The following is a 112,103-nucleotide window of genomic DNA, read 5'->3' as shown; positions in this document are numbered from 1 at the left end:
GCAGGGCCGTCACGGCGCGCCGCGAGGGGGTGCGCAGCAGCACCCGCTGAGACAGCAGCGCCAGCCCGAACGGGGCCCCGCCGGGGTGCCTGGCCCGGCCGAGCAGGGTCAGCGCGAGGGCGTGGTCCCCGGTGGCGACGGCCTGCTCCAGCTCGTCGAGGTCACCGAGGACGGGCGAGCCGTCCAGGGACACGAGCGGGTCGTACACCGCGACCCGCTCCAGCGGCAGCCGCAGCGCCGCCCGCAGCGCGAGGAAACCGCCGGTCCCGTGGCCGAGGACGTTCACCGCGCCGGTGTGCTCGAGCACGGCGGACAGGTCCGCGAGGTCGGTCGCGACGGTCTCGCCGCCCTGCAGCGGGGCCGCGTCCGCCCGCCCGCGCCGGTCGTAGAGGTGCACGGTGAAACGGTGCTCCAGCGCCTCGGCGAGCCCGTGATAGTGCGCCAGCGGCACGAGACCGTCGTGCAGGATGACGACGCCGGGTCCGGTGCCGGTCGTGTGCAGCGTGATCGCCGCGCCGTCGGCGGACGTGATCCGGTCGACCTTCATCAGCACCCTCCAGCCGCGAGCCGTGTCTGAACTTTAGGCCGGGAGCGCGCGGTCAGCGCAGTCCGGGCGGCCGCGCGCCCGCCAGGCGGCGCAGTTCCTCCAGGACCACCGTGCCGGCCGCGGTCAGCGCGGACCGGCCGCGGACGGCCGCGTACACGTGCCGGGTCAGCGGCTGCCGCAGCGGGTGGGCGGCCACCCGATACCGGCCGTCGACGGCCAGCTCCGGCAGCAGCGACACGGACAGGCCCGCCTCGACGTGCGCCAGCAGCAGCTCGTAGCTGCCGAAGCGCCCGGCCACCACGGGCTCGAACCCGGCCTGCCGGCAGCTGCTGGTGACCAGCTGCGCCAGGTACGTGCCCGGCAGGTCCAGCGACCAGGCCGCCGCGCCCAGCTCGGCCAGGTCGACCGGCGTCCCGGGCACGGCGTGCTCCGCCGAGGTCACCAGCACGATGGCGTCGTCGAGCAGCGGGATCGTACGCGTATCGGGGTCGAGTGGCAGTGACCCGTCGATGAAGTCGGCGGTCACGATGATGTCGCAGTCGCCTCGGCGCAGCGCCGGGTGGCTGGCCTGCGGGTCGAGTTCGGACACCTCCAGCGCGATCTCGGGATGCGTCCGCCGCAGCCGCGCGGCCAGCGGGATCACCAGGGTGCGCATCGCGCTGGAGAACGCGGCCAGCCGCACCGGCCCGGTCGGCTGCCCGGACAGGCCCCGCAGGTCCTCCTGGGCCGCTCGGACCTGGTCGAGGATGATCCGGGCGTGCCCGGCGAGCGCGCGTCCGGCGGCGGTGAGCCGCACCCGGCGGCCGGTCCGCCGCAGCAGTTCGGCGTGGGTCTCGGTCTCCAGGACGGCCAGCTGCGCCGACACCGCCGACGGGCTCAGGTGCAGCGCGGCGGCCACGGCCCGGACCGTGCCGAGGCTGTCCAGCAGGCTCAGCATCTCCAGCCGGGCGGTGTTCAGGCGCATCGGGCTCCTTGTGCGCGGATCCCGCACAGTCTATGCGGGAATCAGAGCTGTTCGCGCACAGCGGGCGTACCTATCGTGGCGGTATGACGACGACCGAGCAGTTCTGGTCCGACGCGCAGCGCCATCTCGTGCGCTACGGCGGCACGTTCACGCCCGAGATCATCGAGCGGGCGTCCGGCAGCTACGTGTACACCGCCGACGGCCGCCGGATCCTCGACTTCACGTCCGGCCAGATGAGCGCCATCCTCGGGCACAGCCATCCGGCCATCGTGGACACGGTGCAGCGCCAGATCGCGACGCTGGACCACCTGTTCAGCGGCATGCTGTCGCGTCCCGTGGTCGACCTGGCGCGGCGGCTGGCCGAGACGCTGCCCGCGCCGCTGGACAAGGTGCTGCTGCTCACCACCGGCGCGGAGTCCAACGAGGCCGCCATCCGCATGGCCAAACTGGTCACCGGCAGGCACGAGGTCGTCGCGTTCGCCCGCTCCTGGCACGGCATGACCGGTGCCGCGGCCAACGCCACGTACAGCGCGGGCCACCAGGGCTACGGGCCGACGGCGCCGGGCAACTTCGCGATCCCCACGCCGAACGCGTACCGGCCGGACTTCACCACCGCCGACGGCGAACTCGACTGGCGGCGGCAGCTCGACCACGGCTTCGCCCTCGTCGACGCGATGTCGTCGGGCAGCCTGGCGGCCTTCATCTTCGAGCCGATCCTCAGCTCGGGCGGCATCATCGAGCCGCCGGAGGGCTACCTGGCCGCGCTGGCAGCCAAGTGCCGCGAGCGCGGCATGCTGCTGATCGCCGACGAGGCGCAGACCGGGCTGTGCCGCACCGGCACCTGGTACGCCTTCGAACGCGACGGCATCGTGCCCGACATCCTCACCCTGTCCAAGACGCTCGGCGCCGGGCTGCCCCTGGCCGCCGTGGTCACCAGCGAGGAGATCGAGCAGCGCGCCCACGAGCGCGGCTACCTGTTCTACACCACGCACGTGTCGGACCCGCTGGTCGCGGCCGTCGGCAACACCGTGCTCGACGTGCTGCGGGACGAGAAGCTGGATGTGCGCGCCCGCGAGCACGGCGCGTTCCTGCGCGCGGGGCTGCTGGAGATCCAGCAGCGGCATCACGTGGTCGGCGACGTACGCGGCCGCGGCCTGATGCAGGGCGTCGAGCTGGTCGTGGACCGCACCACCAAGCAGGGCTCCGACGCGCTCGGCGCGCAGGTCACCCGCCGCTGCCTCGAACTCGGCCTGCACATGAACGTGGTCCAGCTCAAGGGCATGGGCGGCACGTTCCGCATCGCGCCGCCGCTGACCGCGACCCGAGAGGAGTTGGCCCTCGGCCTGGAGATACTCGACCAGGCCATCGGGGAGGCCGCAACGGCCTGACCGGCGCCGGGACCGCCTTCCGTTGCGCAAACGATTGCCCGGACAAGGGCCGGAGCCTTGAGATGTACGCCGCAACCTCGGTGGCCGTTGACGCCTTGGTCGCGGTCGTCGGCGCACGCCCCGCGGGCACTCTGCGGGGCACCGGCACTTCTCTCTCCGAATCTCCAGGAGCACATGGTGCGCAGAAGCCCGCGCATGTTCGCCGCCGTCCTGCTGGCGTTGGCGGTCACCCTTTCGGGGGCGACCTCGGCGGCGGCCCGGCCCGACGGCCGCCTCACCGCCCGCAACCTGCGCGCGAATGGCAAGGGCTGTTCTACCTTGGCCAGGACAGCACGACGCTGGCCGTGTTCGCCGCCGACGTCCTCGACGCCGACCCCCGGTTCCCCCGGCCGGCGGGCGTGACCCTCAGGCGTACTCGGTCGGCGAGCACACGGCAGGCTGCATCCTCAAGGACGACGGGACCGGCGGCGCCCACCCGGTCGCGCCGAGCAGCTCTGGCAGCAGTGGTACCGGCCGTTCTTCGACTACATCCGCGACAACCACCGACATCGCCGTCGCCGATGTGACCGCGTCCGGGCAGCGCACCGCGCTGGTGTACGCCCACGGTGCGGCGCTGGAGTTCGACGGTCTGCGCCCCGCGCGGCAGCTCGAACTGCGCTATGCGACCACCACCCACCGGCAACGTCCGGGTGACAATGCTGGTCAACGGTGTCGTGGCGACGACCTTGGGGCTGCCCAACCAGGGCAGTCCGACCCCGTGGACGACGGTGACGGTCCCCGTGCGGGTGCCCGCCGGGGCGACGGTCGCGTTCCGGCTCGACGACGGGTACGTGATCTGGATCGACTACATCACGCCGGGACAGCTGACGCCGTCACGGCTGTGAGACCGGCCGTGGGCAGGGACGCCGTGCGGCGCGTCCCTGCCCACGGACGTATGTCGACATGACATGCCTCGATGTGTCCCACGTGGCGGCGCGTGTCCGCCGGGATAGTCGGGACTCCAATGGGGACTGGTGTCCCATGCGCCCGGTGATCCGGTTCGACCATCCTCGGCCTGATTCGGCTTCGAGGAGGCAGCTCCAATGCATCGGCAATCTTTCGTGTCGCGGCGGGCGGTGGCGATAACGGCCGGCCTGACGCTGGTGGCGAGCCTGGCGGTCGTCATCACCGACTCCACCCGGTCCACGGTGAATGCGGCACCGGAATCCACCATCACCACCGACTACCGCAAGGACCCCTACCTCGCCAAGGAGCAGGTCAAGCTTCTCGACGAGCTCAGTGCCAATTCGGCGATCCAGCTGCGGGCGGAGAGCTGGCAGCAGGCCCGCACCGTGGGGCGGCTGGAACTGGAGATCCCCAGCGGCCTGGACCCCAAGGCGTCGCTCACCGAGCACGCCATCGCGTTCGTCCAGCAGCACCTGGCGCTGTGGAACCTCGCCGACATCCGCGACGCCGAGGTCACCCGCGTCGTGAGCGCCGGTGACTGCTCGACGGTGACGTTCAGCCGTATCACCCCGGACAGGCTGGTGGTCGCCAACGCCGCCATGTCCGTCGTGCTCACCCGCGACGGTGTCATCCGGGGCGTGGCGGGCCAGCTGACGGGGGAGAAGCTCGGCGAGGTCGACACCAAGAAGCTCGAGGCCGCCAAGGCCGTCGAGGTCGTGCGCGCCTACCAGGCCGCGCGAGGCTACGAGGACGCGGACGTGGTGGCATTGCCCGCGCCGACGGAGGTCGTCATCGACCCGTTCTTCCTGACCGGCGGGGCGCACTCGCCGCGCCGGGGCTGGCTCTTCGGCACGCCGGAGTGGCTGGAACCCGAGAAGGAGGTCCCGGCGGGCCTGCAGCTGGTCGATCAGAGCACCGCGGCGGTGGCCGCGACCGGGCCCGGCCTGACGCTGACCGGGAAGTCGATCGGGGGCTGCCCGTCCAGCAACCCCGTCACCTGGCTGCAGCGGGTCGTCCTCGACCCGGCGACCGGCACCCCCGCCTGGGTGGGCCTCGGTCACATGAGCATCGCGACGCAGGGTGCCACGCCCGTCGACCGGGCCCGCGACCTGATGGCCCAGCCGCTGTTCGCGCAGCTTTACGGCACCCTGCGGCCGACCCACCACCTGCGGTCGCCGCAGCAGTTCACCGACGTCGGCGGGCGGGTCAGCGTCCGCTTCCAGGAGTACTACGCGGGCTACCCGGTGGAGGGCGCCTACCTCACGGTCACGCTGAGGGCGACCGGCCAGGCCGAGTCGATCAGCGCCAGGTTCGTCAGTTTCCCCACCGCGCACCAGCAGGCGACCATGACCTCGGCGAACGCCGTCGCAGCCGCGGCCAACCGCTACCGCGACGCGGTCTGCGAGTGGCGGCTGGACTGCCTGACCTGGTTCGCCGGTTGGCTGTCGGCGAATCCGCCTGCGCCGCCGCTGGTGGTCCTGTCGGCGGACCTGTTCGCCGGGACGAACCTGGGACAGGGCGAGGAGCGGCTCGTCTACCGGGTGAGCCTGCCCGGCCGCATCGCGTACGTCGATGCCCGCAGCGGCGGTGAGGTGTTCGCCGTCGACTCGCAGGCCCATGCCGTGCCCTACACGATCCTCAACGGTCAGCAGCAGGACCGCGCCGAGATCAGCAAGGCGCCCGGCACCCCGCCGCTGACCCCCGGCACCCACCTGGTCCCCGCCGGCACCATGCACCCGGACTCGATCACGGCAGCGTCGTTCCTGGACGCCACCGACGCGTTCTACACGTCGCTGGGCCGCGACAGCTTCGACGGCCAGGGCTCGCCGATCAAGGTGCGAGTCGGGTCGGCCTTCGACGGCAACGCCGTCTGGTGCGGGCGCACCCCGCAGGAGACCACCCTGCCGCGGCAGACCTCGGACCCGGGCCTGTACGGATACCTCGACTGCCTCGACATCCGCATGCACCTCGGCACCAAGATCCTTTCGCGGGACATCGTGGCACACGAGTTCACCCACGGCGTCGTCGAGAGCGCCACCGCGTTCTTCGCCGCCGGCGAGCCGGGCGCGCTCGGCGAGCACTACGCCGACCTGATGGGAAACCTGGTGGAGAACGACGCCGCGGATTGGCGCGTCGCCGAGGACTCCCCGGGCGGCGCGGTGCGCGACATGGCGAATCCGCGGGCGTTCGGCGACCCGGACCACATGGCCTTGGTCAACCAGGGGTGCCCGTTGTGCACCCACAAGACGGCCGGGGTGCCGAACCGGGCTGCGGTGATGATCACCGACGGCGGCGTGCCGGGCGTCGGCACCCCGGGCATCGGGCGGCCCGCGATGGCGCAGCTCGCCTATGCCACGCTCACCGGTGGGCGGCTCGGCCCGGCGTCGGGCTTCCTGGACCACCGGGTCGAGACCCTGGCCACCTGCAAGGCCGCCGTGGGCGCGCCGCTGGGCGGCATCGCCTTCACGGCCGCGATGTGCGAGCACGTCGCCAGGGCGTTCGACGCCGTCGGGATCACCGCGTTCGAGGACATCGGCTGGCAGGTGACCTTCATCGGCCCGCGGCAGTACACGGTGCACGGCGGGCTGACCCTCTACCGGGGCTGCACAATCGCCGACCAGACCCTCGTCGCGAGGGACGTGTCGACCGGGCTGGTGCTGACGTCGAACATCGCCGGCGGGCTGAGCCTCAGCTTCGGCGGGGAGTGGGACGCCCGGGTGGTGTCGCGGGCGTCGGCGAGCAACCCGGCGGGGCGCGAAGCCCTGATCGAGATCTTCGTGCCGTGGCAGGACGGGGACAGCCGGGTCATCGTCGACCTCGTCGAGACCTACAACAAGCCGGCCGGAGTCACCGACGACCAGTGCCGGACGCCTCCCACGCCGGTGCACCGCCGGACCCTGTACAGCAGCACCAAGTTCGCGCGCTACCCGGTGATCCTCGACGGACACCGCGGCAACACGGTGCTCAACGCGTTCCAGTCGCTCCCCGCCGGGTGCAGCGTCGAGCGGGTCACCGGCCTGCTGTACTGGCGGGCCAACGGCTCCGGCGGGCACACCGTGCCGGCACCGCCGTCAGCGACCACCTACGCCGACGGCATCCGCGGCTTCACCATCAGCCGCACCAACCCCGGCCAGCCGCAGGACCTCGCGGCGACCCTGGGCTGGTGGCACATCGGCACCGGCGGGATCTTCCTGCGCGCCGTGTACGACATCTGGGAGCCCGACGGCACCGACTGCATGACCGGCGGCCTCCAGACCACCCCGTAACCCGGCAGGTAGTCGTGGCCGCCCCGGCGAAACGCCGGGGCGGCCATCACCCGGCTCGGGTCCGATCAGGGGCGGCCCAGACCCGCCTCGCGGGCGCGGCGGGCCGCAGCGTGGCGGTCGGCCACGTGGAGCTTGGTGAAGATGTTCGACACGTGGTTGCGCACCGTCTTCGGGCTGAGGTAGAGCCGCGCGGCGATGGTCGCGTTGGCCTCGCCGTCGGCCAGGTGGGTCAGGATCTCCCGCTCGCGGTCGGTGAGTTCCGGCAGCGCCGGCGCGGCCGACACGGCCAGCGGGCGCGCCGCGAAGTACTCGACCAGGCGTGAGGCGATACTCGGCCCGAACACCGCCCCGCCGGACGCCACCGACCGGATCGCCGCCGCCACCTCGTCCGGAGTCGCGCCCTTGAGCAGGTAGCCTCGGGCCCCCGCGCGCAGCGCCGCGAACACCGACTCGTCGTCGCCGTGCATCGTCAGCATCAGCACTCCGACCTCCGGCGCCTGCACCCCGATCGCGCGGACCACCTCCACTCCCGACAGCTCGGGCATGTCCAGGTCCAGCACGGCCACGTCCGGGCGCCGCGCGACCACCTGCCGCACCGCCTCCGCGCCCGACGTCACCGCCGCGACGCAGGTCAGCCCCGGATAGGCGTCCAGCAGCTGCCGCATCCCGGCCAGGAAGATGGGATGGTCGTCGGCGACCAGCACGCCCAGGGGCGTCACGGCCGGTTCTTGCTCAGGCAAGGTACCCTCCTGGTCGGCACTGGGGGACGTGCCCAACCATGCGTTCACCGCCGTCCCGCCGTCAATGGGTCGGCCGTCCCGGGACAGCACCTCCATGGAAAGCGATGACAGCAGTGGCCGAGCCCGCCGCCCGCCCCAGTCGCGCCTGGATCGCACGGATGGTCCTCGCCGTCCTCATCGCACTGCTCGCCCTCGGCTGGCTGTGGGCGGCCCGCGCCGGACACCCCTCCGACGGCACCGCCACCAACACCGACTCCCGCGCCTGGCGTCCGGACGGCCTCGTGCTCTCCGTCGCCGCCGGTGACGGCACACCGCTGCGCGCCGGGGACGTCGTCGTCGCCATCGGCGGCCGCCCGCTTGCCGCCGGGTCCCTCGCCGACCGGCCGCCGCGCATCGGCGACACCGTCGTCTACACCGTCGCCCGGGACGGGCACCGCCTCGACCTGCCCGTCACCCTCACCGACTATCCGCTGCCGCGGCTGGCCGCGCGTAACGCGTACACCCTGCCCTACATCGTCTTCCTGGTGCTGCTGTCCGCGCTCGTGCTCGCCCGGCGCCCGCGCGACCCGGCCGCCGTCACCCTCTACCTGGTCGCGATCCTGCAGTTCATCGGGTACGCCTCGCATATGTACGGCACCCAGGCCGTCGAGATCGCCACCGGCCGGCTCTGGGTCACCACGGCGGCGGAGGCGGTGAACTGCCTGCTCTGGGCGTGCCTGCTCCACTTCGCCATCTCGTTCCCGCGGACCTGGCCGCTGCTGCGCCGCAGGCCGTGGCTGATCGCCCTCGGCTACGCCCTGCCCTTCGCCGCCTACGGCACGGTCCTGGCCACGAGCCTGCACGCCGCGCAGGGGCTGCGCCGCACGTGGACCCTCATCGGCGTCTCCGTCCCCGCCGCCGGGTTCTTCCCCGTCCTCGTGCTCGCCGCCGTCGTCACCAGCTACGTCCTAGCCCGCGATCCGCTGTCCCGGCAGCGGATGCGCCTGGTCAGCTACGGCCTGGCCGTCCTCGCCGGGGGCTACCTCCTGCTCGGCAAGCTGCCCGAGCAGCTCCTCGGGCGGCCGCTGATCCCGTGGGCATACCTGACCGTCGTCTGGATCCCCGCCCTGCTGCTCCTCGCCGCCGCCGTCCTGCGCTACCGGCTGTGGGACATCCAGCTCATCCTGCGCCGCTCGCTGGTCTACGGACTCGTCACGGCGGCCCTGATCGGCGTGTACATCGGCGCCGCCGCCCTGCTCAGCCACGCCTTCCACGCCGAGCTCGAACTCGTGCCGGTCCTGCTCGTCGTGGTCGTCGCCGTCTCCTTCACCGCCGCCCGGTCCGGGCTGCGCCGGGTCGTCAGCCGCCTCGTCTACGGCCAGCGCGAAGACCCGTACGAGGTGCTTCGCCAGCTCGGGCAGCGGCTGGAGTCGGCGCACTCCGCCGAAGCGGCGCTGCACCAGCTCGTCGCGACCCTCGTCCGCGCGCTGCGGCTCACCCACGCCGCCATCGAGGTGCCCGGACTCGCGCTGCCCTCCAGCAGCCACGGCCTGCCCGGACCCACCGCCACCCGCCTCGACCTCGTCCACGACGGCGAACCCATCGGCCGCCTCGTCCTCGACCCGGGACCCGACCGGGAACCGTTCGGCCCCGCCGATCGCCGCCTCCTCAGCGGCCTCGCCCGCCAGGCCGGCGCCACCGCGTACAGCCTGCTGCTGGCAGCCCGGCTCCAGCGGGCGCTGGAAGGCACCGTGACCATCCTGGAGGAGGAGCGCCGCCGCCTGCGCAGGGAGATCCACGACGGCATCGGCCCGACGCTGGCCTCCGCGTCCATGCGCCTCGACCTCGGCCGCTCCCTCATCGCCACCGACCCGGCCGCCGCCGAACGCATCCTCGCCGACCTCGCCGAGATCCACCGCGCCGTCGTCGGCGACATCCGGCAGCTCATCGACGACCTGCGCCCCACCGTCCTGGACCACCTCGGGCTCCCCGCCGCGCTGCGCGAGCTCGTCGACCGGCTCGCGGGCGGGATGCGCACCCGGCTCGACTGCGCGATCGGCGCCGACCCGATCCCGGCGGCGGTGGAGGTCGCCGCCTACCGGATCGTCTCCGAGGCGCTCACCAACGTCGTCCGGCACGCCGCCGCCGAGCACTGCGCCGTCCGGGTATGGCGGGACGGGGACCTGCACATCGAGGTCACCGACGACGGGCGGGGCATCGCGCCGGACTACCGGCCGGGCATGGGCGTGACGAGCATCCGCGAACGCTGCCTCGAACTCGGCGGCCGAGCGGTCATCACCGCCGCCGCACCTAACGGCACGGTCGTACGCTGCCGCCTGCCCGTCGCCGCGGCCGCACCGGCTCGTCTCGGCGGTGACCTGGGGGACAACCTCGCCACAACCCCGTGACAACCCCGGCGGCGTTCCCTGAGGCGGTGGCCGGGTCCACCGGCCCGTTTCCGGTACGCAAGCCGCGGGTTCACCGGGATGCCGCGGCAGGACGGAGCCCCTGATGTCCACATCGCTCAGCCACCTGACCCGCCGGATCGGCATGCTCGGCGCGCTGACCGGCGTCGCGCTCGCGGCCGGACTCGCCGTAGCCGCCCCTGCGCAGGCGGGCACCACGCTGCGGGTCGCGACCGTGCAGTGCATCGAGGAGACCGACGAGGTCGGCGACGACAGCCCGTACTTCCTGGTCTTCGCGGCCAGCACGACCAACCCGGGGGCGACCGCCTTCGGCAAGTGGGGCCCCGGCGGCTGGGACGCCGAGGTCGCCAGCGGCGAGACCTACTACCCGAACGCCTCCATCGTCAGCGGCGTCAGCAGCGGCTGGCTGCTCATCTCGGTGATGCTGGAGGAGGACTACGACAACGACCTGTCGGCCGGCGAGATCACCTGGATCGGCAACAACATGTACAACCAGTACCAGATCTCGTTCTGGAAGGACGCGGCCACGCGGAACTCCGAGCTGCGCAACACGCTGCGCAACACGACGAACATGTACCTGAGCAACGACGAGCTGGTGGCCACGGCCGCGACCACGGCATCGGTGAGCGGTACGTGGGCGACGTACGTCGGCGACGGCGGCAACTACAAGGTCAAGTACACCCTGCCCTGATCGGCGTGACGGCGGCCGGTGCCCTCAGGCCACCGGCCGCCCGCCCGCCTCAGGGGGCGTGCGAGCCACGCTGGCGCTCCTGCTCGGCGACCTCGGGCAGGTCGGCCAGCCGGTCCAGCTGCCGCAGCGGCTGCGCCAGCCGCACGTTGCCGGCCAGCCGTTCCCGGTTGCGGTCGAGGAACGCCCAGTACCCGGCGGTGTACGGGCAGGCGTCCGCGCCGAGCCGGTGGCGCGGGTCGTAGCGGCAGCCGCCGCAGTAGTCGCTCATCCGGTTGACGTAGGCGCCTCCGGCGGCATACGGCTTCGTCGTGATCGTCCCCGCGTCGGCGTACTGGCTCATGCCGACCACGTTGGCCGTCATGACCCACTCGTAGCCGTCGACGAACGCCCGGTGGAACCAGTCGGCCAGCTCACCGGGCCGCCAGCCTCGCTGCAGCCCGTAGTTGCCCAGCACCATGAGCCGCGGGATGTGGTGCACCCAGCCGCGATCGCGCACCCCGGCGAGCACGTCGGACAGGCAGCGCGCCTGCACCGCGTCGGCGTCCAGCTCGGCGAACCAGCCCGGCACGGTGCGCCGGGCGCCGAGCCGGTTGCGGTGCCGGTACTGCTCGCCGAGATACCAGTACAGGTGCCAGATGTAGTCGCGCCAGCCGATGAGCTGCCGGATGAATCCCTCGGCGCTGGCCAGTGGCACCCGCCCGGCGCGATAGGCCTCCTCGGCCCGGTGCGCGGCGTCGAGCGGGTCGAGCAGGCCCAGGTTCAGCGGGGCGGACAGCATGCTGTGCGCCAGCCACGGGTCGCCGGACAGCATCGCGTCCTCGTACGGCCCGAACGCGCCGAGCCGGTGCTGCACGAAATGCCGCAGCCGTGCCGTCGCCTCGGCATGCGTGGCCGGGAACAGCCTCGGCCCGTCCCGGCCGAGGAACCGGATCCCCTCGGCCTCCCACCGGTCCAGGTCGGCGCGGACCTGGGCGTCGATGTCGTCCTCGGCGGGCAGCGGCGGCGCGGGCACGTCGAGGTGTCCCGAGCGCGGCGGCGGCTGCCGGTTGTCGGCGTCGAGGTTCCAGCGCCCGCCGGCCGGTTCGCCGCCGTCCATGAGCAGGTCGTGCAGCACGCGAGCGTGGCGGTAGAAGTCCTCCATGCGCAGCCGCTTGCGCCCCTGCGCCCAGTCGGTGAACTGCTGCGGGCTGGACACGAAGCCGCGCGGCGGCAGCATCTCGACCCCGGCCCCGCGGACCAGGTCCCGGGCGGCGCGCGACGTCGGGTGGCAGACCTCCAGCGGCTCGCGTACCCGATCGAGGGCCTCGCGGTAGGTCTCGCTCTGGACGAACACCGCCCGGCCGCCCAGCTCGGCGGCGCGGTGGCGCAGTGCGGACAGCACCAGGTGCGCCTTCTGCCGGTGGAACGCCCGGCGGCGGAACACGGCTTTGGACTCCACCAGCAGCACCGGCTGCTCCGGTGCGTCCAGGAAATGTGGGCCGAGCTGGTCGGCGAACAGCCAGCGGCGCCGCATCCCGCCATTGTCCGGCAGGCGCCGGTGACCTGCGGCGCGACGCGCGCGCCGGCCCTCGGCCGATGCGCTCAGATGCGCACCCGCCCGCGGTCTGCGTCGTCGGCCGTGCGCCGGGTCAGCAGCACCCCGAGTCCGATCATGCCGACGGCGAGCAGGAAGTGCAGCCAGTTGTCGGCGGTGTTGACCGGGACGAAGTTGGCCGCGCCGGACTGGTCGACCAGCAGGCCGTACAGCCACAGCAGCCCGTAGACGACACCGCCGCCGATGAGGTACGTCCGGGCGGCGGGCACGGTGCGGGACATGATCAGTCCGGCGACGCCGAACAGCAGGTGCACGATGTTGTGCAGCACGGACACCTGGAAGACGCCCAGCAGCATCGCCTGGGACTGGTGTCCGGCGGCCTGCATGGTGTCGTAGTTCGTGGTGAGGCCCGGGATGAACCCGAAGATGCCCACGAGCAGGAACACCACGCCGACGACGGCCGCGGCGATGCGGACGGGTGCCCGTGCGGTGACGCGGGTGGTCGTTTCATACCGGCTCGTCATGATCTTCTCCTCTGCGGTCCGGCTACGGCGGGAGTACCCCGACGGTCGGAGGAAAACACGTCTGCCCAGCTCATGGCCGGTATGTGGGCAGTGCCGGAACCCGGCGCGCGGGACGCTAGCATCGCGATCATGGCGGAGTGGGAGATGCGGCCGGCGACCGAGGCCGACGTCGAGGTCGTCGCCGAGCTGCGGGCCGTGGTGCTCCGGGCGGACCTGGAACGGCTCGGGCGCTACGACGAGCAGCGGGTTCGCCAGCGGCTGCGCGACGGGTTCAGCGCGGCGAACACCTGGGTGATCGAGGTGGGCGGCGGGTTCGCCGGCTGCGTGGCGCTGCGGCCCGCGGCTGACGCGCACTGGCTGGAGCACTTCTACCTGGACCCGGCGGTGCAGGGCCGGGGCGTGGGCGGGGCGGTGCTGCGGACGCTGCTCGGGCGCTGCGATCGCGACGGGCTCCGGGTCCGGCTGATCGTGCTGCGCGGCAGCGCGGCCGCCGGGCTCTACGAGCGGCACGGGTTCACGCCGGAACGCGACGACGAGGTGGATGTCGTCATGGTGCGCGAGCCGGCCGCCGTGCCCGCCGGGGCGGCGCCCGCACGGCGGCCCTGATCCGGGGCGGCGCACCGGCTGCCACCGGGTTTGCCGAAATCCGGCGTGGGTACGCCGGAGCCCTGGCCGGGGCGGGAACCACGACCGGCGGGGGCGGCGCGCGACGACGGCGGGAGGTGCGAGGTGTCTCTCACTCCGGAGGAGCGCAGGCGGCTGCGGGACCTCGAACGGGAGTCGGCCCGGGACGACCCGGCTTTTGCCCGGTCGATGAGCGGCGAGCGCTCGGGGCCCGAGCGGGCGGCCCGTCGGATATGGCCGTGGCTGGCGCTCATCGGCCTGGTGGCCGCGGTGGTGGTGGCGGTCGTCGCCGGGATCGGCCGAGGGGTCGCGCTGCTGCTGCTGGTGATCGCGATGTGCGCGTTCCTCAGCCTGGGGTCGTGGGGCGGGCCGCCGGAGCGGGGCGGCCGATGAGGCCGAGGCGGCGCCGCCGGCAGCGCTGACCGGGCGGCGCAACCCCGGCCGGATGCAGGGATCAGTGGGCGGGCGGCTCGTCCCGGCCGGCGGCCTCCGCGGCCTCGGCCTCCTCCTTCGTGGCGTGCACGACGCCGTCGGCGTGGTCGGGCGGGCCGTAGACCGTGTACAGGACCAGCGGGTTCACGCCGGTGTTGCGGAAGTTGTGCCGGGTGCCGGCCGGCACGGCGACCAGGTCGCCCTGGGTGACCTGGCGGGTCTCGCCGCCCACGGCGGCCTCGCCGGTGCCGCTGACGAAGGTCAGGATCTGGTCGTTGTGCTCGTGCACCTCCTCGCCGATCTCGCCGCCGGGCGGGATCGTCATGATCACCAGCTGGGTGTGGCGGCCCGTCCACAGCACACGCCGGAAATCGGCGCTCTGCTCGGCGACGGTGGCGATCGTGAAGTGGGTCATGTCAGCCATCGGTGGTTCCTCCGCTCACTTCCGGTGTCCGGCCGCACGCAGGGCGGCACGGCCTTCGTGCGGAATACCTGACCTACCCGGCCCGGCCGGGAACATTCGCGGCCGGCCGAACACCTTCGGCGTTACTTGCGGCGGGGCGCGACCGGTGCCGACAGGCCCGCGCTGAACAGCCGGTCGTCGACCTCGTTGAGCGACAGCTTGAGCGCCCCGAGCGCGACGGAGTCGGCGCCCAGCGTGGACGCGCGCACCTCGGGCATCCGCAGGCACAGCCGCTGCAGCTCCTGCCGCAGCGCGTTGAGGATCAGGTCGGCCGAGCGGGAGAAGCCGCCGCCGAGGATGACCACCTGCGGGTCCAGGGCCAGCACCAGCGCCGCGGCGCCGACGGCGAGATCCTTGACGTAGCGGCTGACGGCGGTGCGGGCGGCCTTGTCCCCCTCGCGCGCCGCGTTGAACACCCACGCGGCGGCGTCGTCGGGGCCGACCGTGTCGGGCACCCCGGGGCAGTTCTGCAGGTGCGCGGGTGCGTTGAGCCAGCGCACGTGCTTGAGCGCGCCGATCTCACCGGCCGCGCCTCCGTAGCCGCGGCGCAGCACCCCGTCCAGGATCAGGCCCGCGCCGGTACGCATACCGGCCAGCACGTAGACGATGTCGTTGGCGTCGCTGGCCGCGCCCTGCCACCGCTCGGCGACGGCGGCCAGCTTGCAGTCGTTCTCGACCTGCACCGGGCAGGCGAACCGGCTGGCGAGGTGCCCCGTGAGGTCGACGTCGCCCCAGCCGGGCAGCGGCGTGAAGAAGCTGGTCCGGCCGGAGGCGTCGACGGCGCCGGTGACCGCGACGGTGACCGCCCAGATGTCGGCGGGCGCCTTGCCGGCCCCGGTCAGGCACGCACTGATCACGTTGTCCAGCTCGGCGAGGCGGTCGGCGGGCGGGGCGTCGGCGGCCACGCTCTGCCGGACCGAGTGCACGATGTTGCCGTCCAGGTCGGACAGCAGCGCGAGGATCTTGTGTACGCCGACGTCGATGCCGAGCACGTGCCCGGCGGTGGCCCGGAACTGGTAGCGGCGGGCGGGGCGGCCCACGGCGCTGTTGGCGCCGGGCTCCAGCACGGTGGCCCAGCCGTCGGCGACCAGGCCCTGCGCGATGACGTCGACGGCGGGTCGGGACAGGCCGGTGCGCTGGGACAGCTCGGTGACCGTGGACGGCGGCTGGTCGCGCAGCGCCCGCACGATGCTCAGCGAGTTGAGTTCGCGCAGTCGCGGCAGATCCGTGCCGGTCGTTGCCAGTTCTGTCACGATCTGTCCCTTGTCCTGGAGCGGCCTTGGCCGCCTAATACGCTTTGATCTTTACAAAATCGGCGGGTGATGGCAAGCCCACCGTGCGTGACGCCCCGGCGGCGGGACCCGGCTGCGGGTCCCGCCGCCGCGGCGTCACGAGATGGGGTATGCCTGCGCCGCCGGGGTGATCGCCGGACCGAAGTCAGTCTCGCGCCCATCCACTGTGTACCGGTATCGGCCCAGCCGCCGGATCTCCGGCCGAGCGGCCAGGTATCCGGTCATGTCCTCCAGCTCGGTGGGGCTCAGCCAGCTCGGCGGATCGGACACGGCCCGGAACCCGCAGATGTCGGCAAGGTCCCGCAGCCAGGCCAGCTGCTGCTCGGTGAGCAGGTTGAGCCGGCTGCGGAAGTAGATGACATCCGGGTCCACCTCGGCGAGCGGCTGCTGCCACAGCCGGTGCACCGTGTTGACCACGGCGTTGCGCGCCATCGCGTCCGACGGGTCGTCGCTGGCGTAGTTCTGCCACATCGGCGCCACGTCCGGGCCGCTGCGCATCCCGTCCAGCACCCCCAGCGACGGCAGCAGCATGGCGCCGCTGCCGAGCAGGTACACATCGTCCCCGGCGACCTGCCGGATCAGCATGAGCGCGTCGCGGTAGCTCTGCTCGCGCTCGGCACCGCCCTCGCGAGCGCCGGGTGCCGCACCCGCGTTGACGAAGTCGAGCTTGAGGTACTTGAACCCCCACTCGTGCACCACCCGGTGGGTCAGCTCGGCCAGGTGATCGCGGGTGGCGGGCCGGGACAGGTCCAGGGCGTGGTAGCCGGTGCCCCAGTTGTGCCCGGCTACCACCAGCTCGCCCCGCCCGTCGCGCAGCAGCATCTCCGGATGCTGCCGGGCCAGGTCCGAGCCGGGCAGCGCGATGAACGGGGCCAGCCACAGCCCGGCGGTCATCCCGGCGTCGGTGATGCGCTCGGCCAGCGCCTTCATGCCGGACGGGAACTTGTGGTTGGGCTCCCAGTCGCCGACCAGCCGCTCCCACCCGTCGTCGACCTGCACCACGTCGAACGGCAGGCCGCGCAGGTCGTCGACGTCCTTGGCCAGCTGCTGCTCGGTGATGGTCTCGTAGTAGGCGTACCAGGAGCACCAGACGTTGCCGGCGCGGCGCCCGCTGCTGCCGAGCCGCTGCGCGAGCTGCCGGGTGTACGCCGCGAACACCTCGTCCTCGGGGCCGTAGGCGGCGAACCAGGGCTGGCCACCGGTCTCGTACCAGCCGGCGAGGGTGTCCCGGTCCGCCGACAGGCGCGGCACGCCCAGCCCGAGCGCGCCCAGCAGCAGCACGTTGCCGTCCCCGGCGTCGAGCGCGGCCACGGCCGAGGAGTGGTGGCGGGAAGGGTCGTCCCAGGCGTCGTCGTCGGCGGTGACGCGGCGCTGGGGGTTGGCGATCCGCAGCGGCGGCTCGGACAGCCGCCGCCACCCGCACGGGCTCCACGAGTTGTAGCCGTGCCGGTAGAACGGCACGTCGCCGAGTCCGTGCAGGAGCGCGACGCGCCCCGGTGGAAGAATCAGGCCCCCGTCGGCTGCGAGCGGGCTGCCGGGTCCGTCATGTTCGAGGGCGAAGGTGTGGCCGGCGAGCTCGATGAGCAGTGCCATGGTTCTCCTAGACAGGTGCGATGCGACGAGGATTGCGGCGCGGCGGGCCGGTGTACCCGGCCCGCCGCGGTGACACGGTTGGCGCGGCGCCTACTTGAACAGCGCGTTGACCTGGTCGTTGGCCTTCTTCAGCGCGTCGGCCGCGCTCGCCTGGCCGAGGATCGCGGACTGGATGGCGTCCTGGACGGTCTGGCTGATCTCGTTGCCGTGCTCGGTGATCGGCACGAAGAACGTGCCGCCGGGCGCCGCCGCCTCGTCGACGAACACCTTCACGTCGCGGCCCTTGGCGGTGTGCGCGGCCAGGGCCTTCTCGCTGGCGGACTTGATGGCCGGGAAGACCACGCCGTTGCCGCCGACGATGTTCTGGCACTGCGCCGAGCCCAGGAACTTGACCCACTGCCAGGCCTCGTCCTTGTGCTTGGTGCCGGCCCAGATCGCGTCGGACAGGCCGTTGATGGCCGTCTTGCGGCCCTGCGGCCCGGCCGGCAGTGGCGCGAACGCGAACTTGAGCTTCGCGCCGTCGCCCAGGTAGCTGTTGATCATCCAGGAGCCGGCGAAGGTGATCGCGCCCTTACCGGCGTTGAGCAGGGAGTCCCGGCTGAGCGTGGAGGCCTTGTCCAGCGCCGGGCTGTAGCCCTTGTCGATCAGCTTCTTGAACCAGTCGATGGTCTCGGCCAGCTTCGGGTCGTCGTACTTGTACTGGGTGCCCCACGGGTTCTTGTCCAGGTAGGTGAACCCGTTGCTGGCGGCCAGGTTGCCCCAGCCGTTCTGGCCCTGCGAGCCGTCGGCCCACTCCGGCAGGAAGCCGAACACCTTGACCTTGGTCTTGTCGAAGGCCGGGTCGAGGCCGTTGCGGCCCTTCTCGTCGACCGTCGCCTTGGCGATGGCCTGCTCGAAGGTGCCGCCGTCGGCCGGGTTCCAGGTCAGGTTCGCCAGCGAGGCCGCGTCGAGGCCCTGTGCCTTGAGGTGGTCGGCGTTGTAGACCAGGGCCATGGTGTCCCAGTCCTTCGGCAGGCCGAAGCGCTGGTCGCCCTTGGTGAACAGGTCGGCCAGGCCGCCCTGGTACTGCGACAGGTCGACGCCGTCCTTGGTGACGTAGGGCTGGATGTCCAGGATCTGCCCCGAGCTGACGAACTGCGGGTAGTACGAGCCCTGGTTGGTCCACACGTCCGGCGCGTCGCCCGCCGCGATCTGCGTGGTGAGGTTCTGCCAGTACTCGTTCCACGCCGACTGGCTGATCTTGATGGTGATGTTCGGGTTGGCCTTGGTGAACTCGTCGGCGCACTGCTGGTAGGACGCCTTCTGGTTGTCGTCCCACAGCCAGTAGTTGAGCGTCACCGCCTCGCCCGTGCCGGGCTCCTCGGACTGGCTGCACGCGGCCAGGCCGGCCGCCACGGCCAGGGACAGCAGCGCCGCCCCGGCCCGTGTCACACGGTTCATTACTGATCCTTCTTTCTCAGGGGGTGATGGTGCGGTGGGGTGTAACGGTCACTTGCTTCCGGTGAAGTTCAGGGACTGGACCAGCCGCTTGCCCACGAAGACGAGCAGCAGCAGCACGGGCAGGACCGACAGCGTCGAGGCGGCCATCAGGCCGGTCCAGTCGGGCTGGGTGTTGGGCGACTGCTGGAGGAACACCCCGAGCGCGACGGTGACCAGGCGGTTGTCCTCGTCCCGGCCGACCAGCAGCGGCCACAGGTAGTCCTTCCAGGCCCACACGATGGTGGTGAGCCCGATGGTGATCAGCGGGCCGCGGCTCATCGGCAGCGCGATGCGCCAGAAGATGCCCCACGGGCCGTTGCCGTCGAGGATCGCCGCCTCCTCCACGTCACGCGGCAGCGACAGGAAGAACTGGCGCAGGAAGAACACCGCGAACGGCGTCATCAGCAGTGTCGGGGCGACCATGCCGGCCATGGTGTTCATCAGGCCGAGGTCCTTGACCAGCACGAAGTTCGGCAGCAGCGTGAAGATCGGGGGCACCATCAGCGCCGCGATCACGATCGCGAACACCAGGTCGCGCCCCGGGAAGCGCAGCCGGGCGAACGCGTAGCCCGCCATCGCGCAGAACAGCGTCTGCAGGGCCGCGATCAGCCCGCAGTAGATGATCGAATTCACCAGGTACGCGGCGAAGTCGAGCTGCGCGCCGGACCCGCCGGCCGCGCGGTTCTCCGCCTCGCTGGTCAGGCCCAGCACCCGCAGGAAGTTGATGAGGGTCGGGTGCTCGGGCAGCAGGCCGAGGTTGTCGGTGTAGATGTCGGCGGCCGGGGTGAGCGCCGTGCGGACCATCCACCAGAACGGGAAGACCGTCGCCAGGATCACCACGATCATCGCGGCCCACGCGAGGAACCGGCCGGGGTTGAGCTTCTTCGTCACGGTCTGCCCCTTCACGCCAGGTCCGAGCGGGACGCGCGCAGCAGGCGCATCTGTATCGCGGTGAGCACGCCGAGGATCAGCGCCAGGAACACCGCCGCCGCCGCGGCGTAGCCCATGTGGAAGTACTTGAATGCCTGCAGGTAGATGAAGTAGTAGATGACCTGCGTCGCCGACACCGGGCCGCCCTTGGTGGTGACCGCGATGGTGTCGAAGATCTGGAACGAGCCGATCAGCGACACGACCAGCGCCAGCGCCAGCACCGGGCGCAGCAGCGGCAGGGTGATGCGGCGGAACATGCGCCACTCGCCGGCGCCGTCGATGGACGCCCCCTCGTAGAGGTACTGCGGGATCTGCAGCATCCCGGCGTAGAGCAGCAGCGCCGTGTAGCCGGTGTAGGCCCAGGTGTTGATGCCCGCGACCGTCGGCATCGCCCAGGTCTCGTCGGTGAAGAAGCCCACCGGGCCCCAGCCGACGGTGTGCAGCAGCTGGTTGAAGAACCCCAGGTTGGTGTCCAGCAGCCACATCCACAGCAGGCCGATGGTCACGTTGGGCACCAGCCAGGGCAGCAGCAGCGTGGCCCGCAGCACGACCGAGCGGGTCAGCCGGTGCATCAGCGTCGCGATGCCCAGCGCCAGCAGCGTCTGCGACCCGATGTTCAGCACCACGTACCAGCCGGTGACCAGCAGCGCGTTCCAGAACTTGTCGTCCTGCACGAGCTTGCTGTAGTTCTCGGCGCCGACGTACGACGGGGTGTTGAGCATCGTGTAGTCGGTGACCGAGTACCACAGGCCCCGGGCGGCGGGGTAGCCGTAGAAGACGGCGAATCCCACCAGCACGGGCAGCAGGAACCACCATGCCGCCCGGCGGTCGTCTCGCGGTTTTGTCGAGCTCATCCACGTCCTCGGATCCGTCTATCGGTCGGCTCTTGCCAGCCGCCCCGCTCTCGAATAATGATGTAGACCTTCGAAATTTTGTCAACACCTCTTCGTATTGCTTCGGCAACAACGGGAGCAAGCGAGAGGTCTCGTAGCACTGCGCACCAGCTCCGACCTGCGCGTCGGGGTCTGCACCACCCGCACAGCCGCTCGTGCTGAGCCCGGCACGCGCGCCGCACACCCGCAGCTACGCCCCACTCCCGCACGGAGAACCGCATGAATTCACGTCCCCGTGGCCGTTTCGCGGCCGCGCTCGGCGCCGCAGTGCTCGGCGCCGCCCTCGTCCTGATCGCACCCGGCGCGGCCCAGGCCGCACCCGCCGGACCTCCGCCGCGCCCGGCCGCCCCGGCCAGTCCCGACCCGACGTTGCAGGTCCACGCGCTGAGCGCCGCGCCCGGCCCGGTCGACAACCCGCTGAAGGGCTGGGCGAAGTTCTACAACCCCGGCGGCAACCAGAACACCGGCTATCCGCACTCGCTGACCTGGGGCTACTTCGGCCTCTCCGAGATCATGACCAGCGCCTCGAACTGCGGCAGCTACAACTGGTCGATCATCGACAGCATGCTGGCCGAGACGGCCGGCTACGGGAACCAGGCCGCGATCCGGATCTACCTGACCTACCCCGGCGGCACCGGCAGCCACCCGGCCAACGCCATCCCGAGCTGCTTCAACGGCAACGTCGCCATGCGCGGCGACACGTACTGGAACGTCACCCACCCCGACTACGACAGCGCGTTCCTGCTCAACGCGATGAAGAACTTCATCGCCGCGTTCGGCGCGCGCTACGACGGCGACCCGCGCCTCGGGTTCATCCACATGGGCCTGGTCGGGCTCTGGGGCGAGTGGCACACCTGGCCGTACGACACCGACACCGCCGACGGCCTGCCCAACTACATGCCCACCGACGCCAACGGCGCGCAGCTCGTGGCGGCCTTCGACGCCGCGTTCAACACCACCAAGCTGGAGATCCGCTACCCGGACGCGGCCGGGGGAGCGGCGAACGCGCGCGACATCGGCTACCACGACGACTCGTTCTGCTTCCGCGAGGGCTCCCCGCTGCAGGGCGTCAGCCTGCCCATGTCCATGGGCGGCGCGTCCTACGCCCAGCTCCAGCGCAAGCTCAACGTCGGCACCGAGAACAAGTGGATCACCAGCTCGATGGGCGGCGAGCTGCGCCCCGAGATCCAGTCCACCGCGTTCCAGTACTGGCCCAACGGCTCCGGCGCGGTCGACAACCTCAAGGCGTGCATCGAGCTGGACCACGCCACCTGGATGATCAACGAGCAGAGCGGCAACTACGCCTCCGGCGACGCCAACGTGGCCGCCGCGGTGCGCCTGATGGGCTACAACCTCACGGTCAACAACGCGTACTACAAGAACACCGCGAGCGGCACCGTCAACGTCGGCGTGCAGATCTCCAACACCGGGGTGGCCCCGTTCTACTACCCGTGGACGATGGTGCTCGGGCTGAAGAACAGCTCCGGGACCGTCGTGCGCACCTTCGACACCAGCTGGGACCTGCGCACGGTGCAGCCGCTGCAGATCCGCAACTTCCCCGACTGGAATGTTGGCGCCGACCCGAGCTACCGCGCCTACGGCTACCCGCAGTACTTCCAGACGTCGGTCAGCCTCAGCGGCCTCGCCGCGGGCGACTACCAGTGGGTGCTGCGGGTCCGCAACCCGCTGGAGACCGTCAACGCCAACGCCAAGAAGCTGCGCTTCGCCAACACGACCCAGCAGGCCGACGGCTGGCTCAGCCTCGGCGCGACCACGGTCGCCACCGGCGGCGGTGACACCACCGCCCCGAGCACCCCGGCCGGGCTCAACACCACCGGCCAGACCGCGTCGTCGGTGTCGCTGAGCTGGACCGCGTCCACCGACAACGTCGGGGTCACCGGCTACCAGATCCTGCGCGGCGGCACCGCCGTCGGCACCTCGGCGGGCACCACGTACACCGACAGCGGCCTGACCGCGTCGACCGCGTACACGTACACGGTCAAGGCGTACGACGCCGCGGGCAACTACTCGGCCGCCTCGTCACCGCTGACCGCCACCACGTCCGCGAGCGGCGGCGGTGGCACCACCAGCTACGAGGCCGAGGCGTCGGGCAACACCCGGACCGGCACCGCCGTCGTCGCGGCGTGCGGGGCCTGCTCGGGCGGGTCGAAGGTCGGCTACGTCGGCAACGGCGCGACCCTGGCCTTCAACGGCGTCGCCGGTGGCACCGGCGGGTCCAGGACGGTCACCGTGTACTACACCTCGGCCGAGGCCCGCACCGCCGTGATCAACGGGCAGACGGTGAACCTCCCGGCCACCGCGAACTGGGACACCGTCGGCTCCGCCTCGTTCACGCTGAACCTGGCCTCCGGGAGCAACACGATCACGATCGGCAACCCGAGCGGCTGGGCGCCCGACATCGACCGGATCACCGTCGCCACCAGCGGCGGCGGCACCGGCCCGACCGGCTACGAGGCCGAGGCGTCGGGCAACACCCGGACCGGCACCGCCGTGATCGCGGCGTGCGGGGCCTGCTCGGGCGGGTCGAAGGTCGGCTACGTCGGCAACGGCGCGACCCTCGCCTTCAACGGCGTGGCCGGAGGCGCCGGCGGCGCGAAGACGGTGACGGTCTACTACACCTCCGCCGCCGCCCGCAGTGCGGTGATCAACGGGCAGACGGTGAACTTCCCGGCCACCGCCAACTGGGACACCGTCGGCTCCGCCTCGTTCACGCTGAACCTGGCCTCGGGCAGCAACACGATCACGATCAGCAACCCGAGCGGCTGGGCACCGGACATCGACCGGATCACCGTCAGCTAATCCCCATACCCCCACGAGATCCGGCCGGGCACCCGCCCGGCCGGCCATATCACCCTGCGAGGAAACAGTCATGAGAAGAGCCGTGCGACTCACCGTCGCGCTTCTGGCCACCCTTTCCGTGGCCGCCGCGACCCCCGCGGTGGCCACCCCGGCCGCGCCCCAGTGGGCGGCCCTGTCCTACACGCCCGCGCCCGCCGACAATCCGCTCAAGGGATTCATGCCGTTCGCGGGCAGCTACGACACGTTCCCGCACAGCATGGAGTGGTTCTACCTGCCGCTGCGCGACGTGATGACCGGACCGGACCAATTCTCCTGGACCGCGCTGGAGCGGCAGCTCAACACCGTCGCCGCGCGCGGCCACCAGGGCGTGTTCCGGTTCTACCTCGACTACCCGGGCAAGCCCACCGGCATCCCGCAGTACCTGCTCGACCAGGGCCTGACCACCCACGCGTACGACGACTTCGGCAACAACGGGGTCAGCGTCGCCCCCGACTACAGCGACCCGCGCCTGGTCAGCGCCCTGGAGAACTTCATCACCGCGTTCGGCCGCCGCTACGACGGCGACCCGCGCATCGGCTTCGTCACCCTCGGCCTGATCGGCTTCTGGGGCGAGTGGCACACCTGGCCGTACGACGGCTGGACCAACCCCGACAACTGGATGCCGAGCACCGAGATCCTCACCCGCATCCTGACCGCGTTCGACGAGTCGTTCGACAGGACCCGGCTGCTGGCCCGCTACCCGAGCGCGGAGAACAAGGAGCTGCCGATCGGCTACCACGACGACTCGTTCGCGTTCGAGACGCTGCCGCCGACCTCGTGGCACTTCGTGCAGCGCCTCATCGACAACGGCGTCACCGAGAAGTGGCGCACCGAGCCCGTCGGCGGCGAGCTGCGCCCCGAGATCCAGCAGTGCCTGTTCGAGCAGCCCGTCAGCTGCGGCCAGTACGAGGATTACGCCGCCTCGGTCGACCAGACGCACGCCTCCTGGCTGATCAACCACCAGGCGTTCGCCACCGGCTACACCGGCGACGAGTACTTCCGCGCCCTGGACGCCGCCCGCTCGCTCGGCTACGAGCTGACCGTCACCGAGGCCGCCGTCGGCGCGCAGCGGGTGTCGGTGCGCGTCGCCAACCGGGGCACCGCGCCCTTCTACTACCCGTGGCAGGCCGAGCTGGCCGCGATCGACGCCGCGGGCCGCGTCGCCGCCCGCTGGAAGACCGGCTGGAACGTCGCCGGCATCCAGCCCGGCGCCGACCCGGCCGAGCTGACCACCCCGATCAACACCCGTGGGCTGCGGCGCGGCACGTACGACATCGTCCTGCGGGTGGCCAACCCGCTGCCCCAGGGCATCCCGCTGCGCTTCGCCAACACCAGCCAGGACACCCACTCCGGCTGGCTGCACCTGGGCACCGTCACCACCCGCTGACACCGCCCCGCACCGCTGTTCCTGCACCTCGTCCCCTGAAAGGAACAACGTTCATGCCCTCGCTACGCAAGCTGCTCGCGGCCACCGCGGCAGCACTGCTCGTGGCCGTGTCCGCCGGCACCGGCGCGACGGCGGCACCGGCGGGCCCGCCGCCGCGCCCGCCGGCCGGACCCGGCCCGGACACGAGCCTCACCACGCACACCTACGCCTACGCCGACGCACCGCTCGGCCAGCCGCTGAAGGGCATCGCCCCGTACCTGTTCCCCGGCGACAACCTGTCCACCAAGTTCCCCGGGGGCCTGGTCTGGAGCTACTTCGCACTCAACGAGGTGATGAAGAACCCCGCCAACTGCGCCGACATCGACTGGAGCGTGTTCGAGAAGGCCCTCGACGAGGCCGCCGTCTGGAGCCGCCAGGTCGCGTTCCGGTTCTACCTGGAATACCCGGGCGGCAGCGGCACGCACCCCGGCAACGGCATCCCGCCGTGCCTGAACGGCAAGATGGCGCTGCGCACCAACGGGTTCTGGGGCACCGTCAGCCCCGACTACGACGACCCGGACGTGGTCAGCGCGCTGGTCACCTTCATCAACGCGTTCGCGGCGCGTTATGACAAGGCCGGGCCGGGCGGCAGCGCCGACCCGCGCATCGGTTACATGTCGCTGGGCCTGGTCGGCCTGTGGGGCGAGTGGCACACCTGGCCCTACGACCGGGACCTGGCCGACGGCTACCCGGACCTGATGCCGACCGACGCCACCATCCGCACCCTGATCGGGGCGTACGACACCGCGTTCGACAACATCCAGCTGGAGGTCCGCTACCCGCTGGCCGGCACGGAGACCGCGAACATCGGCTTCCACGACGACTCCTGGCCGTACAAGGAGTTCCGCGAGGGCGGGCAGCTCAAGAGCATGACGCTGCCGATGTCGATGAACGGCTGGGCGGACGCGTTCCTGCAGCTGCAGCTCAACACCGGCACCGAGAACCGGTGGATCACCCAGTCCATCGGCGGCGAGGCCCGGCCCGAGATCCAGGGACAGCTCTACGCCAACTGGCCGGGCGGTTCCGGGCAGGTCGACGACGTGCTCGCCGCGACCGAGCTCACCCACATCACCTGGATGATCAACCAGACCGGGGCGGGCGGCTACAGCCCCACCGACCCGAAGGTGGCCGCGGGCATCCGCAAGCTGGGCTACAACCTGCACATCCCGCAGGCCAACTTCAACGCCACCGCGTCGGGCAGCCTCAAGGTCGGCGTGACGGTCCAGAACGACGGCGTGGCACCGTTCTACTACCCGTGGACGGTGCAGCTCGGCCTGCGCAACAGCGCGGGCACGGTCGTAAAGACCTGGGACACCCCGTGGGACCTGCGCGGGGTCCAGCCGCTGAAGATCCGGGCGTTCCCGGACTGGAACGTGGGCGCCGACCCGAAGTACCTCGACTTCGGCCGGCCGGTCAACTTCTCCACGACGGTCAGCACCGCAGGCGTGCCCGCGGGCAGCTACAGCCTGGTGCTGAAGGTGCGCAACCCGCTGGAGGCGGTCACCGCGGACGTGCTGCGCGCCCGTCCCGCCGCCAGCAGGCTCACCGACTGGATCATCGACCAGTGGCGGCCGCGCCTGCCGCTGTCGTTCGCCAACGCCAACCAGGGCGCCGACGGCTGGGTCGACCTCGGCGCGGTCAGCACCTCGGGGACCTGCACCGGTGACTGCACCGCACCGTCGGCCCCGGCCAACCTCGCGGTGTCCGGCGTGACGAACACCAGCGTGTCTCTGTCGTGGTCGGCCGCGACCGACAACGTCGGGGTGACCGGCTACCGGGTGTTCCGCGACGGGGTGCAGGTCGGCACGCCGACCGGGACCACGTACACCGACTCGGGCCGCACCGCGGGCACCACCTACCAGTACACGGTCCGGGCCGTGGACGCGGCCGGGAACGTGTCGAACCCGTCGGCGGCCGTCTCGGCGACCACCACCGGCTGCTCGGGCGACTGCACCGCCCCGAGCGCGCCGACCCTGTCCACGACCGGCAAGACCGACACGAGCGTGTCGCTGTCCTGGACGGCGTCCACCGACAACGTCGGCGTGACCGGTTACGAGGTGTTCCGAGGTGGGACGCTGGTCGGCAGCCCGGCGGGGACCACGTACACCGACAGCGGGCTGACCGCCTCGACCGCGTACTCGTACACGGTCAAGGCACGTGACGCGGCGGGCAACCGGTCCGCCGCCAGCAACACCGTGTCGGTGACCACCAACGCGCCGCCGCAGCCGCCCACCGGGCTCGTGCTGGACAACTACGACGGCACGCCCGCGTACCCGTCGTCGAACCAGAACGACCTCGGCAAGTGGACCGGCGGCAACTGCTTTCTCGACGGCGGCGGCAACGGCGTGGTCACCGGGGGAGCGCTGAGCCTGCGCTACAACAACTGCGGCTGGTTCGGCTCCGACGTCGGCGTGGACCTGTCCTCGTACACGTACCTCGTGGTGCGGATCAAGGGGGCGGCCGGTGGCGAGCAGGCGCACTTCAACCTGGGCCTGGGCGGGTCGACGAAGGTGTTCGGCGACTTCACCCTCGACGGCGGCGCGCACCCGGTGATCACCACGTCCTACCAGGACATCAAGATCCCGATGGTGGCCAACGGCATCAACCGCAACTCGCCGTCCCAGCTGGCCATGGGCTTCTGGTACGGCGGCAGCTCCACCATCACCATCGACCACATCACGTTCCAGTAGCAGCCCGGCCGCCTGGCAGGGCTCCCGACCCGGCCAGGCGGCCTACCCTCCCGATGATCAGGAAGGCCACCATGTCCACCCGCTCACTGCGGATGTCCATCGCGACAACGTTACTGGCCGCCGTCGCGGTCGTGGCGCTGCCCGCCGCACCCGCGCAGGCCGCCACGTTCACCTACACCGCTGACCTGGCCACCGCGTTCGCCAACCCCGAACGCGGCTACCACAACCGCTACGAGATCATCAACGACCCGGCGGTCAACGACTACGTCAACGCCGCCACCATCCCCGGCTTCAACCCGGACCTGCTCGACCGCACCTTCACCCGTGCCAAGAACAACGGCAACACGCTGCTGCACAGCTACCTGCACCTGGACAAGTACAAGACGGCCACGCTGCCGCAGGCACTGCTCGACAACCTGACCTCCGGCCTGGCCGCGGTCCGGGCAGCGGGTATGAAGATCGTGCTGCGCCCCGCCTACACCTGGGACGGCTACGCCAGCGTCGACGAGTCCCGCATCCTGGAGCACATCGGCCAGCTCAACGCGGTGATCAGCGCCAACGCCGACGTCGTGCTGCACCTGGAGACCGGCTACCTCGGCGCCTGGGGCGAGTGGCACACCGGCACCCTCACCAACCCGTCCTCGGTCGAGGAGGCGCCCGCCCGCTACCGCATCGCCAAGAAGATCCTCGACACCACCCCGGCGAGCATGCCGGTGGTGATGCGCTACCCGATCTACATCAAGGAGGTCGTCGACCCGACCAGCTGCGTCGTGCCCGGCGGCTGCACGATCACCCAGGCCCAGAAGGACCGCGTCGGCTTCCACAACGACTGCTTCCTGGCCGACGTCAACGACATGGGCACCTACGACAACCCGTCCTGGATGGGCTGGTACTACATCGAGCAGAAGAAGCAGTGGATGTATGACCTGGCCACCTCGACCGGGTACAACAAGATGGTCGGCGGGGAGACCTGCGGCTCGGACGGCTACAACGACGCGGCATGCGTCAACGCGCAGACCGAGATGAACAGGCTGAACTTCAGCGAGATCAACGAGGACTACGCGGCGGTCAACACCGACAAGTGGAAGGCCGCGAACCTGGCGGCGTCCGGCAGCGACCCTGCCGAGACCTGCTTCGTGCGCATCAAGCGCAAACTCGGCTACCGGCTGCGGCTACAGGACGCGACCTTCCCGGCCAGCGTCACTCCCGGCACCAACCTCGCGTTCACCGCGCACCTCACCAACGACGGCTGGTCCGGCCTGATCAAGACCCGTCCCGTCTACCTGGTGCTGCAGAGCGCCACCCAGCGCTACAACCTGCCGCTCAACGGCGTCGACCCGCGCGCCTGGCTGCCGGGGGCGAGCACGATCACCGCGAACGCCGCCGTGCCGGGCAACGTCACGGCGGGCACGTACAAGCTGGCGCTGTGGCTGCCGGACCCGGCCACCGGGCTCCAGTCCCGGCCGGAGTACTCCGTCCGCCTGGCCAACACCGGCACCTGGGACGCCGCCAACGGCTACAACGTCCTGTCCAGCTCCGTCACCGTCGGCACGTGCACGGGTGACTGCACCGCGCCGTCCACGCCCACCGGCCTGACGGTCACCGGCGTGACCAACACCAGCGTGTCCCTGTCCTGGTCGGCCTCGACCGACAACGTCGGGGTGACCGGCTACCAGGTGCTGCGTGACGGCGTACAGGTCGGGACCTCGACGGGGACGACGTACACCGACACCGGCCGCTCGCCGGGGCAGACGTACCAGTACACGGTGCGTGCCGTGGACGCGGCGGGCAACGCCTCGGGCACCTCGGCGGCCGTGTCGGCGACCACCACCGGCTGCTCGGGCGACTGCACCGCACCGAGCACGCCGACCTTGTCCACGACCGGCAAGACCGACACGAGCGTGTCGCTGTCCTGGACCGCGTCGACCGACAACGTCGGCGTGACCGGTTACGAGGTCTTCCGGGGCGCGACGCTGGTCGGCAGCCCGACGGGCACCTCGTTCACCGACACGGGGCTGACCGCGTCGACCGCCTACGGCTACACGGTCAAGGCACGTGACGCGGCGGGCAACCGCTCGGCGGCGAGCAACGCGGTGTCCGTGACCACGGACGCCACCGCGCCCGCGCCGACCGGCCTGGTGCTGGACAACTTCGACGGCACCCCGGCCTACCCGTCGTCGAACCAGAACGACCTGGGCAAGTGGACCGGCGCGAACTGCTTCCTGGACGGCGGCGGCTCCGGCGTCATCACCGGCGGGGCGCTGAGCCTGCGCTACAACAACTGCGGCTGGTTCGGCTCCGACGTCGGCGTCGACCTCACCACCAGGACCTACCTGGTGGTGCGGATCAAGGGCGCGGCCGGCGGCGAGCAGGCCCACTTCAACCTGGGCCTGGGCGGGTCGACGAAGGTGTTCGGCGACTTCACCCTCGACGGCGGCGCCCACCCCGTGATCACGACGTCCTACCAGGACATCAAGATCCCGATGGTCGCCAACGGCATCAACCGCAACTCCCCGTCCCAGCTGGCCATGGGCTTCTGGTACGGCGGCAGCTCCACCGTCACCATCGACCACATCTCCTTCCAGTAACCGGTGCCGGGCACCCGCCCGTGATCGAAGCTCCCGTCACGCTGCTCTCACCGCGTGGCGGGAGCTTCGATCGTCAAGGGCGGTTCTGGAGACTCCCGGTGAACGGGTGCCGACGCGGCATCCACCCGCACCGGCCGGCTCCGCGTACCTGGCGCTGCTACCGGGGCTGACCCGCGCCGGACACCTTCACCCGCGCGACGCCCGCGGCGAGCTGGGCGGCGGTCATCAGCTCCTCGTGGGTGCCGGGCGCGCCGCAGGCGAACGCGCCGGAAACCGCCCCGGCCAGCGCGCACTCCTCGATCGGTCCGCCCGCCAGCCACACGCTCAGGAACGCGGTGCTGAACCCGTCGCCCGCGCCGTTGCTGTCGACCACCGGCCGCTCCGGCGCCACCGCCGGGAAGCGGCGCACCCGGGGCTCGTCGCGGGTGAGCACCCGGCAGCCTTCGGCGCCCTGCGTGGCCACGACCACGCTCGCCCGGCCGGTGTCCAGGACGCCGTGCATGAGCTGCTCGATCCGGTCCGGCACGGCCTGGGCGCTCATGAAGACGAGGTCGGCGGCGCGGGCCATCGCCCAGATCCAGTCGTGCTCGCCGCTCCAGGCGTGCAGGTCGGCGGAGGTGGTGACGCCCAGCCGGTGCGCGTCGGCGAACGCGCCCGCCGCCCGCGCCGACGCGACGTGCGCGTGCCGGGTCCGCGACAGGTACGGCAGGTAGAAGTCGCGGGGCAGCGTCAGGTCGGCCGGGTGGCGGGCGTCGAAGAACGAGAACCGGTGCCCGGCCCGGTCGACCAGGTTCACCGCGCGCGGAGTGCCGTTCGGCGCGGCAAGGTGGCTGAAGTCCAGGCCGAGCGCGGCGTACCGGGCCAGCACCAGCTCGCCCAGCGGGTCCGCGCCGAGGAAGTCGATCAGCTTGGTGCGCAGCCCGAGCGCGTGGCAGCCGAGCGCGACCCCGTTGCCGGAGTGCGCGACGTAGTCGCGGATGGGCCCCACCTGCAGGAAGTCACCCGGCGGCACGGTCAGCTCGGGCACCGGCACGATGGTGTCGACGCCGACACCGCCCAGCACGAGGACGTCGAAGTCGGCCACGGAAGCCCACCTTCCGGAAAGAGCGTGAAATGTCGGCCCGAGCGGTGGGTCCGGGCCAGCCTACCGGCGATCACCGGCTCCCACTGTCCCCTCTCTGCTGTAGATCTTGTGCAGTTGTTGTCGTCAGAGCAGCAACAACTGCACAAGATCTACGGTGCCGCCGGGTGTGGCAGGCTGGGGCGGTGACGGGACGCGTGCTGGGCGCCGACGCCTGCCGGGCGGGCTGGGTGGGCATCGTGCTGGACGGCGATGCCGTGACCGCCCACTTCGGCGCTACGATCGCCGCCCTGGTCGCCGCGGCCGAGCAGGCGGGCCCGATCGAGGTCGTCGGCATCGACATCCCGATCGGACTGGCTGACCACGGTCCGCGCGCCGCGGACCTGCAGGCGTACGCGAAGGCGGGCATCCGCCGCTCCTCGGTGTTCATCACACCGGTGCGCCGGGCGGTCGAGGCGGCCGACTACGCCGCAGCCGCGGCGGTGCAGCGGGACCTCGGCCTCAAAGGCATCTCGCAGCAGGCGTTCCACCTGCGCGCCAAGATCCTCGACGTGGACGGCTGGTTGCGCGACGGCCAGACCCGCCGAGTGGTCGAAGTGCACCCGGAACTGTCGTTCGCGGCCATGGCGGGCGCGCCGCTCGCGTTTCGCAAGTCGTGCTGGGCCGGGGCCGAGCAGCGGCGGGCGCTGCTGGCGGCCGAGGGCGCCCTGCCCGCCGGCGACCTGGGCACGGCGGGTGCGGCGGCGGGAGTGGACGACGTGCTCGACGCGGCGGCCGCCGCCTGGACCGCGCGCCGGGTGCTGACCGGGCGGGCGGGGTCGCTGCCGCCTGAGCCGGAGTTCTTCGCCGACGGCATACCGTGTGCGATCTGGACCTGACGAGCCACCGGCCGCCACCATCGGCGTGATCGTCTGGCAGAGTGGGCGGCATGGAGACGGTACGCGAGATCGTGCTGGTCGCGGCGGCGGTGTCGATGGGGCTCATGGCCGGGGTGTTCGGGCTCTACTCGCACACGGTCATGCCGGGCCTGCGGCGCACCGACGACCGGACCTTCGTGGGCGCGTTCCAGGCGCTGGACCGGGCGATCATCAACCCGTGGTTCATGCTCACCGGCTTCCTCGGCGCGCTGGTGCTCACCGGCGCGGCCGCCGTCCTGCTGGCCGGTCCGGGCGGACCGGCGCTGAGCTGGACGCTCGTCGCGCTGGTGCTCTACCTGATCGTCTTCCTGATCACGGTCGCGGTGAACGTGCCGAAGAACAACGCGCTCAAGGCGGCGGGAGAGCCGGACACGATCACCGACCTCGCGGGCGTGCGGGCCGGCTTCGACGAGGCGGCCTGGGCGCGGTGGAACCTCGTCCGGACGCTCGCCACCACCCTCGCGGCGATCTGCCTGGCTGTGGCGCTGCTGCGATACGGGCAGGGCTGACCGGGACGGCGTCCCCCGGCGAGATCGCCCCGAGCTAGCGGCTGGACTGGTCGGCGAGCCGTTCGGCGATCGCGTTCAGGGCCTCGTCCAGGCCCTCCTGGATCCCGGGATGGTCGTCGGTGGTGTGGATGAGCAGCGTGAGCAGGGTCGATCCGTCGCGCTCCGCCGCCTTGAGCGAGCCCCGGTAGTCGCCCGAGCCGGGGGAGCCCCACGTGATCTCGTGGGCGTCGGGGTCGGCGTGGAACCACGCCTCGCCGGTGACCTTCTCCTCGGTGCCGTCGCCGTCGGTGTCGACCACCGCTGTGGTCCGCACGAGCTCCGGCGCGACCAGCTTCGCCGACTTCATGTGCGGGAAGTACTGCGGCAGGTTGGCCGGATCGGAGAGGTACGTGAACGCGTCGGTCACATCCTGGTCGATCTGCTTCTCGGCCCGATAGTCGGTCATCTTCGCAGCTCCCTCGGCTGGTCACTGCTTCTCACCCTACCGACCGACCTTACTTTTGAGATGGTTTGACCACATCAGCCGGGAGGAGTGCCGCGGCGTCGCCGGGCCGGGCCGTGGTCCACCATGGTGACCATGGCACGACCTCAGAACAAGCCCGCCACCTGCCCGTGCGGCAGCGGCCAGGGGTACGCCGACTGCTGCGGCCGCTGGCACCGGGGCGCCGACGCGCCCACCGCCGAGCAGCTCATGCGCTCGCGGTTCAGCGCGTTCGCGCTCGGCGAACCGGCATACCTGCTGCGCACCTGGCATCCGACGACCCGGCCGCGGGAGCTGGACCTGACCGGCGGGCCGCGCTACACGCGGCTGGAGGTGCTGGCCGCCGAGCGGGGCAGCATGTTCGACACCGAGGGCACGGTCCTGTTCCGGGCGCACTACCGCGACGGCGGCAGGCCCGGCGTGCTGGAGGAGCACAGCCGCTTCCTGCGCGAGGGTGGCCGCTGGTATTACGTCGCACCGATCTGAGCCCGGACGGCGCGGCGGGAGGGCCGCGCCGTCCGGGCTGCTCGGCTACACGCCGGACAGGGTCTGCGTCGTGCCCGAGGCGAGCAGGCCGTCGTAGTAGGCGCCGCCCGGGTAGTAGGTCGGGGTCGTGCTCCCGGCGGCCCCGTCCACGGCCCAGGCCACGGCCAGGGTCTGCAGCGCGGTCACGTTCTTCGCCTGCGGTGTGCCCGAGGTGAGCGTGCACAGGCCGTCGGTGCTGCCGCCCTCGGCGTCGCAGTGGCAGCCGCTGGTCAGCCGTACGCCGAGGAACGGGCGCGGCACCTCGCTGGTCAGCGCCACGGTGCCGCTGGCGTCGCTGTTGGCCAGGTACGGCGGCGACGAGATCGCGTACATGGGCAGGCCGGTGGTGCGCAGCCCCCGGAACGCGTCGACGGTGCTGGAGCCGACCGGCGACTTGACCGGGTCGAGCAGCACCAGCGCCTTCACCCGGCCGAACTGGGCCGGATAGGTGGTGCGCAGCCGGTTGGCGACGTAGGACGCGACCTCGCCGCCCGCGGAGTGCCCGGACAGGACGTACGTGGTGGGCAGGCCCAGCCCGGCCCGGCCGGCCTTCGTGCGGGCGTCGGCGAAGCTGCGCCCGAGCTTGTCGGTGGGGTCGGTCGCCTTGCCGAGCAGGTCGGCGACGTTGTTGAGGAAGTCGGTGTTGTTGCCGATGTTGTTCACGGTGCAGCCGTAGAGGTTCGCCGACGGCAGCGTCGGCGCGAACACGACGAAGCCCGCGGCAGCATAGTGCTCGGCGAGGTCCTGCATGTTCCCGTTGCTGCGGGAGAACCCGTGCTGGAGGTAGACCAGCCCACGCGGGGTGCCGGACGGGAAGTACCAGTCGGCGTTCGCCCGCATCGTGTAGAAGGCGCAGCGGATGTCGACGGTGTTGCTGACCTCGACGACCCCGGGCGCGGCCGCCGTGGCGGTGGCGGCGGGTGCGGCGGCGAGTGTGGCGGCGAGGGCGAGGACGAGGGCGGCGCGACGGATCACGGTGCCTCCTGTTTCCATCAACGAAACGACGTTTCCTTGCGTTGGATTAAGGGGCACGGCCGTGGCGTGCGTCAATACATCGGGTGTGCCAGAAAGAAATCAAGCGCGCTTGACTTTTTTGTGGCGCGGCGGAAGGGTGGGACTGACAGCGGGAGGAGCGCGCATGGCCGACATCGAGGCACTGCTTACCGAGCTGGACGCCGAGAGCGCCGACGCCGACCGCCTCGTGGCGGACCTGCCCGCGGACCGCTGGGCGGCGCCCACGCCCGCGGCCGGCTGGACCGTCGCCCACCAGATCGCGCATCTGCTGTGGACCGACGAGCGCAGCCTGCTCGCCGCGACCGACACCGACGGCTTCCAGCAGGCCCTGCTCGACCTCGCGAACTCGCCCGACCCGCTGCGCTTCGTCGACGCCGGCGCCCAGGAGCTGGCCGTGCTGCCGCCCGAGCAGCTGCTGGCCCGCTGGCGGCGAGGCCGGGCCGCGCTGCGCGCCGCGCTCGCCGCCGTGCCGCCAGGGGTGCGGCTGCCCTGGTACGGGCCGCCGATGAGCGCGGCGTCCATGGCGACCGCCCGGATCATGGAGACCTGGGCCCACGGCCAGGATCTCGCCGACACCCTCCGGGTCGTCCGCGAACCCACCGCCCGGCTGCGCCACATCGCCCACCTCGGCGTACGCACCCGCGACTTCGCGTATGCCGCCAACGGGCTCGACGCGCCCGCCGAGCCGTTCCACGTCGTGCTCACCGCGCCGGACGGGGAGCTTTGGACCTGGGGTCCGGACGACGCCGCGCAGCGGGTCACCGGCCCGGCCCTGGACTTCTGCCTGCTGGTCACCCAGCGCCGCCACCGCGCCGATCTGGCGCTGCGGGCCGAAGGGCCGGACGCCGACCGCTGGCTGGACATCGCCCAGGCCTTCGCCGGGCCCCCCGGCACCGGGCGCGCTCCGCAAAGCCGCGACCAGGCTGACCAGGCCCACGAGGCCGACCGGGCCGACCAGGCCCACGACGCTGACCGGGAAGACCAGGCCGACTCGGAGGACCGGGCGGGGCGGGACGCGGTGACGCGATGACCGAGCAGACCGTGCCGCCCTGTCGCGGCGCCGAGCACGCCGAGGTGGGGGCATGAGCGAAACGGGCGGCACCGGGCGCGCTCCGCTGCGCATCGCGAACGTGTCGGGGTTCTACGGCGACCGGCTGTCCGCCATGCGCGAGATGCTCGATGGCGGGCCGGTCGACGTGCTGACCGGCGACTACCTGGCCGAGCTGACCATGCTGATCCTCGCCCGGGACCGGATGAAGGACCCGGCCACCGGATACGCCAAGACGTTTCTGAAGCAGCTGGAGCAGTGCCTCGGCGACGCGCTGGAGCGCGGCGTGAAGATCGTCGCCAACGCGGGCGGGCTCAACCCGGCCGGGCTCGCCGGGGCGGTCGGCGCGCTGGCCGGGCGGCTCGGGCTGAGCCCGCGCATCGCGTACGTCATCGGCGACGACCTGCTCGGGCGCGCCGATGAGCTGGGACTCGGGCAGCCGCTGGCCGCCAACGCGTACCTCGGCGCGTGGGGCATCGCGCACGCGCTGACCGAGGGCGCAGACATCGTGGTCACCGGGCGGGTCACCGACGCGTCGCTGGTCGTCGGGCCTGCCGCGGCGCACTTCGGCTGGACCCGCGACGACTTCGACGCGCTTGCGGGAGCCGTCGTGGCCGGGCACGTCATCGAGTGCGGCGCGCAGGCGACGGGCGGCAACTACGCGTTCTTCACCGAGCACAGCATCGGCCGGCCGGGGTTCCCGCTGGCGGAGGTGTACGCCGACGGCACCAGCGTGATCACCAAGCACCCCGGTACGGGCGGGGTGGTGAACACCGGCACCGTCACCGCCCAGCTGCTGTACGAGGTGGACACCCCGCGCTACCTCGGCCCCGACGTGGTCGCCCGGCTCGACACGGTCACCCTGGCCGAGGACGGCCCGGACCGGGTGCGGATCACGGGGGTACGCGGTGAGGCGCCGCCGGACACGGTGAAGGTCGGCCTGAACACGCTCGGCGGGTTCCGCAACGACGTCACGTTCGTGCTCACCGGCCTCGACGTCGAGGCCAAGGCGGCGCTGGCCCGCGAGCAGCTCACCGCCGGGCTGCGCCGGGCACCGCAGGAGCTGGTCTGGCGGCTGGCCCGCACCGATCACGCCGACGCGGCCGGGCAGGAGGAGGCCAGCGCCCTGCTGCACGCGACGGTGAAGGACCCCGATCCGAGCGTCGTCGGCCGCGCCTTCAGCGGCGCAGCCGTCGAGCTGGCGCTGGCGAGCTACCCCGGCTTCACCATGCTCGCCCCGCCCGGCGACGGTACCCCGTTCGGCGTCTTCACCTCGGCCCTCGTGCCAGCCGGCCAGGTCCCACACACCGTGGTCCTGCCCGACGGCACCGAACACCCGATCGCCCCCACCGGCACCGCGGCGGCGCCTGCCGACGATGCCGCGGCCGTGCGCAGCGAGCCGTTAAGAAGGGCACCTTCTACTACGGAAAACGATAAGAAGGTGCCCTTCCTTTCGCGGCCGTTGGGCCTGGTGGCGGGGGCAAGGAGTGGGGACAAGGGCGGCACCGCGAACATCGGGGTGTGGGTACGCGGTGATGCGGCCTACGCGTGGCTGGTGGCGGTGCTGGATGAGAAGGAGCTGGTGCGGCTGCTGCCGGAGGCGGCGGGGCTGCCGGTGAGCAGGTATCTGCTGCCGAATCTGCGGGCGGTGAACTTCGTGGTGGAGGGGCTGCTCGGGGACGGGGTCTCGGCGGGCACCCGGTTCGATCCGCAGGGCAAGGGGCTGGGCGAGTGGCTGCGGTCCCGGTACGTCGACATTCCCGAGGAGCTGCTGTGATCCTCCGTTCCACGCTGGACACCGGCGCGGCCGCGTACACCGGCAACCGCGACGCGCTGCTGGGCAAGCTCGCCGCGCTGGACGCCGAGCATGCCAAGGCGCTGGCCGGGGGCGGGCCGAAGTACGTCAAGCGGCATCACGACCGGGGCAAGCTGCTGCCGCGCGAGCGCATCGAGCTGCTGGTGGACCGGGATTCGCCGCTGCTGGAGCTGTCGGCGCTGGCCGCCTACGGCACCGACTACCCGGTCGGGGCGAGCGTGGTGACCGCGATCGGTGTCGTCGAGAACACCGAGTGCATGATCATCGCGAACGACCCGACGGTGCGCGGTGGCGCGTCCAATCCGTACACGCTGCGCAAGACGCTGCGGGCGATGGACATCGCCCGGGAGAACCGGCTGCCGCTGATCAACCTGGTCGAGTCGGGCGGCGCGGACCTGCAGAGCCAGAAGGACATCTTCATTCCCGGCGGGCGGCTGTTCCGCGACCTGACCCGGCTGAGCGCGGCGGGCATCCCCACGGTCACGCTGGTGTTCGGCAATTCGACGGCCGGCGGGGCGTACGTGCCCGGCATGAGCGACCACGTCGTGATGATCAAGGAGCGGTCGCAGGTGTTCCTGGCCGGACCGCCGCTGGTCAAGATGGCCACCGGGGAGGACGCCGACGAGGAGTCGCTGGGCGGGGCGGCCATGCACGCCCGCGTCTCCGGCCTGGCCGACTACCTCGCCGACGACGAGGTGCAGGCCATCGGCATGGGCCGCCGTATCGTCGCGTCGCTGCGCTGGCGCAAGCTCGGCGCGGCCCCGTCGCCGCACCCCGGCGAGCCGCTGTTCGACGCCGAGGAGCTGCTCGGCATCGTGCCGCCGGACCTGCGCGTGCCGTTCGACCCGCGCGAGGTGATCGCCCGCGTCGTCGACGGCTCCCGCTTCGACGAGTTCAAGCCCGAGTACGGCGCCAGCCTGGCCACCGGCTGGGCCAGCGTGCACGGCTTCCCCGTCGGCATCCTGGCCAACGCGCGCGGCGTGCTGTTCAGCGCCGAGTCGCAGAAGGCTGCGCAGTTCATCCAGCTCGCCAACCAGACGCGCACCCCGCTGGTGTTCCTGCACAACACGACCGGCTACATGGTCGGCAAGGACTACGAGCAGGGCGGCATCATCAAGCACGGCGCGATGATGATCAATGCGGTGTCCAACAGCACCGTGCCGCACATCTCGGTCCTGATCGGAGCGTCCTACGGCGCCGGGCACTACGGCATGTGCGGGCGGGCGTACGACCCGCGCTTCCTGTTCGCGTGGCCGTCGGCGAAGTCGGCGGTGATGGGCGGGGCGCAGCTCGCGGGCGTGCTGTCGATCGTGGCGCGGCAGTCCGCGGCGGCGGCCGGGCGACCCTATGACGAGGACGCCGACACCGTCGTGCGGACCATGGTGGAGAACCAGATCGAGGCCGAGTCGCTGCCCATGGTGCTGTCCGGCCTCGGCTACGACGACGGCGTGATCGACCCCCGCGACACCCGCACCGTGCTGGGCATGTGCCTGTCCGCGGTGCAGTCCGCTCCCGACCCGGGCCCGGGTCCCTACGGCGTTTTCCGGATGTAGGCATGATGATCAAGAGACTGCTGGTCGCCAACCGGGGCGAGATCGCCCGCCGGGTCTTCCGCACGTGCCGCGAGCGCGGCATCACCACCGTCGCCGTCTACTCCGACGCCGACGCCCGCGCGCCGCACGCCCGCGAGGCCGACGTCGTGGTACGCCTGCCCGGCGTCACCGCCGCCGAGACGTACCTGCGCGCCGACCTGCTCATCGAGGCCGCGCGGGCGGCGGGCGCCGACGCGGTGCACCCCGGCTACGGCTTCCTGTCCGAGAACGCCGCGTTCGCGCAGGCCGTGCTCGACGCGGGGCTGACCTGGGTCGGGCCCACGCCCGAGGCGATCGACGCGATGGGCTCGAAGATCGCGTCGAAGAAGCTGATGGCCGCCGCGGGCGTGCCCGTGCTGCCCGAACTCGACCCGGCCGCGGTCACCGAGGCCGACCTCCCGGTGCTGATCAAGGCGTCGGCGGGCGGCGGCGGCCGGGGCATGCGGGTGGTGCGCACCCTCGCCGAGCTGCCCGGCCAGGTCGAGGCGGCCCGCGCCGAGGCGGCGACCGCGTTCGGCGACCCGACGGTGTTCTGCGAGCCGTACCTGGCCACCGGCCGGCACATCGAGGTGCAGGTCATGGCCGACACGCACGGCACCGTGTGGGCGCTGGGCGAGCGCGAGTGCTCCATCCAGCGCCGCCACCAGAAGGTCGTCGAGGAGGCCCCGTCCCCGCTGGTCGACACCGCGATGCGGGAACGGCTGCAGCACGCGGCCACCGCCGCCGCGGCCGCGATCGGCTACGTCGGCGCGGGCACCGTCGAGTTCCTCGCGAGCACCGACGGCGCGTTCCACTTCCTGGAGATGAACACCCGCCTCCAGGTCGAGCACCCCGTCACCGAACTCGTCACCGGCCTCGACCTGGTCGCCCTGCAACTCGACGTCGCCGAGGGCGCCGCCCTCCCACCCAACCCGCCCGCGATGACCGGCCACGCCATCGAGGTCCGCCTCTACGCCGAGGACCCCGCCCACACCTGGCGCCCCCAGACCGGCCCCCTCCACACCTTCACCCTCCCCGCCACCACCACCGAGTTCGGCTCCGCCGTTGGCTTGGTCGGCGGTTTCGGGGAAACTGCACGAACTCCGGCCCCGGATGCTGCAGTTTCCCCGAAATTGCAGGGCGCGATCGCCGGACGCGCGGCGGGCGTGGTGGTGCGGGTGGACAGTGGCGTGGCGTCCGGGGATGTCGTGACGTCGTACTACGACCCGATGCTGGCGAAGGTGATCGTGTGGGCGCCGACGCGGGAGCAGGCCGCGCGAGCGCTGGCGTCGGCGCTGGCCGGGGCGCGGGTGCACGGGCTGGTGACGAACCGGGATCTGCTGGTCAACGTGCTGCGGCACCCGGCCTTCCTGGCGGGGGAGACCGACACCGCGTTCTTCGACCGGCACGGGCTGGACGAGCTGGCCAAGCCGCTGGCCGACGAGGACGCGCAGCGGCTGTCCGCCGTCGCGGCGGCGCTGGCCGCCTCCGCCGCCGAGCGCGCGGCGGCGACGGCCGGCGCGGGACTGCCGAGCGCCTGGCGCAACGTCGCCTCGGCCGCGCAGACGCGCTCCTACCAGGCACCGTGCGGGCGGATCGACGTGGCGTACCGGGGCGGGCGTGGTGGCGTACACCTCGATGAGGGCCTGACCGCCGGAGACGTCGGCCCGGCGCGGGTCGAGCTGTCGCGGGGGCCGGTCCGGTATGCCTTCGACGTCGCCGCCTTCGACGGCCTGGTGTGCGTGGACTCGGTGCTCGGGCCGGTCGCGCTGCGGCCGGTCGAGCGCTTCCCCGAGCCGGAGGCGCAGGTGGCGACCGGGTCGCTGCTCGCGCCGTTGCCGGGCGCGGTCATCCGCGTCGCCGTCGCCGAGGGCGACCGGGTCACCGCCGGCCAGCCGCTGCTGTGGCTGGAGGCCATGAAGATGCAGCACGAGATCACCGCCCCGACCGACGGCGTCGTCACCAGCCTGCCCGTGACCACCGGCCGCCAGGTCGAGGTCGGCGCGGTGCTCGCCGTCGTCACCCCGACCACCCCGGAGGCATCCGAGTGAACCCGCTGGAGAGCGACGAGCGCCGCGCGCTGCGCCGTGCCGTGTCCGACCTGGCCGGCAAGTACGGCCACGACTACTACCTGCGCACCGCGCGCAGCGGCGAGAAGACCGACGAGCTGTGGCAGGAGGCGGGCCGCCTCGGTTACCTCGGCGTGCACGTGCCAGTCGAGTACGGCGGCGGAGGCGGCGGCATCGGCGACCTGGCCGCGGTCTGCGAGGAGCTGGGCGCGGCGGGCTGCCCGCTGCTGATGATGGTGGTCTCCCCGGCGATCTGCGCCACCGTCATCGCCCGGTTCGGCACGGACGAGCAGAAGCAGCGCTGGCTGCCGGGCCTGGCCGACGGGACCCGGATCTTCGCGTTCGCGATCACCGAGCCGGACGCCGGGTCCAACGCGCACAAGCTCACGACCACCGCCACGCGTGACGGGGACGGCTGGGTGCTGACCGGCCGCAAGACCTACATCTCCGGCATCGACCAGGCCGAGGCGGTGCTCGTCGTGGGGCGCACCGCCGACGAGCGCACCGGGCGGCTCAAGCCGGTGCTGTTCATCGTGCCGACCGACGCGCCCGGGTTCACCGCGACGCAGATCCCGACGGAGCTGGTCGCGCCGGAGAAGCAGTACAACCTGTTCTTCGACGAGGTGCGGCTGCCCGGCGACGCCCTGGTCGGCGACCCCGACGCGGGGCTGCTGCAGCTGTTCGCCGGGCTCAACCCCGAGCGCATCATGGCGTCGGCGTTCGCGCTGGGCATCGCCCGCTACGCGCTGGCGCGCGCGGTGGACTACGCCAAGACGCGCACCGTGTGGGGGCCGCCCATCGGCGCGCACCAGGCGATCAGCCACCCGCTCGCGGCGAGCCACATCGAGGTCGAGCTGGCCCGGCTGATGACCCGCGAGGCGGCGTACCTCTACGACAGCGGCGACGACCAGGCCGCGGGCGAGGCGGCGAACATGGCCAAGTACGCGGCGGGCGAGGCCACCGTGAAGGCCGTGGACCAGGCCATCCAGACGCACGGCGGCAACGGCCTGGCCACCGAGTACGGGCTGGCCACGCTGCTCGTCGCGTCACGGCTGGGCCGGATCGCGCCGGTCAGCCGCGAGATGATCCTCAACTTCGTGGCCCAGCACAGCCTGGGCCTGCCGCGGTCCTACTGAGCCCGGGTACCGTGATCGCCGTGCCGACCACCCCCGTACGCGAGCCCCGCCAGGACCGCAGCCGTGCCACCCGCCGGCGGCTGCTGGAGGCGTCGGTGCGCTGCATGGCGGAGCTGGGGTGGTCCGGCACGACGGTCGCGGTGGTGGCCGAGCGGGCCGGGGTGTCCCGCGGCGCCGCCCAGCACCACTTCCCGACCCGCGAGGACCTGGTCACCGGGCTCATCGAGTACATGACCGAGGTCCGCGCCGCCGAGATCGAGTCGGTCGCCGCCGGGCTGCGCAGCGGCCCGCGCCGCACCGAGCAGGTGCTGTCCGTGCTGGTCGGCCTCTACCGCGGGCCGGTGTTCCGGGCCGCGCTGCACGTGTGGACCGCCGCCGCGGTCGACGAGGCGCTGCGGGACAAGGTCCGGCCGCTGGAGGCGGAGCTGGGCCGCACCGCGCACCGGATGGCCGTCGAGCTGCTGCGCGTCGACGAGGAGACGCCTGGCGCACGCGAGACGGTGCAGGCGACCCTGGACCTGGCCCGTGGCCTGGGCCTGGGCGAGCTGCTGCGCGACGACACCGCCCGGCGCGCGCGGGTGCTGCGCCAGTGGGCCGCCACCCTGGACACGGTGCTGCCGCCCACCTCCTGAGCCGTCGGCTCAGAAGAGCTTCGCCACCAGCATCGCTGCTCCGGCGACCACGGCCGCTCCGGCGAGCAGCCGCAGCAGCGGCCCGGTCAGGCTGCTGGGCGGGTCGGGCTCGACCGGCCCGTCCTGGGCCTCGCCGAAGGGCTCGACGGAGGCGTCCCAGCCGTTCCAGCCGTGCTGCGTGATGCCGCCGTCGGTGTAGGTGTAGGACCAATGAGAGCCGTCCTCGCCGTCGAAGTGGACGGTCCCCTTGCGCACGAACGGCGCGATGGCCACATAGAAGGCGGTGGCCGAGTCCGACCACTTCGGATCGCCCTCCTCGTCGAAGGCGAACTCGATCCAGTCGCCGTCGCGAGTGAGCGCGCCGGCCGCCGCCCATACGATGTCGGCCAGGGTCGGGTCGGCCGTCTCCGGCTCCAGCGGGCGGCCGCGCGCCGCCCAGTCCGCCAGCACGGCGGCCACCGCCGCGCCGTCCTCCGACTCTGGCAGGTGCAGGCGCCCCGAGGGCCACACGGCGTATCCCACGGCGCCAGGGTAGGGCGCACCACCGACAGCGGGCGGCGCGCCTGCTGCCCGGCACGCGATCTTCATGGCATTTGTCCGCATGATGACTGAGCGTGGCAGTGGGCTCCGGCGGTTGCTCTCATGACCCTATTACCGACGCTGACCAGCACATCAGTGCAGAGATCCTGGCGGAGCTAGGCTCCTACCAGCTGGAGGTCGCCCGTCTGGCGAGCCTCGACCACGCCCTGGGCGACGCCCCGGGGCTGCACCGCCACGCGCTGTTCGCCGGCGCGGAGCCGCGCGCCTACGCCGACGAGCTGCTGGGACGGCGCGAGGAGCGGCTGTCCGCTCTGGACGGCTACCGGACCAATGCGTGAGCAAGCTCCCGCCACGCGGTGAAGGACCGTGTGGCGGGAGCGGGGATCGGGGTCGAGGCCGGGCGATTCAGCCGGCAGGCCGGGGGTCCTCCTCGCGTGGCTGGGCCGCCTGCTTCGGCCGGTCCGCCAGGCCGAGCGCGGCCGGGTAGCTCGCGAAGCGGCGTAGCTTCAGCTTGCGCACGGCGGTGTCCCACGGGTTGTGGGCGGCGGTGTGGACGAGATGCTCGAAGTGGGACAGGTAAGTCTCACCGCGGCGGGCACGCTCGGCCAGGATGTAGGGCTCGAGCACGCGCCACGCCTGCCGGGAACGGAAGCTGACCGTGCTCATCAGCAGCCTCGGGTCGACCGCGGCGAAGGCGAGCATCTGGCCGAGACCGTTGTAGTACAGCGCCACACGGCTGACCAGGCGCCGGACTTCGGGCGGCAGGTCGCCGACGCTGACGTCGGGCTCGGGATACGCCTTGGCCAGCTGGTTGATCACATAGTCCTCTGCCTCCTGGAACTCGTCGCCGGAGCGGACCCGGGTCAGCAGCTCGATCGCGACGATCGTGTGGTTGGCCGTCTGCGCCGAGCGCAGCTGGCGTACCGCGAACAAGGCGGTCAGCACGACGGCGACCATCGAGATGAAGGCGGCCGCGACATCGACAAAGTCGGAAATCACGACGCTGAGCGTACGGAGCGTGAGCAACCTGCCGTAAGCGCAGGTGGCTAGTCCTAACAGAGAATGACGCGTATTCTATTGGGCATGGCCGAGAACCGGACGAAGAGCTTCTACCTGCCGCCTGACGTGCTGGAATACCTCGCCTCCAGTGAGAACGCCTCCGCGACGGTCACCAGGCTGGTCCGGCGCGAGCGGCTGCGCGAGCAGGAGGCCTCGGCGTACGAGCGCATCCACGGCCACCCGGTGTCCGACCGTGCCCGCGAGCGCGCGAAGCGGTGGTCCCGGGAGCAGCTCGACGCCGCCGCCCGGCACGCCGACGAGCACCGCGACACGACCGATGAGCTGCGCCGCCGGATGGGCTGGACGGCGTGAGCGACGACCCGGCCGGCGGGCAGCCGCCGCTCCGGCTCATCCTGGACGCCTCCGCGATCAGCGCGTTCGGCGGCAACGAGACCGTCGGGCAGATCATCGGCGACATCCAGGACGAGGGCGAGTGCTTCGCCGTGCCGACGGCGTGCCTGGCCGAGGCGCTGGCGCAGGGCGCCGACCCGGCTCTCGTCCAGCTGCTGCAGTCGCACGCCGGCTGCGTCACCGTCACCTCGACCGGGGACTGGGCCTCCCTCGGCCGGTTCCTCGAGCTGACCCGTCCCGGCCCGCACGCGCTGCACGACGTCACCGATTCGGACGTGACGATGCTCGCCGTGCGGGCGGAGGCGTACGTCCTCACCGACGACCCGTCGCGCTACACCCGGATCTACGGCGGGGTGCCGACGATCCTGCTGGAGAAGCCCTGGTCCGGCTGACCGGCCGGACGGTTCAGCGGGCCGCGGCCTGCTCGCCCACCTGCTTGATGAACTCGACGCTGCCGGTGAAGATCCGTTCGGCGTCGTAGTCGAGGGTCGCCACGTGGTAGCTGTCGGCCAGCACGATCTCGGCGACGTCGGTGCTGTTCACCTCGCGCAGGATGATCGCGCTGTTCTCCGGCTCGACCACGTGGTCCTGCGTGCTGTGGAACAGCCGCAGCGGCTGGTCCACCTTCGGCAGGTCGGCCCGGACCAGGCGCAGGAAGCTGCGCAGCGACGCCGCCGCGCGCAGCGGGGTGCGCTCGTACGCCCCCTCCTGCACGCCCGGCAGGGCGATGTCGTTGCCGATCGCGGGCATCGAGGCCACGAAGCGCGACAGCACCGGCAGCAGCCGGGTCTGCGCCTGCAGCATCGCCACGATCGGGTTGACCAGCACGATGCCCGAGACCGCGGAGCCGTGCTGCTCGGCCAGGCGCAGCGTCAGCGCCCCGCCCATGGACAGGCCCACCACGAACACGCGCTCGCAGCGCCCGCGCAGCTCGGCGAAGGCGGCGTCGACGCAGCCGTACCAGTCCTGCCAGGTGGTGGTGTTGGCCTCCTGCCAGGTGGTGCCGTGGCCGGGCAGCAGCGGCAGCCGCACCGTCCAGCCCTGCTCGATCAGGTGCTGCGCCCACGGGCGCATGCTGCGCGGCGAACCGGTGAAACCGTGGCAGACGAGCACGCCGATCTCGGCGGAGCCGTCATGCGACAAGGGGTCGTGCTGCCCGTCTGACATGCGCAGATCCTGGCAGGAAACCGCCGCCGCGCCAAGGGCCAGGTGTTTGGCCTGGCCAGGGTGGGTACGACGGGCGGGGCGGCGGCCCAGCGCGGTGCCGCTCCCCAGGGCACGGCCGTGCGCACAGCGGGGGAGAGAGACATGAGCACCGACGAGGACCTCGACATCGAACTGGACGACAAGCAGTTGCAGCTGGACCTGGCGCGGGTCGACAAGACCGGCACGGCGCTGACCACCGACCAGGGCATCGGCGTCGACGACACCGACAACACGCTGCGGGCCGGGCCGCGTGGCCCGAGCCTGCTGGAGGACTTCCACCTGCGCGAGAAGATCATGCGTTTCGACCACGAGCGCATACCCGAGCGGGTGGTGCACGCGCGAGGCTCCGCGGCGCACGGCTACTTCCAGCCGTACGACGCCGCGCTGGCGCAGTACACGGTGGCGCCGTTCCTGACCGACCCGGACACGCGTACGCCGGTGTTCGTGCGCTTCTCCACGGTGCAGGGCTCGCGCGGGTCCACCGACACCCCGCGCGACGTGCGCGGCTTCGCCACCAAGTTCTACACCGCGCAGGGCAACTTCGACCTGGTCGGCAACAACATGCCGGTCTTCTTCATCCAGGACGGGATCAAGTTCCCCGACCTGGTGCACGCGCTCAAGCCCGAGCCGCACCACGAGATGCCGCAGGCCGCCTCCGCGCACGACACGTTCTGGGACTTCGTGACGCTGCAGCCGGAGACCATGCACCACCTGATCTGGCTGATGTCGGACCGGGCCATCCCGCGCAGCTACCGCACCATGCAGGGCTTCGGGGTGCATACGTTCCGGCTGGTCAACGCCGAGGGACGGTCCACGTTCGTGAAGTTCCACTGGACGCCGGTGGCCGGGGTGCACTCGCTGGTGTGGGACGAGGCGCAGAAGATCTCCGGCAAGGACCCGGACTTCAACCGCCGCGACCTGTGGGAGTCCATCGAGGGCGGCGTGTTCCCGGAGTACGAGCTGGGCCTGCAGCTGATCGCCGAGAGCGACGAGTTCGCCTTCGACGAGATCGACCTGCTCGACTCCACGAAGATCGTCCCGGAGGAGGCCGTGCCGATCACGCCCGTGGGGCGCATGGTGCTCGACCGGAATCCGGACAACTTCTTCGCCGAGACCGAGCAGGTCGCGTTCTGCATCGGCAACGTGGTGCCGGGCATCGACTTCACCGACGATCCGCTGCTGCATGCCCGGCTGTTCTCGTACCTGGACACGCAGCTGACCCGGCTGGGCGGGCCGAACTTCCCGCAGATCCCGATCAACCGGCCGGTCGCGCCGGTGCGCAACCACCAGCAGGACGGCTTCCACCAGGACGACATCCCGCTCGGGCAGGCCAACTACCACCCCAACTCGCTGGGCGGCGGCTGCCCGTTCGTGCCCGGCGCGGGCCTGACCGCGCCCGACCAGAACACCTACGTGCACTTCCGCGAGCAGGTCGACGGGCACAAGAGCCGCAAGCGCTCGGAGACCTTCGCCGACCACTACAGCCAGGCCACCCTGTTCTGGAACAGCATGAGCGCCTGGGAGAAGGAGCACATCGCCGCGGCGTACCAGTTCGAGCTGGGCAAGGTCGCGCCGATGCACATCCGCGAGCGCATGGTCGAGCACCTCAACCAGATCGACCACACGCTGGCCGTCACCGTCGCCGCCGGCATCGGTGTGGCGGCCCCGGAGCCGGGCCGGCCCAACCACGGGCGCATCTCGCCCGCGCTGAGCCAGACCAGCATGCCGGGCAGCACGGGCGTACGCGGCCGCAAGGTCGCGATCCTGGTCGCCGACGGCGTCGACGAGACCGGCGTCGCGGCCCTGCGCGAGCGGTTGCTGGCCGGGCAGGCCGTGGTGGACGTGCTCGGCCCGGTCGACGGCGCGGTGACCACCGCCTCCGGCGGCACGCTGCCGGTGGACAAGGCCATGAACACGGTCGCGTCGGTGCTGTACGACGCGGTCGCGGTCGGCGGCGGCGACGCGGCGGCCGACCTGCTGGTCGCGGACGGCGTGGCGGTGCACTTCGTGGCCGAGGCCTACAAGCACGCCAAGCCGCTCATCGTGCTCGGCGTCGGCGACCGGCTGGTCCAGGCGGCCCGGCTGCCGGTGTACGAGGTCTCCGACCGGACCGGGGACGTGCCCAGCAAGCCGATGGCGGCCGCGCTGGACGGCGTGGTGTTCCTGGCCCCGGACGCCGCGCCCGACGCCGGCTTCTTCACCGAGGTCCAGGACGCGATCATCGCCCACCGCCACTACGACCGCCCGGTCGCCGGCATCGCCGCCTGAGCGCCCCAAACCGGCACCCCGCCCGCGTCCGCGTGGGCGGGGTGCCTGCTGCCCGGCACTAGCTGCTCTCGCCGAGGGCCTCCTTGGTCGCCTCCAGCGCCGCCACCGGGCGGCCACAAACGCCAAAAAACCACTATCACCAGCGGAAACAGGGTTTCGGCGGCCACTGTCGGGGAACGTGGGGCGAATTGGGAGGAGCGTCGCGAGCCGTACCAGGGCCTTGATCGGAGCTGATCGGCGATCGCTTCCACCGTGTGGAGGGGGAACACGATGACCCAGCATTACCAGGGCACGACCGACCCCGGCCGGCCCGGCAGCGGCATAGACGAGGGTACGACCGGCTTCACCGCGCAGCCGCCCTTCGCGGACGAGCCCGCGATGACGACCGGCTCGTACGACCCGCACACCACCGGTGCCCCGACGAGCACCGGCGAGCAGGCCAAGGACGTCGCCAAGACGGCGACGGAGCAGGCTAAGCACGTCGCTCAGGAGACCGGCAGCCAGATGCGCAACCTGGCCGGCTCGGCCACCGACGAGCTGCGCGGGCAGGCTGCCACGCAGCAGGAACGTGTGGCATCGGGGCTGCGTACGCTCGCCGACGATCTGTCGTCGATGCGCACCGGCAACGGATCCGACCGGATGGCCGGCGAACTGATGCAGGAGGTCTCCAGCAGGGCCCACCGCGCCGCGGACTGGCTGGAGCACCGCGAGCCGGGCCAGCTGCTCGACGAGGTACGCGACTACGCACGCCGGCACCCGGGCACGTTCCTGCTCGGTGCGCTCGCGGCGGGCCTGGTCGTGGGCCGGCTGACCCGCGGCATCGTCGCGGCGGGCGGCGACGGGCACCGCGACGTGCACCTGCCCGCACCGGCCGTGCCGGTCGCCGACGCACGCACCGGCATGCCGGGCACCGGCACCGGGCTGGGCGCCACCACGGGTCACGTGACGCCGGACGAGCTCGCGTACTCGGGCGGCGCGGGCCGCTACGAGCGGGAGAGCGAGGTGCCGCGATGAGGACCGAACCGCTGCGTACGGACCTGACCCCCGACGGCGGGGGCGGGACGTCGCAGCAGTCGATCGGCGAGCTGCTGGGCGAGATCAGCACCGACCTGTCCACGCTGATGCGGCAGGAGCTCGAACTGGCCAGGGCGGAGCTGCGCCAGGAGACGGCCAAGGCCGGCAAGGCCGCCGGCATGTTCGGCGGCGCCGCGGTCGCGGCGAACCTGATGCTGCTGTTCGTCTCGCTGGCGTTGTGGCGGCTGCTGTCGGCCGTGATGGACCCGGGCTGGGCGGCCGTGCTGGTCGCCGTCCTGTGGGGCATCGCCGCGGCCGTGCTGTACACGACCGGCCGGGCGCGGCTGCGCGAGCTGCGGCCGATGCCGCAGACGGCGGAGTCGGTCAAGCAGATGCCGTCCGCGCTGCGCGGGCATCCGGAGGAGGAGAGGAAGACACCATGAGCACCGACACGGATCAGATCCGCCGCGACATCGAGCGCACCCGTGAGGACCTGCGCACCGACGTGGACGCGCTGACCGACCGGGTCAGCCCGTCCCGGGTCGTGGGCCGGCGGGTGGACCGCATGCGCGGTGCCGCGCGCTCGGTCCGCGAGAAGATCATGGGCACCGTGCAGCACCCGGTCGAGGCGAGCAGCGGCCCGGCGTCGGCGCTGGCCGAACGCGCGTCGGCCGCGGCCGGTTCGGTCGGCGACGCGGCGGGCGCCGCGCAGCAGAAGGTGCTGTCACAGACCCAGGGCAGCCCGCTGGCGGCGGGGCTCATCGCGTTCGGCACGGGGGTGCTGATCTCCGCGCTGATCCCGGCGAGCGAGCCCGAGCAGCGCATCGCGGGCCAGCTCAAGGACACCCTGTCCGAGCACGCCGAGGACATCAAGGGGAAGGCCACGGAGGTGGCCGGCGAGGTCAAGGAGCACCTGCGCGAGCCGGTGCAGCAGGCGGTCGAGTCGGTGAAGGCCAGCGCGGGCGACGCGGCCTCGACCGTACGAGCGGAGACCGGCACGACGCCGCAGAGTGGCGGCGCCCTCTAGCTCAGGGCGGGCAGTTGCTGCGGCTGGCCGAGCACGGCGCGGAACAGGTCGCCGTGCTCGGCCAGGCGCTGCGGCATGGTGCGGATGGTGAAGCCGTCGGGGCGCAGCTCCGGATCGTCCAGCTCGTCCCACGTGATCGGCGCCGACACGGGCGCGCCCGGCGCGGGGCGGGGACTGTACGGCCCGACCAGCGTCTTGTTGATCGCGTTCTGCGTGTAGTCGAGCCGGGCCAGCCCGCCCCGCTGGGCCTTCTGCCACTTCCAGCTGACCAGCTCCGGCACGACCGCGCCCACCGTGCGCGAGAGCCGCTCCACCCAGGCGCGCGTGTCGTCGAAGTCCGGGCCGGGGGCGATCGGGACCCAGATCTGGATGCCGCGGCGGCCGGTCACCTTGGCCCGCGCCGTGATCCCCAGGTGCTCGAACGCGGTGCGGTGCAGCCGCGCCAGCACGAGGATCTCCTCCCAGCTGGTGCGCTCGCCGGGGTCCAGGTCGACCAGCGCGTACGTCGGCAGCTGCGGGTGCTCGACGCAGGACGTCCACGGGTGCCATTCGAGCGCGCCGAAGTTCGCCGCCCACAGCAGCGCGGCGGGCTCGTCCACGACCAGGTACGTGGTCGTCTCGCCCGGATCGGCGTCGGGGTTGTCCCAGCGCGGCAGCCACGGGGGCGCGTGCTCGGGCAGCTGCTTGTGCCAGAAGCCCTTGCCCTGCGCGCCGTTGGGGTAGCGGTGCAGGTTCAGCGCGCGCCGGAGCAGGTACGGCAGGGCGGTCGGCGCGATCTGCGCGGTGTATCGCAACAGTTCGCGCTTGCTCACCGGGTCCTCGCCGGGGCGGCCCGGGAACAGGATCTTGTCGAGGTTGGTGACCCGCAGGTCACGGCCGAACACGTGCCACCGGCCGCCGCCCGCGGGCAGCGCGTCCAGTGCGGCCAGCTCGTCGGGCTGCACCTCGCGGGCCCGCAGCGTCACGGCGGCCCGCGCGGCCGGCGCGCCGGAGCGCCACAACCGGTCCGGGTCCGCCTTGACCTCGTCGTTGGTCCGGCCGGACAGCACCGACTGCGGGTGCTCCTCGGCGCTCCAGCCGGGCACCGCGAACTCGTCGTGCTTGTGCAGCAGCAGCCAGTCCTCCTTGGCCGAGCCCGCCGCGCCCGTGCGCACCAGCACGAACCTGCCGCGCAGCTTCTGCCCGAACAGGTCCAGATGCAGCTCGCCCGCGCGCACCGCGCGGCCCGGATCGGTCTCGCCGCCCTTGCCGGGGCCGGGCTGCCACGTGCCCGCGTCCCAGACGATCACGTCTCCGGCGCCGTACTGGCCCGCGGGGATGACGCCCTCGAAGTCGAAGTACTCCAGCGGGTGGTCCTCGACGTGGACCGCGATCCGGCGTACCTCCGGATCCAGCGTCGGCCCCTTCGGCACGGCCCAGCTGACCAGCACCCCGTCGATCTCCAGCCGGAAGTCGTAGTGGGTGCGGCGGGCGCGGTGACGCTGCACCACGAAGGCGCGGGAACCGTCTCCCGCCGCCGTACCGGCCTGCCCGGCCGGCTCCGGCGTGCGCTCGAAGTCCCGTTTCCGCCGGTACGCCGTGAGCCGGTCCGTCATCGGCCACCGTGGTGCTGCTGGTGCGGCCGGCGCGGCCGGGGCAGCCGGCGTGGTCGCCGGGCGCGGCCGGTGAACGACAGGCGCGAGGCGAGGGTGGCCCGGCTCGCGTCGTACAGGGCCAGCCAGGGGCGGCTGCGGGTGGCGACGCTGTCCATGCGGCTGCTCCTCACTTCCCGGAGCCGGGTTCGGTCTGGCGGCCGTGCAGGTGCGCCTTGACCTTCTCGGGCAGCACCCGGGCGGCCTTGGTCTGCAGCCGGTTGCGGAACGAGCCCGCCACCACCTGGTCATCCCCGGCCATGAGCGCCTCGTACGCCTCCCGTGCCACGTCGTCCGGGTCGTCCTTGGGCCCGGTGGCGACCTTGGTGTCCTGCATGCCCGCCCGCTCGAAGAACGGGGTGTCCGTCGGGCCCGGCAGCAGCGCCGTCACGTGCACGCCGCTGTCCTCCACCTCCGCCCGCAGCGCCTCGGCGAAGGAGTAGAGGAACGCCTTGGACGCGGCGTACGTGGCGAAGTACGGGCCGGGCATGGTCGCGGCGATCGAGGACGTGAACAGCACCCGCCCGTGGCCCTGCCGCGCCATGTCCGCCAGCGCGCGATGGGCCAGGTGGACGGCGGAGGCCACGTTCAGCTCGATCAGCCGCAGCTCGGCGGCCAGGTCGTTGTCGACGAACGCGCCGCCCACCCCGACGCCCGCGTTGACGGCGAGCGCGTCCAGCGGCCGTCCCTCGTCCGTGATCAGGTCGTAGAACTGCTCGACGGCGTCGTACGAGGTCAGATCGAGCTGGGCGGCGCGCACCGTGGTGCCGCCGTCGCGCAGCTGCGCCGCGGCCGTCGTGATGGCCGGGTCGTCGGCCACGAGCACCAGGTCGTAGCCGTGCTGCGCGAACTGCCGGGCCAGCGCGAGGCCGATGCCGCTGGACGCGCCGGTGACGGCGGCCAGCGGACGTTCTGCAAGCTCAGACATGTCTCCCCCTAGGTGTCGCGAGGTCGTACCCGCTGGTGGGGACGCGGAAACCGGGGGAGGTGTTGACGCGCGCCCGCCTGGATGGTTTATTTAACACATCCGCTAATTAACAGATCGGCTAAGCGCATGATCGAGGATCAGCTGAGCGTGACGTTCGCGGCGCTGGCCGACCCGACCCGGCGGGCCATCCTGGCCCGGCTCGCGCAGGGCGACGCCACCGTGAACGAGCTCGCGGCGCCGCACGCGATGAGCCTGCCCGCAATCTCCCGGCACCTGAAGGTGCTGGAGCGGGCCGGGCTCGTGGTGAAGGGACGCGACGCGCAGTGGCGGCCGTGCCGGCTGGAACCGGCGCCGCTGCGCGAGGTCGACGACTGGATGGCGCCCTACCGGACCTTCTTCACCGAGCGCCTGGACCGCCTTGCCGAGCACCTCAAGACCATGTTGCCGACCGAACCCGAGGAGCAGCGATGACCACCCACACCGGAACCCTGCGCACCTTCACCGTGGTACGCCGCCTGGAGGCGCCGCCGGAAACCGTCTACCGGGCTTGGACGGAGCCCGACCAGCTGACGGGCTGGTTCGCCAACCCGACGGCGCCCCCGTCGACCCTGCCGACCACCATCGACCTGCGGGTGGGTGGCCAATGGCGGCTGCACATGATCGAGAACGAGCAGAAGGCGTACGTCACCGGCGGCGTCTTCCGCGAGATCGTCCCCGGACGGCGGCTGGTGTTCGCCTGGGGCGCGGTGGACGGCTGGCCCGCGCTCGATCCGGCCCGGCTGGAGGACTCACCGCTGGTCACCCTCGACTTCGTGGCGGACGCCGGCGTGACCGAGATGAGCCTGCGGGTCGACTTCCCCGAGCACTTCACCGACGAGGACGTCAAGGGCTGGCTGGACCTCGGCATCTTGCACGGCTGGAGCTTCACCCTCGACCGGCTGGCCCCATACCTGGCACAGCCCCGCTGACCTCCGCCTTCGGCCCCGCCCCGACCGGGGTGGGGCGGAGGCGGCGGGCGACCCGGAGGCCGAGGGCGAACAGGGCCGCCAGGACGAAGACGCCGGCGTACTCGGCGGCGGGCACGCGGGGCAGCTCGGCGAGCTTGTGCGGGCCGATCAGCGAGACGACGACACCGGCCGAAACGACATAGGCCGAGCCGATCAGCCACTTCGCCCAGCGGTGCAGGCCCAGCCCGTGCATCTGCGTGATCACGAAGATGGTGGCGAAACCCCAGCCGAACTGGAACCACAGCTGCTTCGGGCTGTTCAGCGCCACGATCGCGCCGTGGAACAGCACCGCCAGCTCCAGCGTCACCGTCCACCACCGGTTCACGTGCGCCCGGGTCAGGAACAGGCTGCCCTGCAGCAGGATCAGGAACATGTACAGGAAGCCGACCAGGTGCCCGGAGGTGGTCTCCATCGGGTGGTACCAGAACGTGTAGACCGCGGCCCAGGCGAAGTAGTAGCCGTGGTACTTGCGCGCCCACGCGCGGACCCCCGCGCCGCCGGGCGTGGGCACGGTGCGCCCGAAGAACAGCCCGCGCCGGTCGCTCTCCATCAGCAGCACCCAGACCAGCAGGATGATCACCGAGAACTGCGACGACCAGATCGACACGTCCTGGGCGAGCGCGTCGTACCACAGCTGCGTCTGGGCGAAGTGGAGCAGCACGAACACGCCGTTGAAGGCCAGCGCCCACATGTTCACCCGGTGCAGGCCCTTGGTGTACGTGCCGACCCGCCGCCGGCCGTACCAGATGAGCGCCCAGAAGCCGACCTGGTGCAGGGCGTACAGGCCCCACACTCCGGCCATGATGAGGGTGGATCGCTCGGGCAGCTGCCATACGTACCAGGACGGGCCGGTGTCGGGCAGGAAGTCCGGGCGGGCCAGCCACCAGCCGCTCACCCCGATCAGCGCCGTCATGACCAGGCCCGCGGCGATGCCGCCCGCGAGGACCCGCTCCGCGCGCCAGCCGTTTCCGTTCACTGCGGTCCCTCCCCAGGTCACCGTCCGATCATGCCACCGGACAGATCGATGTCGGCGCCCGTCATTCCGGGCATGCGCAGAATCGCCAGCGCAGCCGCGCCGACCTCCTCCTCGGTCACCATGCGCTGCAACGCCGCCCGCGAAACGAACGCCTGCTCGGCCTCGGCGTAGGTCATCCCGGTGCGCTCGGCCTCCAGGCGGAAGTTGCGTTCCATGCGCGGCCCGGCCACCGGCCCCGGCGACAGGCAGTTGACCAGCACGCCGTGCTCGCCGACCTCGTGTGCGAGGGTGAGGGTCAGGCCCAGCACGGCCATCTTCGAGGCGGTGTACGGCGTGCGCCGGGCCAGCGGCCGCTTGCCGCTCACCGACGCGACGTTGATCACGTCTCCGGCGCGGTGGGCGATCATCGCGGGCAGGAAGGCGCGGCACATCAGGTACACCCCGCGCACGTTGACCGCGAACACCTCGTCCCACTCGTCCGGCTCGACGTCCACCAGCTCACGCACCGGCCCGGCGATGCCCGCGTTGTTGACCAGGATGGACACATCCTCATCGGACAAATCCCTCCGCAGCGCGTCCACCGCGCCGGGCTGCGCCGTGTCGCAGACGGCCGTGCGGACCCCGGCGGGCGCGTCCCGCAGCTCGCCCGCCACCTGCTCCAGCTTCGCGGCGGTGCGCCCGGCCAGGATCACCCGGACGCCGGCCGCCGACAGCGCGTGGGCGATCGCCCGGCCCAGGCCGTTGCCCGCCCCGGTCACCAGCGCGGTGCGCCCGGCCACCCGATCGGCGGTCACGGGGCTACCTCGGCCGTGACCTGCGCGGGCGGCGCCGCCTCGGCGGGTGCGTCCGCCCACGGCAGCGGGTCGCCCGCGTACTTGGCCGCGCGCACGTCGCCGGAGCGGGCGTGGCCCTCGAACAGCTCGACCCGGCTGGCCCGGCCGCACAGCCGCCCCAGCGCCACGCTGGCCGCCGGGTCGACGACCTCCTGGTAGGTGACGGTCTTGAGGTAGCGGCCCACCCACAGCCCGCCCGTGTACCGCGCGCCGCGCCGGGTCGGCAGCGTGTGGTTGGTGCCGATGACCTTGTCGCCGTACGACACGCAGGTGCCCTCGCCGAGGAACAGCGCGCCGTAGTCGCGCATCCGCTCCAGCGCCTCGCGCGGCTGCCGGGTCAGCACCTGCACGTGCTCGAACGCGAACTCGTCGGCCAGCGCGTACGCCGCGTCCAGGTCGTCCACGACGATGACCTGCCCGTGGTCGCGCCAGGCCGGTGCGGCGTAGTCGCGGGTCGGCATGCCGGGCAGGATCCGGGCGACGTGGTCGAGCACCTGCCGCCCCAGGTCCGCCGAGGTGGTGATCAGGACGGCGGGGGAGTCGGGGCCGTGCTCGGCCTGGCTGAGCAGGTCCACCGCGACCACGAACGGGTCGGCGTACGCGTCGGCGATGACCAGGATCTCGGTCGGCCCGGCGAGCAGGTCGATGCCGACCTCGCCGAACAGCTGCCGCTTGGCCTCGGCGACGTACGCGTTGCCCGGCCCGGTGAGGATGTCCACGGCCGGGATGCCCGCCGTGCCCAGGGCCAGCGCCGCCACCGCCTGCACCCCGCCGAGCAGGTAGATCTCGTCGGCACCGGCCAGGTGCATGGCGGCCACGGTCGCGGCGGGCACCTGCCCGCGGATCGGCGGCGTGCACGCGGCGACCCGGGGCACCCCGGCGGTCTTCGCGGTGACGATGGTCATGTGCGCCGACGCGACCAGCGGGTAGCGGCCGCCCGGCACGTACGCGCCCGCCGCCGCGACCGGGATGTTGCGCTGGCCGAGCAGCACGCCGGGCTCGGTCTCGACCTCGAAGTCGCGCAGCGAAGCCCGCTGGTGCTCGGCGAAGCGGCGTACGTTGGCCTGCACCGTGCGGATGTCGTCGAGCACCTGCGCGGGCACGGTCGCCACGATCGCCTCGACCTCGTCCGGGCCGAGCCGGAACCGCTCGGGTGACCAGCCGTCGAAGCGCGCCGACAGCTCGCGGACCGCGTCGTCGCCGCGGGCCCGCACGTCGTCGATGATCGCCGTCACGGTGGCCCGCACCTCGGGGTCGGCGCCGCGCGCCGGACTCTCCGCAGGGGCCTTGAGCTTTCGGTGCATCACGGCTCGCTCTCCGTCAGGGCGCTGCAGGTTGCGCGTCCGGTCAGGCTAGCAAGATGGAAACGCGGTTTCCATAGCATGGCGTCGTGGGAAACGCCCGGACGGTTCCAGTGATCTATGCCCGTGACCCAGGTCCCATTCGTGGCATACGCCGTCGTTCAGGCTTTTTCCAGGGAGCACCCTGACGCCAGTAGCCTCGCACAGGCAGGAGTCCGGGCATGGATGCGATTGAGCTGGCCCGCTGGCAGTTCGGCATCACCACCGTCTACCACTTCCTCTTCGTGCCGCTGACCATCGGTCTGGTGTGGCTGGTCGCCGCGTTCCAGACCGCGTGGGTGCGCACCGGCGACGAGAAGTGGCTCAAGCTGACGAAGTTCTTCGGCAAGCTGTTCCTCATCAACTTCGCGATGGGCCTGGTCACGGGCATCGTGCAGGAGTTCCAGTTCGGCATGAACTGGAGCGAGTACTCGCGCTTCGTCGGCGACGTGTTCGGCGCGCCGCTGGCCATGGAGGCGCTCGTCGCCTTCTTCCTGGAATCCACGTTCCTCGGCCTCTGGATCTTCGGCTGGGAGAAGCTGCCGAAGAAGATCCACCTCGCCTGCATCTGGATCGTGGCGGTGGGCACCGTGCTCAGCGCGTACTTCATCCTCGCCGCGAACTCGTGGATGCAGAACCCGGTCGGCTACCGCATCGACCAGGCCACCGGCCGGGCCGAGCTGACCGACATCGTGGCCGTGCTGACCAACAAGGTCGCGCTGATCACCGTGCCGCACACCATCGCCGGCTGCTTCCTGGTCGCGGGCGGCCTGGTCGCCGCCGTCGCGGTGTGGCACCTGGTCCGGCGCGCGGGCACCGACACCGCCGCGTTCCGCAGCGCGGCGAAGATCGGCGCGTGGACCACCCTGGTCGCGATGGGCGCGATGCTGCTCACCGGCGACATCCAGGGCAAGATCATGACCGAGGTGCAGCCGATGAAGATGGCCGCCGCCGAGGCCCTCTACGAGTCCGAGCAGCCCGCCCCGTTCTCCGTGTTCACCGTCGGCACGCTGGACGGCAGCCGTCCGGTGTGGTCGGTGGAGATCCCCGGCCTGCTGTCGTTCCTCGGCACGGGCAGCTTCGACGGCCGCGTCGAGGGCATCAACGACCTCCAGCACGAGTACGAGCAGAAGTACGGCCCCGGCGAGTACAAGCCGAACATCCCGCTCACCTACTGGACGTTCCGGCTCATGATCGGCCTCGGCGCCGCCGCCGCGCTGCTCGCGCTGTGGATCCTCTGGGCCACCCGGCGTGGGCGTACCCCCACCTCGCGCTGGCTGGTGCGGTCGCTGCCGCTGCTGCCCCTGCTGCCGCTGGTCGCCAACTCCACCGGCTGGATCTTCACCGAGATGGGCCGCCAGCCGTGGGTGGTCTTCGGCGAGATGAAGACGGCCGCCGCCAACTCGCCCAACGTCAGCGTCGGCTACCTGGTCACCTCCCTGGCGGTGTTCACCCTGCTCTACGGCGTGCTCGCGGTGATCGAGGTGCGGCTGCTGCTCAAGTACGCCCGCGCCGGGCTGCCGGACGTGAGCCCGCCGGTGGAGAAGGAAGCCGAGTCCGACGAAGACCGCCCGCTGGCGTTCGCGTACTAGGAGGCGTGACATGGAGCTGTCGACCCTGTGGTTCCTGCTGATCGCAGGCCTTTTCGTCGGGTACTTCGTGCTGGAGGGGTTCGACTTCGGCGTCGGCATGCTGGTGCCGGTGCTGGGCCGGGACGACCGCGAGCGGCGGGTGGTCATCAACACCATCGGGCCGCTGTGGGACGGCAACGAGGTGTGGCTGATCACCGCGGGCGGGGCGATGTTCGCGGCGTTCCCCGAGTGGTACGCGACCCTGTTCTCCGGGTTCTACCTGCCCCTGCTGCTGATCCTGCTGGCGCTGATCCTGCGCGGCGTCGCGTTCGACTACCGGGGCAAGCGCCCGGAGGCGGCCTGGCGGCGGCGCTGGGACGCGGCGATCGTGTTCGGCTCGGCGGTGCCCGCGTTCATCTGGGGCGTGGCCTTCGCCAACATCGTGCGCGGGGTGCCGCTGGACGCCGGGCACAACTTCACCGGCGGGCTGTTCGACCTGCTGAGCCCGTACGCGCTGCTGGGCGGGCTGACCACGACGGCGCTGTTCCTCACCCACGGGGCGATCTTCCTCGCGCTGAAGACGGCCGGGGACATCCGGACCCGCGCCAACCGGCTCGCCGAGCGGTTCGGGCTGGTGGCTGCGGTGCTGGCGGTGCTGTTCCTCGGGCTGACCCTGGCGCACCGGTCCACCCCGGCCGCGCTGGTGCTGTCGGCGCTGGCGGTGCTGTGCCTGGCCGGGGCGCTGGTGGCCAACCGGCTGCCGTCGCGCACCGACGCCGAGGGGCGCCGCGAGGGCTGGGCGTTCGCGGGCACCGCGCTGGCGATCGCGCTCGCGGTGGCGTCGCTGTTCGCGGGGCTCTACCCGAACGTGCTGCCGTCCACGGTGGACGCCGCGGTCAACAGCCTGACCGTGGAGAACGCGTCGTCGACGCCGTACACCCTGAAGATCATGTCCTGGGTGGCGGTGGTCTTCGCGCCGATCGTGGTGCTGTATCAGGGCTGGACCTACTGGGTCTTCCGCAAGCGCATCGGCACCCAGCACATCCCGGAGTGAGCTTTGCTCTGCACACAAATACGCAACCGTCGCGTATTTGTGTGCAGAGCAAAGGCGCAGCGCTGCATCAGTGTCCGGCGGTCGCCTTCGCCGGATGCTGGTCGGCCTCCCGCAGCAGGGCGGCGACCGGCTCCCGCGGCGCGTTCACGGGACCGCGACCGGATGGCCTGGACGGCCACCAGAAACGCTCGCCGAGCAGCATCGCCAGCGCGGGCACCACGAGGGTGCGCACCAGCAACGTGTCCAGCAGCACACCGACGCCGACGATGATGCCCAGCTGGGTCAGCACGATCACCGGCAGCACGCCCAGCACGGTGAACACCGCCGCGAGCAGCACCCCGGCCGAGGTGATCACGCCGCCGGTGGCCGACAGCGCCCGCAGCATCCCGGCGCGGGTGTCGCCGCGCAATGCAGCCTCCTCGCGGGCCCGGCTGACCAGGAAGATGTTGTAGTCCACACCGAGCGCGACGAGGAACAGGAACGCCAGCAGCGGCACGCTCGACGCGAGCGCCGGGATGTCGAGCGCGGCGAAGACCAGGCTCGCCGCCCCCAGGCTGGCCGCGAAGCTGACCACGACCGTGACCAGCAGGAGCAGCGGCGCCACGACCGAGCGCAGCAGCACGATGAGCACCAGCAGCACGACGCCCAGGACCAGCGGCGCGACCACCGCGTTGTCGCGGGCGTTGGCCTCGCGCTGGTCGAGGTCGGCCGCGGGCTGCCCGCCGACGAGCGCCTCGGCGCCGTCCAGCGCCGCCAGCCCGTCCCGCAGGGCGGTGACGGTGCGGTCCGCGTCCGGGGTGCCGGACTCGTGGTCGAGCTGCGCGGTCAGCTGTACGAGCGCGCCGTCCGTGGAGATCTCGGGCTTGCCGACCGCCGCGACGCCCGAGGTGGTGCGTACCGTCGCGGTGACCGCGTCGGCCGCCGCGGCATTCGCGACGACTGTCAGCGGCTGGGACGACCCGGCGGGGAAGTGGGCCGCCAGGACGTCCTGCGCCTGCACGGATTCGACCTCGGTGCGGAACTGCTCGGTCTGCGACAGGCCGATCTTCGTGGTGAGCAGGCCAGCCGACAGCGCGGCGAGCACGAGCGTGGCACCGGCCAGCACCAGGCGCGGGTGGCGTCCGACGATCCCGGCGACCCGCGCCCAGATGCCGGTGGCGCTGCTGTCGGCGCTGCCGACCGTGGGCACCAGCGGCCAGAACGCTCCACGCGGCAGGAACGCCAGCGCCGCCGGGAGCACGACCAGGCCGAACACCAGCGCCACCGCGACGCCGGCCGCGGCGGCGAGCCCCAGCGTGCGGTTGCTGGTGAGCACCGCCGTGAGCAGGGTGAGCAGTGCCAGGATCACGGTGCCCGCGCTGCCGACGATGGCAGGTCCCGCGGCGCGTACGGCGGCGGCCAGCGCGGCCCGGCGGTCGGGCGTACGCCGCAGCTCCTCGCGGTAGCGGGAGATGAGCAGCAGCGCATAGTCGGTGCCGGCGCCGAACACGAGCACCGAGACGATGCCGGCGATGGACGCGTCGGTCGGCTCGCCGATCAGCTGCCCCAGCCAGGGCAGCAGCTTGGCGGTGACCTGGTCGCCGAGGCCGATCACGGCCAGCGGGACGATCCACAGGAACGGGCTGCGATACGTGACCAGCAGCAGCAGCGCGACCACGATCGCGGTGGCGGCCAGCAGCGTCACGTCGGCGCCCTCGAACGCCGCCGAGATGTCCCGGCCGAACGCGGCCCCGCCGGTGACCTGCGCGGTCAGCCCGTCCGGCAGCGCGGACCCGGTGCCGCGCAGCGCGGCGCGCAGCTCGTCGACGGTCGCGTTGCGGGTGGGGGCGTCCAGCCCGGCGTCGAACGGCACCGGCAGCAGGGCGGCGCGGCCGTCGTCGCTGAACCGGGCCGGGGGCACGTCGCCGACGTGCGTGACCGCCGCCGCCGTGCGCTGTGCGGTCTCGATCGCGGTGCGATCGGCGTCGCCGAGCGGCGCGTCGGCGCGTTCGAAGACGACCAGCGCCGACTCGGCGCGCCCGCCGGGGAAACGGTCCCGCAGTTCGGTGACGCGGGTGGACTGCCTGCCCTCGGGCAGGCCGGTGACGGGCCCGGCCGCGGGCTGGTCCGGGCTGCCGAGGAACACCAGCGCGGACAGGGCCACGGTCGACAGCAGCACAACGGCCGCGCCGATCCGGCTCGTGATCCACGAGGCGAAACGCTCACCCATGGTGGGGCGACTCCTGACGTGAGGCGGGCGGTGCCCGCAGTGGTTCGATTGTCGAAAGGTTCGACGATCGAAATGATATATGATCAGCGCCATGGAGACGCGAGGGGGCCCTCCGCGCCGGACGGAGGCGCTGGACCAGGTCAGGCGGGCGCTGCAGACCAACACGGTGGAGAACGACGTGTTCGTCGACGCCTTCGCCCGCTCCCACGGCCTGGGGCGCAGCGACCTCAACGCGATCATGTGGATCGCCGTCACCGCCGAGGCCGACCGCCCGCTGACCGCCGGGGAGCTGGCGGGCAAGCTCGGCCTGGGCGCCCCGGCCACCACCTCGCTCATTGACCGGCTGGAGGCGGCCGGGCACGTCGAGCGCACCCGGGACCCGCGCGACCGCCGCCGCGTCACCCTCGCCATGCGGCCGACCGCGCTGGAGATGGCCCGCGGGTTCTTTCAGCCGCTCGGGCGGCGGATGGCCGAGGCGGTCGCGGATCTGTCCACCGAGGACCTGCTGATCGCGGCCGAGGTGATCCGCCGGATGACCGGCGCGGTCGTCGCCGAGCGCGAGGCCGCGCGCCGGGACGCCGTCGAGCGGCCCTGACCGTTCCGCGGCTGGTTCCTGTAGCGAAACGCTGTTTCCAGAATCTACGATGGCGCCCTACCCCCGGAGGTGCGCCATGGCGGTCGATACCGTCAGCGAGGAGACCCGCGAGATCACCGCGTACGAGGGACGGCCGCCGGTGCGGGTGCGCCGCGGCCGGGCCGCGCCGTTCGGGTGGTGGCCCGCGCTGGCCATCGCGCTGGTCGCACTCGTCGACCGGATCGAGTACAACCTGCTCGCCGGGGCGCTGCCCGCCATCCAGCGCGAGTTCGGCTTCGACGACGGCGCGGCCGGTGCCATCGCCACCGCGGGCGCCATCGCCGCGGTGCTCCTGCTGCTGCCCGCCGGGCGGCTGGCCGACACCGGGCGGCGCACCTGGACCGTCTCCGCCGTCGTCGCGGTCTGGGCGCTGCTCACCGTCGGCACCGGCCTGGCCGGGTCGTACGCGGTGCTGTTCGGGGTGCGGGTGCTGCTCGGCGCGGCCGGGCAGCTCTACAACCCGCCCGCGTCCAGCCTGCTCGGCGACCTCTACCCGGGCCCGAGCCGCGCCCGCGCGTACGGGCTGGAGCGCGCCGCGTACTTCGCCGGGCTGCCCATCGGCGTCATCGCGGGCGGCGCGCTGGCCGAGGCTGTGGGCTGGCGCACCGGGTTCTTCCTCATCGCCGTGCCCGGCGTGATCATCGCGGCGCTGATGCTGACCGTGCGCGAGCCGGTGCGCGGCATCGGCGACCGGCTCAGCACCTGGTACGCGGGCACGGAGGCGGCCGCCTCGGCTTCCGCTGCGGTGCCCGAGACCGCGCCCGCGCAGGCGTCGATCACCGCGCAGGTGCGGGAGCTGTGGCGGATCAGCACGCTGCGTTCGGTCGTCATCGGACTCAGCATCCTGTTCTTCGGGCTGGGCGGCCTGTTCTTCTGGATGCCGTCGTTCTACCAGCGGGAGTACGGCCTGGACGAGGCCGCCGCGGCGGCCGTCGGCGGGGGAGCGGGCCTGGTCGGAATCCTCGCCGGCATCGGCGTGGGCAGCTGGTTCGGCGACCGCCGGCACGGCAGGCGGGCCGGGTGGCGGGTGGCGTTCGGCGGCTGGTCGCTGCTGGCGGGCACGGCGGCGCTGGCCGGAGCCGTGTCGATCGGGCCGTTCGTGCCGCAGGTGGTGTGCTTCGGGCTGGCCAACGTCGGCTTCGCGGGCGCGATCGCCAACCTGACCGCGGCCAACGCCGACGTGGTGCCCGCCGCCCGGCGCGGCCTCGGGTTCGCGGTGCTGCAGGGCCTGATCACCCTCGGCGGGGCGCTGGGTCCGTGGCTGATCGGCGAGGCGTCGGACGCCACGGGTTCGCTGCGCTGGGCGTACGCCGTCGTCATCGCGCCCCTGGTGATCGGCAGCCTGGTGGTGCTGGCCGCCTGGCGCACCTACGACGCCGACGCCGCGGCGGCCCTGAGTGAAGGCTCCGGGGCCGCGGCCTGAGCCTCGTCAAGCTCGCGTCATGCCGTCCTGGCGCATGGCGCGAGCTTGATCGTGCCCCAGCCGTGCCGGGTCCGGGCTTCGGCTTACACTGATCGGGTGCCGATCCGTGCCGTACGCGGTGCCACCCAGCTTGAGGTCGACGAGCGCGAGCACCTGCTGGAGCGGGTCGCCGAGCTGGTCAAGGCGGTCCTGCACGCCAACGACCTCGCCGATGAGGACTTCATCAGCGCGATCTTCACGGCGACGCCGGACATCCACTCGGAGTTCCCGGCGTACGCCGCGCGCCTCATGGGGATGGCCGACGTGCCGCTGATCTGCGCCCAGGAGCTGGACATCAAGGGCGCGATGCCGCGCGTGATCCGCCTGATGGCCCACGTGGAGACCGACCTGCCCCGCGACGGCATCACCCACGTCTACCTCCACGGCGCCGCCGCGCTGCGCCGCGACCTCACCCACGTCTACGCCAAGGCCGACGACCCGAGCTGACCCCGGCGCGGCGTGACGTCCGCGGCCAGGCCGCCTAGATCATCCGACTTGCCTGGCAGGTGGGCGTATCTTGAGCGCGCTTTCGCCCAGGTGCCTGGCAAGTCGGACGATCACGGGGGCCGCGTGGGCTACGCGGTCTCCGGGGCCGGTTGGGGCGCGGGGGTGGTGGCCGGGGTGCGGGTGGCGACGGCCGTGAGGGTGGCGGCGATGCCGCACTGGAGGACGAGTTCGCCCAGGTTGCCGATCCAGAAGTGGGCGAAGCCCGCGGCGGCCGCCACGAACATCGTCACCGAGCCGAGGCAGAGCCAGGCGATGCCAGCCCGGCGCCAGAGCGCGGCGCCGATGCCGATCAGGACCAGAATCGTGACGATCGCGGGCACCGGTGGGCCCTCGGTGGCGGTGTTGACGTAGCGCAGGGTGTCCGCGTACGTCTCCGGCTCCAGGCGCAGCCGCAGGATGTCGGCGGAGACGCCGAGCGCGACCAGCACCGCGGTGAGGGCGGCGAGTCCGATCCGGACCAGGCGGCGGGTCAGTGAGGTGACGCCCGCCCGGCCCGCCACGTCCATCACGGCCAGGATCATCAGCGGCGTGAGCAGCGCGTGGATCCAGTAGCGGGGCTCGTTGACGGCGTGCAGCGCGGGTCCGAAGCCGAAGGCCGGCCCGATCGCGATGGCGGCGCAGTCGTAGGCGAGCCCGGCGCAGATCACTGCGACGAGCGGGGCGCCGAGCGGCGCGGCGCGGCGCAGGCGCACGGCCGTCGCGGCGAGCGCCAGCATGCACAGCGCGATCAGGGCCAGCAAAGTCGAGATCATGATGACCGTCCGGTGTTTCGAGGATCGGAACGCCGTTTCGTTTGATGGAAAGCTATGCCGCCGGTGCCTGGTGGCGCAAGGGGTGTTCGCATCGTCCGGCAACGTTCGCCGGACGGACGGTTGACAAGCGCCGATCCCGCTGACTTCATGTACGTATCGCAGAAGTGAACATCGTTTCGTCTAGCGAAACGGATGGGAGAAGGGAGGTTCCATGCGGAGAAAGTGGGCGGTCGTCACCAGCAGCATCGCTGTAGTCGCGACCCTGGGTCTGGTGCAAGCACCGGCGCAGGCGTACGGGCCGACAGCGAATTCGCTGGGCTGCCGGCTCTACTTCACCGACAGCGGTACGGGCTCCTCGCCGACCACCTGGAACGACACGTTCGGGCTGACCCTGTCGCCGGTGACCCCGGCCCCGGGGCAGACCGTCACGGTCACGCTCACCGCCGCCACCGGACCGGACAACGGGCCCGCCCCGCTGTCCGCCGGCGACGTTCCGGTGATCGCCACGGTGGCCCTCGGCGGGTCCCAGTCGGGCACGGTCACGCTGAACCTGGCGCCGTACCCGGCCACGGCGAAGAACCCGTACGTCAAGCTCGGCGCCATCACGGCGACGGGCACCTTCACGGCCGGGGCGGCAGGGGCGGCCACGGCCACGGTGACGCAGGTGAAGTTCGCCAACGCCACCGCGGCCACGTACTGCTCCGACGCCGGGGACCGCGACCACAAGGCGGCCCCGCAGGCGAGCACCATCGTGGAGTCCTTCACCGTGTTCGACGGGTCGGCCACCGTGACCGCGGTGTCCGGCCAGACCGTCACCACGCACGCGCGAGCGGGGAACGTCGTCTCGTTCAGCGTGTCCGGGCTGGCGCCCGACGCCACGCTCACCGCGTCCCTCAAGGACGCCGCGGGCGCGGGCACGGGCCAGGGCAGCGGCACGGGCTCCACCACCGGCACCGGGTCCGGCACGGGCACCATCACCGTGCCGGCCGACGCCACCACCGGGGTCCGCAGCCTCGCGGTCTCCGACGGCGTCAACACCGTCCTCGCGCCGATCACCGTCCTGGGCGCACCGACCATCGCCATCAACCCCGGTGGCGGCGGCGCGGGCACCTCGGTCGCGGTGACCGGCACCAACTGGAACCCGGGCAGCACCGTGGCCATCCGTGGCTACCAGGCGCTGGCCGGACCGCCGCCGCCGAACCCGACCGGGGACGCCCCGGCCGGCGTCACGGCCTCGGCCGCGGGCGGGATCAGCACCACCTACACCGTCAACGACCCCGCGACCGCCTACGTCGGCGCGTCGTCGGGGATCGGGCCCGGCACCCTGTTCGCCGTCGCGGCGTGGACGGCCTCGGCCGACGCCTGCGTCGCCAAGGCGGGCGCGGCCACCACCGGGTCCTGCGCGCTGACGTACAACCTGTCGCAGACGATCACCGCCGGGAACCTGGCGATGTCGCGCGCGGGAGGCAGCAACATCACGCTGTCGGGGGTCACCCTCGACGGCACCGTCCACACCAGCACCGGCTCGCTGCCGGTCATCACGGTGACGGACTTCCGCGGCAGCACCTTCGGCTGGAGCCTGGTCGGGTCGCTCACCGACTTCACCGGGACCCCCGGCGGCACCATCCCGAAGGCGAACCTGTCCTGGACCCCCACCTGCACCGCGACGGCCGGCGCCACCAACGCCGTCACCGCGGCCGCGGGCACGGCGGGACAGGTGGACGGCGCCACGCTGTGCTCGGCCCCGGCCGGCGCGGCGGGCACCGGCGGCAGCTTCGACGCCTCCGCGGCGCTCGCCCTGACCGTGCCGGCGAACCAGCTGGCCGGTTCCTACTCCGCGACGCTCACGATCACGCTGAGCTGACCGGAACCGGTGGGGGCGGGCGCTATCCGTCCCCACCGGCCCATCCCATCCCACCACCCGGGAGAGGCCGATGGCCATCTGGTCGCGCACCGCCGCGGTCGCCCTCGCCGCCGCGCTGCTCGCGGGGCTCCTGCCCGCGCCGGCCCAGGCGGCGGGCAACGGCCGCTGGGCGGTCACCCCCACCCCGCCCGCCACCCCCGGCCCCACCCCGCGCCAGTACTTCTTCCTCGAATCCCCGCCCGGCCAGACCGTCATCGACTCGGTCCGCGTCGCCAACCTCACCGACAGACCGATGACCCTGCGCCTGTACGGGGCGGACGCCTTCAACACCAGCAGCGACGGCGGCTTCGGCCTGCGCCCGGAGAAGGAGCGCCAGCAGGGCATCGGCTCCTGGACGCGGCTGGGCCTGGCCGATGTGGTGGTGCCCGCCAAGCGGCAGGCCGACATCCCGTTCACCATCACCGTGCCCGCCAACGCCACCCCCGGCGACCACGTCGGCGGCGTGGTGGCCGCCGAGGCCGTGCCCAGCGGGCAGCTCGACTCCGGCGGCCTGACCGTCGGGGTCACCCACGCCGTCGCGGCCCGCGTCTACCTGCGTGTCAGCGGCCCGACCGTGCCCGGCCTCGCCGTCACCGAGCTGACCGCCGACCGCACCCAGGTCGGCTACGACCTGGCCAACACCGGCAACACCCACCTGCTGCCCGACGTCGCCGTGACCGCCTCCGGCCTGTTCGGACACCGGGTCACCGCCGCCGGTCCCGGCTCGCGCCTCGACCTGGTCCCCGGCGCCCGCACCCGCCTGCGCGCCGCGCTGGCCGGCGTCTGGCCCGTCGACATCGTCTCCACCACCGTCACCGTCACCGCCGAGGGCGGCGTCCGTGCCACGTCGAGCACCACCACCCTCGTCGGCGTATGGCCCACCCTGGCCGCGCTCGCCCTGCTCCTGGCCGTCGCCGCCGTCCTGCTGCGCCGCCGCCGGCGCGCCCGTACGCCCCGCCCGCGAGGCCTGGCATGATCCGCCGCGCAGCCGCCGCGCTACTGGCCGGGCTCCTTCTGCCGGGTGCACCCGGCCCGGCCGCCGCCGAAGGCGTGAGTGCTGAAACCTCCCGGGTGGCCACTTCCGTGGCAGGCCACAACTCCTGGGTTGTACCTACAACACAGGAGTTGTGGAGCACCGGCGAGCACACCGTCCCGGCCGTCATCGGCGCCCGTGCGGCCGGGCTCGGCGCCACCAGCGCCCTGGCGGGCCGCAACATCTGGGTTGCCTTCGCACCTTCTGGGTTGCGGACTCCGCAGCGGAGCACCACCCAGAACGCCACCTCGCTCCCTGCGGCGGCGCGCAGGGACGGGTGGAGCGTCACACTGTCGGCGGCGCGGGCCCGGCCCGGCGACAGGGTACGGGTGATCGGCGCGAACTGGCCCGCCGGGCAGCTCGTGCAGCTCGTCACCTGCGGGGAACTGGCCCTGCCCGGATCGTCCTCCTGCGACATGCGCGCGGCGCTGGCCACGGCAGTGGGAAACGACGGCGGGTTCGCCGTCACGCTGACCGTCGGCGAGCCGCCCCGGCCCTGCCCGTGCGTGGTGCACGTGTCCGCGGTCGGCACCGGGGACGGCGGCCACGTCGACGCGCCGATCGAGATCTCCGGCCACCAGATCGGGCCGGTGCCGACACCCGCGCGCACCCCGGCGAGGCTCGACGTGGTGGAGGCGCGGCTCACCGGCGGTAGGTCCTTCGCGGCCTGGCTGGGTGCGCCGCACCGGAGGACGCTGGTCTACACGGTGCGCAACGCGGGGACGCAGACGCTGTCGGGGGTGCCGCTGACCGTGCGCGTGGGCGACGGTGCCGACGCGGTGCCCGGCCCGGCGACGGGGGAGCTGCGGCCCGGCGAGACCCGGACCTATCAGGTCTCCGTGCCGATCCCGTTCGCGGCGATCGGGGACTACCCGGTGACCGTGGAGATGGGCGGGCTCGGGCAGGCGCGTGCGGTGCACGAGGCCTGGCCGTGGGGCCTGCTGGTGCTCAACCTGCTCGGCCTGGTCATGATCGCGTTCGGGGTGCGCAGGCTGCTGCGCCGCCGCCGCGCGCGGGGCCACGGGCCGCAGCTGGCCGTCGACGGGCCGGTGCTGCTGCCCGCCGTCGTGCGGCTGCCCGACCTCGGCGCGTACCTCGTGTTCGACGACGCGCCCGGCGCGGGCCGCATCCGGCGGCTGTCCGGCGGGCGGCTGAGCCCGGACGACCTGCGCCGCCTGCTGGAACGCGACGCGCAGCAGCCGACCGCCGTCGTCGACCTGGACGCGCTCGACACCTTCCTCACCTCCCGCGAAAGCAGGTGACCCCTTGGACAGATCGACGGCCCTGCGCGCGGCCGCCGCGGCGGTGGTGGCGGCGGTGGCGTTCACCGGCTGCTCGGCCGTCATGCCGGGCGCGCTCGACGGCGGCCCGCCCGGCACGGCGCTGACCGGCACCGGCCCCGGCGTCACCGACAGCACCGTGAAGGTGGTGTTCGTCGGTGTCGACCTCGGCACCACCGGCAGCAGCCTCGGCTTCCGCACCGCGTCCGCCGGTGACCTCCCGGCCCAGGTCAAGGCCCTGGAGACGTACGTCAACGCGAACGGCGGCATCGCCGGGCGCCGGATGGAGGCCGTGTTCCGCAGGTACGAGGCGAGCAACGACTCCCCGGCCGCCGAGGAGAAGCTCTGCAACCAGATCACCCAGGACGACCAGGCGTTCGCGGTGGTGCTCACCGGGCAGTTCCAGGCCAACGCCCGGCCCTGCTACGCCCAGCGCCGCACGCTGATGCTCGACGCCACCGTGGTCGCCACGGACGACGCGACCTACGCCGCGCTCTCGCCCTACCTGTGGTCGGCCAGTTACCCCAGCTACGACGAGTTCGTCACCGCGCTGCTGCGTACCCTGTCCGAACAGGACTTCTTCGCCGGGGCCACCGGCGCGGGCGTGGTCGCGGCGGACACCCCGAGCAACCGCGCGGTGTACCAGCGCCTGGCCGAACCCGAGCTGACCCGCCTCGGCGTCGCCCCCACCGTCTCCTGGATCGACACCACCGACCTGGGCACCCTGAACGCGGGGCTCAACCAGGCCGTCGTCGACTTCCGCAGCAAGGGCGTCAGCCGGGTGCTGTTCCTCGGCGGCGCACGGCTCGCGTCGTTCTTCCTGACCACGGCCGCCGCGCAGAGCTACACCGCCCGCTACGCCGTGTCCAGCTTCGACAACCCGGCGTTCCTGGTGAACAACCCGGAGACCATCCCGGTCGCCGCGCTCGAAGGGATGATCGGCATCGGGTTCAACCCGAGCCAGGACGTGCCCGACAGCGGGTTCCCGTTCCCCGGCGGCGACGCCGAACGCGCCTGCCTGGACATCTTCGCCGCGGGCGGGCAGACGTTCCCGACCAGGGAGAACGCGCGTGTCGCGTTCACCTACTGCGACGCCGCGCTGCTGCTGCACGCCGCCGCCAAGGACCTCGGGCCGAACCTCAACGCCGCCGCGTTCGCGCAGGCCGCCACCGCGCTCGGCGACCGGTTCACCCCGGCGGCGGGCACCAGCGGCCTGCTCGGCGGCGAGCGGCGCACCGCGGGCAACGGCTACCGGGTGCTCGCGTACGACACCGGGTGCCGGTGCTTCGGCTACCGCGGCGAGGAGGTGCGCTTTGCCGGCTGACGCGCTGCGCGCCACCGCGATCGAGGCCGCGTACGGCCCGGTCCGGGCGCTGTTCGGGGTCGACCTGCGGGTAGGGCCCGGCGAGCTGGTCGGCCTGTGCGGGCCGAACGGCGTCGGCAAGTCCACGCTGCTGCGGGTGCTGTCCGGCCTGCACCGGCCCACCGCCGGCCGCATCGAGCTGTACGGGGACGACGTCACCGCCGTCTCCGCCGTGCGCCGGGTGCGGCTCGGCCTGTCCACGGTCGTCGGCCAGGCCACGTTCGGCTCCCTGTCGGTGCTGGACAACCTGCGGCTGCACGGGTACGCGCTCCCGGCGGCCCAGGTCCGCGAGGCCGTGGACGCCGCGCTGGCGGTGTTCCCGCGCCTGGCGCAGCGGGCCGCGCAGCCCGCCTCGACCCTGTCCGGCGGCGAGCGGCAGATGCTGGCGCTGGCCAGGGCACTGGTGCAGCGGCCGAGGGTGCTGCTCGTCGACGAGCTGTCCCTCGGGCTCGCCCCGATCGTGGTCGGCGGGCTGCTGGAGATGCTGCGGCGGCTGAACAACTCCGGGATGGCGATCCTGGTCGTCGAGCAGTCGGTCAACGTCGCACTGTCCCTGGTGGACCGCGTGTACTTCATGGAGCGCGGCGCGATCGCCGCCGAGCACCGCCCGCAGGAGCTGGCCGCGCGCCCCGAGCTGGTCCGTTCCCTGGTGCTGGGTGGTCACGCATGATCGACCCGATCGTCCTCGGCCTGTTCACCGGGCTCACCTACGGCCTGCTCGCCGTCGGCCTGGTGCTCGTGTACCGGTCCAGCCGGTTCCTCAACTTCGCCCACGGCTCCGTCGGCGTGTTCGGCGCCGCCGTGCTCGGCCGCCTGGTCGACGGGGCCGGGGTGCCGTACTGGCTCGCGTTCGTGCCCGCCCTGCTGGTCGCCGGGGGCGTGTCCGCCGCGATCGAGGCCGGGGTCGTCCGCCGCCTGCGGGGCCGCCCCGCAGTCACCGGCATGATCGTCACGCTGGGCCTGTCGCAGTTCGTGCTGGTGCTCGCGCTGCTGGTGAACAGCCAGGGGCTGAGCGGCCTGACCTTCCCGAAGCCGCCCGGCATGCCGTCGTTCACGCTGGGCCGCACCCCGGTAGGGCCCGCGTTCACCGCGATGGCGCTGCTGTCGCCGCTGCTGCTGGGCGCGCTGGCGCTGTTCCTGCGGCGCAGCCGGTTCGGGCTGGCCGTGCGCGCCGCCGCCGACGACGCCGACACCGCCCGGCTCGACGGCATCCCCGCCGCCCGGATGACCACCCTGGCCTGGGCCATCGCCGGTGCCGTCGCCGCGTTCTCGGCGATCCTGGTCACCCCCACCCAGGGCGCCCAGTCCATCGACACGCTCGGCCCCGAGCTGCTGCTGCGCGGCCTGGCCGGGGCGGTCGCCGCCCGGATGGCGTCGCTGCCGATCGCGTTCGCCGCCTGCCTGGGCGTCGGGGTCGGCGAGCAGCTGCTGCTGTCGATGGGCGCGGGCAGGGGCGGGGTGTCGCTCGCGCTGGCCCTGTTCATCCTGGTCGCGCTGCTGTCCCAGCCCCGGCTCGGGCGGCGCGACGGCGAGCAGGTGCGCTGGCCGCGCGCCGTGCCCGTGCCGGGCACCCCGGCCACCCGGATCGCGGCGGCCGCCGGGCTGCTCGCGGCGGCGGGTGCGGCGTACCTGATCAGCAATGAGACCGCGTCGGCGCTGACCGCGGTGGCCGGCTTCGCCGTGGTCGGGCTGTCCGTGCTGCTGGTGACCGGGCTGGCCGGGGAGCTGTCGCTGGGCCAGTTCGCGTTCGCGGGCGTCGGCGCGGCCGTGTCCGTGCACGTGTCGGCGTCCACGGGGAACTTCTTCGCCGGTGCGGTCGCCGGGTGTGCCGCCGCGGCCGGGGCCGCCGCACTGGTCGGCCTGCCCGCGCTGCGCCTGCGCGGCGTCGCGCTCGCCGCCACCACCCTCGCGTTCGCGCTGGCCGCCGAGGCGTGGCTGCTGCGGCTGCCCGTGCTCCTCGGCGACGGCGTCAGCGCCCCCAAACCCGCCTGGACCGGGTACGTGCTGGTGCTCGCCAAGGACTACTACCTGTTCGCGCTGCTGATGTTGGTGCTCGCGCTGTGGCTGGCGCACCGGCTGCGGGCGGGCGGGTTCGGCCGCACCGTGCTCGCGCTGCGCGACAACGAGGACGCGGCACGGGCGCTCGGCGTGCCCGCGCCGCTGCGCAAGCTGCAGGTGTACGCGGCCGCCGGGGCGCTGGCCGGGCTCGGCGGCGTCGTCATCGCGCACGGCCAGACGCAGGTCACCGTCAACAGCTTCCCGGCCGTGGCGGGCATCGACGCGGTCGCGCTGACCGTAGTCGGCGGGCTCGGCCTGCTCGGCGGCCCGATCCTCGGCGCGCTGCTGCTGGTCGGCATACCCGGACTCGTCGAGCTGGGCATCATCGGCCAGGCCGCGCTCACCCTGGGCTGGCTGCTCGTCGTCGTCCTGCTCCCCGGCGGCCTCGGCGAACCCGTCGCCCGCCTCCTCCGCAGGCTGCCCGGCAGGCGCGGCGACCGCACGGAGACCGCCGGTACGGCGCCGGTGGCACCACCCCCACCGCTACCGCGCAGGCACCCGGCAGCAGAACCGGCGGCGACCTCGGCATCTGATCAAACGCTGGAAGCAGGGCGCGGCGTGCGGCTGCCCGCACGGACCAGGCCGCTCGCGGTGGGGGACGGGCCGCTGCTGCGGGCGGGCGGGGTCGCTCGGGCGTTCGGCGGGGTGCAGGCCGTCGGCGGGGTGGACCTGAGCGTGGCCGCCGGGGAGGTGGTCGGCATCATCGGGCCGAACGGCGCGGGCAAGACCACGCTGTTCGAGATCCTCGCCGGGTTCACCAAGCCGGACGCCGGCCGGGTCGAGTTCGCCGGGCGGGACGTGACCGCGTACAGCCCGCAGCGCCGGGCGCGGCTCGGGCTGGTCCGCTCGTTCCAGGACTCGCGGCTGTTCCCGACGCTGACCGTACGCGAATCCCTCATGGTCGCCGCCGCGCGCACCGCACCCGAAGGGCTGCTCACGGCCGCGCTGGGCGGGCGCGGGCCGCAGCGGCGGCAGGCCACCCGCGCCGCCGAGCTGCTCGACCTGTTCGACCTCGGCGAGGTCGCCGACCGGCCGGTCGCGGCGCTGTCCACCGGCACCCGCCGCACCACCGAGCTGGCCTGCCTGCTCGCCCTCGAACCGGCCCTGCTGCTGCTCGACGAGCCGTCGTCGGGCGTGTCCCAGGCCGACGGGGTGGCGCTGGCGAGCCTGCTGCTGCGGGTCAACCAGGAGCTGGGCGTCGCGCTGCTGGTGATCGAGCACGACCTGCCGCTGCTGTCCCGGCTGGCGCGGCGGATGGTCGCCATGGACGCCGGCCGGATCATCGCCGACGGCACCCCCGGCCAGGTGCGCGAGCACCCCGCCGTGGTCGCCGCGTACCTGGGGACCGATGCCGCGGCGGTGCACCGCTCCGGCGTACCCGTCTGAGGAGGAGAATCCCATGTGGAGAGCACGTATGGTCGCGATCCTCGCCGTCGTGGCGGTGGCCGTGCCGATAGCGGCCCAGCCCGCGGCGGCGAAGCCGACGCTGCGGCTGAGCAAGTCCAGCGGCCTGTCCGACGGCTCGCAGATCACCGTCAACGGTTCGGGCTTCACCGCGAGCCTGAAGCAGATCGCCATCGGGCAGTGCATCGCCGAGGTGAAGGGGCCGACCGACTGCAACCTGGCCGGCGGCGCGCAGTTCGTCAACGCCGACGCCAGCGGGAAGATCCCGGCGGTGACGCTGCGGGTCGCGAAGAAGTTCGGCTCGTTCGACTGCACCAAGCGCCAGTGCGTGATCGCGGCGCAGATCCTGCCGTCGTCGGCCTCCGACGACATCGTCAAGGCGAACGCGACCAGCGTGAAGATCTCCTTCGGCACGTCGTCGGGCAGCTCGGCCGCGCCGACCGCGTCCTCTGGCGGCGGCGGAGGCAACCTCGCCAAGACCGGACCGGGAGACGAGCACTGGTACATCGTCCTGGCCGGTACGGCCCTGCTGCTGCCGGGCATCGGCTTCCTGCTGCTCCTGCCGCGCCGCCGGCGCGCCTCCGCGCCTGCCTGACGTTCCGCCCCAAACGAATGATCGCGAGTTCGTGTCGAAACCTCAAGTTCAGCCATAGGTTTCGACACGAACTCGCGATCATCGCGAGCGGACCTGAGGGGTCAGTGGTCGCGGAGGAGGGAACCCGCGCCGTACACCTTGTCGGTGATGCCGTTGTCGCGCAGGGCCATCCACCAGGTGGCGGCGTTGATGGCGATGACGGGCTTGCCGAGCCAGCGCTCGGCCTCGTCGGCCAGGCGGACCATGGACAGGTTGGTGCCGCACTGCACAATCGCGTCCACGTCGGGGCCGTCCACCTTGCGGATAGCCTCGCGCAGCTCGTCCTCGGTGACGTGAGCGATCGCCACGGCCGTCGGGCACCTCAGGCCCTCGATCGCGGTGACCTCGAACCCGATCTCCGAGAAGAACTTGACCACGTTCTGGTCGCCGACGGGCTGGTAGGGCGTGACCACGCCGATGCGGCGCGCCCCGTACAGTTTCAGCGCGCGCTCGCACGCCTCGGCGCCCGTGGCCACCTCCAGGCCGGTGATGGCATTGATCTGGCGTACGAACTCGCGGTTACCCTCGACCCCGCCCCAGAACGTCTCCGCCGACATGCCCATGACCATGTAGTCGGGCTCGCAGGTCAGCACCCGCTCGCAGGCCGCGCCGATCTCGTCGCGGATCTGCACCAGCAGGTGCTCGAAGTTCGCGTCGTCGGACAGGTCCTGGTTGCGGATGTGGATGCGGGAGAAGTGCGCCGTCACGCCCGGCACCGTCATCGAGTAGAAGTCCGGCTCGACGATCGTGTTGGTGGACGGCGCGATGACGCCGAACTTGCGCCGCCAGCCCAGTGCGTCGGTCATGCCGGGACACCCACCGGCTCAGGGCTCGGTGCGCGGGTGGCCGCCCGGACCGTCAGCAGGGCGGCGATCAGGAACAGGGTCTGCGCGACGGTGTTGGTGCCCTGCTCGATCCACTGGAACGCGACCGTGTGGTGGTCGGGGTGGTTGCGCAGCGGCACCATCGCGGTCACGCCGACGATGCCGAGCACGAACAGGACCACCGCGAGCCAGGCCCGGCGGCGCCCGGCCAGCACCGCGCCCAGCACGCTGATCAGCGTCACGCCCGCGGTCGCGGCGATGAAGGCCGGCTGCAGGCTGCCCGTGCCGATCGCGGCCCCGGCGACGGCCACCCAGACCAGGGCGTACGGCCACCACGGGGTGACCTTGCCGCGCAGCGTGGTGGTCAGTGACCACAGCACCAGCAGCGCACCGGTCGCCATCAGCGGGAACAGCGACTGCTCCAGCCAGGGCCAGTCGGTGCCGGTGGACGACAGCACCAGTTTCCAGGTCGATTTGGCGACGCCGCCCAGGCCGATGAGGACGGCCCCGGCCCGGCCGAGCAGGGCGGCGACCGGGTCGATCCGCTGGGACGCGCCGCCCAGCAGCCAGAACCCGGCCAGCGCCAGCAGCACGGGGACGTAGTCCTCCACCGCCATGATCACCGGGTAGTCGTTGGTGTTCACTCGTTCTCCCCGAACACGTCTCGCTTACGGAACGCGGTCATGAACCGCCAGAACGCCTTGCCCCGGGTCAGCCACGCCACCCGGCCCCCGTTGGGGGTGCCGGCCAGCACCTTCGCGGCCAGCCAGGGGGTGACGGTCTCGACCCGGTCGGCCAGGATGTTGAAGATCTTCTTCGCCTGGGCCAGCTCCTCCGGCGTGTAGTCGTGCGTCAGCAGGTCGGTGACGACCATGCCGGGGGACAGATGGTGCACGGTCACGCCGGTGCCCGCCACCTCCTTGGCCAGGCTGTCCGTGGTGTACGTGACGGCGCGTTTGGTGGCGCCGTACACGGTCAGGCCGGGCCGGATCATGCCGTTGGAGCCGAAGCCCTCCATGTTCCACAGCGCGCCGTGGCCCTGGGCGGTCATCCCGGCCAGCACGACCGCGCTCGCGTACAGCAGCCCGCGCAGGTTCAGGTCCACGGTGGCGTCCAGCTCGCCGGGCGGCAGCTCCCACAGCCTGTGGCGGGCGGGGGACATGCCCGCGTTGTTGATCCAGATGTCGACGCGCCCGTGCTTCTCGACGGCCGCGTCCCACAGGTTCCGCACCGCGTCGCGGTCGGTGACGTCGGCGACGACGCCGTACGCCTGCGGCACCTGCTCGCCCGCGCGCTTGACGGAGTCGACCGACCGTCCGCAGTAGACGACCTGCGCGCCGCGTGCGGCCAGCTCCCGCACCAGCCCCAGGCCGATGCCCCTGGTGCCGCCCGTTACGACGACCACCTTGCTCATGCCGCGTCCTCCCACTCCAGCAGGCCGTGCATGACGCCGTCGAGCACGTTGCCGTCGAACAGCTCGTACACGACGGCCAGCTGCTTACCGGCGGACATGCCCGGCTCGGCGTCGATGAGGACCTCGCGGGTCTTCACCTTCACCACGTCGGTGAAGTGCAGCGACCCGAACGCGGCCCGGCCGAACGCGATCGCGTTGCCCCACACCTCGGGGCCTTCGTGGAACAGCCGGTTGCCGTCGCGGCGGGCCACGGCGGTGGCGGTGCGGTTCAGTGCGCCGGACCAGGTGATGGTGCGGCGGGTGTGCAGCAGGTCGACCGGTTCGAGGGCGAGCCGGATGTCGACCGTGCCGCGCAGTTTCTGGTCGGCGCCCCAGAGTTCGACGCTGCCCGCGTACGCCCCGGCCTGCTTGGTGGGCATGATGTGCGGGACGGGCCCGCGGCGGGTCTCGGCCGCCAGGAAGTCGGCGACCCTGGCCTGCGTCTGCGGGTTCTCGTCGTGGTCGTGCGAGCGGGTGTAGACGCCGTTGAAGCAGCCCACGACGGACCAGCCCTGGTAGAGCACCGACGAGTACACCTGCGTCTGGCCGTCGGGCAGGATCTGGTTCCAGGTGTTGAGGTCCACCTGCCAGCCGGGCCCGTAGTAGTGCGAGTCCACGAACGAGCCGTAGGGCTGCCCGGTGCCGTAGAAGTCCGGTCCGGTGTAGACGCGGTTGTCGTCGGCGTCCTTGACCCCGAACGCGAACGGCGCGCCGAGCCGGAACTGACCGGCCAGCGGCCCGCCCCCGGTCAGCCCGCCGTCCATGTAGTACGTGGTCACACCGTTCTCGAACACCGAGGAGCGGCGGATGTCCTCGTACCCGCACCAGGTGCCGGTGGCGTCGAACAGCGACGGGCGGCCGTGCCACTCCCCGGTGATGCGCTTCTGCCACTCGCTGGGCTCAGCCATTGGCCACCAGCTCGGCGCGGATGGCGTCGGTCGTCTCGTCGCCGAGCAGCCGGGACACCTGCGCCCAGACCGGGTCGACGTCGCGGCTGAAGATGTTGGCGCGCACGGCGGTGTCCCGGGCGGCCAGGTCGGTGTCGGCCAGCCCGGCAAGCACGTCGTCCGGCAGGCCCTTGTCGACCAGGCCCGACCAGTGCGCGGCGTACGCGTCCACGTGCTCGGTGATCGCCGCGAACGCCTCCTCGGACGCGCGGTTGACCAGCATCCACGGCGACATGATGGCCCGCTGCCGGGGCCCGATCGCGGCCGGCGTCAGGCCCTCGATGCCCGCCGCCGACTCGAACACCGGACTCAGCGGGTGGAACGCCGCGTCCAGGTAGGGCAGGTGCGAGGCCAGGTCGGCGCGCGGGATCAGGTCCAGGTGGAACGCGTGGTACGCGCCGCCGTACACCGAGTCCAGGGTGAAGTGGGGGACGGCCGAGTCCTCCGGGGTGAACGCGAAGATCATGTGGCTGTCGAGCTGGATCATCGGGACGACCAGGCCGACGTACACCACCTTCGCCACGGCCGAGCCCTTGAAGACGCGCACCGAGCCGACCGGCGCGGGCGACATCGGGCTGGTCAGCGAGGCGAGCGGGGTCTCCTGCTCGACCAGGTCGGGGTGGGCGGCGAGGATGCGGTTCAGGGTGCGCTCGCACAGGTCGGCGGGCAGGCTCACGGTGTCTCCTCGGACTCGGCGGCCTGCGCCTGCGCGGCGTCCCAGGCGGCCTGGACGGTGGGGTGCTCGCCGCGGGCCTTGTGCACCCACGCGCGGGCCAGTTCGGGGTTCTCCCGGCGGGCGGGGGAGGCGATCACGGTCGCGGTGCGGCGCGGTACGTCGCCGGTGATGCTGTCCTCCTCGGACAGCAGCCAGCCCTTCTCGGCCAGCTCCTGGCGGCGGCGCCGGTAGTGCACGGCGATCAGGTCGCTCTTGATGTGCAGCTCCGCGCCCAGGTCGAAGGGCAGCAGCTCCGGCCGGACCTTGTTCACGACCTCCGCGTCCTCGTAGAAGATCTTGAGGGTACGGTTGATCGCGTTCTTGTCGGCCCACTTGCCGGTGAAGAAGGTGCGCAGCGCGACCCACTTGACCAGCGTGGTCGTCTCGTCGACCGGGATGTTCGTGTCGTAGATGATCAGCTCGCCGATCGGCAGCCGCACGTGCAGCTTGATCATGTTCGGCAGCATCCAGCCGGCCGAGGTGCGCACCGGCGGGCGGTTGCTCAGGTCGCCCTTGTTGCGGTTGAGCAGCGCCCAGATGCCCTTGGGACGCGGCGGGTAGAGGTCCACCGTCGCGAACGCCGACCACTCGTCCGGTGTCTCCAGCTCGTACTCGGCGACCTCCGGGCGCTCCGGGTTGCCGAACGCGCCCGCGTGCACGAACGGCGCGTGCGCGATGTCGCAGCCGTTCTCCAGGATGCGCTCGTAGTTCGCCTTCCACAGGAACTCGCCGGTCACCGCCCGGAAGCGGCCGCCGTTCTCCTTCAGGTCGTCGAACTCCGGCCACACCGGCAGCGGCGGGCGCTCCTGTTCGGGCAGGTCGCCCATGAATACCCAGACGAAGCCGTACTTCTCCTGCACCGGGTACGAGTCCACCCGGGCCTTCTTCGGGATGCTCCGGCCCGGCAGGTTCGCCGGGATCTTCGTGCACTGGCCGTCGGCGTCGTACTCCCAGCCGTGGTACGGGCAGACGATGCAGCCGTCCTTGGTCCAGCCGCCCGACAGCGCCGCGCCGCGGTGCACGCACAGGTCCGACAGCGCCACCGGGCGCCCCTTCGGCGTGCGGTAGAGCGCGAGGTGCTGGCCGAGCACGGTGACCCGGGCCGGTTTGGTGGTCACCCGGTCGGCGAACTCGACCGCGTACCAGAAGTTCTTCAACATGGCTCTACCTCCGCCGGACCGCGGCGACGCCGGGATTCTCGGTAAGTTTGTCCAGCTCAGCCTGCGCGTCCGGGCCGCCGCGCAGGTGCGTACGGCAGAACGCGCCGACCAGCTCCGCCAGCAGCGCGCGATGCTCGGCCGGGTCGCCGTCGGCGGGCAGGTCCAGGAACGCCCGCGCCGCCGTGTGGTCGACCGGGTGCACGATCCCGAAGTGGTTCGCCCCCGCGAGCCGCACCAGCAGGTTGGCGCCGTCCCGGTCGGGCAGCGCCTCGTCGAACGTGCGCGTGATCGGATCCCGCCGGGTCGCCGCGTCCTCGCCGTAGCGGTCCGCCGAGCCGTTGATCACGCCGTCGTTCTCGCCCGCGACCAGCAGCACCGGGCAGTCGGCCTGGGCCGGCAGGACCGTGCCCGCCGGCCAGCCCAGCATCGTCGCGACCATGGTGTGCGCGCCGTACGTCGCGACCGCCTTGATCTCCGGCAGGAAGCTCGCCGACTGCAGCGCCACCGTCCCGCCCGCCGAATGGCCGATCAGCGCCACCCGGTCCAGGTCCAGCAGTCCCGCCACCGGCCCGGTCATCGCGGCCAGCGCGTCCAGCACCGGCCGCAGCGACGGGCAGGTCGGCCGGGTGCCGTAGCCGTCGGGCTTGGCCGCGTCCAGGTCCACGCCCGGCGTGATCCCGTGCAGGCCCCCGAACAGCGTTCCCACCCAGTCGTAGGTCACCGCGACGATGCCCCGCTCGGCCAGCGCGCAGGCCAGCCAGCGGTACGCCTCCTGGCCCACGTTCACCCCGGACACGATCAGCGCCACCGGGTACGGCGCGCCGGACGTGTCCGCCGCCATGACCCCCGACAGCCGCTCGCGGTCGGAGCCGTCCGGCACCGCCGAGTAGTAGACGCGCAGGTGAGCTGTGTCGAACGGCGGCTCGTGGCCGGGCATCGTCGCCGCCCACCACACCGAACGGATCGTGCTCATCGCGGGCGCTCCGACTTCCGGTCCCCGCCCCACAGGCCGCGGACCAGCTTGTCGGTGGTCTCCTGGCCGAAGAAGCGCACACCCATCACGTTGGCCGGATCACGGTCGGCGATGTTGCGCCGGATCCGCAGGTCCGTCTCGGCCAGCGCGGCGCGCTCCTCGACCGGCACCGGCTCGGCCTCGTCCACCCAGCGCAGCCAGCGGTCCACGTGCGCGTGGGTCAGCTGCCGCACGATGTCGAGGTTGCGGGTGCTGCGCTTGAACGAGTAGCAGTACGCCGTCGGCGACAGGCTGGCCCGGATGAACCCGGCCCGGCTGACGAAGTACTCGAACTCCGGGTCGGCCCGGTGCGCCAGCCAGTCCTGGTCCAGCGGGGCGTAGTAGCGGTCGTAGTACTCGCCGTCCTCGACCATGTTCACCCGCGGCACCGAGTCGAGGTAGAACCAGCCCTCCGGCCACACCAGCAGGGCCAGGCCCAGGTGCGGCACCTTGACCTGCGGGCCGAGCCACACGGTCAGGTGCAGGTTGGCGAAGCTCGCGCCCGGGTTGCCGAGCCAGGAGTGCACCATCCAGTCGACCTCCGGCCCGCTGTACGCGGCCAGCGAGCCGCCGGGGCCGTCCGGGTACTGCCCGTACGAGTCCAGCTCCAGGGTGGACTCGTCGCGGTGCAGCTCGAATCGGGCGTCGATCTTCGCCTTCAGCTCGGCGAGCAGCTGCTGATACTGGTGGAAGGTGTCGTGCACGTCGATGACGGGCGAGTTGTCGACCATGTCCTCGACGTGCCGGAGCGTTTCGGCCACCGTGGCCTACCTTTCTGTGAGGGCGTGCACCAGCCGCCACGGGCGGCCGTCGACGAGATCGGTCTGGCGGGACACCAGCCGGTTGGCGGCCTGGGCGGGGGCGACGTCCGCGCGCCCCGCGGCCTGGCCCGCCGGCACGGCCGTGACCACCGGGTGGCTGATCCGCCCGGTGAACGGCCCCTGCCAGGCGGTCCACAGCGTGAAGTCCGGCGACAGCGCGAACACCGCCGCCTCCTGATGCACCGGCGTCGCCGCGACCACGTTGAGCCGGTTCTCCGCCGCCCGTTCCGGCAGCCCGAGGGCGAGCTCCCAGGTCTCCGCGGTCTCCACGGTCACGGCGACCACGTCCACGTCCCGCAGCGCCGCGACCCGGAACAGCTCCGGGTAGATCGAGTCGCCGCCGGCCACCATCGCCAGCCGTCCCCAGGCCAGGTCGACCGTGACCAGCGCATCCGTCTCCGGAGCGGGGCCGGTTGCGGCCTGCGCGCCCGGCTCGGGTGCGGTGCCGGGGGCACCGGTCTCCTGCGCGGCCGACAACTTCTGGGATGTAGCTACATCCCAGGAGGTGTGGACCGTGCCGGAGTGGTCTGCCGCGGCGGAGGGCAACCCCTGTGTTGCCGTGGCAACCCAGGAGTTGCCGTCGTTCGCGGCACTGTGTAGCCGGGGCTGACGCGCGACGACGCCGGTCGCGTCGACCAGGACCGGACCGCCGGGAGTGCCGACCACGGCGTGGGCGCGGGTGCCGTCGAGCGCCGCGGCCACGGCCGCCGGGTCGCCCTCGTGGACCACGATCAGCTGGGCGCCGGAGGCGGCGGCCAGGGCGGTCTCGCGTTCGGCGGTGGCGGCGTCGCCGCGTACCACCGCGACCTGGATGTTGTCGGCGCCCGGAGGGCGGCGGCGGCCGTGCGGAGGCTCGGCGATGTCGGTGTAGAGGTCGGGGCGGCGGGTGGCGAAGATGTCGGTGCCGTCGGGGCGCCGCTTGCCGTCGGCCAGGTCCGGGTCGATGTCGGCGATGACCACCGCCTCGCCGGTGCGCGGCCCCTTGGCCAGCACCGTCCCGTCGGGGGCGACGATCTGGCTCTCGCCCGCGCCGTGCAGCCACTCCGCCGGTACGCCCAGCGCCGCGCTGAGCCGGGGCAGGTGCTCCTCCGGCAGCAGCGGCCCGACCTTGTTCGCGGCGACGACCCACACCTTGTTCTCGGCCGCGCGGACCGGGATGTGCAGGCTCGCCTCGTCCAGGGCGAACGAGTTGAGGCTGTTGAGCAGCACCTGCGCGCCGCGCAGCGCGAGGCCGCGGGCGACCTCGTTGATGACGCCCTCCATGCAGGCGTACATGCCGAGGCGGCCGAGCGGCGTCTCGATGATCGGGCCGACCTCGGTCGCCGGGTCGAGATGGTCGTTCTCGGCGCCCATCAGGGTCTGCTTATCGCACTGGCCGAGCACCGCGCCGTCGGGGCCGAACAGGAAGTTCGTCCCGCCGGTGCGCCCGTCCGGGTGCGCGTGGGTGACGTTGATCTTTATGTGTACGCCGTGCCTGCGGGCGCGGTCGGCGACCGCGGTCAGGAACGGGTCGCCGGGCCGGGTCGCGAGCTGGTGCGCCTGGGCCCGGTCGGCGTAGTAGGACAGGTGGTTGCAGAATTCAGGCAGCACGATGAGCTGTGCGCCCTGTGCGGCGGCGTCGTCGATGAGACGCAGGCACGCGGCGAGGTTGCCGTCGACGTCCTGCGACGCGGCGAGCTGCACCGCGGCGACCCGTACTGGAGCCATGCACTGTCTCCGGTTCCCCTAGCGAAACGCTGTTTCCCAAAACTACACTCGCGGGAGCGTTCGCAACAGGGGTCGACCAGAGGGGTCGTGATGCTTTCTCACGTAGTGCTGATGACGTTCACCGACGCAGCCGATGCTGCCAAGGCGAAGGATCTTTTGGAAGGCCTGGTGGGTGACGTTCCGGAGATTCTCAGCATGCGCGTGCACCTCGATGAGCTGCACACTCCCGTCTCGGCGCACCTGTGCATGGTCAGCACCCACGCCGACGCCGAGGGCCTGGCCGGATACCAGAAGCACCCGGCGCACCTGGAACTCGCCCAGTGGCTCCGCCCCCGCCTCGCGTCCCGCGTGGTCGTCGACTACACCTCCTGAGCCACCCCGCCTCCGCCCGCGCCCCGCGCCGCCCGCGTGGTGCGGCTCGCGCCATGATCGCTAGTTTGTGTCGAAACCCAAGGTCTGGCCAAAGGTTTCGACACGAGGCAGCGATCATCGTTGGCGATGTCGCCGCGCGTTGCTCAGGCGGTCTCGGGAAGTTCGGCGGCCAGCTCGTCCGGGGCGCGCATGCGCCAGGCGTCGGTGACCAGCTCGGCGAGGCGGTCGGCGTCGACCTGTGCCAGGCGCAGCATGACCAGGGGCATTCCGTCGTAGGCCGGGGTGGTGAAGAAGCGTTCCGGCTCGCCGAGCAGCAGCGCCTGCTTCTCGGCCTCATCGCCGACGTACAGCACGGCGACGTCGGTGCGGATGACCCGCGGCCTGCCCGGCAGGCGCTCGGGATACGACCAGACGAAGCCCTTGTTCGCGACCCGGAAGTCGAAGCCCGCGCTGTCGATCTCGACCACGTGCGGCAGGGCGAGCGCCAGGCGGCGGACGTCGTCGGCGTCAGCCATCACGTTCGCTCTCGTCAGCCGGCATTCGCACAGCCACAGCTTAACGGCCGCGGCGGACGTTCTCCGGCCGCCGGATGCGGCGGTCACAGGGCTCGGCGGCCGTGGCGCGATTATGCCGCAACGGATGATCTCCAGCGGGCCGCGCGCCCTTATGATCATGCGTCATGCCTGTAGACCTGCCGCTGTCGCTGCTCGTGGTCCTCCTGCTGGTGCTCGGCCTGGTCTGGTACCACCGGACCGCCTCGCGCCGCCGGCGGGCCGCGCGGCAGCTGTCGGGCATCGCCGACCAGGCGGAGGCGCTGCACGAGGCGGGCCGCGACGACGAGGCGATCGCGCTGATCGGCCGCGAGCTGGAGCTGTCCCGGGGCAGCATCCACTCGAACCTGGACCGGGTCCGGCATGCCATGCTGCTGCGCGACATGGCTCTCCACCTGCATCTGGCGGGCCGTCTCGCCGAGGCGCTGCCGTACGCGACCGAGGCCGCCGACCTGACCGACAGCCTCGCCGAGCGGTACCCGGCCGACGCCGTCGCGCCCAGCCTCACGCTCGGGCTCCTGCTGAGCGGGCTGGGCCAGGACGAGGCCGCCGTGCACCGGTTCCGCCAGGCGCGGCGGTATGTCGTCCTCTCCGGGGTGGCGGGCCTCGACGCATCGGCCGACGCCGAGCGGGTGTACGTGCTGGCAAACCTGGCCATGGCGCTGCGCCGCACCGGCGAAGGGGCCGAGGCGCTCGCCCTGGCCGCTGAGGCCGTCGACCTGACCCGCTACATCAAGTACGCGAAGCTGCCGCCGCACGCCGAGGGCACCGCGGGGTGGGCGCACGGCGCGCTGGCGCTGACCCTGACCGACGCGGGCGAGGACGGCCGGGTGGCCGCCGCCGACGCGCTGGCGATCTGGCAGGGTCTGACCGAGCGCGGCGTCTACGGGCCGGACAGCGAAGGGCTCGCCGCGTCGCTGTTCTTCATGGGATACGCCCTGCGGCCGTTCGACCCGGCTCCGGCCGCAGGATTCGCCCGCCGCGCGGTGGACATGCTCACCCGGCTGGAGTCCGGCACGCCGGGCCGCGGCGGCCGCCGCCTGGGGGAGGCGCAGGCCCTGGTCGAGGCCCTCGCCGGCACCGAGCAGCCCTGACCGTCAGGTGGCCGGCCGTGCGTCACCCGGTACGCACGGCCGGCCACCCTGTTCGTCAGTTGCCGATGTTGGACTGCGGCCCGGTGTACGTGCGCAGCAGCGCGGGCACGTTCGCGGCCGGGTCGAGGGTGTACGAGTAGAAGCTGCCCGGGTTGAACGCCGACCCGTTGGTCGACGCCTTGCCGGTGCAGTTCACCCGGATGCTGCCCGACTCGCGCAGCTGCGCGGCGGACGTGTCCGGGTAGTACGGGTTGGCCACGTTCTCGAAGTAGCTGTTCTCCAGCACCATCTTCGTCGCGCCGCGCGACAGGTTGCCGTACGACGCGATGTTGCTCAGGTAGTTGTTGTACAGGTGGGCGTACGCCACGTTGTCGGTGCTGGGGTTGCGCTGGTTGGTGTCGTGGATCCAGTTGTGGTGGATCGTCATCCGCGCGGTGACGTTCTCGGTCCAGCCGATGCCGAACGCCTTGTTGGTGTTGCCGAGGTTGTTCCAGGACACGGTCAGGTACGAGGTGTCCTTGCGGCTGTCGATCAGGCCGTCGTTGGTGCGGCTGATGGTGTTGTGGTCGATCCAGATGTGATCGGCCGTGTCCATCTGGATGCCGTCGTAGTCATAGTCCTTGTCATCGGGGTCGTCCTCGGCCATCAGCGTGTCGCCGATGGTGAGGTTGCGGATGATGACGTTGCGGGTGCCCGCGCCGAGGAAGAAGCCGCCGCCCTTGATCCGGCCGTTCCTGCCCACGCCGATGATCGTCTTGTTGGACTTGACCGGGATCTCCATGCCGTACGGCGACACGTTGATGGTGGCGTTGACCCGGATGATGTACGCCTCGCTCGCGGCGGCGTAGCGGACCAGGTCGGCCTGGCTGGTGACGGTGACGGTGGTGCCGCCCGCGCCGCCGGTGGTGCCCGCGGCGAACCCGTCGGCGGTGTTCGACCAGGTGCGGCCGCCCGAGGTCGGGGACGGGGACGGCGCGGCGCCGACGGCGTTGAACGCCCACTGCATCCGCGCGATGTCGGAGCAGGTCTCCTGGACGATCGGGTTGCCGCCCGAGGTGGAGCCGTCCTTGTTGCTGATGCACAGGTTGCCGGCGACGCTGCGGATCAGGTACTTGCCCGAGGCCGCGCCGGAGGCGGTGAAGACCCACTGCTGGTTGGTCTTGGTGCCGTCGCCGCAGCCCCACTGCTGCAACTGCGTGCCCGACGTCGTCGAGCTGCTGGGCACGTCCACGCACCGGCCGCTCTTGATGTTGACCAGGTTGTATCCGCCGGACTGGGAGACGGCGCGGAACTGCTGCTCGGTCGCGGTGGCGGCGCAGGCGATCTGCTGGAGCAGCGCGCCGTTGTCGACCGAGCCGCCCGCGACGACGGCGCACTTGCCGCTCGACCCGTTGGCCAGGGTGTACACGCCGCCGTCGGCCGGGGCGACGGCTGCCTCGGCCGGCCAGACGGACCCGGCGACCACCAGCCCGGACAGCGCCACGGTGGCGGCGCTCAGCACGGCCAGCAGGCCGCGTTTCCTACTACGCACGAGTTTCTCCTTCGAGTGAGGGTTGGTCAGCCGACCGGGTTCCAGCCGTCGGAGCCGGCCAGGTACTTCTGCGGGGTGTAGTTCGGCGCCTGCGCGTCGGACAGCTGCGGGCGGTTGCTGTTGACGGTCGCGCCCGAGCCGGTGTTGCGGTACTCCGTGAACCGGGCGTTCTGCCAGGTGTTGGTGGACATGTCGGTCCACGGCTGGGCGGTGCGGATGGTCGCGCTCAGCGCCGTCTCGCGGTAGAGGACCTGCGCGTCCTGCCGCCAGGGGCGGCCGAGCTGCGTCGTGTTGCTGGTCGCGCCGGTGACGTTGGAGCGGTAGAACAGCATCCCGTAGGTCTTCGTGGCGGGGGTGCTGGCCGCGGTGATCGGGCCGCCGGTGCTGCGCCGCTGGTAGATCGAGCAGCTGTGGAACACGATGGTGCCGCCGCCGAAGATGAAGTCGACGGTGCCCTCGATGTAGCTGTTGCGCACGTACGCCCGCGTGGCGTCGTTGACCAGGAACGTGTCCTGGTTGCCGAGCAGCCGTACGTTGTCCAGCACCGCGCGGTCGGCGTTGAGGTGCAGGGCGACGGCCTGGCTGCCCTCGCCGTAGTCGTTGGACACGGTCAGGTTGAGCAGGGCGAGGTCGTGGCCGTACCCGAACAGCGTGGCGCTGCCCGAGGTGCCGTAACCGCCCGCCGCGCTGCGGTTGTTCACGATGACCGTGTTCGACGCCGCCGAGCCCAGGCCCTGCAGCGTGACGAACGGCTTGTTCGCGGGGATGGTCACGATCTCGCGGTAGGTGCCCGCCTTGATGGTGATCACCCGCCGGGTGGTGTTGTTCGCCGGGACCGCGTCGATCGCCGCCTGCACGGTCCGGTAGGTGCCGGTGCCGTCGGCCGCGACCACGGGCCGGGTGACGGTGCCGCTGGGCGTGGGCGACGGCGCCGCTCCGACCTGGTTGAACGACCACTGCATCCGCGCGACGTCGGCGCAGGTCTCCTCCACGATCGGGTTGGTGCCCGAGGTGGAGCCGTCCTTGTTGCTGACGCACAGGTTCGTGGCGACGCTGCGGATCAGGTACCTGCCGGACGCGGCGGCGGAAGCGGTGAAGGTCCACTGCTGGTTGGTCTTGGTGCCGTCGCCGCAGCCCCACTGCTGCAGCTGGGTGCCGGACGTGGTGGAGCTGTTCGGCACGTCGATACAGCGGCCGCTCCTGACGTTGACCAGGTTGTAGCCGCCCGACTGGGCGGCGGCGCGGAACTGCTGCTCGGTGAGGGCGCTGTTGCAGGCGATCTGCTGCAGCAGCGCGCCGTTGTCGGCCGACGCGCCGGCCACGTTCACGCACTTGCCGCTGGAGGCGGAGGACAGGGTGTAGACGCCGCCGTTGGCCGGGGTCGCCGCCTCGGCGGTGGACATGCCGACGGCCAGGACGGTGGCGGCCGTGGCCGCGAGCACGACACCGCCGGAGACGAGGCGCCGCCAGGGGGAGCGGCCCCGCCCGGGCACGCCGGTCGGCGGGGATGATCTGGGCATCGCTGGTCCTTTCGGGACATGGTTGCGGGGCGGCGCTGCCTGGACGCCGCCGCCGCGGGGACGGATGGTGCCGGACGGCCCGGTCGTCCGGCGGTCGCGACGGTCCGGCCGCGGGCACGGCCGGATGTCGCTGTCTGGTAGACGGGCCGGCCACCCGGCCGTAACAGAAATCGGCGAGGTTTGTTTGCATGCCGGCCGAAGCAACGGCGGCCGCCGATGTCTTTACAGGCTGATCGGAGGCGTGTCACGATGGCGGCGGCCCTCAATAGATCTTGTTCGAGGACCGTGTCGCGGCAGGAGTTGCATCGATGGACATGCTCGCGGATCCCGCGCTCGTCGTCGCGGCCCGCGCCGGGGACCGGCAGGCGGTGGCCCGGCTGCTCGCCGAGCACCTGCAGCTCGTGTACAACATCGTGGGCCGGGCGCTGCACGGCCACCCCGACGTCGACGACGTGGTCCAGGAGACGATGCTGCGCGCCGTGCAGGCGCTGCCGTCGCTGCGCGAACCCGAGCGCTTCCGGTCGTGGCTGGTGGCCATCGCCGTACGCCAGATCCAGGACCGCGAACGCACCCGCCGCACCGACCGGGCCCGCACCGTGCCGGAGCTGCCCGACCCGCCCGACCCGGACGCCGACTTCGCCGAGGACGCGCTGGCCCGGCTGCGCCTGTCCGCCGAGCGCGAGGTCGTGCTCGCCGCCAGCCGCTGGCTCGACGCCGAGGAGCGCCGGGTCCTGGCGCTGTGGTGGCAGGAGATCGCGGGCTCGCTCAGCCGCGCCGAGGTCGCCGACGCCCTCGGCCTGACCGTCGCCCACGCGGGGGTACGCATCCAGCGCATGCGCGCCCACCTCATCCGCGCCCGCGCCGTGCTCGCCGCCTGGCGGGCCAGCCCCCGGTGCGCGGACCTGGTCGCGGCGGCCCGCGGCTGGGACGGCAACGCCGAACCGCGCTGGCAGAAGCGGCTGCACCGGCACATCGAGCAGTGCCCGAGCTGCCAGGCGGTGAGTCGGCCGCCGATCGCGGCCGAGGCCGTCCTCGGTGGTCTGGGCCTGGTGCCCGTCTCGGCCGGGGTGCTCGACGAACTGCTCGGCGCGCTGGCGAACGCGGCCGGGACCCTCGCCACGGGCGGTGTGGCAGGCGCGGCCGGGAGCGTGGCCGCAGGTGGCGCGCCAGGCACTGCGGCGAGCCTGGCCGCAGGCGCGACCACCAGCGGTGCCACGAGCTTGGCCGCAGGTGGCCTGGGCGGCACCGCTACTGCGCCGGGTGCGGCGCTCGCGGCAGGTCAGGTGGGCTGGTGGGCACGTCTCGTGGCACCGCTGTGGGCCAAACCGGTGCTGACCGTGGGCACGGCTGCCGGGACGGCCGCCGCTGTCGCCGCCGTCCTCGTGCTGCTGCCGGGAAAGACGTCACCGCAGGTCGAAGCCGCGCCGCCCAGCCCGTCACCATCGGTGATCCCGGCGAGCAGCGCGGCGGCGGCCCCGTCGGTCTCGCCCTCGGCGACGGCCGCCGCGGTGCGGCTGGAGATCCAGCTGGCGCCGGACGGCAGCGACGACGGCGACGGCAGCGCCGCGCGCCCATACGCGAGCCTGGCCAAGGCGGTGTCCGTTGCCCGGCCGGGGCAGACGATCGTCGCGCGGGGCGGCACCTACCGGGCCGTCGAGCCGGTCGTGATCGAGACCGACGGCACCGCGCAGCAGCGGATCACGCTGACCGCCGCGCCCGGGGAGCGGCCGGTGTTCGACGCCTCCGGCCTGCGCTCCAACAGCTGGTTCATCACGCAGACCGCCGACTACTGGACCGTACGCGGGCTGGAGATCCGCAACGCGCCGCGCAACGCGTACGTGTGCCGGGCCTGCCGGCACAACGTGTTCGAGCGGCTGTCCGTGCACGACAACGGCGGCACCGGCCTGACCCTGCGCGACGTCGGCACCGAGCACAACCAGGTGCTGGACGGCGACTTCTACCGCAACCGCGACGCGGGCGGCGACGCCGACGGGCTGTCGGTCAGGTACGGCGCCGGCGACGGCAACACCGTGCGCGGGTGCCGGTTCTGGGGCAACGTCGACGACGGGCTCGACCTGCACGACTTCGCCGACCCGGTGACGATCGACCGCAGCTGGGCGTACGGCAACGGCGTCGACCTGTGGCGCGACCCGGACCGGGCGGTGCCCGGCGCGGGCAACGGCTTCCGGCTCGGCGGCGGCGATCCGGCCCCCGCCGTGGCGCACGTCGTCACCAACAGTGCCGCCTGGGACAACACCGGCTACGGCTTCACCGAGAGCGCCAACCGCGGTGCCCTGCGGCTGACCAGCAACACCGCGTACCGCAACGGCAAGGACGGGTTCGCGTTCTTCTACTCCGGCGCGGTGTTCCGCGGCAACCTGGCCCTGGGCAACTCCCGCGAGGCGCGGCTGTCCGCGACCGCCGTGCAGGACGGCAACTCCTGGAACCAGTCCGGCTGGAGCACCGACGCCCTGGTCGAGGACGACCCGGCGGGCGCGCAGCGGGCCCGGCCCGCCGGTGGCGGTCTGCCTGCCACCACGTTCCTCACCAACGACCGCGACCCCGCCGTCGGCGCCCCGATGAAGGGCTGACCGCGGCGGGGGTCACGGTCACGCGAACTGCGGCACGCGGGACTCGCCGTGCTGCTCGACGGTGAGGTGCCCGGACAGTGCGCTCAGGAAGCCGTCGGCGTCGAAGATCTTCCCGGCCGAGGCGACGCCGGTCGCCTTGACCTCACCGGCGAGCAGGCGGCGGACCGCCTCGACCGCCAGCGGCGCGCTGATCGCGTAGATGTCCTGCCCGTGCGCGGCGATGCGCCGCCGCGTGCCGCCGGAGCGCACGACGACGTCGACGGTGAACGTCTGCGCCGACCGGCCGGACCCGTCGACCGCCGCCGGTGCCGGGGTGCCCGGCGTGGCCAGGTCGGTGGCCGCGACGGTGGTCATGTACGTGCGCACCTCCGGGATGGGCAGGTGGCTGGGCACCGTGACGACGTCGGCCATCGTGAACTCGCCGAACACCGGGCGGCGGCCCAGCGGCGCGGGGAAGTCCCAGTCGAGGGTCGGCAGCGCGCCCTCGGCGGCGTAGTACTCCAGGCGGCCGCCGGTGAAGCGGACGCGCCTGCCGTCGCGGCGGTCACGGGACACGGTGCCGGAGGACAGCGTCCCGGCCGTCGGGTGCCAGCTGCTCAGGCCGTACGCGACGTGCGCCTCGTCGGCCTGCGTCCAGTCGCCCATCGCCGCCGTCACCAGCAGGTCGCCGAGGCCGCCGAAGAACGCCATCGCCGGGACCACCGCCACCCCGGCCGCCTCGGCGCGCTCGCTGAACTGTGCGAACGTGTCGGCGTTGGCCTCGATCTCGGCCGCGACGTCCACGTACGGGATCCCGGCGCGCAGCGCGGCCTCGATCACCGGAGCCGCCGTCGAGGCGAACGGCCCCGCCGCGTTCACCACCGCCGCCGCGCCCGCCAGCGCCGCGTCGAGCGAGGCCGGGTCGCCCGCCGACGCCGTCCGGTAGGCGAGATCGGTCCCCGCCGCCAGCTCCCGGAGCCGGTCCTCGTTGCGCCCGAGCGCCAGCGGGACGAATCCGCGGGCCCGCAGCTCCGCCACCACGAAGCGGCCCGTGTGCCCGTAGGCGCCGAACACCGCAACCGTCTGACCCGTACCCATCTGCTGTTCCTCCGCTCGAAGAGATCGACTGAGGAAATCCTCCAACGGGCGGAGGCCGGCCGCGAGTGTCGGGAACGCCATCCCCCATACACTTTCGGACATGACCACTGTCGCGCTCGCCGCCACCGACGGAATGCTGCACTTCGAGCTCGCGACGGTCTTCGAGATCTTCACCCGCGACCCCTCCGGCCTGGCCGACCCCTGGTACGACCTGGTGGTCTGCGGACCCGGCCCGGTCCAGGTCGGACGGTTCCACATGACGCCCGACGCCGGGCTGGACCGGCTCGCCCACGCCCACACCGTGATCATCCCCGCGGTCGAGGACGTCGACGCCGACCTGCCACCGGACCTGATCGACGCCGTACGCGCCGCCCACGCCGCGGGCGCGCGGCTCGTCTCGCTGTGCACCGGCGCGTTCGTGCTGGCCGCCGCCGGGGTGCTGGACGGCCTGCGCACGACCACGCACTGGGCCCACACCGACGTGCTCGCCGCCCGCCATCCGCGGGTCGAGGTCGATCCCGACGTGCTCTACGTGGACAACGGCAACGTGCTCTCCTCCGCCGGCAAGGCCGCCGCGATCGACCTGTGCCTGCACCTAATCCGCCGCGACCACGGCTCGACCGTCGCCAACGCCGTCGCCCGCCGCCTGGTCGTGCCCCCGCACCGGGCCGGGGGTCAGGCCCAGTTCGTCACCACGCCGGTGCCCGCCCGGGAGGACCACCCGCTGGCGAACCTGTTCGGCTGGACGATGGCGCGGCTCGACCGGCCGCTGACCGTGGAGGACCTGGCCCGGCAGGCGAACATGAGCTCCCGCAACCTGGCCCGGCACTTCCGGTCGGCGACCGGCACCACCCCGCTGCAGTGGCTGTCCGCCCAGCGCATCCGCCGCGCCCAGGAGCTGCTGGAGAACACCGACGACGGCATCGACGTCATCGCGGAGGCCGCCGGGCTGGGCACCGCCACGACGCTGCGGCGGCACTTCCACCGTGCGGTCGGCGTACCCCCGGACACCTACCGCCGCACCTTCCGCAGGGCGTGACGCTCGCCAGCCCGCGAGCCGCGCAGTGTCAGGCCAGCTCGGCGAGCAGCTCTTTACCCTGCGGCCAGGAGCCGAGGCCCGAGTCGGCGTTGACGTGGCCACCGCCCGGGATGACGACCAGCCGCGAGCCCCACGCCGCGGCGAACGTCTCGCAGCGCGGCAGCGCCGCCCACGGGTCGTCGTCCCCCGCGACGACGATGCTCGGGAACGGCAGCGGCACCAGCGGCACCGGGCGGAAGTTCACCAGCTCGGGTACCTCGGCCGTGTCGACGTCGGCCGGGGCGACCAGCAGCGCGCCGCGCACCCGCGCGGTGTCGCCGCCCCGGGCCACCCAGTGCGCCACGGTCACGCAGCCCAGGCTGTGCGCGACCAGCACGACCGGCTCGGGTGCGGCGGCGATCGCGGCGGCCAGGGTGCCGACCCAGTCGCCGACCCGCGGCTGGAACCAGTCGGACTGCTCGACGCGCCGGTACTCCGGGTGCTCGGCCTCCCAGCGGCTCTGCCAGTGGGCCGGGCCGGAGTTCTCGAAACCGGGCAGGATCAGCACGCTCGCCATGCGGGCAGCCTAGATCGCCGCCTTCGCCTCGATCGCGTCGAGGTCGCGCAGGGCGTAGCGCAGGTGCTCCCACTCCTCCTCGAGGATCACGTGCAGGCAGGACAGGGTGGTCTCCGGGTGCTCCGGCTCCCACGGGTTCGTTCGCGGGACGGCGAGCTCGTCCGGGGTGACGGTGGCCAGGAAGCCGCGGACCATGGCGACGCGGCCCGCCCGGACCTCGAGCACCTCGGCGTACGGGGGAGCGGCCGTCGCGAAGACCGACATGTCGAGGCCGTTGCCGGCGGCGCCGTCGTCGAGCAGGCCGAGAGGGTGGTAGGGCTGCTCGATCTCCAGGATCGCCCGGCGCAGCCACGTGTCCGTGGCCACGACCAGGTGCCGCAGCGTCTGCGCGAACGACCACTCGCCGTCCACGGACACGTCGACCGTGCCCTCCGGCATCCCGGCGACCCGGTCCAGCGCGGCCGACCAGGCGTGTTCGAGCGCCGCCCAGGCCGCGCGCAGGCCCGCTGGGTCGGCGGCGCGCCGCTCGGCACGGCCGGGGAAGCGGCGGTCGAGCTCGGCCTCGACGAGCGGGATCACGTCGACGCCGTTGACGAGGAAGCTCCCGCTGTGCGGCAGCCACGGCGCGTCGATGTCCGCCTGCCGTACCTCCACTCCGCGCATCACCACGCCGGACAGGTCGGCCGCGACGAACCGGGCGCCGCGCAGGTCCACGCCGGTGAACCTCGCTCCCCGCAGGTCGTCGGACCTGGTGAACGCTGCCATGGCCGCTCCTCGCGGTATCCTTCGGCGCCCGGATGCGCCCCTCCCGGTCTATCGCCGGACTCCCGTCTACGCAACCGGGCCCGGCGCTTCAGGCCGGGTAGGCGTTCGCGGCCGCGCCCGCGCCACCGGACCGGAACGCGGCCGGGGCGTGCACCACGCAGGTCTGGGTGTACTCGGTGATGCCCTCGTCGCCGTACTCGCGGCCGTAGCCGGAGCGCTTCACGCCGCCGAAGGGGGCGCGCAGGGACATGCCGGTCCGGTTGTGCGTGTTGACGAAGACGAAGCCCGCCTCCAGGCGGCGGGCCAGGGCGAACGCGCGTTCCTCGTCGGCCGACCAGACCGACGCGCCGAGCCCGAGTTCGCCCGCGTTGGCGCGGGCGACCAGATCGGACTCGTCGCGGTAAAGCAGCAGGGGCACCGTCGGCCCGAACTGTTCCTCCGTCACGACCGGGGCATCCTCTGGTACGCCGACCAGCAGCGTCGGGGTGACGAAGTGACCGGCGCGCAGGTCGGTGCCGGGGTCGACGCGGCCCAGGGGCAGCGCCCCGCCGCCGCGCGCCACGGCGTTCTCGACCAGCCCGTTCACCCGGGCGGCCGCCTCGGCGCTGACGACCGGGCCCATGCTCACGCCGTCGGCGAGCGGGTCGCCCAGGCACAGCACCTCCCGCGCCGCGTCGAGGTACGCGTCTAGGAACTCCTCACGCCGTGATTCGGGCAGGTAGAGGCGCTTAGCGGCCATGCACACCTGCCCGCTGGTCGCGAACGACGCCATGACGAGGCGGCGCATCGGCTCCGGGGACAGGTCGGCGTCGCCGAGCAGCAGCACCGGATCGTTGCCGCCCAGCTCCAGCACGGTCGGGGTGGTCTGCGTGGCGGCGGTCGCGGCGACGTGCCGGGCGGCCCGGTCGCCACCGGTGAACGCGACCTTGCGCACCAGCGGGTGCCCGACCAGGGCCGCGCCCGCCTCGGTGCCGCCGTGTACGGCGTGCAGCAGGTCCGGGGGCAGCGCTCCGGCGAGCAGGCGTACCACGCGGTCGATGGTGAGCGGCGCCAGCGGCGACGGCTTGACCACGACGGTGTTGCCGGCGGCCAGCGCGGGGCCGATCTTCAGCAGGGACAGGATGATCGGGGCGTTCCACGGGGTGATCGCGGCGACGACCCCGTACGGGCGGCGCCGTTGCAGCAGGCGGCCGGCCGTGTCGTCGACCTCGGTGTCCGCGAGCACCCCCGGTGCCCGATCGGCGACCCAGCGCAGGAACGTCAGCGCGAAGCCGATCTCGCCGCGGCAGTCGGCCAGCACCTTGCCGGACTCGCGGGCCAGCAGCTCGGCCAGGGTCGGCAGGTGGGGCTCGACGGTGTCGGCGGCGGCCCGCAGCAGCGCGGCCCGCTCGTGCGCCGGGGTCGCGGCCCAGGGACGCTGTGCGGCGTCGGCGGCCTGGACCAGCCGGTCCACCTGCTCCGGCGACGCCGCGGGCACGGTGCCGACCAGCTCGTACACCCGGGCGGGGTTGTACCGGGCGACCTGGCCGCCGCCGGGGACCGTTTCGCCGGACTCGGGTCCGGACAGCGGCACGGGACTCACGCGGTCACCGGGCGCAGCGACGCCATCATGCAGGCGCGCAGCAGGTACGCCCGCGACCGGGCGGGGTCGGCGGCGATGGCGCGCAGCTCGTCGAGGTGGGCGGCGCGGGCGGCCGGGTCGGTGGCGGTGAGGCGCTCGTAGTTGCGGTGCGAGACGGTCTGCACGTACTCCAGCGCGATCCGGCGGCGGTCGGCGGCTGCGGTAGTGACGGCCTGCTCCTGGTCCGGACCGGCCAGGGCGGCGGCGTACGCGACGGCGTCGTGGATGCCGGAGTTCATGCCGAGCCCGCCGAGCGGGTTGTTGACGTGCGCGGCGTCCCCGGCCAGCAGCACGCGGCCGTGCTGGAACGACACGGCCACCCGCTGGTGGACGCGGTAGATGCTGGCGTGCGCGACCCGCCACGGCCGCCCCGGGTCGGCGATCTGCCGCAGGCGCGTGTCGAGCCGGGCCAGCTCGGCCTCGTCGGGCGAGCCGTCCGGGGTGGGCAGCAGCACCCGCCAGTGGTCGGGCGTACGCAGCAGCACCGACCAGTCCACCGGGTCGAACACGTAGTTGACCTCGGCGAGCGCGTCGAGCAGCGCATGCAGGTCCTCGTCGGTCGAGGCCACCAGGAAGCGCTCGGGGTAGGTGATGCCGGCGAACTCCACGCCGAGGCAACGGCGCACGGCCGAGTGCGCTCCGTCGGCGGCGATGAGCCAGTCGGCGTCGAGGGCCGTCGCGCCTGCGTGGACGCGTACCCCCGTGGTGGTGGTCTCCGCGCCGGTGACCGTCTGCCCGAAGCGGATCTCGCCACCCAGGCGGCCCAGGTGCTCGGCCAGGATCGGGGTGAGTTTGGACTGTTCGAGCTGCACCCGGTACGGGTACGGGGTGTCCCCGGCGAGCACGGCCAGGTCGAGGGTGGCCACGTGCCCGGCGGCGCGGTCGCGGTAGGCGAACGTCGGCGCGGTCAGCCCTCGGGCGAGGACCTCGTCGACGGCGCCCAGCTCGGCGAGCATCTCCAGGGTGGGCGGGTGGAACGTGGACGCCCGCGACTCGGCGGCCAGGCCCTCGCCCGCCTCCAGCACGGTCACCCGGGCGCCCTGCCGGGCGAGGGCCAGCGCGGCGGTCAGCCCGACCGGCCCGGCACCGGCGACGGCGACGTGGGTCATGTGTTCTCCTCGCTAGACGGCGTATCGGGCGTCGAGGGCCAGCGCGTCGTCCTGGCCGACCAGGGAGGTGAAGGCGGACCAGGCCATCCGGTCGACGCCCGTGGCGTGGCCGGTGGCGGCGATCGCGGCGTAGGCGTCGGCGGCGGCGCGCAGCGCGGCGAGCAGGGGCGCAACCGGGTGCAGCACGAGCCGCACGCCGACCGCGGCGAGGTCTGCGTCCGTGGCCCACAACTTCTGCGTTGTGGGTACAACACAGAAGTTGTGAGCCGCCGCGCGATGTTCGCCTGCCGCCGGGTGGGCGTCCGCGCCGGGCGGCATGGTCTCCGGTGTGGCCGGCAACTTCTGGGCTTCCTCGGCAACTTCTGGGTTGCCGTCTGCCGCGCAGTCGTCTGCGCGCGCCGCACCGCGTGGGGCGGCCCCGGCTGCCTCGGAGCGGTTGAGGACCAGCGGGACGCCGGGCAGCGCGGCGTGGGCGTGGGCGAGTTCGTCGAGGTCGGACACGCCTTCGAGGAAGACCGCGTCGGCCCCGGCCGCCGCGTAGGCGCGGGCGCGGGCGATCGCGTCGTCCAGCCCGTTGACGGAGTACGCGTCGGTGCGGGCGACCACGACCAGGCCGGTCCCGTCGCCGGTCACCGCGCGGATCTTGCGGGCGGCCGCGTCGGCGCCGATCAGCTCCTTGCCGGCCAGGTGGCCGCAGCGCTTGGGCTGGACCTGGTCCTCCAGGTGCAGGCCGGAGATCCCGGCGGCGGCGTAGCGGCGGGCGGTCCACACGGCCTGCAGCGCGTCGCCGTAACCGGTGTCGGCGTCGGCGAGCAGCGGCGCGCCGCCGAGCGCGGGCACGAGCCGCGAGGCACGTTCGGCCAGGTGGGTGCCGTGCACGTAGCCGAGGTCGGGCAGGCCCAGGTCGAGCGCGGCGCAGGCGGCGCCGGACAGGTGCGCGGCGCGGTGCCCGGCCCGCACCGCCAGGGTGGCGGTGGGCGGGTCGTACACGCCGGGCAGGTGGGTGACCCGGCCGGAGGCGAGCAGGGCCCGCAGCGCCGCGGCGGTCACGGGCGGCCGTGCAGCGCGAAGCCGCCCTCGACGCCGACGACCCGAGGGTTGGTGAAGAAGCGCAGCGTCTCGGCCGTGCCCTCCTCCGAGTAGCCGGACAGGCCCCAGGCCGGGCGCGGGGTGAACAGGTGCAGGCTCATGATGCTCGACCCGTTGACCTTGACCTCGCCCGCGGTGAGCCGCCGGGCCACGGCCAGCGCCTGCTCCTCGTCGGAGCCCTGCACGTACGCCTCCAGCCCGTACGGGGTGCCGTTGGCCAGCTCGACCGCCTCATCGATGGTCGTGTACGGGTGCACAGCGGCGACCGGCCCGAAGATCTCGTGCAGCGTGTGCGCGGGGGAGACGCCGGTGACCAGCGCCGGGCTGAGGAAGTTGCCCTCGCCGGGCACGGTCAGCGCGGTGTGCGCGGTGCCGCCGTGCGCGACCAGCGCGTCGCGGGCCGCGGCGACCCGGGCCAGGTGCCCGGAGTGCACCAGCGGGCCGTAGTCGGTTTCCGGGTCCAGTGGGGACCCGGCGCTCAGCGCGGCGAGCCGGTCGAGGGTCGCCCGCAGGATCTCCTCGGCGCGCGCGGCGGGCACGATGAGGCGGCCCAGCGCCCGGCACCACTGCCCGTTGAGCGTGGTGAGCAGGTCGGCGGCGGCGCGGGCGGCGTCGGCGGGGTCCGCGTCGGGCAGGATGACCAGCGGGTTGTTGCCGCCGAGTTCGAGCTGCACCGGCTTGATGTCGTACGCGCACGCCGCTGCCACGGCCCGGCCGCCCGCGAGCCCACCGGTGAACGACACGGCGCGGATGCGCGGGTCGCCCACCACTCGGGCGCCGGTGCCGGCGTCGCCGTGCACGAGCTGGAACAGGCCGCCGGGCAGCCCGGCGGCGGCGAGCGCGCGGGCCACGGCGGCGGCCAGGGCCTGGGTGCCGTAGGGGGCGTACTCGCTGGGCTTGACGATGGTGGGGCAGCCCGCGGCGAGCGCGTTGGCGGCCTTGTGCGCGGCCATCGGGGCGGGCGCGTTCCACGGGACCACGCACGCGGCCGGGCCCCAGGGCAGCCGGTCGACGTGCGCCAGGCGGCCGTCCTCGCGCGGCAGCGCACTGCTCAGCCAGCCCTCCCGCAGCTGCATCGCGGCCAGCCGGAACGCGCCGCCGAGGATCACCGACAGCATCCCGGTCTGCCGGATCGGCACGCCGGTCGCGTACGCCTCCAGCGCGGTGATCTCGGGCGCGGCGGCCTCGACCTCGGTGGCGACCGCGTCGAGCACGTCGGCGCGCTCGGCGGCGGGCACCCGCTGCCACGTTCCGGCGGCGTGCAGTGCGGCGGCCCCGGCGATCGCCTGCTCCACCCGGTGCGGGTCCGACCCGGCCGCCACGGTCACCGGGCGTCCGGTCGCCGGATCCTCCAGCGAGAAACCGAGCTGCGCGGTGCACGGCGCCCACTCCCCGCCGACCAGGTCGGCGATCGGCGGTGTCACGACCGCGGCCGTCGCCGACGCGGCGCCCGGCGTCATCGGCTCGTCGGCGCTCATGCGGCCACGTTCCCGAAGAGGTTGTTGGCGCGGGCGGCGGTCACCATCGAGGCGGCCTCCAGCCGGCCGCGCTCCGGCGGGAACGTCATGACCAGGCCCATCGCCAGGTCGCGCAGGGCGCGGCCCATCGTGCCGTGCAGCGTCGCGCCGGAGGTGCCGCACGCCTTGAACGCGCCCACCGCGACCGCGAACGCGTTCTCGCAGATCGAGCCCTTGGCCAGCCGCCACTGCCGGTAGACGTCGTCCTTCGGGGCGAGCGGCGGCTCGGACGTCTCCAGCAGCAGCTGGCGGCGCAGCCACAGGTACGCCGTCTCCAGGTTCTCCGTCATGTCACCGATGATCACCTGGTGCATGGGGGACTCGGCAATGGGACGGCCGGTGTCGGCGAAGGTCTTGGCGGTCAGCCGCTGCAGGGTCTCGTCGTACACGCCCTGCGCGCAGCCGACGTAGACCGCGGTGATGGCGAGCTGGTTGCCGACGAAGCTGCCCCGGCTGCACTGCAGCATCTTCACGAACGCGCCCGGCACGGTCAGCGCCTCGTCGGCCGGGATCCACACGTCGCGCAGCGTGACGCCGTGGTTGGCCGAGCCGCGCATGCCCAGGCCGTCCCAGGACGGGCGGGACGCGACCCCCTCGGCCTCGCGCGGCACCAGGAACAGCGCCAGGCCCTCGGCCGTGTCGGTTCCGTCCAGCCGCGCGGTGACCAGGTACGTGTCGGCGACCCCGGTGGCGCAGCCGAACGACTTCTCGCCGGTGACCAGCCAGCCCTCGACGCCGTCGCGGGTCGCGCGGCGGGCCGTCGTGGAGATGGCGATGTTCGCGCTCGCGCTCTTGACCGATTCGCTGGCGAAGTTGGCCAGCCAGGTGCCGCCCGCCATCCTTGTCAGCACCTTCTCCGCGAAGGCCCGCACCACCGGCACGTCGGCGTCGTCGAACAGCCCGGCGTCGATCGCCTCCAGCGGCAGCAGCCCGCGCGAGGCGCTGGTGTTGTGGAAGAAGTAGGCCAGCGCCGTCGACGGGCAGGCCGTGCCCATCGCGTACGTCGCCGCCGCCAGGTCGCGCAGCGAGCCGCCCAGGCCGCCGTGCTCCTCCGGCACGACCAGGCCGAGCAGCCCGGCCTCGCGCAGCAGGTCCACGTGTCCGGCGGGGAACTCGCCCGCGGCGTCGGCGGCCTCGGCGGCGGCCCGCAGCGCGGGCAGCACCGCCTCGACCCGCATCGCGCGCTCGCGCTCGGCGGCGGTCATGTCGTCGACGAGGCGTTCGCCGGTGAGCCGGTCGGCCATGGCACTTTCTCCCTTGTGGATGTTCAGGCGAGGTCGGGTACGAGGGGGTCGGCGCAGACCACGCCGAGCTGGCGGGCCAGCAGCAGCAGGTCGCGGGCGGGCAGGCCGCCGGAGGCCGGGTCGAGCACGGTGTCGAAGCGGTGCACGCCGCTCTTCATCGCGACCAGCGCGTTGACCAGCCCGAGCCCGTGGTGCGCGAGCAGCCGCACGTGCAGCGCGGCCGGGCGTACGCGTACCACGGCGTCCTGCAGCACGCGGCGCACCTGCAGCGGCGACGCGGCGCTGTGCTCGGCGCAGCCGATGTCGACGGCGGGCAGCCCGGCCAGCGCGTCGAGCGCGGCCAGCACGGTGGACTCCCGCTCGGGGGCGAACGCGTCGGCGACGTATACCCGCACCGGGCCGGCCTCGGCCAGCTCGCGGGCGCGGGCCAGGTCGGCCCGGTCCCGTACGGTCAGCACCGGGCCGGTGGCCTCCCGGCCGTCCAGCACGGTCATGGTGATCTCGGGCGGGAGCGGGTCGGCGAGCTGGCCCCAGCTGCGCGAGTGGAACAGCAGCGGCGCGGTGACCCGGGGCGTGTCCGCCTCGAGCACCCGCCCGACGAAGATGGTGTGGTCGCCGCCGGGGTAGGCGTGCTCGACGGCGCAGTCCAGCCGCCCGGTCGCCTCGGCGAGCATGGGGCTGCCGGTCGGCCCGGTGACCCACTCGGTGCCGGCGAAACGGTCGGTCGTGCCCGGGGTCATGCCCGCGAAGCGGCGGCCGATGTCGGCCTGGTCCTTGCCGAGGAAACTGATCGCGAACACCCCCGACTCGCGCACCAGCGCGTGTGTCGGGAGATGATTGCCCAGGCAGACGGAGACCAGTGGCGGATCGAGGCTGACGGAGGAGAATGAGCTGGCCGTCATGCCGTGCACGCGCCGGGAGCCGTCCGGCCCGGTCGTCACGGTGGTCACCACGGCGACGCCGCTCGGCCACTGGCTGAGCACGGCACGCAGCTGCCCGCTGTCCACCCCTGCACCGCCCTTGTTTCGCATAAGGAAACGCTGTTGCCGTGAAGGTAACGACTCGGCGGTAGCCGTGTCAACGCCCGTGCGGCCTCTGCGCCGTGGGCGCGCGGCGATCTACACTGACGGGCGTCCGTGCCGACAGGAGGGGCCCCGTGCCGACCAGCGCCGCAGCGAAGGCGACCACCACCGCCGACGACGACAGCCAGTCCCGCTCCATCGCCGCCGTCGAGCGTGCGATGGACGTGCTGCTCTACTTCGGCCGCAGCGGTCAGCCCGACCTGGGCGTCACCGAGATCGCCACCTCACTCGGCCTGACCAAGGCCGCGGTGCACCGCATCCTCACCGCGCTGCGCAGCCGCGACCTCATCACCGTCGACCCGGTGACCCGCCGGTACGCGCTCGGCCACGCCGCCGTGGCGCTGGGCCGCGCCTACCTGGCCCGCACCGACCTGCGCGCGATGGCCGCCCCCGAGCTGCGCGCGCTCGCCGAGCAGACCGGAGAGACGGCCACCCTGTCGCTGCGCCGCGGCGACACCCGCCTCTACGTCGACCAGGTCGTGCCCGACCAGGAGCTGCGCATGGAGGTGACGCTCGGCATCCCGTACCCGTTGCACGCGGGCGGCTCGTCGAAGGCGTTCCTGGCGTTCCTGCCCGAGGCCGAGGTCGAGTCCTACCTGGAGCGCCACCCGCTGCAGGCGCTGACCGACAAGACCATCACCGACCCCGCGAAGCTGCGCAAGGAGCTGTCGGCGATCCGCAAGCGCGGGTACGCGACCTCGCTGGGCGAGCGCCAGGCCGGGGCGGCGTCCATCGCGGCGCCCGTGTTCGACCACGACGGGCACGTGGTGGCGGTGCTGAGCGTGGCCGGCCCCGCCGCCCGCTTCAAGCCCGAGGGCGAGACCGCCGACGAGCTGGTCGCGGCGGCCGCGCGGATCTCCGAGCAGCTCGGTTACGCGGGCTGAGCCACAACCGGGTCCCGCTCGCGGCCCCGATGATCGCGGGTTCGTGTCGGAAAGTGCGGTCTGGCGACGGGTGATCGCTGTCTCGTGTCCAAACCTGTGGCCAGACCGCAGATCTTGACACGAGACGGCGATCATGCCCGCCGCGACCCGCGCGGCGGCGGGAGTCAGTCGCGGCGGCGCCGGCCGGGCTCGGCGGGCTGGCGGGGCGGGGGAGCCGAGTAGCCCTCGTCGGGGCGGCGGCTGTAGGACGGCGCGGCGTAGGAGGCGCGCTGGTCATGGCGCGGCCAGGCGGGCGCGTCGAAGTCGTCGGCCCGGTGGGCGAAGTCGGTGCCGTGCCCGCGCACCGCGCGGTAGGTCAGCCAGGCCGCGAGGCAGAACACGCCCTGCGCCATGGTGTTGATGCCCTGCTGGACCCACTGGAACATGAGTGCGTCGCTGGCCGCGTGCCCGCGCAGCGGGATCAGCGCCATCACCGCGAGCAGGCTCACCGAGAACAGCCCGGCGGCCAGCGCGGTGCCGTGCCGCCATGCCCGCACCGAGCCGAGCACGCTGATCCACACCACGATCACGGTCGCGAACACGAACGTGGGCTGCACGGACCGCTCGGCGACCGCGAGCCCGCCCGCGGCGGCTCCGGCGATCAGCAGCGGCCACCGCCACCAGCGCAGCGAGCCGTGCAGGGACAGCGCCAGCAGCAGGCCGCCGGCGGCGAGCAGCGGGAACAGCAGGTCGTCCAGCCACGGGACCTCGATGGCCCAGGCGGCGTGCAGCAGCTTCCACGTCGACTTGGCCGCGCCGCCCGCGCCCATCAGCACGGCGCCGATGCGGCCCAGCCAGGATGGCGCCAGCAGCAGGAACCCGACGAACGCGAACAGCGTGGGCGCGAAGTCCTCCACAGCGAGGCCGACGCTCAGCGCCGGTGTCTCCGCGGTCTCCGCCGTCGCCGCCCACGGCAGCACCTCCGGCAACACATCCATGAGCATGAGCGCGAGCTTAGACCCATCGAGCTGCGCCGTTCCAGTGTGCGAAACGGACAAGTTCCAGAGATCTACTTTGGATGTACGCGCCTTGTGGTGACCGGCTCGAACCCGGCGGCCTTCCCGCGGAGCATGTGAAGGCCGCCCTCGCGCGGGCGAAGGCGGCCGGGTGTGCTCAATTGACGAACTGCGTGGTGACGTTGGCGTCCAGGTAGTCGCCGGCGCCGTACACCCACGCCTGGCCGACCGGGTCGCCGAGATGCGCGCGCAGCCAGAACGCGGCCCAGCGGCCCGCGGTCTCGATGCTCAGGGCCTGGCTGAGGGTCTGCGGTGACAGGTCCGGGCGGGCCCCGGCCGGGTTCTGCGTGTCGGTGATGCCGTAGTGGTTGGCGCCGTTGAGGCTGACCCAGAGCTTCGGCGGCGCGGTGATCGCCTGGTAGGTGGCGTACCCGTTGGCCGGGCTGCCGATGCCGTCGGCACTGGCCTGGATCAGCGCGACCGGGATGGTGTTGGCGACCGGCGGGGTGGTGCCGGTCGCCGGGTTGGTGTTGTTGGTGCCGTAGAACGCGGCCGCCCGCAGCTGCGGCGGGGCCGGGGTGGGCACCGGGCAGAACGGCGGCGTGCACAGGCCGGTGGCCAGGCCCAGCCCGGCCGCGCCGCCGAACGAGTGCCCGAGCAGCAGCAGTGTGCCGGGGTCGAGCGCGCCCAGCAGCGGCGAGCCGGCGCGGGTCTGCTCGGCCTGGGCCCAGGTCACGGTCCAGCCCGCCTGTGCCCCGGTGGCGTAGAGGCCGGGCTGGCCGAACAGGACCTGGTAGTGGTTCGGCACGACGACCACGAAGCCGTACGAGGCGACCTTGCGGGCGTACCACGAGTAGTGGGACTTGTCCACGTTGGCGCCCTGCAGCAGCAGCACCACGGGCCACGGGTCGTGCGGTGAGCCGGTGACGGGGTGGTAGACGTCGGCGGCGTCGCCGCCGACGGTGGTCGCGTATACGCCGACGGTCGAGTATGCCGCGGCGGCCGGTGCTGGGGCCGCCGTCGCCGCCGCGCCCGCGGCCAGCACGGCCACGAGCGCGGAGACGAGCAGGCGGCGGGCGCCGCGGGGTCCGGACGAGGTTCGCATCGATCCTCTCGTTTCTCTGATCGAAACATCGTTTCGCATTGAGAGACATGATGCTGATCGATTTGGCGGCCGTCAATGCATCTGTGTCACGGCTCCGCGAACGGCTTGAGCACGCCCAGCGCCGCGGCGGCCAGCACGCTGCCCCAGATGCCCCACACGTACGGCAGGCAGCCGTCGATCGAGCGCTTCATGGCCGTCTCCACCTCGGGCGTGGAGCCGGTGGTCATCAGCGTGCCGAAGGCGGCGCCGAACGGGCGAAGGGTGAGCCGGATGCCCAGCCCGCACGCGATGGCCACGGTGTAGAGCAGCAGCTTCGCGCCGAGCCACCGCGGGTTGGTGTCCACCCCGAACGGCTGCGCCGCGACCAGGGTGTAGACGGCGGTCACGCCGAGCGCCGCGATGAGCCCGAGCCGGATGGTCCAGTCGGCGCGGCGCACCCACAGGCGGCGGCCCGGATGGTGGTGGTCGGTGATGGTCGCGGCGAGCCAGCCGGCGGCCAGCAGCCACACCGCCACCACGACCGGCCAGGAGAACGGGTTCACCCCGAACACCGTCGCGCCGTGCGGCTCCAGCGCCATCAGCGTGACGCCGCTGGGCAGGAACAGGACCAGACAGATCTTGGGGCCCAGGTCGAGCCCGCCCATGATCTTCAGGGCGGTGGCGCGGGCGGCGGGGCTGAGGTCGGGGCGGAGGACGAACCGGCTCGACCAGAACACGCCGAGGTCGCCGCCGAGCCAGAAGACGAAGAGAACCAGGTGGAGCAGAATCCACCAGCCGTGTGTATGCGATCCCACGCGCGTAATGGAAACACCGATCCGCTGTGAGAAACAAGCTCTTGACGGGCTGGTCATGGCCTGGCTAGCGTCGGCGCATGGTCGGCCGCCACCTCGCCACACCCACCCGCCCAGCGCCGGTGGGCGGGCCCGCATGAGGTCCTACCTCTACGTTCCCGGCGACGCCCCCGCGAAGCTGGCCAAGGCGCTGACGGTCGGCGCGGACGCGCTCATCGTCGACCTGGAGGACGCCGTACCCCCGGCGGCCAAGGACACCGCCCGCGAGACCGTCGCCGCCTTCCTCGGCCAGGCCACCTCGTCGCCGCGGATCTGGGTCCGGATCAACCCCGGCGAACTCGGCCACCTCGACGCCGAGGCGGTGGTGCGGCCGGGGCTGACCGGGCTGTGCGTGGCCAAGACCGAGTCGCCCGCTCAGCTGACCGCGCTGGACACCCTGCTGAACCGCCTCGAACAGCAGGCAGGACTGACGCCCGGCAGCGTACGGGTGGCGCCGCTGCTCGAATCGGCCGCGGCCGTGCTCGCCGCACCGGCCATCGCCCGCGCGCCCCGGGTCGCCCGGCTCCAGCTCGGCGAGGCCGACCTCGCCGCCGACCTCGGCGTCACCCTCGGCCCCGACGAGCGCGAGCTGCTCTGGGCCCGCTCGCAGGTCGTGCTGGCCTGCGCCGCCGCGGGCATTCCCCCGCCGGTCGCCCCGGTGTCGGTGAACTTCCGCGACCCCGGCGCGCTGCGCGAGTCCACGCTCGCGCTCAAGCGGCTGGGCTTTCGCGGCCGGGCGTGCATACACCCGGCACAGCTGCCTGTCGTCCACGAGGTCTTCACCCCCGCCGAGTCCGAGATCGCCGCCGCCCGCGAGCTGGTACGCCGCCACGAGCAGGCCGTCCGCGACGGCTCGGGGGTGTGCCTGGACGAGCGCGGCCGGCTCGTCGACGAGGCCGTCGTCCGCTCCGCCCGCCGCCTGCTCGCCGGGGACTGACCGGCCCACTGTCGTGAACTGTGCCGCAGGTTGCGGTGGTCGCGGGATACATGCTGAAGTGGCCGGGTATACGGCAGGCAGCGACGATCCGGACGACCGCGACGAGGAGGTGCGGTGTGAGCGAGCTCAGCGCGAGCCTGGACCTTCCGCTCGGCATCGCGGCGCCGACAGGTGCCCGGCACACCCTGCGACAGATCCTGCTGACCTGGGGCTACGCCGACGAGGACTGGCTGGACGAATCCGGCCTGCTCATCTCCGAGCTGGTCGGCAACGCCGTCCGGCACGGCGGCGGCTGCCTGGAGGTGCGCGTGCAGGCGCACGGCTCGCTGGTCACCGTCAGCGCCGCCGACGGCAGCTCGGTCATCCCGCGCCGGCGCGAGCCCGGCCCCACCGGCGGCCTCGGCCTGGCGCTGATCGAGCGGTTCGCCGACGCCTGGGGCATCGAGAACCATCACGGCGGCAAGCGGGTGTGGATCCGCCTGCGCCCCTACCCGGCGGGAGATCGGGACGAGCGTGCTGACGGTTGACGTGCGCCGGGAGCCGGACCGCACCGTGCTGGTGCTGTCCGGCGAGCTGGACCTGGCCACCGGGCCCGTGCTCACCGGGGCGCTCGCGCGGGTCGCCGCCGAGCCCCGGGTCGACCTCGACGTGACCGGGCTGTCGTACTGCGACTCGTGCGGGCTGAACATCATGCTCGCCGCCCGGCACCGGGCCCGGCGCGAGTCCCGTGAGCTGCGCGTGGTCGGCCCGCGCGGCTTCGTGGCCCGGGTCATCGGCGCCTGCGACGCCTCCCGGGTCCTGCTCGGCGGCTGACCCTAGAACCTGTTGCGCACCCGCATCCCGCTCGGCCGGCCGTCGGGGTCGCAGATGAACTCGTACACCAGCCGCGCCGGCACCCGCCGCCACCCGTGCACGTCCGGCGGCTGGTAGCGGCGCAGCCGCGATCGCGGACGCGGCCCCGTCCCGCCGGCCTCGTGCCACCCGTCCAGCTCCGCCGCCGCCCGCGCGAACGCGCCGAACGCGGCCTCCGGATCGCCGAGCACGGCACCGGCCTCGTCCTCGGCCAGCCCCAGATGCTCGCGCATCAGCTCCAGCCGCAGGTCGCGCGCCCACGTCGGCCGCTCGGACTCGTCCATGACCGCGCAGGTCAGCTCGGAGTCGTAGGTCCACGAACGCATGTTGAAGTTGTCCGAGCCGACGGTCGCCCAGGTGTCGTCGACCACGCACGTCTTGGCGTGCACGTAGATCGGCGTGCCCTCGGCGTTCTCCAGGCCGTACACCGCGAACCGGTCGCCACCGGCCTTGGCCAGCGTCTTCATGGCCTGCTTGCGGCCCCAGGACTCGGCGATCGAGACCGTCGGCGAGGCGGCGTCCGGGGCCAGCGGCACCACGCAGATCAGCCGCAGCTCCGGGTTGTCCCGCAGCGCCTGCGCGAACGGCCGCAGCACCCGCGCCGACCACAGATACTGGTCCTCCACGTAGATCAGCCGCTTGGCGCGGGCGATGGACTTGAGATAGGCCCGTGCGACGCTGCGCTCGCCGCGCGGCGCGAACGGGTAGCGGCCCAGCCGCCGCCGCGGGTACGTGCGCAGCGTCTGCACCGCGTGCTCGCCCGCCGCGGGCGGGTCCGGCAGCTGCGCGGGCAGCGGCGTGACCTCGGTGCGCAGCCGGGACAGCCGGTCGCGGACGTGGTCGAAGACGTTGAGCGACAGCGCGCTCGGGTCGTTCCAGCGCTCGCGGAAGGTCAGCTCCACGTCCCCGACGGCGGGACCGCGCAGCTCCAGCTGGATGTCGTGCCAGGGCGGGCGCGGCCCGTACACCTGCGCCATCGGCGGGGCGAGCGGATCGCCCAGGTGCTCGAGGTCGTCGTTGCGGCCCCGGCACAGGTCGATGCCGCCGACGTAGGCGACGTCGCGTTCGGGGCGGTCCTGGTGGCGTACCACGAACAGCTTCTGGTGGTGGGAGCCGCCGAAGCGGACCCGCATGTCCAGCAGCACGTGCGCCCCGGCCTGCTGGAGGTCCTCGGCGAGCTGGCGGTTCTGCGGCGAGCTGAAGTGCAGCCAGTCCGGGTGTGAGCGCCACAGCAGCCCGTACACCCGCACGCCGCGCCGGGCGGCGTCGCCGAGCACCCGGGTGACCTGCGTACGCGGGCCGCACAGCCGCTCGTCCGGGTCGCCGCGCCAGTCGGTGAACAGCACCAGGTCCCCGGCGCGGGTGTCCTCCAGGACGGAGACCAGCTCCCGGAAGTACGCCGCCCCGTGCACCAGCGGCCGGGCCAGGTTGCCGCGGCTCCAGGCCAGCCCGCCGGGGTGGCGGCGGTCGATCTCGGTCGCCGGGTTGCCGCGCTCGGCCGCGTCCAGGAACCAGCTGTCGGGGGTCACGCCAGGAAGGTAGCCGGATCCGGGCCTCCGAAACCAGGTCCTCTGTCACGTCCGCAGGTGGACAAGAAGTATCGAAAACAGGGTCTGGTTCTGGCGCTGAGACGAGCAGGACGGGCCCGCTCGCCCGCGGGCCCGTCCTGCTCAGCTCAGGCCCGTGCGGAGGGCACGTCCAGCGGGTCGGCGGGAGCCTCGTCGCGCGCGGCCTGCATCCGCCCGCCCAGCTCCTCCAGCCGCTGCGCGCCCAGCGCGGCGCGCACCTGCGGGAACCAGTCCTGCTCCTCTTCCTCCTGGTGGTGGCGCATCTGCTCGATGAGCACCGCCACCTTCGCTTCGTACATCTCCTCCTGCGGGTCCAGGTCCCGCAGCTCGGCCAGCAGCCAGGCCGCCACGTGGTGCTCCTCGATCGACTCCAGGATGTGGTCGGTCGTCTGTGGTGCGGCCTGCCGTGCGGCCGGGTAGAAGATCGTCTCCTCGATGAACGCGTGCGCGGTCAGCCCTTGGATCATGCGGTCGACCAGGGCCTGCTTCTCAGCGTCCGTCGCCACCGGACGGCTGCGCTCGTACGCGTCGTACAGCGCCTCGAACCGGCGATGGTCGTGGATCAGCAGTTCTATGGCATCCATGCGGCCCTCCTCATGTCGGGGCCGGTGCGATGCCCGGGGCACCGGCCCTGTGCCTTCGTAACCGGATGCCCGGCGGTGCGCTGCTGAAACCGCCGCCCGGCGGACTTCCTCGGGGCGGCGCCGTCGCCGGCGTTCGGCTACGGTCTGAGCCATGCGACGTCCGTACCGCTCGCTCCTGCTCGCCACCGCCGCGCTGCTGAGCCTCGCGGGCGCCTGCGACGAACAGACCGACGGCGACGGCTACCTGGTCTACAGCGACCGGGGCAACCCGCCGGTGCCGGGCCACTTCACCGCGGAACCGAGCCCGTACGAGCTGCGGCTCGGACTGCGCCCGAACGGCTGCGTCACGGTGTTCACCGGCGACGTGGAGCGTGTGCCGCTGTGGCCCGACGGCACCAAGGTCAGCCAGGTGTCGACCGACCCGGTCCGCTACGAGGTCGTCATCCGGGAGGGCCTCACCCTGAAGGTCACCGAGACCTCGGGCGACCGGTTCACGGCCCTCGGCATCGTCGACGACGGTTCCGGCCCGCTGCTCGGCCCCGACCAGGTCCCGACCAAGGCAGAGTCCCTCCTGGGCTTCTGCGGCGTCCCGGCCGCCCCCATCGCCTTTCCCAGCGCTGACTACTTCCCCCTGCATGGGGGCGACTGATCGCTGGATTCCAGCGGTTTCCCCCAGGGGTAGGACTTAGTGTGAATCACGCCGATTCTGTCGGTTGAAGAGCGGCGTCCGGATGCGGTACGCGGCCGCACGAGAGCGCTGGTACGGGGGCCGTGATGAAGGCGTTCGTGATGAAGGAGATCGGCCGGGTCGGGTTCATGGACAAGCCCGTCCCGAAGCCCGGCCCGAACGACGCGGTGGTGCGCACCACCCGCGCGCTGATCTGCACCTCCGACTCCCACACGGTCGGCGGCGGCATCGGGCCCCGGCAGGATCTGACGCTCGGCCACGAGGCCGTGGGCGTGGTCGCGGACGTCGGCAGCGAGGTGCGCGACTTCAAGCCGGGTGACCGGGTGCTGGTCGGGGCGATCACGCCCGACTGGGGGCACCCCGCTGCGCAGGCCGGCTATGCGTCGCAGTCGGGAGCGCCGCTGGGCGGGTGGAAGTTCTCCAACACCAAGGACGGCGTGTTCGCCGAGTTCTTCCACGTCAACGACGCCGACGCCAACATGGCCCGGATCCCGGACGGCGTCGCCGACGAGGTCGCTGTGTACTGCGCCGACATGCTGTCCACCGGGTTCATGGGCGCCGAGCACGGCGACATCCCGATCGGCGGCACGGTGGCGGTGCTGGCGCAGGGCCCGGTCGGCCTCATGTGCACCGCCGGAGCCAGGCTGCGCGGCGCCGGCCTGATCATCGGGATCGAGTCGGTGCCGTCCCGGCAGAAGCTTGCCCGCGTCTACGGCGCCGACGAGATCGTGGACTTCACCAAGGAGGACGTGGTCGAGCGGGTGCTGGAACTCACCGGCGGCCAGGGTGTGGACACGGCGATCGAGGCGCTGGGCTCGGATGGCACGTTCCAGACGGCCGTGAAGATCACCAAGCCGGGTGGGACCGTGTCCAACACCGGTTACTTCGGCGAAGGCGAGTTCGTCCGTATCCCCCGGGTCGAGTGGGGCGTCGGCATGGCGGACAAGACGATCGCGACCGGCCTGTGTCCGGGCGGGAGGCTGCGTATGGAGCGGCTGCTGCAGATCCTCGCCGCCAAGCGCCTCGACCCGACGCTGATGACCAGCCACACATTCGCGTTCGACGAGATGGAACGCGCCTTCGAGGTCTCCGACCAGAAACTCGACGATGTCGTGAAGGTTCTGATCACCTTTTGAAGGGCGGGATT

101 protein-coding genes and 1 pseudogene (1 of these 102 running past the window's edge) are annotated in these 112,103 nt (G+C 72.6%); 51 read left to right on the top strand and 51 right to left on the bottom strand.

All coding sequences use genetic code 11. From position 1 onward, the window contains the following. On the bottom strand, positions 1-547 hold the 5' portion of the coding sequence (locus tag Cba03nite_RS21790) for an alpha/beta fold hydrolase (protein WP_203749230.1). The gene continues 269 nt to the left of window position 1, outside the view; only the first 547 of its 816 coding nucleotides appear in the window; the start codon lies at positions 545-547; its stop codon lies beyond the left edge, outside the window. A gap of 52 nt (positions 548-599) precedes the next feature. After that, on the bottom strand, positions 600-1,511 hold the full coding sequence (locus Cba03nite_RS21785; RefSeq protein WP_203749228.1) for a LysR substrate-binding domain-containing protein: 912 nt from the start codon (positions 1,509-1,511) through the stop codon (positions 600-602). A gap of 83 nt (positions 1,512-1,594) precedes the next feature. Here Cba03nite_RS21785 and Cba03nite_RS21780 point away from each other — a divergent pair, with 83 nt between their 5' ends. The 3 genes from Cba03nite_RS21780 (at position 1,595) to Cba03nite_RS21770 (ending at position 7,110) form a co-directional block, all read left to right on the top strand. Continuing rightward, the gene (locus Cba03nite_RS21780) at positions 1,595-2,899 is read left to right on the top strand and encodes an aspartate aminotransferase family protein (RefSeq protein WP_203749226.1); all 1,305 of its coding nucleotides are present in this window, start codon (positions 1,595-1,597) and stop codon (positions 2,897-2,899) included. Between the two features lie 659 nt (positions 2,900-3,558). Beyond that, positions 3,559-3,783: a carbohydrate-binding protein gene (locus Cba03nite_RS21775; RefSeq protein WP_203749223.1), complete on the top strand. Its 225-nt coding sequence runs from the start codon at positions 3,559-3,561 to the stop codon at positions 3,781-3,783. Positions 3,784-3,981: 198 nt separating this feature from the next. Beyond that, entirely contained in the window at positions 3,982-7,110 is a 3,129-nt protein-coding gene (locus Cba03nite_RS21770; protein WP_203749220.1) for a M4 family metallopeptidase, read from the top strand. A gap of 65 nt (positions 7,111-7,175) precedes the next feature. On the opposite strand, the gene Cba03nite_RS21765 is transcribed toward Cba03nite_RS21770, so the two are convergent. After that, on the bottom strand, positions 7,176-7,850 hold the full coding sequence (locus tag Cba03nite_RS21765) for a response regulator (protein ID WP_239125936.1): 675 nt from the start codon (positions 7,848-7,850) through the stop codon (positions 7,176-7,178). A gap of 104 nt (positions 7,851-7,954) precedes the next feature. Between Cba03nite_RS21765 and Cba03nite_RS21760 the strand changes: the two genes are divergently transcribed. Both Cba03nite_RS21760 and Cba03nite_RS21755 read left to right on the top strand, forming a co-directional pair. Further along, positions 7,955-10,237, top strand: a complete 2,283-nt coding sequence (locus Cba03nite_RS21760) for an ATP-binding protein (protein ID WP_203749214.1) — start codon at positions 7,955-7,957, stop codon at positions 10,235-10,237. Positions 10,238-10,340: 103 nt separating this feature from the next. Next, on the top strand, positions 10,341-10,946 hold the full coding sequence (locus Cba03nite_RS21755; RefSeq protein ID WP_203749210.1) for a hypothetical protein: 606 nt from the start codon (positions 10,341-10,343) through the stop codon (positions 10,944-10,946). A 49-nt stretch (positions 10,947-10,995) separates the two neighbouring features. Here the strand turns inward: Cba03nite_RS21755 and Cba03nite_RS21750 are convergent, their stop codons facing one another. Together Cba03nite_RS21750 and Cba03nite_RS21745 are read right to left on the bottom strand one after the other, a co-directional pair. Next, positions 10,996-12,459 (bottom strand): cryptochrome/photolyase family protein, encoded by a 1,464-nt coding sequence (locus tag Cba03nite_RS21750; RefSeq protein WP_203749207.1) that lies wholly within the window; start codon positions 12,457-12,459, stop codon positions 10,996-10,998. A gap of 68 nt (positions 12,460-12,527) precedes the next feature. Further along, positions 12,528-13,004, bottom strand: coding sequence for a DUF4383 domain-containing protein (locus tag Cba03nite_RS21745; protein ID WP_203749204.1), 477 nt, complete (start codon positions 13,002-13,004; stop codon positions 12,528-12,530). Positions 13,005-13,133: 129 nt separating this feature from the next. On the opposite strand from Cba03nite_RS21745, the gene Cba03nite_RS21740 reads away from it, so the two are divergent. After that, the gene (locus tag Cba03nite_RS21740; protein WP_203749201.1) at positions 13,134-13,610 is read left to right on the top strand and encodes a GNAT family N-acetyltransferase; all 477 of its coding nucleotides are present in this window, start codon (positions 13,134-13,136) and stop codon (positions 13,608-13,610) included. Between the two features lie 123 nt (positions 13,611-13,733). Further along, the gene (locus tag Cba03nite_RS21735; RefSeq protein WP_203749199.1) at positions 13,734-14,021 is read left to right on the top strand and encodes a DUF3040 domain-containing protein; all 288 of its coding nucleotides are present in this window, start codon (positions 13,734-13,736) and stop codon (positions 14,019-14,021) included. A 61-nt stretch (positions 14,022-14,082) separates the two neighbouring features. On the opposite strand, the gene Cba03nite_RS21730 is transcribed toward Cba03nite_RS21735, so the two are convergent. The 6 genes from Cba03nite_RS21730 to Cba03nite_RS21705 form a co-directional block, all read right to left on the bottom strand. Continuing rightward, positions 14,083-14,475 carry a cupin domain-containing protein gene (locus tag Cba03nite_RS21730; RefSeq protein ID WP_203749448.1) on the bottom strand — a complete coding sequence of 131 codons (393 nt, stop codon included), beginning with the start codon at positions 14,473-14,475 and terminating at the stop codon, positions 14,083-14,085. A 131-nt stretch (positions 14,476-14,606) separates the two neighbouring features. Beyond that, positions 14,607-15,776: an ROK family transcriptional regulator gene (locus tag Cba03nite_RS21725; protein WP_203749196.1), complete on the bottom strand. Its 1,170-nt coding sequence runs from the start codon at positions 15,774-15,776 to the stop codon at positions 14,607-14,609. Between the two features lie 135 nt (positions 15,777-15,911). Continuing rightward, on the bottom strand, positions 15,912-17,408 hold the full coding sequence (locus tag Cba03nite_RS21720) for a glycoside hydrolase family 36 protein (protein ID WP_203749193.1): 1,497 nt from the start codon (positions 17,406-17,408) through the stop codon (positions 15,912-15,914). 90 nt (positions 17,409-17,498) lie between these two features. Next, entirely contained in the window at positions 17,499-18,848 is a 1,350-nt protein-coding gene (locus Cba03nite_RS21715; protein ID WP_203749190.1) for an ABC transporter substrate-binding protein, read from the bottom strand. A 48-nt stretch (positions 18,849-18,896) separates the two neighbouring features. Beyond that, positions 18,897-19,778 carry a carbohydrate ABC transporter permease gene (locus Cba03nite_RS21710; RefSeq protein WP_239125935.1) on the bottom strand — a complete coding sequence of 294 codons (882 nt, stop codon included), beginning with the start codon at positions 19,776-19,778 and terminating at the stop codon, positions 18,897-18,899. An 11-nt stretch (positions 19,779-19,789) separates the two neighbouring features. Beyond that, positions 19,790-20,671 (bottom strand): carbohydrate ABC transporter permease, encoded by an 882-nt coding sequence (locus tag Cba03nite_RS21705; protein WP_203749187.1) that lies wholly within the window; start codon positions 20,669-20,671, stop codon positions 19,790-19,792. 258 nt (positions 20,672-20,929) lie between these two features. Between Cba03nite_RS21705 and Cba03nite_RS21700 the strand changes: the two genes are divergently transcribed. The 4 genes from Cba03nite_RS21700 (at position 20,930) to Cba03nite_RS21685 (ending at position 30,273) form a co-directional block, all read left to right on the top strand. Further along, positions 20,930-23,530 carry a carbohydrate-binding protein gene (locus Cba03nite_RS21700; protein WP_203749184.1) on the top strand — a complete coding sequence of 867 codons (2,601 nt, stop codon included), beginning with the start codon at positions 20,930-20,932 and terminating at the stop codon, positions 23,528-23,530. A 70-nt stretch (positions 23,531-23,600) separates the two neighbouring features. Next, entirely contained in the window at positions 23,601-24,956 is a 1,356-nt protein-coding gene (locus Cba03nite_RS21695; RefSeq protein WP_203749181.1) for a DUF4832 domain-containing protein, read from the top strand. Between the two features lie 53 nt (positions 24,957-25,009). Further along, the gene (locus Cba03nite_RS40380; protein WP_203749177.1) at positions 25,010-27,685 is read left to right on the top strand and encodes a fibronectin type III domain-containing protein; all 2,676 of its coding nucleotides are present in this window, start codon (positions 25,010-25,012) and stop codon (positions 27,683-27,685) included. Between the two features lie 71 nt (positions 27,686-27,756). Continuing rightward, positions 27,757-30,273 carry a DUF4832 domain-containing protein gene (locus Cba03nite_RS21685; protein WP_203749174.1) on the top strand — a complete coding sequence of 839 codons (2,517 nt, stop codon included), beginning with the start codon at positions 27,757-27,759 and terminating at the stop codon, positions 30,271-30,273. 157 nt (positions 30,274-30,430) lie between these two features. On the opposite strand, the gene Cba03nite_RS21680 is transcribed toward Cba03nite_RS21685, so the two are convergent. After that, positions 30,431-31,357 (bottom strand): carbohydrate kinase family protein, encoded by a 927-nt coding sequence (locus Cba03nite_RS21680; protein WP_203749171.1) that lies wholly within the window; start codon positions 31,355-31,357, stop codon positions 30,431-30,433. A gap of 182 nt (positions 31,358-31,539) precedes the next feature. On the opposite strand from Cba03nite_RS21680, the gene Cba03nite_RS21675 reads away from it, so the two are divergent. Continuing rightward, the gene (locus Cba03nite_RS21675; protein ID WP_203749168.1) at positions 31,540-32,232 is read left to right on the top strand and encodes a DUF429 domain-containing protein; all 693 of its coding nucleotides are present in this window, start codon (positions 31,540-31,542) and stop codon (positions 32,230-32,232) included. Positions 32,233-32,282: 50 nt separating this feature from the next. After that, a complete protein-coding gene (locus tag Cba03nite_RS21670; protein ID WP_203749165.1) occupies positions 32,283-32,780 on the top strand; it encodes an anthrone oxygenase family protein in 498 nt (165 codons plus the stop codon). 34 nt (positions 32,781-32,814) lie between these two features. Here the strand turns inward: Cba03nite_RS21670 and Cba03nite_RS21665 are convergent, their stop codons facing one another. Next, positions 32,815-33,225 (bottom strand): SRPBCC family protein, encoded by a 411-nt coding sequence (locus tag Cba03nite_RS21665; RefSeq protein ID WP_203749161.1) that lies wholly within the window; start codon positions 33,223-33,225, stop codon positions 32,815-32,817. A gap of 132 nt (positions 33,226-33,357) precedes the next feature. Between Cba03nite_RS21665 and Cba03nite_RS21660 the strand changes: the two genes are divergently transcribed. Further along, on the top strand, positions 33,358-33,747 hold the full coding sequence (locus Cba03nite_RS21660) for a YchJ family protein (protein WP_203749158.1): 390 nt from the start codon (positions 33,358-33,360) through the stop codon (positions 33,745-33,747). 45 nt (positions 33,748-33,792) lie between these two features. Here Cba03nite_RS21660 and Cba03nite_RS21655 read toward each other — a convergent pair whose 3' ends face one another. Beyond that, entirely contained in the window at positions 33,793-34,761 is a 969-nt protein-coding gene (locus Cba03nite_RS21655) for an alpha/beta hydrolase (RefSeq protein WP_239125934.1), read from the bottom strand. A 163-nt stretch (positions 34,762-34,924) separates the two neighbouring features. On the opposite strand from Cba03nite_RS21655, the pseudogene Cba03nite_RS21650 reads away from it, so the two are divergent. The 6 genes and pseudogenes from Cba03nite_RS21650 to Cba03nite_RS21625 all read left to right on the top strand — a co-directional run. After that, a pseudogene (locus tag Cba03nite_RS21650) lies at positions 34,925-35,725 on the top strand (TIGR03084 family metal-binding protein); the annotation flags it as partial. Between the two features lie 157 nt (positions 35,726-35,882). Continuing rightward, on the top strand, positions 35,883-37,625 hold the full coding sequence (locus Cba03nite_RS21645) for an acyclic terpene utilization AtuA family protein (protein ID WP_203749149.1): 1,743 nt from the start codon (positions 35,883-35,885) through the stop codon (positions 37,623-37,625). Continuing rightward, positions 37,622-39,217: an acyl-CoA carboxylase subunit beta gene (locus tag Cba03nite_RS21640; protein WP_203749147.1), complete on the top strand. Its 1,596-nt coding sequence runs from the start codon at positions 37,622-37,624 to the stop codon at positions 39,215-39,217. The genes Cba03nite_RS21645 and Cba03nite_RS21640 overlap by 4 nt, the downstream gene beginning before the upstream one ends. A 5-nt stretch (positions 39,218-39,222) precedes the next feature. Then, a complete protein-coding gene (locus Cba03nite_RS21635; RefSeq protein ID WP_203749443.1) occupies positions 39,223-41,286 on the top strand; it encodes an acetyl/propionyl/methylcrotonyl-CoA carboxylase subunit alpha in 2,064 nt (687 codons plus the stop codon). Further along, complete coding sequence (locus Cba03nite_RS21630) at positions 41,283-42,440, top strand: acyl-CoA dehydrogenase family protein (protein ID WP_203749145.1); 1,158 nt, start codon at positions 41,283-41,285, stop codon at positions 42,438-42,440. Before Cba03nite_RS21635 ends, Cba03nite_RS21630 begins: the two co-directional genes overlap by 4 nt. Positions 42,441-42,460: 20 nt before the next feature. Then, on the top strand, positions 42,461-43,072 hold the full coding sequence (locus tag Cba03nite_RS21625; protein WP_203749141.1) for a TetR/AcrR family transcriptional regulator: 612 nt from the start codon (positions 42,461-42,463) through the stop codon (positions 43,070-43,072). A 9-nt stretch (positions 43,073-43,081) separates the two neighbouring features. On the opposite strand, the gene Cba03nite_RS21620 is transcribed toward Cba03nite_RS21625, so the two are convergent. Next, positions 43,082-43,594, bottom strand: coding sequence for a hypothetical protein (locus Cba03nite_RS21620; RefSeq protein ID WP_203749139.1), 513 nt, complete (start codon positions 43,592-43,594; stop codon positions 43,082-43,084). Between the two features lie 92 nt (positions 43,595-43,686). Between Cba03nite_RS21620 and Cba03nite_RS21615 the strand changes: the two genes are divergently transcribed. Further along, positions 43,687-43,950: a hypothetical protein gene (locus tag Cba03nite_RS21615; RefSeq protein ID WP_203749137.1), complete on the top strand. Its 264-nt coding sequence runs from the start codon at positions 43,687-43,689 to the stop codon at positions 43,948-43,950. 67 nt (positions 43,951-44,017) lie between these two features. On the opposite strand, the gene Cba03nite_RS21610 is transcribed toward Cba03nite_RS21615, so the two are convergent. Next, on the bottom strand, positions 44,018-44,611 hold the full coding sequence (locus tag Cba03nite_RS21610) for a DUF4760 domain-containing protein (protein WP_203749134.1): 594 nt from the start codon (positions 44,609-44,611) through the stop codon (positions 44,018-44,020). 84 nt (positions 44,612-44,695) lie between these two features. Here Cba03nite_RS21610 and Cba03nite_RS21605 point away from each other — a divergent pair, with 84 nt between their 5' ends. Beyond that, complete coding sequence (locus tag Cba03nite_RS21605) at positions 44,696-44,983, top strand: hypothetical protein (protein WP_203749131.1); 288 nt, start codon at positions 44,696-44,698, stop codon at positions 44,981-44,983. Next, a complete protein-coding gene (locus tag Cba03nite_RS21600; RefSeq protein ID WP_203749126.1) occupies positions 44,980-45,414 on the top strand; it encodes a hypothetical protein in 435 nt (144 codons plus the stop codon). Before Cba03nite_RS21605 ends, Cba03nite_RS21600 begins: the two co-directional genes overlap by 4 nt. Before the next feature lie 13 nt (positions 45,415-45,427). Here Cba03nite_RS21600 and Cba03nite_RS21595 read toward each other — a convergent pair whose 3' ends face one another. Continuing rightward, on the bottom strand, positions 45,428-46,189 hold the full coding sequence (locus Cba03nite_RS21595; protein ID WP_203749124.1) for an alpha/beta hydrolase: 762 nt from the start codon (positions 46,187-46,189) through the stop codon (positions 45,428-45,430). A gap of 141 nt (positions 46,190-46,330) precedes the next feature. On the opposite strand from Cba03nite_RS21595, the gene Cba03nite_RS21590 reads away from it, so the two are divergent. From Cba03nite_RS21590 to Cba03nite_RS21575, 4 genes are all read left to right on the top strand, one after another. Continuing rightward, positions 46,331-48,496: a catalase gene (locus Cba03nite_RS21590; RefSeq protein WP_239125933.1), complete on the top strand. Its 2,166-nt coding sequence runs from the start codon at positions 46,331-46,333 to the stop codon at positions 48,494-48,496. A gap of 270 nt (positions 48,497-48,766) precedes the next feature. Further along, positions 48,767-49,510 (top strand): Z-ring associated ZapG family protein, encoded by a 744-nt coding sequence (locus Cba03nite_RS21585; RefSeq protein WP_203749120.1) that lies wholly within the window; start codon positions 48,767-48,769, stop codon positions 49,508-49,510. After that, positions 49,507-49,953, top strand: coding sequence for a phage holin family protein (locus Cba03nite_RS21580; protein ID WP_203749117.1), 447 nt, complete (start codon positions 49,507-49,509; stop codon positions 49,951-49,953). The genes Cba03nite_RS21585 and Cba03nite_RS21580 overlap by 4 nt, the downstream gene beginning before the upstream one ends. Then, on the top strand, positions 49,950-50,537 hold the full coding sequence (locus Cba03nite_RS21575; protein ID WP_203749114.1) for a DUF3618 domain-containing protein: 588 nt from the start codon (positions 49,950-49,952) through the stop codon (positions 50,535-50,537). The genes Cba03nite_RS21580 and Cba03nite_RS21575 overlap by 4 nt, the downstream gene beginning before the upstream one ends. On the opposite strand, the gene Cba03nite_RS21570 is transcribed toward Cba03nite_RS21575, so the two are convergent. Genes Cba03nite_RS21570 through Cba03nite_RS21560 form a run of 3 tightly spaced genes read right to left on the bottom strand, consistent with a single transcriptional unit; the run spans position 50,534 to position 53,096 of the window. Continuing rightward, positions 50,534-52,132 (bottom strand): non-homologous end-joining DNA ligase LigD, encoded by a 1,599-nt coding sequence (locus Cba03nite_RS21570; protein ID WP_203749112.1) that lies wholly within the window; start codon positions 52,130-52,132, stop codon positions 50,534-50,536. The genes Cba03nite_RS21575 and Cba03nite_RS21570 overlap by 4 nt on opposite strands. Continuing rightward, positions 52,129-52,287, bottom strand: a complete 159-nt coding sequence (locus tag Cba03nite_RS21565) for a hypothetical protein (protein ID WP_203749109.1) — start codon at positions 52,285-52,287, stop codon at positions 52,129-52,131. Before Cba03nite_RS21565 ends, Cba03nite_RS21570 begins: the two co-directional genes overlap by 4 nt. An 11-nt stretch (positions 52,288-52,298) precedes the next feature. Then, a complete protein-coding gene (locus Cba03nite_RS21560; RefSeq protein ID WP_203749106.1) occupies positions 52,299-53,096 on the bottom strand; it encodes an SDR family NAD(P)-dependent oxidoreductase in 798 nt (265 codons plus the stop codon). Between the two features lie 126 nt (positions 53,097-53,222). On the opposite strand from Cba03nite_RS21560, the gene Cba03nite_RS21555 reads away from it, so the two are divergent. Beyond that, positions 53,223-53,567: an ArsR/SmtB family transcription factor gene (locus tag Cba03nite_RS21555; RefSeq protein WP_203749103.1), complete on the top strand. Its 345-nt coding sequence runs from the start codon at positions 53,223-53,225 to the stop codon at positions 53,565-53,567. Beyond that, positions 53,564-54,064, top strand: coding sequence for an SRPBCC family protein (locus Cba03nite_RS21550; RefSeq protein ID WP_203749100.1), 501 nt, complete (start codon positions 53,564-53,566; stop codon positions 54,062-54,064). Before Cba03nite_RS21555 ends, Cba03nite_RS21550 begins: the two co-directional genes overlap by 4 nt. Here the strand turns inward: Cba03nite_RS21550 and Cba03nite_RS21545 are convergent. Genes Cba03nite_RS21545 through hisD form a run of 3 tightly spaced genes read right to left on the bottom strand, consistent with a single transcriptional unit; the run spans position 54,021 to position 57,216 of the window. Continuing rightward, positions 54,021-55,100 carry a hypothetical protein gene (locus Cba03nite_RS21545; protein WP_203749097.1) on the bottom strand — a complete coding sequence of 360 codons (1,080 nt, stop codon included), beginning with the start codon at positions 55,098-55,100 and terminating at the stop codon, positions 54,021-54,023. The two genes, Cba03nite_RS21550 and Cba03nite_RS21545, sit on opposite strands and share 44 nt — an antisense overlap. Next, the gene (locus Cba03nite_RS21540; RefSeq protein ID WP_203749094.1) at positions 55,097-55,873 is read right to left on the bottom strand and encodes an SDR family NAD(P)-dependent oxidoreductase; all 777 of its coding nucleotides are present in this window, start codon (positions 55,871-55,873) and stop codon (positions 55,097-55,099) included. Before Cba03nite_RS21540 ends, Cba03nite_RS21545 begins: the two co-directional genes overlap by 4 nt. After that, positions 55,870-57,216: a histidinol dehydrogenase gene (gene hisD, locus Cba03nite_RS21535; protein WP_203749091.1), complete on the bottom strand. Its 1,347-nt coding sequence runs from the start codon at positions 57,214-57,216 to the stop codon at positions 55,870-55,872. The genes Cba03nite_RS21540 and hisD overlap by 4 nt, the downstream gene beginning before the upstream one ends. 218 nt (positions 57,217-57,434) lie before the next feature. On the opposite strand from hisD, the gene Cba03nite_RS21530 reads away from it, so the two are divergent. Together Cba03nite_RS21530 and cydB are read left to right on the top strand one after the other, a co-directional pair. After that, the gene (locus tag Cba03nite_RS21530; RefSeq protein ID WP_203749088.1) at positions 57,435-58,844 is read left to right on the top strand and encodes a cytochrome ubiquinol oxidase subunit I; all 1,410 of its coding nucleotides are present in this window, start codon (positions 57,435-57,437) and stop codon (positions 58,842-58,844) included. A gap of 10 nt (positions 58,845-58,854) precedes the next feature. After that, on the top strand, positions 58,855-59,877 hold the full coding sequence (gene cydB / locus Cba03nite_RS21525) for a cytochrome d ubiquinol oxidase subunit II (protein WP_203749086.1): 1,023 nt from the start codon (positions 58,855-58,857) through the stop codon (positions 59,875-59,877). A 67-nt stretch (positions 59,878-59,944) separates the two neighbouring features. Here cydB and Cba03nite_RS21520 read toward each other — a convergent pair whose 3' ends face one another. Beyond that, entirely contained in the window at positions 59,945-62,086 is a 2,142-nt protein-coding gene (locus tag Cba03nite_RS21520) for an MMPL family transporter (protein WP_203749083.1), read from the bottom strand. A 91-nt stretch (positions 62,087-62,177) separates the two neighbouring features. On the opposite strand from Cba03nite_RS21520, the gene Cba03nite_RS21515 reads away from it, so the two are divergent. The 3 genes from Cba03nite_RS21515 (at position 62,178) to aroH (ending at position 64,629) form a co-directional block, all read left to right on the top strand. Beyond that, entirely contained in the window at positions 62,178-62,681 is a 504-nt protein-coding gene (locus Cba03nite_RS21515) for a MarR family winged helix-turn-helix transcriptional regulator (RefSeq protein WP_239125932.1), read from the top strand. Positions 62,682-62,757: 76 nt separating this feature from the next. Continuing rightward, entirely contained in the window at positions 62,758-64,143 is a 1,386-nt protein-coding gene (locus Cba03nite_RS21510) for an MFS transporter (RefSeq protein ID WP_203749079.1), read from the top strand. Positions 64,144-64,239: 96 nt separating this feature from the next. Next, complete coding sequence (gene aroH, locus Cba03nite_RS21505; protein WP_203749076.1) at positions 64,240-64,629, top strand: chorismate mutase; 390 nt, start codon at positions 64,240-64,242, stop codon at positions 64,627-64,629. Positions 64,630-64,757: 128 nt separating this feature from the next. Here aroH and Cba03nite_RS21500 read toward each other — a convergent pair whose 3' ends face one another. Next, on the bottom strand, positions 64,758-65,441 hold the full coding sequence (locus tag Cba03nite_RS21500; protein ID WP_203749073.1) for a hypothetical protein: 684 nt from the start codon (positions 65,439-65,441) through the stop codon (positions 64,758-64,760). A gap of 211 nt (positions 65,442-65,652) precedes the next feature. On the opposite strand from Cba03nite_RS21500, the gene Cba03nite_RS21495 reads away from it, so the two are divergent. The 7 genes from Cba03nite_RS21495 (at position 65,653) to Cba03nite_RS21465 (ending at position 75,077) form a co-directional block, all read left to right on the top strand. Then, positions 65,653-67,305 (top strand): WxL domain-containing protein, encoded by a 1,653-nt coding sequence (locus Cba03nite_RS21495; protein ID WP_203749070.1) that lies wholly within the window; start codon positions 65,653-65,655, stop codon positions 67,303-67,305. A 70-nt stretch (positions 67,306-67,375) separates the two neighbouring features. After that, positions 67,376-68,320: a WxL protein peptidoglycan domain-containing protein gene (locus tag Cba03nite_RS21490; protein ID WP_203749067.1), complete on the top strand. Its 945-nt coding sequence runs from the start codon at positions 67,376-67,378 to the stop codon at positions 68,318-68,320. Between the two features lie 149 nt (positions 68,321-68,469). Beyond that, complete coding sequence (locus Cba03nite_RS21485; RefSeq protein ID WP_203749064.1) at positions 68,470-69,639, top strand: hypothetical protein; 1,170 nt, start codon at positions 68,470-68,472, stop codon at positions 69,637-69,639. A 4-nt stretch (positions 69,640-69,643) separates the two neighbouring features. Continuing rightward, the gene (locus Cba03nite_RS21480) at positions 69,644-70,981 is read left to right on the top strand and encodes an ABC transporter substrate-binding protein (RefSeq protein WP_203749062.1); all 1,338 of its coding nucleotides are present in this window, start codon (positions 69,644-69,646) and stop codon (positions 70,979-70,981) included. After that, the gene (locus Cba03nite_RS21475; protein WP_203749060.1) at positions 70,971-71,690 is read left to right on the top strand and encodes an ABC transporter ATP-binding protein; all 720 of its coding nucleotides are present in this window, start codon (positions 70,971-70,973) and stop codon (positions 71,688-71,690) included. The genes Cba03nite_RS21480 and Cba03nite_RS21475 overlap by 11 nt, the downstream gene beginning before the upstream one ends. After that, positions 71,687-74,464, top strand: a complete 2,778-nt coding sequence (locus Cba03nite_RS21470) for an ABC transporter permease subunit (RefSeq protein ID WP_203749058.1) — start codon at positions 71,687-71,689, stop codon at positions 74,462-74,464. Before Cba03nite_RS21475 ends, Cba03nite_RS21470 begins: the two co-directional genes overlap by 4 nt. Positions 74,465-74,477: 13 nt before the next feature. Continuing rightward, on the top strand, positions 74,478-75,077 hold the full coding sequence (locus tag Cba03nite_RS21465) for a neocarzinostatin apoprotein domain-containing protein (RefSeq protein WP_203749056.1): 600 nt from the start codon (positions 74,478-74,480) through the stop codon (positions 75,075-75,077). 101 nt (positions 75,078-75,178) lie between these two features. On the opposite strand, the gene Cba03nite_RS21460 is transcribed toward Cba03nite_RS21465, so the two are convergent. From Cba03nite_RS21460 to Cba03nite_RS39915, 9 genes are read right to left on the bottom strand one after another with little or no spacing between them, the layout of a single operon-like run. Continuing rightward, on the bottom strand, positions 75,179-75,922 hold the full coding sequence (locus tag Cba03nite_RS21460; RefSeq protein ID WP_203749054.1) for a maleate cis-trans isomerase family protein: 744 nt from the start codon (positions 75,920-75,922) through the stop codon (positions 75,179-75,181). Continuing rightward, positions 75,919-76,584 (bottom strand): hypothetical protein, encoded by a 666-nt coding sequence (locus tag Cba03nite_RS21455; RefSeq protein ID WP_203749052.1) that lies wholly within the window; start codon positions 76,582-76,584, stop codon positions 75,919-75,921. The genes Cba03nite_RS21460 and Cba03nite_RS21455 overlap by 4 nt, the downstream gene beginning before the upstream one ends. After that, positions 76,581-77,354, bottom strand: a complete 774-nt coding sequence (locus Cba03nite_RS21450; RefSeq protein WP_203749050.1) for an SDR family oxidoreductase — start codon at positions 77,352-77,354, stop codon at positions 76,581-76,583. Before Cba03nite_RS21450 ends, Cba03nite_RS21455 begins: the two co-directional genes overlap by 4 nt. Further along, positions 77,351-78,301, bottom strand: a complete 951-nt coding sequence (locus tag Cba03nite_RS21445) for a hypothetical protein (RefSeq protein WP_203749047.1) — start codon at positions 78,299-78,301, stop codon at positions 77,351-77,353. The genes Cba03nite_RS21450 and Cba03nite_RS21445 overlap by 4 nt, the downstream gene beginning before the upstream one ends. After that, the gene (locus tag Cba03nite_RS21440; RefSeq protein WP_203749045.1) at positions 78,294-79,016 is read right to left on the bottom strand and encodes a hypothetical protein; all 723 of its coding nucleotides are present in this window, start codon (positions 79,014-79,016) and stop codon (positions 78,294-78,296) included. Before Cba03nite_RS21440 ends, Cba03nite_RS21445 begins: the two co-directional genes overlap by 8 nt. Continuing rightward, positions 79,013-80,215 carry an aromatic ring-hydroxylating dioxygenase subunit alpha gene (locus tag Cba03nite_RS21435; protein WP_203749043.1) on the bottom strand — a complete coding sequence of 401 codons (1,203 nt, stop codon included), beginning with the start codon at positions 80,213-80,215 and terminating at the stop codon, positions 79,013-79,015. The genes Cba03nite_RS21440 and Cba03nite_RS21435 overlap by 4 nt, the downstream gene beginning before the upstream one ends. A gap of 4 nt (positions 80,216-80,219) precedes the next feature. Further along, on the bottom strand, positions 80,220-81,188 hold the full coding sequence (locus Cba03nite_RS21430; RefSeq protein WP_203749041.1) for an alpha/beta hydrolase family protein: 969 nt from the start codon (positions 81,186-81,188) through the stop codon (positions 80,220-80,222). Continuing rightward, the gene (locus tag Cba03nite_RS21425) at positions 81,185-81,988 is read right to left on the bottom strand and encodes an oxidoreductase (RefSeq protein ID WP_203749039.1); all 804 of its coding nucleotides are present in this window, start codon (positions 81,986-81,988) and stop codon (positions 81,185-81,187) included. Before Cba03nite_RS21425 ends, Cba03nite_RS21430 begins: the two co-directional genes overlap by 4 nt. A 6-nt stretch (positions 81,989-81,994) precedes the next feature. Beyond that, positions 81,995-83,755, bottom strand: coding sequence for a nitrilase-related carbon-nitrogen hydrolase (locus tag Cba03nite_RS39915; RefSeq protein ID WP_239125931.1), 1,761 nt, complete (start codon positions 83,753-83,755; stop codon positions 81,995-81,997). A gap of 90 nt (positions 83,756-83,845) precedes the next feature. Between Cba03nite_RS39915 and Cba03nite_RS21415 the strand changes: the two genes are divergently transcribed. Then, positions 83,846-84,127, top strand: a complete 282-nt coding sequence (locus Cba03nite_RS21415) for a Dabb family protein (protein ID WP_203749037.1) — start codon at positions 83,846-83,848, stop codon at positions 84,125-84,127. A gap of 143 nt (positions 84,128-84,270) precedes the next feature. Here the strand turns inward: Cba03nite_RS21415 and Cba03nite_RS21410 are convergent, their stop codons facing one another. Next, entirely contained in the window at positions 84,271-84,642 is a 372-nt protein-coding gene (locus tag Cba03nite_RS21410; protein ID WP_203749035.1) for an MmcQ/YjbR family DNA-binding protein, read from the bottom strand. Between the two features lie 164 nt (positions 84,643-84,806). Here Cba03nite_RS21410 and Cba03nite_RS21405 point away from each other — a divergent pair, with 164 nt between their 5' ends. Then, positions 84,807-85,772, top strand: coding sequence for a hypothetical protein (locus tag Cba03nite_RS21405; RefSeq protein ID WP_203749033.1), 966 nt, complete (start codon positions 84,807-84,809; stop codon positions 85,770-85,772). Positions 85,773-85,827: 55 nt separating this feature from the next. Here Cba03nite_RS21405 and Cba03nite_RS21400 read toward each other — a convergent pair whose 3' ends face one another. Next, positions 85,828-87,303, bottom strand: coding sequence for an RICIN domain-containing protein (locus Cba03nite_RS21400; protein ID WP_239125930.1), 1,476 nt, complete (start codon positions 87,301-87,303; stop codon positions 85,828-85,830). 26 nt (positions 87,304-87,329) lie between these two features. Beyond that, positions 87,330-88,823 carry a pectinesterase family protein gene (locus tag Cba03nite_RS21395; RefSeq protein ID WP_239125929.1) on the bottom strand — a complete coding sequence of 498 codons (1,494 nt, stop codon included), beginning with the start codon at positions 88,821-88,823 and terminating at the stop codon, positions 87,330-87,332. 308 nt (positions 88,824-89,131) lie between these two features. On the opposite strand from Cba03nite_RS21395, the gene Cba03nite_RS21390 reads away from it, so the two are divergent. After that, positions 89,132-91,414, top strand: coding sequence for a sigma-70 family RNA polymerase sigma factor (locus Cba03nite_RS21390; protein ID WP_203749031.1), 2,283 nt, complete (start codon positions 89,132-89,134; stop codon positions 91,412-91,414). Positions 91,415-91,432: 18 nt separating this feature from the next. Here Cba03nite_RS21390 and Cba03nite_RS21385 read toward each other — a convergent pair whose 3' ends face one another. Then, positions 91,433-92,491 (bottom strand): saccharopine dehydrogenase NADP-binding domain-containing protein, encoded by a 1,059-nt coding sequence (locus tag Cba03nite_RS21385; protein WP_203749028.1) that lies wholly within the window; start codon positions 92,489-92,491, stop codon positions 91,433-91,435. Positions 92,492-92,591: 100 nt separating this feature from the next. Between Cba03nite_RS21385 and Cba03nite_RS21380 the strand changes: the two genes are divergently transcribed. After that, complete coding sequence (locus Cba03nite_RS21380; protein ID WP_203749025.1) at positions 92,592-93,530, top strand: helix-turn-helix domain-containing protein; 939 nt, start codon at positions 92,592-92,594, stop codon at positions 93,528-93,530. A 28-nt stretch (positions 93,531-93,558) separates the two neighbouring features. Here Cba03nite_RS21380 and Cba03nite_RS21375 read toward each other — a convergent pair whose 3' ends face one another. The 8 genes from Cba03nite_RS21375 to Cba03nite_RS21340 all read right to left on the bottom strand — a co-directional run bounded on the left by Cba03nite_RS21375 (position 93,559) and on the right by Cba03nite_RS21340 (position 102,462). Continuing rightward, on the bottom strand, positions 93,559-94,086 hold the full coding sequence (locus Cba03nite_RS21375) for an RBBP9/YdeN family alpha/beta hydrolase (RefSeq protein WP_203749022.1): 528 nt from the start codon (positions 94,084-94,086) through the stop codon (positions 93,559-93,561). Between the two features lie 9 nt (positions 94,087-94,095). After that, positions 94,096-94,851 carry a DinB family protein gene (locus tag Cba03nite_RS21370; protein WP_203749019.1) on the bottom strand — a complete coding sequence of 252 codons (756 nt, stop codon included), beginning with the start codon at positions 94,849-94,851 and terminating at the stop codon, positions 94,096-94,098. 88 nt (positions 94,852-94,939) lie between these two features. Beyond that, positions 94,940-96,433: an aldehyde dehydrogenase family protein gene (locus Cba03nite_RS21365; RefSeq protein WP_239125928.1), complete on the bottom strand. Its 1,494-nt coding sequence runs from the start codon at positions 96,431-96,433 to the stop codon at positions 94,940-94,942. Beyond that, entirely contained in the window at positions 96,430-97,581 is a 1,152-nt protein-coding gene (locus Cba03nite_RS21360) for an FAD-dependent oxidoreductase (protein WP_203749016.1), read from the bottom strand. The genes Cba03nite_RS21365 and Cba03nite_RS21360 overlap by 4 nt, the downstream gene beginning before the upstream one ends. Positions 97,582-97,593: 12 nt before the next feature. Continuing rightward, a complete protein-coding gene (locus Cba03nite_RS21355) occupies positions 97,594-98,631 on the bottom strand; it encodes an isocitrate lyase/PEP mutase family protein (RefSeq protein WP_203749013.1) in 1,038 nt (345 codons plus the stop codon). Beyond that, positions 98,628-100,148: an aldehyde dehydrogenase family protein gene (locus Cba03nite_RS21350; RefSeq protein WP_239125927.1), complete on the bottom strand. Its 1,521-nt coding sequence runs from the start codon at positions 100,146-100,148 to the stop codon at positions 98,628-98,630. The genes Cba03nite_RS21355 and Cba03nite_RS21350 overlap by 4 nt, the downstream gene beginning before the upstream one ends. Beyond that, on the bottom strand, positions 100,145-101,431 hold the full coding sequence (locus Cba03nite_RS21345) for an acyl-CoA dehydrogenase family protein (protein WP_203748992.1): 1,287 nt from the start codon (positions 101,429-101,431) through the stop codon (positions 100,145-100,147). The genes Cba03nite_RS21350 and Cba03nite_RS21345 overlap by 4 nt, the downstream gene beginning before the upstream one ends. 23 nt (positions 101,432-101,454) lie before the next feature. Then, on the bottom strand, positions 101,455-102,462 hold the full coding sequence (locus Cba03nite_RS21340) for a flavin reductase (protein WP_203748990.1): 1,008 nt from the start codon (positions 102,460-102,462) through the stop codon (positions 101,455-101,457). 125 nt (positions 102,463-102,587) lie between these two features. Between Cba03nite_RS21340 and Cba03nite_RS21335 the strand changes: the two genes are divergently transcribed. Continuing rightward, positions 102,588-103,397 carry an IclR family transcriptional regulator gene (locus tag Cba03nite_RS21335; protein WP_239125926.1) on the top strand — a complete coding sequence of 270 codons (810 nt, stop codon included), beginning with the start codon at positions 102,588-102,590 and terminating at the stop codon, positions 103,395-103,397. Between the two features lie 164 nt (positions 103,398-103,561). On the opposite strand, the gene Cba03nite_RS21330 is transcribed toward Cba03nite_RS21335, so the two are convergent. From Cba03nite_RS21330 to Cba03nite_RS21320, 3 genes are all read right to left on the bottom strand, one after another. Beyond that, positions 103,562-104,380 (bottom strand): hypothetical protein, encoded by an 819-nt coding sequence (locus Cba03nite_RS21330; protein ID WP_203748988.1) that lies wholly within the window; start codon positions 104,378-104,380, stop codon positions 103,562-103,564. 169 nt (positions 104,381-104,549) lie between these two features. Then, the gene (locus Cba03nite_RS21325) at positions 104,550-105,497 is read right to left on the bottom strand and encodes an alpha/beta hydrolase family protein (RefSeq protein WP_203748986.1); all 948 of its coding nucleotides are present in this window, start codon (positions 105,495-105,497) and stop codon (positions 104,550-104,552) included. An 86-nt stretch (positions 105,498-105,583) separates the two neighbouring features. After that, positions 105,584-106,291, bottom strand: a complete 708-nt coding sequence (locus Cba03nite_RS21320) for a hypothetical protein (RefSeq protein ID WP_203748983.1) — start codon at positions 106,289-106,291, stop codon at positions 105,584-105,586. 133 nt (positions 106,292-106,424) lie between these two features. Here Cba03nite_RS21320 and Cba03nite_RS21315 point away from each other — a divergent pair, with 133 nt between their 5' ends. The 3 genes from Cba03nite_RS21315 (at position 106,425) to Cba03nite_RS21305 (ending at position 108,077) form a co-directional block, all read left to right on the top strand. Next, entirely contained in the window at positions 106,425-107,264 is an 840-nt protein-coding gene (locus Cba03nite_RS21315; RefSeq protein WP_203748980.1) for an HpcH/HpaI aldolase/citrate lyase family protein, read from the top strand. A 116-nt stretch (positions 107,265-107,380) separates the two neighbouring features. Next, positions 107,381-107,791: an ATP-binding protein gene (locus tag Cba03nite_RS21310; protein ID WP_203748977.1), complete on the top strand. Its 411-nt coding sequence runs from the start codon at positions 107,381-107,383 to the stop codon at positions 107,789-107,791. Further along, positions 107,778-108,077 carry an STAS domain-containing protein gene (locus Cba03nite_RS21305; RefSeq protein ID WP_203748974.1) on the top strand — a complete coding sequence of 100 codons (300 nt, stop codon included), beginning with the start codon at positions 107,778-107,780 and terminating at the stop codon, positions 108,075-108,077. The genes Cba03nite_RS21310 and Cba03nite_RS21305 overlap by 14 nt, the downstream gene beginning before the upstream one ends. Before the next feature lie 2 nt (positions 108,078-108,079). Here the strand turns inward: Cba03nite_RS21305 and Cba03nite_RS21300 are convergent, their stop codons facing one another. Then, the gene (locus Cba03nite_RS21300; RefSeq protein ID WP_203748971.1) at positions 108,080-109,645 is read right to left on the bottom strand and encodes a phospholipase D-like domain-containing protein; all 1,566 of its coding nucleotides are present in this window, start codon (positions 109,643-109,645) and stop codon (positions 108,080-108,082) included. A gap of 146 nt (positions 109,646-109,791) precedes the next feature. Then, positions 109,792-110,268: a hemerythrin domain-containing protein gene (locus tag Cba03nite_RS21295; RefSeq protein WP_203748968.1), complete on the bottom strand. Its 477-nt coding sequence runs from the start codon at positions 110,266-110,268 to the stop codon at positions 109,792-109,794. Positions 110,269-110,419: 151 nt separating this feature from the next. Here Cba03nite_RS21295 and Cba03nite_RS21290 point away from each other — a divergent pair, with 151 nt between their 5' ends. Together Cba03nite_RS21290 and Cba03nite_RS21285 are read left to right on the top strand one after the other, a co-directional pair. Continuing rightward, positions 110,420-110,917, top strand: a complete 498-nt coding sequence (locus Cba03nite_RS21290) for a hypothetical protein (protein WP_203748965.1) — start codon at positions 110,420-110,422, stop codon at positions 110,915-110,917. A gap of 125 nt (positions 110,918-111,042) precedes the next feature. After that, positions 111,043-112,092: an NAD(P)-dependent alcohol dehydrogenase gene (locus Cba03nite_RS21285; protein WP_203748963.1), complete on the top strand. Its 1,050-nt coding sequence runs from the start codon at positions 111,043-111,045 to the stop codon at positions 112,090-112,092. Positions 112,093-112,103: the final 11 nt, after the last annotated feature.

It is taken from the genome of Catellatospora bangladeshensis, from assembly GCF_016862575.1.
GTDB classification, from domain to species: domain Bacteria; phylum Actinomycetota; class Actinomycetes; order Mycobacteriales; family Micromonosporaceae; genus Catellatospora; species Catellatospora bangladeshensis.
The sequence above is the reverse complement of the archived record's forward strand: the minus strand, read 5'-3'. Positions and strand labels throughout refer to the sequence as shown.

What these genes read in the sequence shown, in the direction of transcription:
- Cba03nite_RS21785 (WP_203749228.1), bottom strand. Translation starts at nt 1,511, where the DNA reads ATGCGCCTGAACACCGCCCGGCTGGAGATGCTGAGCCTGCTGGACAGC.
- Cba03nite_RS21780 (WP_203749226.1), top strand. Translation starts at nt 1,595, where the DNA reads ATGACGACGACCGAGCAGTTCTGGTCCGACGCGCAGCGCCATCTCGTG.
- Cba03nite_RS21775 (WP_203749223.1), top strand. Translation starts at nt 3,559, where the DNA reads ATGCGACCACCACCCACCGGCAACGTCCGGGTGACAATGCTGGTCAAC.
- Cba03nite_RS21770 (WP_203749220.1), top strand. Translation starts at nt 3,982, where the DNA reads ATGCATCGGCAATCTTTCGTGTCGCGGCGGGCGGTGGCGATAACGGCC.
- Cba03nite_RS21760 (WP_203749214.1), top strand. Translation starts at nt 7,955, where the DNA reads ATGACAGCAGTGGCCGAGCCCGCCGCCCGCCCCAGTCGCGCCTGGATC.
- Cba03nite_RS21755 (WP_203749210.1), top strand. Translation starts at nt 10,341, where the DNA reads ATGTCCACATCGCTCAGCCACCTGACCCGCCGGATCGGCATGCTCGGC.
- Cba03nite_RS21750 (WP_203749207.1), bottom strand. Translation starts at nt 12,459, where the DNA reads ATGCGGCGCCGCTGGCTGTTCGCCGACCAGCTCGGCCCACATTTCCTG.
- Cba03nite_RS21745 (WP_203749204.1), bottom strand. Translation starts at nt 13,004, where the DNA reads ATGACGAGCCGGTATGAAACGACCACCCGCGTCACCGCACGGGCACCC.
- Cba03nite_RS21740 (WP_203749201.1), top strand. Translation starts at nt 13,134, where the DNA reads ATGGCGGAGTGGGAGATGCGGCCGGCGACCGAGGCCGACGTCGAGGTC.
- Cba03nite_RS21730 (WP_203749448.1), bottom strand. Translation starts at nt 14,475, where the DNA reads ATGACCCACTTCACGATCGCCACCGTCGCCGAGCAGAGCGCCGATTTC.
- Cba03nite_RS21720 (WP_203749193.1), bottom strand. Translation starts at nt 17,408, where the DNA reads ATGGCACTGCTCATCGAGCTCGCCGGCCACACCTTCGCCCTCGAACAT.
- Cba03nite_RS21715 (WP_203749190.1), bottom strand. Translation starts at nt 18,848, where the DNA reads ATGAACCGTGTGACACGGGCCGGGGCGGCGCTGCTGTCCCTGGCCGTG.
- Cba03nite_RS21705 (WP_203749187.1), bottom strand. Translation starts at nt 20,671, where the DNA reads ATGAGCTCGACAAAACCGCGAGACGACCGCCGGGCGGCATGGTGGTTC.
- Cba03nite_RS21700 (WP_203749184.1), top strand. Translation starts at nt 20,930, where the DNA reads ATGAATTCACGTCCCCGTGGCCGTTTCGCGGCCGCGCTCGGCGCCGCA.
- Cba03nite_RS21695 (WP_203749181.1), top strand. Translation starts at nt 23,601, where the DNA reads ATGAGAAGAGCCGTGCGACTCACCGTCGCGCTTCTGGCCACCCTTTCC.
- Cba03nite_RS40380 (WP_203749177.1), top strand. Translation starts at nt 25,010, where the DNA reads ATGCCCTCGCTACGCAAGCTGCTCGCGGCCACCGCGGCAGCACTGCTC.
- Cba03nite_RS21685 (WP_203749174.1), top strand. Translation starts at nt 27,757, where the DNA reads ATGTCCACCCGCTCACTGCGGATGTCCATCGCGACAACGTTACTGGCC.
- Cba03nite_RS21670 (WP_203749165.1), top strand. Translation starts at nt 32,283, where the DNA reads ATGGAGACGGTACGCGAGATCGTGCTGGTCGCGGCGGCGGTGTCGATG.
- Cba03nite_RS21665 (WP_203749161.1), bottom strand. Translation starts at nt 33,225, where the DNA reads ATGACCGACTATCGGGCCGAGAAGCAGATCGACCAGGATGTGACCGAC.
- Cba03nite_RS21660 (WP_203749158.1), top strand. Translation starts at nt 33,358, where the DNA reads ATGGCACGACCTCAGAACAAGCCCGCCACCTGCCCGTGCGGCAGCGGC.
- Cba03nite_RS21645 (WP_203749149.1), top strand. Translation starts at nt 35,883, where the DNA reads ATGAGCGAAACGGGCGGCACCGGGCGCGCTCCGCTGCGCATCGCGAAC.
- Cba03nite_RS21635 (WP_203749443.1), top strand. Translation starts at nt 39,223, where the DNA reads ATGATCAAGAGACTGCTGGTCGCCAACCGGGGCGAGATCGCCCGCCGG.
- Cba03nite_RS21605 (WP_203749131.1), top strand. Translation starts at nt 44,696, where the DNA reads ATGGCCGAGAACCGGACGAAGAGCTTCTACCTGCCGCCTGACGTGCTG.
- Cba03nite_RS21595 (WP_203749124.1), bottom strand. Translation starts at nt 46,189, where the DNA reads ATGTCAGACGGGCAGCACGACCCCTTGTCGCATGACGGCTCCGCCGAG.
- Cba03nite_RS21590 (WP_239125933.1), top strand. Translation starts at nt 46,331, where the DNA reads ATGAGCACCGACGAGGACCTCGACATCGAACTGGACGACAAGCAGTTG.
- Cba03nite_RS21585 (WP_203749120.1), top strand. Translation starts at nt 48,767, where the DNA reads ATGACCCAGCATTACCAGGGCACGACCGACCCCGGCCGGCCCGGCAGC.
- Cba03nite_RS21580 (WP_203749117.1), top strand. Translation starts at nt 49,507, where the DNA reads ATGAGGACCGAACCGCTGCGTACGGACCTGACCCCCGACGGCGGGGGC.
- Cba03nite_RS21575 (WP_203749114.1), top strand. Translation starts at nt 49,950, where the DNA reads ATGAGCACCGACACGGATCAGATCCGCCGCGACATCGAGCGCACCCGT.
- Cba03nite_RS21570 (WP_203749112.1), bottom strand. Translation starts at nt 52,132, where the DNA reads ATGACGGACCGGCTCACGGCGTACCGGCGGAAACGGGACTTCGAGCGC.
- Cba03nite_RS21565 (WP_203749109.1), bottom strand. Translation starts at nt 52,287, where the DNA reads ATGGACAGCGTCGCCACCCGCAGCCGCCCCTGGCTGGCCCTGTACGAC.
- Cba03nite_RS21560 (WP_203749106.1), bottom strand. Translation starts at nt 53,096, where the DNA reads ATGTCTGAGCTTGCAGAACGTCCGCTGGCCGCCGTCACCGGCGCGTCC.
- Cba03nite_RS21555 (WP_203749103.1), top strand. Translation starts at nt 53,223, where the DNA reads ATGATCGAGGATCAGCTGAGCGTGACGTTCGCGGCGCTGGCCGACCCG.
- Cba03nite_RS21550 (WP_203749100.1), top strand. Translation starts at nt 53,564, where the DNA reads ATGACCACCCACACCGGAACCCTGCGCACCTTCACCGTGGTACGCCGC.
- hisD (WP_203749091.1), bottom strand. Translation starts at nt 57,216, where the DNA reads ATGCACCGAAAGCTCAAGGCCCCTGCGGAGAGTCCGGCGCGCGGCGCC.
- Cba03nite_RS21530 (WP_203749088.1), top strand. Translation starts at nt 57,435, where the DNA reads ATGGATGCGATTGAGCTGGCCCGCTGGCAGTTCGGCATCACCACCGTC.
- cydB (WP_203749086.1), top strand. Translation starts at nt 58,855, where the DNA reads ATGGAGCTGTCGACCCTGTGGTTCCTGCTGATCGCAGGCCTTTTCGTC.
- Cba03nite_RS21520 (WP_203749083.1), bottom strand. Translation starts at nt 62,086, where the DNA reads ATGGGTGAGCGTTTCGCCTCGTGGATCACGAGCCGGATCGGCGCGGCC.
- Cba03nite_RS21515 (WP_239125932.1), top strand. Translation starts at nt 62,178, where the DNA reads ATGGAGACGCGAGGGGGCCCTCCGCGCCGGACGGAGGCGCTGGACCAG.
- Cba03nite_RS21510 (WP_203749079.1), top strand. Translation starts at nt 62,758, where the DNA reads ATGGCGGTCGATACCGTCAGCGAGGAGACCCGCGAGATCACCGCGTAC.
- Cba03nite_RS21500 (WP_203749073.1), bottom strand. Translation starts at nt 65,441, where the DNA reads ATGATCTCGACTTTGCTGGCCCTGATCGCGCTGTGCATGCTGGCGCTC.
- Cba03nite_RS21495 (WP_203749070.1), top strand. Translation starts at nt 65,653, where the DNA reads ATGCGGAGAAAGTGGGCGGTCGTCACCAGCAGCATCGCTGTAGTCGCG.
- Cba03nite_RS21490 (WP_203749067.1), top strand. Translation starts at nt 67,376, where the DNA reads ATGGCCATCTGGTCGCGCACCGCCGCGGTCGCCCTCGCCGCCGCGCTG.
- Cba03nite_RS21470 (WP_203749058.1), top strand. Translation starts at nt 71,687, where the DNA reads ATGATCGACCCGATCGTCCTCGGCCTGTTCACCGGGCTCACCTACGGC.
- Cba03nite_RS21465 (WP_203749056.1), top strand. Translation starts at nt 74,478, where the DNA reads ATGTGGAGAGCACGTATGGTCGCGATCCTCGCCGTCGTGGCGGTGGCC.
- Cba03nite_RS21460 (WP_203749054.1), bottom strand. Translation starts at nt 75,922, where the DNA reads ATGACCGACGCACTGGGCTGGCGGCGCAAGTTCGGCGTCATCGCGCCG.
- Cba03nite_RS21450 (WP_203749050.1), bottom strand. Translation starts at nt 77,354, where the DNA reads ATGAGCAAGGTGGTCGTCGTAACGGGCGGCACCAGGGGCATCGGCCTG.
- Cba03nite_RS21445 (WP_203749047.1), bottom strand. Translation starts at nt 78,301, where the DNA reads ATGGCTGAGCCCAGCGAGTGGCAGAAGCGCATCACCGGGGAGTGGCAC.
- Cba03nite_RS21435 (WP_203749043.1), bottom strand. Translation starts at nt 80,215, where the DNA reads ATGTTGAAGAACTTCTGGTACGCGGTCGAGTTCGCCGACCGGGTGACC.
- Cba03nite_RS21430 (WP_203749041.1), bottom strand. Translation starts at nt 81,188, where the DNA reads ATGAGCACGATCCGTTCGGTGTGGTGGGCGGCGACGATGCCCGGCCAC.
- Cba03nite_RS39915 (WP_239125931.1), bottom strand. Translation starts at nt 83,755, where the DNA reads ATGGCTCCAGTACGGGTCGCCGCGGTGCAGCTCGCCGCGTCGCAGGAC.
- Cba03nite_RS21415 (WP_203749037.1), top strand. Translation starts at nt 83,846, where the DNA reads ATGCTTTCTCACGTAGTGCTGATGACGTTCACCGACGCAGCCGATGCT.
- Cba03nite_RS21410 (WP_203749035.1), bottom strand. Translation starts at nt 84,642, where the DNA reads ATGGCTGACGCCGACGACGTCCGCCGCCTGGCGCTCGCCCTGCCGCAC.
- Cba03nite_RS21405 (WP_203749033.1), top strand. Translation starts at nt 84,807, where the DNA reads ATGCCTGTAGACCTGCCGCTGTCGCTGCTCGTGGTCCTCCTGCTGGTG.
- Cba03nite_RS21395 (WP_239125929.1), bottom strand. Translation starts at nt 88,823, where the DNA reads ATGCCCAGATCATCCCCGCCGACCGGCGTGCCCGGGCGGGGCCGCTCC.
- Cba03nite_RS21390 (WP_203749031.1), top strand. Translation starts at nt 89,132, where the DNA reads ATGGACATGCTCGCGGATCCCGCGCTCGTCGTCGCGGCCCGCGCCGGG.
- Cba03nite_RS21385 (WP_203749028.1), bottom strand. Translation starts at nt 92,491, where the DNA reads ATGGGTACGGGTCAGACGGTTGCGGTGTTCGGCGCCTACGGGCACACG.
- Cba03nite_RS21380 (WP_203749025.1), top strand. Translation starts at nt 92,592, where the DNA reads ATGACCACTGTCGCGCTCGCCGCCACCGACGGAATGCTGCACTTCGAG.
- Cba03nite_RS21375 (WP_203749022.1), bottom strand. Translation starts at nt 94,086, where the DNA reads ATGGCGAGCGTGCTGATCCTGCCCGGTTTCGAGAACTCCGGCCCGGCC.
- Cba03nite_RS21370 (WP_203749019.1), bottom strand. Translation starts at nt 94,851, where the DNA reads ATGGCAGCGTTCACCAGGTCCGACGACCTGCGGGGAGCGAGGTTCACC.
- Cba03nite_RS21360 (WP_203749016.1), bottom strand. Translation starts at nt 97,581, where the DNA reads ATGACCCACGTCGCCGTCGCCGGTGCCGGGCCGGTCGGGCTGACCGCC.
- Cba03nite_RS21350 (WP_239125927.1), bottom strand. Translation starts at nt 100,148, where the DNA reads ATGAGCGCCGACGAGCCGATGACGCCGGGCGCCGCGTCGGCGACGGCC.
- Cba03nite_RS21345 (WP_203748992.1), bottom strand. Translation starts at nt 101,431, where the DNA reads ATGGCCGACCGGCTCACCGGCGAACGCCTCGTCGACGACATGACCGCC.
- Cba03nite_RS21340 (WP_203748990.1), bottom strand. Translation starts at nt 102,462, where the DNA reads ATGCGAAACAAGGGCGGTGCAGGGGTGGACAGCGGGCAGCTGCGTGCC.
- Cba03nite_RS21330 (WP_203748988.1), bottom strand. Translation starts at nt 104,380, where the DNA reads ATGCTCATGGATGTGTTGCCGGAGGTGCTGCCGTGGGCGGCGACGGCG.
- Cba03nite_RS21325 (WP_203748986.1), bottom strand. Translation starts at nt 105,497, where the DNA reads ATGCGAACCTCGTCCGGACCCCGCGGCGCCCGCCGCCTGCTCGTCTCC.
- Cba03nite_RS21315 (WP_203748980.1), top strand. Translation starts at nt 106,425, where the DNA reads ATGAGGTCCTACCTCTACGTTCCCGGCGACGCCCCCGCGAAGCTGGCC.
- Cba03nite_RS21295 (WP_203748968.1), bottom strand. Translation starts at nt 110,268, where the DNA reads ATGGATGCCATAGAACTGCTGATCCACGACCATCGCCGGTTCGAGGCG.
- Cba03nite_RS21290 (WP_203748965.1), top strand. Translation starts at nt 110,420, where the DNA reads ATGCGACGTCCGTACCGCTCGCTCCTGCTCGCCACCGCCGCGCTGCTG.
- Cba03nite_RS21285 (WP_203748963.1), top strand. Translation starts at nt 111,043, where the DNA reads ATGAAGGCGTTCGTGATGAAGGAGATCGGCCGGGTCGGGTTCATGGAC.